The sequence below is a fragment of the Photobacterium sp. S4TG1 genome, from assembly GCF_036040035.1.
Classification (GTDB): domain Bacteria; phylum Pseudomonadota; class Gammaproteobacteria; order Enterobacterales; family Vibrionaceae; genus Photobacterium.
Genome location: NZ_JAYXUH010000013.1, coordinates 1 through 115,343 on the forward strand (window position 1 = coordinate 1; position 115,343 = coordinate 115,343).

General features: G+C 37.4%; 89 protein-coding genes, 6 tRNA genes and 1 pseudogene (1 of these 96 running past the window's edge). 42 read left to right on the forward strand and 54 right to left on the reverse strand.

Annotated features, from left to right (window positions below):
- Positions 1-570: 570 nt before the first annotated feature.
- The 5 genes from VXS03_RS14370 to fabB all read right to left on the reverse strand — a co-directional run bounded on the left by VXS03_RS14370 (position 571) and on the right by fabB (position 9,441).
- Positions 571-3,720: a FimV/HubP family polar landmark protein gene (locus tag VXS03_RS14370; RefSeq protein ID WP_327764470.1), complete on the reverse strand. Its 3,150-nt coding sequence runs from the start codon at positions 3,718-3,720 to the stop codon at positions 571-573.
- Positions 3,721-4,033: 313 nt separating this feature from the next.
- Positions 4,034-5,047, reverse strand: coding sequence for an aspartate-semialdehyde dehydrogenase (locus VXS03_RS14375; protein ID WP_327764471.1), 1,014 nt, complete (start codon positions 5,045-5,047; stop codon positions 4,034-4,036).
- Positions 5,044-6,219 (reverse strand): 4-phosphoerythronate dehydrogenase, encoded by a 1,176-nt coding sequence (locus tag VXS03_RS14380; protein ID WP_327764472.1) that lies wholly within the window; start codon positions 6,217-6,219, stop codon positions 5,044-5,046. The genes VXS03_RS14375 and VXS03_RS14380 overlap by 4 nt, the downstream gene beginning before the upstream one ends.
- Before the next feature lie 20 nt (positions 6,220-6,239).
- Positions 6,240-7,406: a nucleotide sugar dehydrogenase gene (locus VXS03_RS14385; RefSeq protein WP_327764473.1), complete on the reverse strand. Its 1,167-nt coding sequence runs from the start codon at positions 7,404-7,406 to the stop codon at positions 6,240-6,242.
- Positions 7,407-8,226: 820 nt separating this feature from the next.
- Positions 8,227-9,441, reverse strand: a complete 1,215-nt coding sequence (gene fabB / locus VXS03_RS14390; protein WP_327764474.1) for a beta-ketoacyl-ACP synthase I — start codon at positions 9,439-9,441, stop codon at positions 8,227-8,229.
- Between the two features lie 395 nt (positions 9,442-9,836).
- Between fabB and mnmC the strand changes: the two genes are divergently transcribed.
- Positions 9,837-11,981: a bifunctional tRNA (5-methylaminomethyl-2-thiouridine)(34)-methyltransferase MnmD/FAD-dependent 5-carboxymethylaminomethyl-2-thiouridine(34) oxidoreductase MnmC gene (gene mnmC / locus VXS03_RS14395; protein ID WP_327764476.1), complete on the forward strand. Its 2,145-nt coding sequence runs from the start codon at positions 9,837-9,839 to the stop codon at positions 11,979-11,981.
- 521 nt (positions 11,982-12,502) lie between these two features.
- On the opposite strand, the gene VXS03_RS14400 is transcribed toward mnmC, so the two are convergent.
- On the reverse strand, positions 12,503-12,793 hold the full coding sequence (locus VXS03_RS14400; RefSeq protein WP_327764477.1) for a GIY-YIG nuclease family protein: 291 nt from the start codon (positions 12,791-12,793) through the stop codon (positions 12,503-12,505).
- A 29-nt stretch (positions 12,794-12,822) separates the two neighbouring features.
- Positions 12,823-14,196 (reverse strand): MBL fold metallo-hydrolase, encoded by a 1,374-nt coding sequence (locus VXS03_RS14405; protein WP_327764478.1) that lies wholly within the window; start codon positions 14,194-14,196, stop codon positions 12,823-12,825.
- A gap of 231 nt (positions 14,197-14,427) precedes the next feature.
- On the opposite strand from VXS03_RS14405, the gene VXS03_RS14410 reads away from it, so the two are divergent.
- The 3 genes from VXS03_RS14410 to VXS03_RS14420 are packed head-to-tail and all read left to right on the forward strand — an operon-like array spanning position 14,428 to position 16,106.
- Positions 14,428-15,306 carry an alpha/beta hydrolase gene (locus VXS03_RS14410; RefSeq protein WP_327764479.1) on the forward strand — a complete coding sequence of 293 codons (879 nt, stop codon included), beginning with the start codon at positions 14,428-14,430 and terminating at the stop codon, positions 15,304-15,306.
- Complete coding sequence (locus VXS03_RS14415) at positions 15,303-15,935, forward strand: N-acetylmuramoyl-L-alanine amidase (RefSeq protein WP_327764480.1); 633 nt, start codon at positions 15,303-15,305, stop codon at positions 15,933-15,935. The genes VXS03_RS14410 and VXS03_RS14415 overlap by 4 nt, the downstream gene beginning before the upstream one ends.
- 15 nt (positions 15,936-15,950) lie before the next feature.
- Positions 15,951-16,106 (forward strand): hypothetical protein, encoded by a 156-nt coding sequence (locus VXS03_RS14420; RefSeq protein ID WP_327764481.1) that lies wholly within the window; start codon positions 15,951-15,953, stop codon positions 16,104-16,106.
- Between the two features lie 335 nt (positions 16,107-16,441).
- Here the strand turns inward: VXS03_RS14420 and VXS03_RS14425 are convergent, their stop codons facing one another.
- The 18 genes from VXS03_RS14425 to VXS03_RS14510 all read right to left on the reverse strand — a co-directional run bounded on the left by VXS03_RS14425 (position 16,442) and on the right by VXS03_RS14510 (position 36,154).
- Positions 16,442-16,972: a GNAT family N-acetyltransferase gene (locus VXS03_RS14425; RefSeq protein ID WP_327764482.1), complete on the reverse strand. Its 531-nt coding sequence runs from the start codon at positions 16,970-16,972 to the stop codon at positions 16,442-16,444.
- The gene (locus VXS03_RS14430; RefSeq protein WP_327764483.1) at positions 16,969-17,238 is read right to left on the reverse strand and encodes a type II toxin-antitoxin system TacA family antitoxin; all 270 of its coding nucleotides are present in this window, start codon (positions 17,236-17,238) and stop codon (positions 16,969-16,971) included. The genes VXS03_RS14425 and VXS03_RS14430 overlap by 4 nt, the downstream gene beginning before the upstream one ends.
- 551 nt (positions 17,239-17,789) lie before the next feature.
- Entirely contained in the window at positions 17,790-18,734 is a 945-nt protein-coding gene (galU, locus tag VXS03_RS14435) for a UTP--glucose-1-phosphate uridylyltransferase GalU (protein WP_327764484.1), read from the reverse strand.
- Between the two features lie 9 nt (positions 18,735-18,743).
- Entirely contained in the window at positions 18,744-19,676 is a 933-nt protein-coding gene (locus tag VXS03_RS14440; RefSeq protein ID WP_327764486.1) for a KpsF/GutQ family sugar-phosphate isomerase, read from the reverse strand.
- Positions 19,673-20,425 (reverse strand): 3-deoxy-manno-octulosonate cytidylyltransferase, encoded by a 753-nt coding sequence (kdsB, locus tag VXS03_RS14445; RefSeq protein ID WP_327764488.1) that lies wholly within the window; start codon positions 20,423-20,425, stop codon positions 19,673-19,675. The genes VXS03_RS14440 and kdsB overlap by 4 nt, the downstream gene beginning before the upstream one ends.
- A 7-nt stretch (positions 20,426-20,432) precedes the next feature.
- The gene (gene kdsA / locus VXS03_RS14450; RefSeq protein ID WP_107214102.1) at positions 20,433-21,230 is read right to left on the reverse strand and encodes a 3-deoxy-8-phosphooctulonate synthase; all 798 of its coding nucleotides are present in this window, start codon (positions 21,228-21,230) and stop codon (positions 20,433-20,435) included.
- A 12-nt stretch (positions 21,231-21,242) separates the two neighbouring features.
- A complete protein-coding gene (locus VXS03_RS14455; protein WP_327764489.1) occupies positions 21,243-22,142 on the reverse strand; it encodes a glycosyltransferase family 2 protein in 900 nt (299 codons plus the stop codon).
- Between the two features lies 1 nt (position 22,143).
- Positions 22,144-23,244: a UDP-galactopyranose mutase gene (gene glf, locus VXS03_RS14460; RefSeq protein WP_327764491.1), complete on the reverse strand. Its 1,101-nt coding sequence runs from the start codon at positions 23,242-23,244 to the stop codon at positions 22,144-22,146.
- A gap of 9 nt (positions 23,245-23,253) precedes the next feature.
- Positions 23,254-24,372, reverse strand: a complete 1,119-nt coding sequence (locus tag VXS03_RS14465) for a hypothetical protein (protein WP_327764493.1) — start codon at positions 24,370-24,372, stop codon at positions 23,254-23,256.
- On the reverse strand, positions 24,362-25,492 hold the full coding sequence (locus VXS03_RS14470) for a glycosyltransferase family 4 protein (RefSeq protein ID WP_327764495.1): 1,131 nt from the start codon (positions 25,490-25,492) through the stop codon (positions 24,362-24,364). The genes VXS03_RS14465 and VXS03_RS14470 overlap by 11 nt, the downstream gene beginning before the upstream one ends.
- Positions 25,492-26,469 carry an acyltransferase family protein gene (locus VXS03_RS14475; RefSeq protein ID WP_327764497.1) on the reverse strand — a complete coding sequence of 326 codons (978 nt, stop codon included), beginning with the start codon at positions 26,467-26,469 and terminating at the stop codon, positions 25,492-25,494. The genes VXS03_RS14470 and VXS03_RS14475 overlap by 1 nt, the downstream gene beginning before the upstream one ends.
- Positions 26,459-27,850 (reverse strand): O-antigen polysaccharide polymerase Wzy, encoded by a 1,392-nt coding sequence (gene wzy / locus VXS03_RS14480; protein ID WP_327764499.1) that lies wholly within the window; start codon positions 27,848-27,850, stop codon positions 26,459-26,461. The genes VXS03_RS14475 and wzy overlap by 11 nt, the downstream gene beginning before the upstream one ends.
- Positions 27,837-28,769 carry a glycosyltransferase family 2 protein gene (locus VXS03_RS14485; RefSeq protein ID WP_327764501.1) on the reverse strand — a complete coding sequence of 311 codons (933 nt, stop codon included), beginning with the start codon at positions 28,767-28,769 and terminating at the stop codon, positions 27,837-27,839. Before VXS03_RS14485 ends, wzy begins: the two co-directional genes overlap by 14 nt.
- Positions 28,762-30,228, reverse strand: a complete 1,467-nt coding sequence (locus VXS03_RS14490) for a lipopolysaccharide biosynthesis protein (protein ID WP_327764503.1) — start codon at positions 30,226-30,228, stop codon at positions 28,762-28,764. The genes VXS03_RS14485 and VXS03_RS14490 overlap by 8 nt, the downstream gene beginning before the upstream one ends.
- A 137-nt stretch (positions 30,229-30,365) precedes the next feature.
- Complete coding sequence (wecA, locus tag VXS03_RS14495; protein ID WP_327764505.1) at positions 30,366-31,454, reverse strand: UDP-N-acetylglucosamine--undecaprenyl-phosphate N-acetylglucosaminephosphotransferase; 1,089 nt, start codon at positions 31,452-31,454, stop codon at positions 30,366-30,368.
- A 438-nt stretch (positions 31,455-31,892) separates the two neighbouring features.
- On the reverse strand, positions 31,893-34,067 hold the full coding sequence (locus VXS03_RS14500; protein ID WP_327764507.1) for a polysaccharide biosynthesis tyrosine autokinase: 2,175 nt from the start codon (positions 34,065-34,067) through the stop codon (positions 31,893-31,895).
- Positions 34,068-34,377: 310 nt separating this feature from the next.
- Positions 34,378-34,818: an arsenate reductase/protein-tyrosine-phosphatase family protein gene (locus VXS03_RS14505; protein WP_327764508.1), complete on the reverse strand. Its 441-nt coding sequence runs from the start codon at positions 34,816-34,818 to the stop codon at positions 34,378-34,380.
- 178 nt (positions 34,819-34,996) lie between these two features.
- Positions 34,997-36,154 carry a polysaccharide export protein gene (locus VXS03_RS14510; protein ID WP_327764510.1) on the reverse strand — a complete coding sequence of 386 codons (1,158 nt, stop codon included), beginning with the start codon at positions 36,152-36,154 and terminating at the stop codon, positions 34,997-34,999.
- A gap of 614 nt (positions 36,155-36,768) precedes the next feature.
- Between VXS03_RS14510 and VXS03_RS14515 the strand changes: the two genes are divergently transcribed.
- From VXS03_RS14515 to VXS03_RS14530, 4 genes are all read left to right on the forward strand, one after another.
- Positions 36,769-37,749, forward strand: a complete 981-nt coding sequence (locus VXS03_RS14515; protein ID WP_327764512.1) for an OmpA family protein — start codon at positions 36,769-36,771, stop codon at positions 37,747-37,749.
- Positions 37,750-37,807: 58 nt separating this feature from the next.
- On the forward strand, positions 37,808-38,695 hold the full coding sequence (locus VXS03_RS14520) for a hypothetical protein (RefSeq protein ID WP_327764514.1): 888 nt from the start codon (positions 37,808-37,810) through the stop codon (positions 38,693-38,695).
- A 91-nt stretch (positions 38,696-38,786) separates the two neighbouring features.
- Positions 38,787-40,919: a YjbH domain-containing protein gene (locus VXS03_RS14525; RefSeq protein ID WP_327764515.1), complete on the forward strand. Its 2,133-nt coding sequence runs from the start codon at positions 38,787-38,789 to the stop codon at positions 40,917-40,919.
- Positions 40,920-41,366: 447 nt separating this feature from the next.
- Positions 41,367-42,356 carry an OmpA family protein gene (locus VXS03_RS14530; RefSeq protein WP_327764516.1) on the forward strand — a complete coding sequence of 330 codons (990 nt, stop codon included), beginning with the start codon at positions 41,367-41,369 and terminating at the stop codon, positions 42,354-42,356.
- A 51-nt stretch (positions 42,357-42,407) separates the two neighbouring features.
- On the opposite strand, the gene VXS03_RS14535 is transcribed toward VXS03_RS14530, so the two are convergent.
- Both VXS03_RS14535 and VXS03_RS14540 read right to left on the reverse strand, forming a co-directional pair.
- Positions 42,408-42,983: a sugar transferase gene (locus tag VXS03_RS14535; protein WP_327764517.1), complete on the reverse strand. Its 576-nt coding sequence runs from the start codon at positions 42,981-42,983 to the stop codon at positions 42,408-42,410.
- 2 nt (positions 42,984-42,985) lie between these two features.
- Positions 42,986-43,921 carry an NAD-dependent epimerase/dehydratase family protein gene (locus tag VXS03_RS14540; protein ID WP_327764519.1) on the reverse strand — a complete coding sequence of 312 codons (936 nt, stop codon included), beginning with the start codon at positions 43,919-43,921 and terminating at the stop codon, positions 42,986-42,988.
- A 122-nt stretch (positions 43,922-44,043) separates the two neighbouring features.
- Here VXS03_RS14540 and VXS03_RS14545 point away from each other — a divergent pair, with 122 nt between their 5' ends.
- Together VXS03_RS14545 and VXS03_RS14550 are read left to right on the forward strand one after the other, a co-directional pair.
- Positions 44,044-45,912: a polysaccharide biosynthesis protein gene (locus VXS03_RS14545; protein ID WP_327764521.1), complete on the forward strand. Its 1,869-nt coding sequence runs from the start codon at positions 44,044-44,046 to the stop codon at positions 45,910-45,912.
- A complete protein-coding gene (locus tag VXS03_RS14550; protein ID WP_327764523.1) occupies positions 45,912-46,667 on the forward strand; it encodes a glycosyltransferase family 2 protein in 756 nt (251 codons plus the stop codon). The genes VXS03_RS14545 and VXS03_RS14550 overlap by 1 nt, the downstream gene beginning before the upstream one ends.
- Here the strand turns inward: VXS03_RS14550 and wecB are convergent.
- On the reverse strand, positions 46,658-47,794 hold the full coding sequence (wecB, locus tag VXS03_RS14555) for a non-hydrolyzing UDP-N-acetylglucosamine 2-epimerase (protein WP_327764524.1): 1,137 nt from the start codon (positions 47,792-47,794) through the stop codon (positions 46,658-46,660). The two genes, VXS03_RS14550 and wecB, sit on opposite strands and share 10 nt — an antisense overlap.
- Before the next feature lie 241 nt (positions 47,795-48,035).
- On the opposite strand from wecB, the pseudogene VXS03_RS14560 reads away from it, so the two are divergent.
- Positions 48,036-48,932: pseudogene (locus VXS03_RS14560) on the forward strand (IS1595 family transposase).
- 69 nt (positions 48,933-49,001) lie between these two features.
- Here the strand turns inward: VXS03_RS14560 and VXS03_RS14565 are convergent.
- The 11 genes from VXS03_RS14565 to VXS03_RS14615 form a co-directional block, all read right to left on the reverse strand.
- Positions 49,002-50,057, reverse strand: coding sequence for a glycosyltransferase (locus VXS03_RS14565; RefSeq protein ID WP_327764525.1), 1,056 nt, complete (start codon positions 50,055-50,057; stop codon positions 49,002-49,004).
- Positions 50,058-50,120: 63 nt separating this feature from the next.
- A complete protein-coding gene (locus VXS03_RS14570) occupies positions 50,121-52,280 on the reverse strand; it encodes a glycosyltransferase (protein WP_327764527.1) in 2,160 nt (719 codons plus the stop codon).
- 112 nt (positions 52,281-52,392) lie between these two features.
- Positions 52,393-53,106 carry a class I SAM-dependent methyltransferase gene (locus tag VXS03_RS14575; RefSeq protein ID WP_327764529.1) on the reverse strand — a complete coding sequence of 238 codons (714 nt, stop codon included), beginning with the start codon at positions 53,104-53,106 and terminating at the stop codon, positions 52,393-52,395.
- Positions 53,093-54,415, reverse strand: a complete 1,323-nt coding sequence (locus tag VXS03_RS14580; RefSeq protein WP_327764531.1) for an ABC transporter ATP-binding protein — start codon at positions 54,413-54,415, stop codon at positions 53,093-53,095. The genes VXS03_RS14575 and VXS03_RS14580 overlap by 14 nt, the downstream gene beginning before the upstream one ends.
- A complete protein-coding gene (locus VXS03_RS14585; RefSeq protein ID WP_327764533.1) occupies positions 54,405-55,226 on the reverse strand; it encodes an ABC transporter permease in 822 nt (273 codons plus the stop codon). Before VXS03_RS14585 ends, VXS03_RS14580 begins: the two co-directional genes overlap by 11 nt.
- Before the next feature lies 1 nt (position 55,227).
- The gene (rfbC, locus tag VXS03_RS14590; RefSeq protein ID WP_327764535.1) at positions 55,228-55,773 is read right to left on the reverse strand and encodes a dTDP-4-dehydrorhamnose 3,5-epimerase; all 546 of its coding nucleotides are present in this window, start codon (positions 55,771-55,773) and stop codon (positions 55,228-55,230) included.
- 18 nt (positions 55,774-55,791) lie between these two features.
- On the reverse strand, positions 55,792-56,685 hold the full coding sequence (gene rfbD, locus VXS03_RS14595) for a dTDP-4-dehydrorhamnose reductase (RefSeq protein WP_327764537.1): 894 nt from the start codon (positions 56,683-56,685) through the stop codon (positions 55,792-55,794).
- Between the two features lie 13 nt (positions 56,686-56,698).
- On the reverse strand, positions 56,699-57,571 hold the full coding sequence (rfbA, locus tag VXS03_RS14600; RefSeq protein WP_327764539.1) for a glucose-1-phosphate thymidylyltransferase RfbA: 873 nt from the start codon (positions 57,569-57,571) through the stop codon (positions 56,699-56,701).
- Between the two features lies 1 nt (position 57,572).
- A complete protein-coding gene (gene rffG, locus VXS03_RS14605; RefSeq protein ID WP_327764540.1) occupies positions 57,573-58,655 on the reverse strand; it encodes a dTDP-glucose 4,6-dehydratase in 1,083 nt (360 codons plus the stop codon).
- A 101-nt stretch (positions 58,656-58,756) separates the two neighbouring features.
- Positions 58,757-59,014 carry a YfcL family protein gene (locus tag VXS03_RS14610; RefSeq protein ID WP_327764541.1) on the reverse strand — a complete coding sequence of 86 codons (258 nt, stop codon included), beginning with the start codon at positions 59,012-59,014 and terminating at the stop codon, positions 58,757-58,759.
- Positions 59,015-59,029: 15 nt separating this feature from the next.
- On the reverse strand, positions 59,030-59,593 hold the full coding sequence (locus VXS03_RS14615; RefSeq protein WP_327764542.1) for an elongation factor P hydroxylase: 564 nt from the start codon (positions 59,591-59,593) through the stop codon (positions 59,030-59,032).
- 298 nt (positions 59,594-59,891) lie between these two features.
- Here VXS03_RS14615 and VXS03_RS14620 point away from each other — a divergent pair, with 298 nt between their 5' ends.
- Positions 59,892-60,509: a trimeric intracellular cation channel family protein gene (locus VXS03_RS14620; protein ID WP_327764543.1), complete on the forward strand. Its 618-nt coding sequence runs from the start codon at positions 59,892-59,894 to the stop codon at positions 60,507-60,509.
- Positions 60,510-60,682: 173 nt separating this feature from the next.
- Here VXS03_RS14620 and aroC read toward each other — a convergent pair whose 3' ends face one another.
- The 3 genes from aroC to manA all read right to left on the reverse strand — a co-directional run bounded on the left by aroC (position 60,683) and on the right by manA (position 65,932).
- On the reverse strand, positions 60,683-61,768 hold the full coding sequence (gene aroC / locus VXS03_RS14625; RefSeq protein WP_327764544.1) for a chorismate synthase: 1,086 nt from the start codon (positions 61,766-61,768) through the stop codon (positions 60,683-60,685).
- Positions 61,769-62,312: 544 nt separating this feature from the next.
- Complete coding sequence (locus VXS03_RS14630; protein WP_327764545.1) at positions 62,313-64,214, reverse strand: PTS fructose transporter subunit IIABC; 1,902 nt, start codon at positions 64,212-64,214, stop codon at positions 62,313-62,315.
- Positions 64,215-64,732: 518 nt separating this feature from the next.
- Positions 64,733-65,932 carry a mannose-6-phosphate isomerase, class I gene (manA, locus tag VXS03_RS14635; RefSeq protein ID WP_327764547.1) on the reverse strand — a complete coding sequence of 400 codons (1,200 nt, stop codon included), beginning with the start codon at positions 65,930-65,932 and terminating at the stop codon, positions 64,733-64,735.
- Positions 65,933-66,096: 164 nt separating this feature from the next.
- On the opposite strand from manA, the gene VXS03_RS14640 reads away from it, so the two are divergent.
- Positions 66,097-66,942 (forward strand): helix-turn-helix transcriptional regulator, encoded by an 846-nt coding sequence (locus VXS03_RS14640; protein ID WP_080158055.1) that lies wholly within the window; start codon positions 66,097-66,099, stop codon positions 66,940-66,942.
- 5 nt (positions 66,943-66,947) lie between these two features.
- On the opposite strand, the gene VXS03_RS14645 is transcribed toward VXS03_RS14640, so the two are convergent.
- The 5 genes from VXS03_RS14645 to VXS03_RS14665 all read right to left on the reverse strand — a co-directional run bounded on the left by VXS03_RS14645 (position 66,948) and on the right by VXS03_RS14665 (position 74,079).
- A complete protein-coding gene (locus tag VXS03_RS14645; protein ID WP_327764549.1) occupies positions 66,948-67,700 on the reverse strand; it encodes a PTS sugar transporter subunit IIA in 753 nt (250 codons plus the stop codon).
- A gap of 44 nt (positions 67,701-67,744) precedes the next feature.
- On the reverse strand, positions 67,745-68,053 hold the full coding sequence (locus tag VXS03_RS14650) for a PTS fructose transporter subunit IIB (RefSeq protein ID WP_080158057.1): 309 nt from the start codon (positions 68,051-68,053) through the stop codon (positions 67,745-67,747).
- A gap of 563 nt (positions 68,054-68,616) precedes the next feature.
- On the reverse strand, positions 68,617-69,714 hold the full coding sequence (gene rluF, locus VXS03_RS14655; protein ID WP_327764551.1) for a 23S rRNA pseudouridine(2604) synthase RluF: 1,098 nt from the start codon (positions 69,712-69,714) through the stop codon (positions 68,617-68,619).
- 166 nt (positions 69,715-69,880) lie between these two features.
- Positions 69,881-73,006, reverse strand: coding sequence for a multidrug efflux RND transporter permease subunit (locus VXS03_RS14660; RefSeq protein WP_327764552.1), 3,126 nt, complete (start codon positions 73,004-73,006; stop codon positions 69,881-69,883).
- A complete protein-coding gene (locus VXS03_RS14665; protein ID WP_327764554.1) occupies positions 73,006-74,079 on the reverse strand; it encodes an efflux RND transporter periplasmic adaptor subunit in 1,074 nt (357 codons plus the stop codon). The genes VXS03_RS14660 and VXS03_RS14665 overlap by 1 nt, the downstream gene beginning before the upstream one ends.
- 183 nt (positions 74,080-74,262) lie before the next feature.
- Between VXS03_RS14665 and VXS03_RS14670 the strand changes: the two genes are divergently transcribed.
- The 7 genes from VXS03_RS14670 (at position 74,263) to VXS03_RS14700 (ending at position 76,985) form a co-directional block, all read left to right on the forward strand.
- Positions 74,263-74,347, forward strand: a tRNA-Tyr gene (locus VXS03_RS14670).
- A gap of 113 nt (positions 74,348-74,460) precedes the next feature.
- Positions 74,461-74,545, forward strand: a tRNA-Tyr gene (locus VXS03_RS14675).
- Between the two features lie 88 nt (positions 74,546-74,633).
- Positions 74,634-74,718, forward strand: a tRNA-Tyr gene (locus VXS03_RS14680).
- Between the two features lie 75 nt (positions 74,719-74,793).
- A tRNA-Tyr gene (locus tag VXS03_RS14685) sits at positions 74,794-74,878 on the forward strand.
- A gap of 74 nt (positions 74,879-74,952) precedes the next feature.
- Positions 74,953-75,037 (forward strand) — tRNA-Tyr (locus VXS03_RS14690).
- An 89-nt stretch (positions 75,038-75,126) separates the two neighbouring features.
- Positions 75,127-75,211, forward strand: a tRNA-Tyr gene (locus VXS03_RS14695).
- Between the two features lie 133 nt (positions 75,212-75,344).
- Entirely contained in the window at positions 75,345-76,985 is a 1,641-nt protein-coding gene (locus VXS03_RS14700; RefSeq protein ID WP_327764556.1) for a response regulator, read from the forward strand.
- On the opposite strand, the gene VXS03_RS14705 is transcribed toward VXS03_RS14700, so the two are convergent.
- Positions 76,982-77,131: a hypothetical protein gene (locus tag VXS03_RS14705; protein ID WP_327764557.1), complete on the reverse strand. Its 150-nt coding sequence runs from the start codon at positions 77,129-77,131 to the stop codon at positions 76,982-76,984. The genes VXS03_RS14700 and VXS03_RS14705 overlap by 4 nt on opposite strands.
- A 321-nt stretch (positions 77,132-77,452) precedes the next feature.
- On the opposite strand from VXS03_RS14705, the gene xthA reads away from it, so the two are divergent.
- The 11 genes from xthA (at position 77,453) to VXS03_RS14760 (ending at position 96,968) form a co-directional block, all read left to right on the forward strand.
- Positions 77,453-78,262, forward strand: coding sequence for an exodeoxyribonuclease III (gene xthA, locus VXS03_RS14710; protein WP_327764558.1), 810 nt, complete (start codon positions 77,453-77,455; stop codon positions 78,260-78,262).
- A 508-nt stretch (positions 78,263-78,770) separates the two neighbouring features.
- Positions 78,771-79,637, forward strand: coding sequence for a formate transporter FocA (gene focA, locus VXS03_RS14715; protein ID WP_327764606.1), 867 nt, complete (start codon positions 78,771-78,773; stop codon positions 79,635-79,637).
- Between the two features lie 55 nt (positions 79,638-79,692).
- Entirely contained in the window at positions 79,693-81,966 is a 2,274-nt protein-coding gene (gene pflB, locus VXS03_RS14720) for a formate C-acetyltransferase (RefSeq protein ID WP_327764559.1), read from the forward strand.
- Positions 81,967-82,161: 195 nt separating this feature from the next.
- On the forward strand, positions 82,162-83,763 hold the full coding sequence (locus VXS03_RS14725) for a response regulator (RefSeq protein ID WP_327764560.1): 1,602 nt from the start codon (positions 82,162-82,164) through the stop codon (positions 83,761-83,763).
- A 32-nt stretch (positions 83,764-83,795) separates the two neighbouring features.
- Complete coding sequence (locus VXS03_RS14730; protein WP_327764561.1) at positions 83,796-87,749, forward strand: transporter substrate-binding domain-containing protein; 3,954 nt, start codon at positions 83,796-83,798, stop codon at positions 87,747-87,749.
- A 9-nt stretch (positions 87,750-87,758) separates the two neighbouring features.
- Positions 87,759-88,991: an EAL domain-containing response regulator gene (locus VXS03_RS14735; protein WP_327764562.1), complete on the forward strand. Its 1,233-nt coding sequence runs from the start codon at positions 87,759-87,761 to the stop codon at positions 88,989-88,991.
- A gap of 120 nt (positions 88,992-89,111) precedes the next feature.
- Positions 89,112-89,852: a pyruvate formate lyase 1-activating protein gene (gene pflA, locus VXS03_RS14740; protein WP_327764563.1), complete on the forward strand. Its 741-nt coding sequence runs from the start codon at positions 89,112-89,114 to the stop codon at positions 89,850-89,852.
- 547 nt (positions 89,853-90,399) lie between these two features.
- Entirely contained in the window at positions 90,400-92,154 is a 1,755-nt protein-coding gene (locus VXS03_RS14745) for a formate--tetrahydrofolate ligase (RefSeq protein WP_327764564.1), read from the forward strand.
- 379 nt (positions 92,155-92,533) lie between these two features.
- A complete protein-coding gene (locus tag VXS03_RS14750) occupies positions 92,534-93,040 on the forward strand; it encodes a YfbU family protein (protein WP_327764565.1) in 507 nt (168 codons plus the stop codon).
- 273 nt (positions 93,041-93,313) lie between these two features.
- The gene (locus VXS03_RS14755; RefSeq protein WP_327764566.1) at positions 93,314-95,698 is read left to right on the forward strand and encodes an ATP-binding protein; all 2,385 of its coding nucleotides are present in this window, start codon (positions 93,314-93,316) and stop codon (positions 95,696-95,698) included.
- The gene (locus VXS03_RS14760) at positions 95,688-96,968 is read left to right on the forward strand and encodes a sigma-54-dependent transcriptional regulator (RefSeq protein WP_327764567.1); all 1,281 of its coding nucleotides are present in this window, start codon (positions 95,688-95,690) and stop codon (positions 96,966-96,968) included. Before VXS03_RS14755 ends, VXS03_RS14760 begins: the two co-directional genes overlap by 11 nt.
- Positions 96,969-97,017: 49 nt before the next feature.
- On the opposite strand, the gene VXS03_RS14765 is transcribed toward VXS03_RS14760, so the two are convergent.
- On the reverse strand, positions 97,018-97,668 hold the full coding sequence (locus VXS03_RS14765) for a DUF2057 family protein (RefSeq protein WP_327764568.1): 651 nt from the start codon (positions 97,666-97,668) through the stop codon (positions 97,018-97,020).
- Positions 97,669-97,741: 73 nt separating this feature from the next.
- Positions 97,742-98,818 (reverse strand): porin, encoded by a 1,077-nt coding sequence (locus VXS03_RS14770; RefSeq protein ID WP_327764569.1) that lies wholly within the window; start codon positions 98,816-98,818, stop codon positions 97,742-97,744.
- A 455-nt stretch (positions 98,819-99,273) separates the two neighbouring features.
- Between VXS03_RS14770 and rlmA the strand changes: the two genes are divergently transcribed.
- From rlmA to VXS03_RS14785, 3 genes are all read left to right on the forward strand, one after another.
- Complete coding sequence (gene rlmA, locus VXS03_RS14775) at positions 99,274-100,104, forward strand: 23S rRNA (guanine(745)-N(1))-methyltransferase (protein WP_327764570.1); 831 nt, start codon at positions 99,274-99,276, stop codon at positions 100,102-100,104.
- 101 nt (positions 100,105-100,205) lie between these two features.
- Positions 100,206-101,162, forward strand: a complete 957-nt coding sequence (locus VXS03_RS14780) for a ChaN family lipoprotein (protein ID WP_327764571.1) — start codon at positions 100,206-100,208, stop codon at positions 101,160-101,162.
- Positions 101,163-101,556: 394 nt separating this feature from the next.
- A complete protein-coding gene (locus tag VXS03_RS14785; RefSeq protein WP_080158077.1) occupies positions 101,557-101,865 on the forward strand; it encodes a DUF6172 family protein in 309 nt (102 codons plus the stop codon).
- Positions 101,866-101,962: 97 nt separating this feature from the next.
- On the opposite strand, the gene yfbV is transcribed toward VXS03_RS14785, so the two are convergent.
- Positions 101,963-102,412, reverse strand: coding sequence for a terminus macrodomain insulation protein YfbV (gene yfbV, locus VXS03_RS14790; protein WP_045038210.1), 450 nt, complete (start codon positions 102,410-102,412; stop codon positions 101,963-101,965).
- A 336-nt stretch (positions 102,413-102,748) separates the two neighbouring features.
- Between yfbV and VXS03_RS14795 the strand changes: the two genes are divergently transcribed.
- The 4 genes from VXS03_RS14795 to VXS03_RS14810 all read left to right on the forward strand — a co-directional run bounded on the left by VXS03_RS14795 (position 102,749) and on the right by VXS03_RS14810 (position 107,460).
- Positions 102,749-103,945, forward strand: coding sequence for an acetate kinase (locus VXS03_RS14795; RefSeq protein WP_327764574.1), 1,197 nt, complete (start codon positions 102,749-102,751; stop codon positions 103,943-103,945).
- A 162-nt stretch (positions 103,946-104,107) separates the two neighbouring features.
- Entirely contained in the window at positions 104,108-106,255 is a 2,148-nt protein-coding gene (gene pta / locus VXS03_RS14800) for a phosphate acetyltransferase (RefSeq protein ID WP_327764576.1), read from the forward strand.
- 137 nt (positions 106,256-106,392) lie between these two features.
- A complete protein-coding gene (locus VXS03_RS14805; RefSeq protein ID WP_327764577.1) occupies positions 106,393-107,154 on the forward strand; it encodes a sulfite exporter TauE/SafE family protein in 762 nt (253 codons plus the stop codon).
- Positions 107,155-107,184: 30 nt separating this feature from the next.
- Positions 107,185-107,460, forward strand: coding sequence for a SelT/SelW/SelH family protein (locus VXS03_RS14810; protein WP_327764579.1), 276 nt, complete (start codon positions 107,185-107,187; stop codon positions 107,458-107,460).
- Between the two features lie 68 nt (positions 107,461-107,528).
- On the opposite strand, the gene yfcE is transcribed toward VXS03_RS14810, so the two are convergent.
- Complete coding sequence (yfcE, locus tag VXS03_RS14815; protein ID WP_327764581.1) at positions 107,529-108,077, reverse strand: phosphodiesterase; 549 nt, start codon at positions 108,075-108,077, stop codon at positions 107,529-107,531.
- A 213-nt stretch (positions 108,078-108,290) separates the two neighbouring features.
- On the opposite strand from yfcE, the gene VXS03_RS14820 reads away from it, so the two are divergent.
- Positions 108,291-109,193, forward strand: coding sequence for a TIGR01777 family oxidoreductase (locus VXS03_RS14820; protein WP_327764583.1), 903 nt, complete (start codon positions 108,291-108,293; stop codon positions 109,191-109,193).
- Between the two features lie 318 nt (positions 109,194-109,511).
- On the opposite strand, the gene VXS03_RS14825 is transcribed toward VXS03_RS14820, so the two are convergent.
- Positions 109,512-112,019 (reverse strand): ABC transporter permease, encoded by a 2,508-nt coding sequence (locus VXS03_RS14825; protein ID WP_327764585.1) that lies wholly within the window; start codon positions 112,017-112,019, stop codon positions 109,512-109,514.
- A complete protein-coding gene (locus VXS03_RS14830; RefSeq protein WP_327764586.1) occupies positions 112,012-112,734 on the reverse strand; it encodes an ABC transporter ATP-binding protein in 723 nt (240 codons plus the stop codon). The genes VXS03_RS14825 and VXS03_RS14830 overlap by 8 nt, the downstream gene beginning before the upstream one ends.
- Here VXS03_RS14830 and VXS03_RS14835 point away from each other — a divergent pair.
- The 3 genes from VXS03_RS14835 to VXS03_RS14845 all read left to right on the forward strand — a co-directional run.
- The gene (locus VXS03_RS14835) at positions 112,733-113,347 is read left to right on the forward strand and encodes an arylesterase (RefSeq protein ID WP_327764588.1); all 615 of its coding nucleotides are present in this window, start codon (positions 112,733-112,735) and stop codon (positions 113,345-113,347) included. The two genes, VXS03_RS14830 and VXS03_RS14835, sit on opposite strands and share 2 nt — an antisense overlap.
- Positions 113,344-114,171, forward strand: coding sequence for an SDR family oxidoreductase (locus VXS03_RS14840; protein ID WP_327764590.1), 828 nt, complete (start codon positions 113,344-113,346; stop codon positions 114,169-114,171). The genes VXS03_RS14835 and VXS03_RS14840 overlap by 4 nt, the downstream gene beginning before the upstream one ends.
- 432 nt (positions 114,172-114,603) lie before the next feature.
- Positions 114,604-115,343: the 5' portion of a co-chaperone YbbN gene (locus VXS03_RS14845; RefSeq protein ID WP_327764592.1), read on the forward strand. 115 nt of this gene lie beyond the right edge of the window; 740 of the gene's 855 nt are visible here — the first part of the coding sequence; it begins with the start codon at positions 114,604-114,606; its stop codon lies beyond the right edge, outside the window.

The window sequence follows — 115,343 nt, forward strand, 5'->3', positions numbered from 1 at the left end:
TCTACAACGCGTGAACAATAGATTCCCTATCGCCCTCGCGGGCATTCGCTGTAGGGAATGACGAGGCAGGAACGGACATTCACTGTAAGGAATGACGAGGCAGGAACGGGTATTCACATAGCCTATTTCCCGTCATCCCGGAAGTTGAGACTCGAAACTATCCGGGATCTACTCACCACATGCTTGAGCCTTAAAGACACCAGTGAAAATAATAACTCCACAACGCGCGAACAATAGATTCCCTATCGCCCTCGCGGGCATTCGCTGTAGGGAATGACGGGGATGGAACGGACATTCACTGTAAGGAATGACGAGGCAGGAACGGGTATTCACATAGCCTATTTCCCGTCATCCCGGAAGTTGAGACTCGAAACTATCCGGGATCTACTTACAACGTGCTTGAGCCTTAAAGATACCAGTGAAAATAATAACTCCACAACGCGTGAATAGTAGATTCCCTATCGCCCTCTCAGGTATTAACTACAAGAACTTAGGCACAAAAAAAGCGACAGGCTTTCACCCATCGCTTTTTATCTCGAAACTCAAATCTCGCGACTCGAAACCTCGTCCCTACTTCTGCGCTTTAAACTTATCTAGCAAAGCGTTTGCTTCTGCTTTTGTCTCGCCGTCACCTTTTAAAACGATATCTTGTAGCAAATCAACTGCGCCACCAATATCGTTCATTTCTAGATATGCTTTCGCAAGATCCAATTGACCTGCATATTCCCCCGCACTATCAACATCAAACTGACGAATATTAGCGAACATATCAGGGAAATCCTTTAAGCCTACATCAAGATTTAACGGCTTTTCATCAGGATCTTCTTGGTGATAATTAGGATCATCAGCTAGCAACTCATCAATACTAATGTAGTTTGGTGATGTTGATGTTGCCGCTTTAATATCAGCTTGTGCAAGATCTGGTTGTGTTGACCAGTCTTCACTAGCCAATTCAGGCTCAGCCACCACACCTTGCCAAACAGCAGCTTCATCTTCTGCTAAAACATCTTCATTATCAGCAGTTGCACTATCAACTGTCGAGGCTAATAACTGATCACGTTCATCATTATTCAGCCCACGTTGCGGTGTTATCGTTGTCGCATCAGCATCATCAAATAACAACGCATCCATGTCTAAGCCAGCAGAATCAACCCGATCTTGTTTAGCTTCGGGTGATTGATCAACCTCAGCGGCATCATCTGCCCCTGCTTGTGATTTAAAGCCACATTCAAGTGCATATTGCTCTAACTCATGCTGCTCTTCAAAAGAAGCGAATAAAGCCTCATTCTCGTCAAACTCAGGTAACGTACTAACATCAATATTGTCAAACGCATATTCCAAATGACGGGCAGTATCAAACGGAGAGTATTCAGGCTCGGCATCCGTCGTGCTGGTCTCTGTTGGTACTGGTTGACGTTGTTCCGCCGCTTGTGCTGCTTGCTGTAATTGACGCGTTACATTATCGATAGCAACTTGCTCATCAATCTCAGAGCGATCATCCATTTGTTCTAATGGCGATGCTTGTGGATCATCAAAAGCTGAGTTTTCATCAAATTCAGGTAAGTCATCCAGGCTTAACGGTGTGTTATGTACCGCATCGGCTGCAGGCAAAGCAGACATTTCATCATCATAGTGATCAAACGCGGCTTGCTCATCAAACTCAGGCAAATCATCAAGATTAAATGCCGTCGTTGCAGGATCTGCCGCTAACAGCTCATCTAATAAGTCAGTGCTATTTTCATCCAGCTTAATATTTGCCGTAACATCTTGCTCATCACTTTCATCGGCAAGTAACTCATCAAGCAGTTCGGTGCTGTTTTCTGCAAGCTCGATCTTGTTATCCAATGATTTAGCGTCATCTTCTGCGACTAAATCATCTAACAACTCAGTGCTATTTTCAGCAAATAATGATTCATTATCGTCGGCATCTATTTGAACAGGCGCTGACGTAATATCGGGTAAGTCATGGTTAAACTGAGTGAATAACGCATCCAATTCATCTTGAGAAACAACCGTCGTACCTTCTAATTCAGCAGCAGTCGGCGCTTCTGATGGTGCTGTTTCTTGGCTTGATGCTTGCGCTTGTTGCAAAATTTCGTCTAGTAACGCTTGATCAGATAACGGCTTCTCGGTATCACTGTTCTCTGCCGCCACTAAAGCTGTTGAAGAAGGCGTTGTCTCGTCATATTCAGACAAATCAAAATTCGCATTATCTTCTTCATTTAGGGATTTTTCCCATAACGCAGCCAGTGCTTCATCAGCACTTAGCTCTGGCTTAGAATCAAACTCATCTAATGCCCGCTCCATGTCTTCTAGGCCGATAGCATCATCGTTAGAAACCGAAATAGAGCCAAAGTTGTTATCAAATTCGCTATCATCGAAATCAATGGCCGTTGTCGCACTTACAGCTTGAGGCGCTTCATTTTCAGATGCATTAACAACCTCTGCTATCTCAGGAGTTATTGTCTCTTGTGTCTTCGTTGGCTGATGAGGCTCGATATCGGCAAACAGATCATCGTCAGCAAATAAATCATCAAGATCATCATCATGTTCGTTACCAACCAAGTCTACAGGTGGCACAACAGCAATAGCATTGTCGTTATCATCCGTCGTTGGTGCGGGTAATGATGGCTGTTGAGGCTCATCTTTTTTACGACGGAAGAACAATAATGCTAATAATGCTGCAATCAAACCTCCAGGAATAATGCCAGCAGCAGCCAATGCCCATGGGTTACTGGTGAAACGATCAAGCCATGTTGTCGCCACTGGCGTTTCAGCCTGTTGAAGCTGTTGTTGCTCTAAAAACGACACCATTTTTTGACGAATACTATCACTTTCAGTAATTTGATTTTTTAATGCATCCATATCTTGCTGCATAGCAGATAAACGTAACCGCAATGCGTGGTTACTCTCTACTAGCGCATTCATTTTGACATCAGTAACATCAACTTGTGGCTGTTGTGGTTTTGGTGGAATAACAGCAGCGTTATCTTCACTAACCTCACCATTAGCCTCACTTGTCACAACATCCGTCAAGACAGCATCTTTAACCGTGGTTGCCGTAGCGACATCTTCTGCCTTCGTCGACGCTACTTTTGCATCATTATCGGCATCAGGCGTTGAGTTAGGAATGATCTGAGCCGAAGATGACGATGTCTTCGGTGATAACTTAATCACTCGCGGGGCTGTAGCGGCAGCAGCTTGCTGTTTGGCTAATTGTTCTTCAGCTACACGTCTTTTTTCTAATTCCGTCGCATAAGGCGCACGTAATTGATCTGCTGCTAATTTACGGCTGACAGAGCTAACACGTTGGTGTTGAATTTGTTCTATTGTTGGTAGCTTTAGATAACTACCCGGCAGTAACGAGTGAATATTATTATTTTCAAATGCATCACGATTTAAATTATAAATAGCGCCAATAACTTTAAAAATAGACACGTCTTTATTTGGCAAATGGCGTGATGCAATGCCCCATAACGTTTCATTTTCATAGGTTGGGCCATAATTTCGTGCCATTGACGACGATGTTGAAAACTGTTTTGTCGGTATGGTTAATTGGCTCGTAGCAGCTTCTCGATTAAGGGCTGCGTACGAGCTATCTTCATTCTCGGGACCGACTATACGTATAGTATTGGCATTCACTACCGGAAGGTAAGAAGAAATAGTAACAAAAGCTACCGGTAGTACCATACGTTTAAGTATCTTTGGGATGTTAGACACTGCCTACATTCCTCTTTGGCAGAGATAAAATTGCTCGAAATCGTCGCATGGCAACAAATTCGAAATAATAGTTTCTGGTGATAACGACCTAATAATAACGACCAATATCAATAAAGCTTGAATGGCTCTATTTAATCATACTAAGCGCCATATTATGTCAAGTTATCAGCAAAAGAAAAGCAAGCAGCTAACGAAATAAAAAAGCGACAGGCTTTCACCCATCGCTTTGTTATTTTGTTAGCAAGTTTGTTCGCACGCGTTATGTTGATACATACGCATAGCGCGATCTAGACCTTACTTTTAATGCTGTTAATTACAAATAGTCTGCAATTAATTTTTCAGCAATCTGAACACTGTTAGTCGCTGCGCCCTTACGCACGTTATCAGCCACAATCCACATGTTAAGACCACATGGGTGACTAATATCTTCACGAATACGGCCAACCATTACATGATCTTTGCCTACAGCATCAGTTACTTGAGTTGGGTATTCATTGCCTGGGAAGACTTCAATACCGTCTGTATTTTCAAGTAAGTTAATGGCTTCTTCTAATACGATTGGCTGATGGGTTTCAACATGAACCGCTTCGCCATGACCAAAGAATGAAGACACACGCACACAAGTTGGATTCACACGAATGCTAGCATCACCTAAAATCTTTTGTGTTTCCCACACCATTTTCATTTCTTCTTTGGTGTAGCCGTTGTCCATAAACTCATCAATATGAGGAATACAGTTAAATGCAATTTGCTTATCGTAAGCTTTAGTTTCAATCGGCAAACCATTAAGCAATTTCGCTGTTTGCCCTGCTAGTTCATCGATACCTTTACGACCAGAACCAGAAACTGATTGGTACGTTGCAACGTTAATACGATCAATACCGTAAGCATCTTGAATCGGCTTTAGTGCGACTAACATTTGAATCGTTGAACAGTTAGGGTTAGCAATAATATTACGGTTACGGTAATCCGCAATCGCTTCAGGGTTCACTTCTGGAATCACTAACGGTACGTCATATTCGTAACGGAATTCAGAGGTATTATCGATAACAACAACACCTTGCTCTGCGGCAATCGGTGCCCAATGGCGTGATGCTTCAGCACCTGCTGAGAACAAAGCAATTTGCACTTGGCTCCAGTCGAAATCTTCTACATTACGAACGCGGGTTGATTTACCTTTAAAACGTAACGCTTTGCCTGCGCTACGATCACTTGCCAGCAAGTAAAGATTGCGAACAGGAAAATTGCGTGCTTCTAGCACTTCGACCATAGCTTCGCCTACTGCGCCTGTTGCGCCGAGTATTGCGATATCATATTCCTGACTCATTGAGTGACCTCTACTACTGTAAAACCTAATTTAGCCAGCGACTCTACCGCAAACTCGGCCTTCGCCGCTACTGTAATCGCACTATATTCACGTCGATCCCAGTAATTTTTACGCATTAGATCAAATGCGGTAGCCATTTTGCTGTTATCGTCGCCAGCAGCTAACATTTCACGACGGAAAATACCATCGTCTTTACGAACATCATAAACTAATTGGATCAAGCTAAATAACGTTGCTTCATCCCATTGTCGGCTTAATTGCACTTGAGGTACAGGTGCAATCGGTAATAAATCACTCGCTAACGCATGGTGGTCATTACTTAAAAACTGACAAAAACTGTTAAACACCATCGTGGTGCCACGTGCTTTACCTTCAAGGCCGTATCCTGCTACGTGCGGAGTCGCAAATGCTAATAACGGCAATAATGCTAAATCAACTAACGGTTCTTGTTCAAACACATCTAATACAGCGGTCAATATTTTACCACAGCCATCAACTGAGGCTTGTAATGCCTGTTTTAACGCTTGGTTATCCACAACAGGACCACGAGCAGCATTAATTAAAATCGCATTGGGTTGCATTGCTGCTAGAAAATTAGCATCAATTAAATGATGGGTTGGATATTCACCGTCACGCGTAATCGGGGTATGCGTGGTGATCACATCACATTCAGCTAATAAGGTTTCTAGAGAATCAAACTGACGCTCATCACCTTCCGCTTGCTTTAAGGGATCGTTTAATAAATACCGAATACCCAGCGCATCCAGACATTTCGCTAAATACGTCCCTACATTACCCGCACCAATAATACCAATAGTGCGATCAAAAATTGAAAAATTCTGCTGCTGGCCTAATACCATCAAGCTACTTAATACATATTCAGCCACACCCACTTTGTTACAACCAGGTGCTGCGGTAAATGTAATGCCCTTGGCGGCTAATAAATCCTGATCAACATGATCTTGACCTGCGGTTGCAGTACCCACAAATTTAAGTTTGTCGGCTTTAGCAATGAGATCTGCATTAACTTTGGTTACAGAACGGATCATTAAAGCATCAACGCCAACTAAATCATCAGCGGTTAATGTACGTCCAGGTTTTGCAATAACGTCGCCTAACTGGCTAAATAATTCCTGCGCATAAGGCATGTTTTCATCGATAAGGATTTTCATTAAGGCTTTCCCTGCTTTACTTAATCAGCCCCGAACAAATCTCGGGTGTATACTTTGTCTTGAACATCTTCAAGTTCAACAGCCATACGATTAGACACAATAACATCGGACATTGATTTAAAGGCTTCGAAGTTTTTTATCACTTTTGAACTAAAGAATTCATCATTTTCAAGCACAGGTTCAAACACCACTACTTCAATACCTTTAGCTTTTATACGCTTCATAATACCTTGAATACTTGATGCGCGGAAATTATCAGAGCCTGACTTCATGATTAAACGATAAATACCAACAACTTTAGGTTGTTTAGAGATAATAGAATCAGCAATAAAATCTTTACGGGTCGTATTCGCATCAACAATAGCACCAATAATGTTATTAGGTACATCGCGATAGTTTGCGCGTAACTGCTTGGTATCTTTAGGTAGACAATAACCGCCATACCCAAATGAAGGGTTATTATAATGATTACCAATTCGAGGATCTAAACCAACGCCTTCAATGATTTGACGACTATCTAAGTTTAGCGCTTCAGCATAACTATCGAGTTCATTAAAATAGGCCACTCGCATAGCAAGATAAGTGTTAGAAAATAATTTAACCGCTTCAGCTTCTGTTGATTGAGTAAATAGCACATCAATATCTTCTTTTAACGCGCCTTGTTTTAATAGTTCAGCAAACTTTTCAGCACGTTCTGAACGCTCACCGACAATAATTCGCGAAGGATATAAGTTATCGTAAAGCGCACGACCTTCACGTAAAAATTCCGGTGAGAATATAATATTATCGATACCAAATTGTTGTTTGATATTTTCAGTATATCCAACCGGAACCGTTGATTTAATGATCATTGTGACTGTCGGATTTTTTGCTATAACATCTTTAATTACCGCTTCTACTGAGCTGGTATTAAAATAGTTAGTTATTGGATCATAATCTGTTGGGGTTGCAATAATGACAAACTCAGCTCCATCATAAGCATGTGTTGCATCAGTAGTGGCAATAAGATTCAACGTTTTGTGTTGTAAAAAATCTTCAATCTCCTGATCAACAATAGGAGATAGACCTTGATTAATAAGTGCTACTTTCTCTTCAATAATATCAAGTGCTACAACTTCGTTATGCTGTGATAACAAGACCGCATTAGACAAGCCAACATAGCCTGTACCTACGACAGTAATTTTCATTACTTAACCCCAATAAATTAATGTGTAAGTCATGATTACTCACAGCTTACTTACTTGTGGCTTAGTTTATCTGAAAACACGCTAATATTTAATGGAAAATATAAATGCTACAACGCGCGAATAGAAGATTCCCTATCGCCCTCGCGGGCATTCACTGTAGGGAATGACGAATGGATAGGCTTGGCATTCACTTAGCCCATTATCCGTCATCCCGGAAGTTGAGGTACGAGACTATCCGGGATCTACTCACCGCGAACTTGAGCCTTAAAGACGCCAGTAAAACACGCTAACATTTAACGGGAAATATAAATGCTACAACGCGCGAATAGGAGATTCCCTATCGCCCTCGCGGGCATTCACTGTAGGGAATGACGAATGGATAGGCTTGGCATTCACTTAGCCCATTACCCGTCATCCCGGAAGTTGAGGTACGAGACTATCCGGGATCTACTCACCACGTACTTGAGCCTTAAAGACGCCAATAAAACACGCTAATATTTAATGGCAAATATAAATGCTACAACGCGCGAATAGAAGATTCCCTATCGCCCTCGCAGGCATTCACTGTAGGGAATGACGAATGGATAGGCTTGGCATTCACTTAGCCCATTATCCGTCATCCCGGAAGTTGAGGTACGAGACTATCCGGGATCTACTCACCACGTACTTGAGCCTTAAAGAGACCAATAAAACACGCTAACATTTAACGGGAAATATAAACTATAAAAAAAGCGACAGGCTTTCACCTATCGCTTTTTATACTGTGGACTATCAGACACAAAACCTCGTTACTCGAAACCTCGCCCCTGCTCTTCCTTAATTATGCTTCGTACTTCTTAATCACTAGCGTTGCGTTTGTGCCACCGAAACCAAAGCTATTAGACATAACAGTCTTAAGTTCAACATCGCGCTTTTCAGTCACGATATCAAGGCCTTTAGCCGCTTCGTCTAGGTTTTCAATGTTAATGCTTGGCGCAACAAAACCGTGCTCAAGCATTAGCGTTGAGTAAATAGCTTCGTGAACACCAGCAGCACCTAGTGCGTGACCCGTCATTGCTTTGGTTGCAGAAATAGCAGGGCTATGATCGCTAAATAGCTCTTGAATAGCACCAAGCTCTTTTAGATCACCAACAGGTGTTGATGTACCGTGAGTATTGATGTAATCAACAGGTGCATCAAGATCTTTCATTGCCATCTTCATACAACGCACTGCGCCTTCACCTGATGGTGCTACCATGTCGTAGCCGTCAGATGTTGCGCCATAACCTACGATCTCACCGTAGATTTTTGCGCCACGTGCTAATGCGTGTTCTAGTTCTTCAACCACAACCATGCCGCCGCCACCAGAAATAACGAAACCATCACGGTCTGCATCATAAGTACGAGAAGCTTTTGATGGATCATCGTTGTACTTAGTAGACAACGCGCCCATTGCATCAAACATCATCGTTAGTGACCAATCAAGCTCTTCACCGCCACCAGCAAAAACAACATCTTGTTTGCCTAGTTGAATAAGCTCAACCGCGTGACCGATACAGTGTGCAGATGTTGCACATGCAGAACTCATGGTGTAGTTAACACCACGAATTTTAAATGGTGTTGCTAGACATGCAGAAACAGTTGAAGACATAGTACGCGGTACCATGTAAGGACCTACACGCTTAACGCCTTTTTCACGTAGTGTGTCGACTGCATGGTATTGGTTGTATGATGATGCACCACCAGAACCTGCAACTAAACCAGTACGCTCGTTAGATACTTGGTCTTCACCCAGACCAGAGTCAGCAACCGCTTGCTCCATAGATAGGTAAGCAAACGCAGCAGCATCACCCATGAAACGCATTTTTTTACGATCAATGTGCTCAGATGGTGTGATTTTTAGATCACCCCAAACATTAGAACGCAATTTCATTTCAGCGAATTGCTCAGAGTAATTAATACCTGATTTGCCAGTTTTTAGGGATTCTAATACTTCAGCAACGTTGTTACCGATACTAGATACAATACCCATGCCTGTAATTACGGCTCGTTTCATGATGAATTCCTACTGATATTAATGGAAATACCTACTCATTTAATGAAACAACGATTGTTCCATCTCAATGACTAGAATACGTCCCAAACGGCTTTAAAATCTGCGCTCACATTCCCTCTTTCGTCAGCGATAGCGAACGAAAACACGCGATATTAAAGATGTTTGGGCCGATAGTGCCTAATTTAACCTTCTTCTTTAAAAAAAAACAAAAAAGTTAGCGATTATTTAGTACGAGAACTATAACGGCTTTGCTCCTGAAAAGTGGTCAGCTTTCCTGTATTTCAGGTACAATCTAATCAAAATTGCCCTTCAATCGCATTTAGAACCCATAATTGATGCATTTTTATGCATAAAATGGTGGCAAAATGCTCAGCAGCTAAAACAAGAGGTTCGTTTTGTCTCGTCCTACTCCAGCAAAGTCTACACTTCGGATTGAAAATGCCACCCTTGATTGGAACGACGTTGGTAACCCATTATCCACTGACTTTGACGATATTTATTTTTCAAATGACGATGGACTAGAAGAAACGCGTTATGTGTTCATCAAACAAAATGGCTTACCTGAGCGCTGGCATGATTTTGATCGACGTCGATTTGTCGTTGCAGAAACAGGGTTTGGTACTGGACTTAATTTTTTTGCTTTGTGGCAAACATTTAAAACATTTCGTGAGCAACATCCAGACTCAACGGTCAAAGAATTACACTTTATTAGCTTTGAAAAAGCTCCGATTACTAAACAAGATCTCCTCAAAGCACACCAAGTATGGCCAGAACTAGCCGAGTTCACGCAAAAACTTGATCAACATTATCCACCCGCCGTTGCAGATTGTCACCGTATTGTGCTTGAAAATGGCATGATCACCCTTGATTTATGGTTTGGTGATATTAAAGATTGCATGCCTCAAGTTTGGGTTGGCAATGACGGCATTGTTGATGCTTGGTTCTTAGATGGTTTTGCCCCAAAGAAAAACCCTGAAATGTGGAGCCAAAATCTGTTCAATAATATGGCCAACATGGCACGTTCAGGCTGCACCGTTGCGACCTTTACCGCAGCCGGTTTTGTCCGTCGAGGTCTTAGTGAAGCTGGCTTTGATATAAAAAAAGCCAAAGGGTTTGGTGTTAAACGCCATATGACCGTGGGTACAGTAATTAAAAACCACCAGCAAGCGAATTTTAAACCGTGGTTTGCACGTAGTTCACAACAAGCCCCTCAATCAGAGCCAAGTGACATCGCCATTATTGGTGGCGGAGTTGCTTCTGCCACCACAGCAATTTCACTGATTCGTCGCGGCCAAACGGTCAACTTATATTGTGCTGATAGCGAATTAGCTCAAGGGGCATCAGGCAATCGTCAAGGGGCCGTCTACCCGCTTCTTAACGGTAAGCACGACGCACTATCACGCTTTTTTGCACCCGGCTTTATTTATGCCCGTCAATTTGTTGAACAAGCGGCTCAATACTGCCAATTTGATCATGATTGGTGTGGCGTCACCCAGTTAGCATGGGATGAGAACGGTAAAAACCTCACTGAAGCAGAAAAACAACACGCAATCGCAACAAATGATAAGAAACTCAGTCGTCAAACCCAAAAGCTAGATTGTATGTTAGCGGGAGGATTTCCAGAGTCATTAGTGCGTAGTTTAAATGTCGAACAAACACGTGCTATCACTGGCGTTGAGACTGATTGTCGCAGTGTTAACTATCCTCTTGGTGGCTGGTTATGCCCGCAACAACTCACTCAAGCATTAATAGAATCTGCGGTTCAAACAGGCAAGCTAACATTACACCTTAATAGTGATGTTACAGTACTAGAGCAAATCAAAACCAACACTAATCAACCACAATGGCAATTAACCTTGGCAAATGGCACAACCGTCAATCACACCACGGTTGTGGTGGCGAATGGTCATCGATTAGGTCAATATCCACAAACAGCCCCGATTCCAACCTCATCAGTACGCGGTCAAGTTAGCCATATACCAACTAATACACAATTAGCTAAACTTGAAACCGTACTTTGTTATGACGGCTATTTGACCCCAGCAAATAGCAATACTGATAGCCATTGTATTGGTGCTAGTTATGCCCGTCGTAGTTGTGATCTTGCTTACAATGAAGTCGATCAACAGCAAAATAAACAACGTTTATTAGACAGTGTTCCCGCAACTACTTCATGGGCGAGCGAAATAGATGTTGACGCATTTGATCAATCCTCACGCGCGCGTATTGGCGTCCGTTGTGCCAGTCGCGATCATTTACCGTTTGTGGGGAACGTATGCCGCTATGATGATTTGATTAAACAATATCAAGATCTAAAAGATAATCAGCTATACGCACAAAATGTCCCCGTCTACAAAAACCTATTTGCCATTGTTGGGCTAGGCTCAAGAGGATTAAGCTCAGCACCACTGTTAGGTGAATTATTGGCATCACAAATCTGCGGCGATCCATTACCACTGCCACATACAGTGCTAGACGCGCTCCACCCCGGTCGAATGTGGGTGCGGAAATTAGTACGCGGGAAAGAGGTGAGATCATAAGATTAGTATCTCGTTCGTAACCTCACTGTAGGGAATGACAGGGGTTATTCTCCGTCATCCCGGAAGGTGAGGCACGAAGCTATCCGGGATCTATTCACCACGTGCTTGAGCCTTAAAGAAACCAGTGAATTCAATGACTCTACAACGCGCGGATAGTAGATTCCCTATCTCGTTCGTAACCTCACTGTAGGGAATGACGGGGATGGGATGGGCATTCACTGTAGGAAATGACGGGGTTAGAACGGGCATTAATTGTAAGGAATGACGGATTGGAACAGGCGTTCTCTTTGCCCATTCTCCGTCATCCCGGAAGGTGAGGCACGAAACTATCCGGGATCTATTCACCACGTGCTTGAGCCTTAAAGAAAACAGTGAATTCAATAACTCTACAACGCGCAGATAGTAGATTCCCTATCTCGTTCGTAACCTCACTGTAGGGAATGACGGGGATGGGACGGGCATTCACTGTAGGGAATGACGGTGGTTGGACGGGCATTCACTGTAGGAAATGACGGGGATTATCACAATAAACTATTATACAAATCTAGCCACTGTGGATTATTGTCCTTAATTAATTGCTCCTTCCATGAACGACGCCATTTCTTTAATTGTTTCTCCCGTTTAATTGCCGTTGCCATCGAATCAAATCGCTCATAATACACTAAAGAATGCACCTGATATTTTTGAGTAAAACCACGAACAACATTATTTTTATGCTGCCAAATTCGAGTGACTAATTGACTAGTCACTCCAACATAAAGCACCTGCTTATTATGTGATGCCAAAATATAAACCACAGGCTCTTTATTCACTCAAACCTCATCCCTGCTCTTCTTGTCCCTTATTCACTTGCAGCTACGATAATGTCAGCTTCAGGCTTAACCTTCCTCAACTCTGCCGCTAATGCCGTTTGTGCTTCAAGATCGCCATGCACAACTTTAATGACTTGTGGCCCTTGCTCTATATCAGCCACAAAACTGACCAAATCTTCTTGCGCGGCATGGGCGGAATAACCTGATAATTGGTGAATCTGCGCTGCAACATCAATCACCTTATCGTCAATTTTAATCACTTTTTCACCATCAACTAATGCGCGTCCAGTAGTACCTTGTGCTTGATAACCAGCAAAAATAACATCGGTACGTTTATCGGCTAATAACGCTTTTAAATAATTAACCACCCGTCCACCAGAGCACATACCACTGGCAGCAACAATAATCGCAGGCTCATCGGAATGCTGTAATCGATTAACCAATTCAATATGATCAGCATGACTATCAATGGTAATACATTGTTCAAAGGCTAATGGATGTCGCCCCATATAACGTCGTTGCTTGGCTTCTTTGGCCCATAACTCATGAAAATAGCGGTATTGATCCGTTACCTTTTGTGCCAATGGTGAATCTAATATTATCGGCAAACTTTGCCAAACCCGTTTAATGGTGTGATCTTCATTAGGATCAACATCCACTTCTGCAATAATATTTTCGAGATCAAATAATAGTTCTTGAGTACGACCGACACTAAAAGCAGGAATAATAATAGCGCCACCGTCTTGTAATGAACGCTCAATAACCTGCTTTAATACCCGTTGGCGATGTTCAAGTTGGTGGTGAGGTTTATCGCCATACGTGCTTTCAATAACTAAAGTATGTGCCGAAGTTGGCGGAATAGGATCGGTTAATAATGGTGTATTTTTAGGTCCAAGATCGCCACTAAAAACCACAATTTCATTGGTCGGTAATTTAATCTCAATATAAGCCGAACCTAAAATATGCCCGGCAGGGCGAAAACGAATCTTAACTAACTCACCTGTCGGTAATACAATTTGCGCCCAGCAATCATAAGGCACCGGACGAATGCGCTGGTGTATTAATGCCAATGCTTTTTCACATTGCTTTTTATTGAGCCCTAACTGAATTTTAAGTCCATCTTCTAACATTAGGGGTACTAATGCTGCTGTTGCCTCAGTCGCATATATAGGACCAGAAAAACCCGCGGCAAGTAGCCATGGTAAACGCCCAATATGATCAATATGGCTATGAGTCAGTAGTAATGCAGCAATATTATTAATATCAAATTCAATATCTAACGTATCACGGGCTTCTTTTCCTTGGAATAAACCACAGTCAATTAATAAACTATTATCCCCCATAATAAGCTCATGACATGATCCTGTTACTCCCGTTTTCGCGCCATGATGAACAATATTCACTGCTATCCTCTCCTGCTTTTAATAAATAAAAGTCTTATGATGCCAGCGTACTAATATTGTTAGAAATGTTAACAGATAGAACTAGGAAGCATTCACCGTTACAATGTTAATGTAATGTAACAAACATCGAGGAGTATTTAATGGCTCACAAAAAAACGCACTTAAATATACAACCAAGCACATATTAAATTTAATAGCCCTCTGATAATAAATAGAGAGAGCTGGTTCATTATGTATCCGATCATTATTGCGATTCATGGCAGAGGTAATAAATTACCAACAACAACATTAAGCGCACATTGGCAGCAAGCACTTAAACATGGCCTTCAGCGCTATAACCAATCCCAATTACATCCTCAGATTGATTTTAAAATGGCTTATTATGCTGATCATTTTTATCAACAACCTTTAGTTTTATCTGTAACAACAGCAACGGCAATTCAACAGATTTATACGATCAAGCAATTAACGACAGACAATCATCATCATTATTATAAGCAACCTTTAATCACTCGCTCAGCTTCGCCTTGGATCACTAAAATAGCAGAATGGATTGAAGATAAATTCAGTGTTTTTTCTTTTATTTCCAAACCCTTTTTAAAATCATTGCTGCCTGATATTTATCATTATTTTCATGATCAAAGCTATCAAAAAGCTGTCGAACAACCTTTAGTAAAGCTGCTTAATCAATACCAACATCGACCAATCATTTTACTGAGCCATTCAATGGGCACCGTGATCGCTTATAACGTACTACATCAATTGAGCCGCCAAACGACTCCACCACAAATCAGCACTTGGTTTACCTTTGGCTCTCCACTTGGACTCACCAGCATTAAAGGCTTTTTACCTAAAATAACCCACCAGCCGAGTGTTAAAAAATTAGCCACGCCTGATTGTGTTACCGAGCAATGGATCAATGTTAGTGATAAAACCGACATCGAGTGTATCGATCATGATTTAAGTGATGACTACCTTGCCAATCGCCATCAAATACAACCACAAGATTATTACATCACCAATCATTATCCAGACAATTCACACAAGTCTTATGGTTATTTATGGAGTGATGTTATCGCAAAATATGGCATTCCAAAGGTGACATTATGAAACCCTTTATTCTATTAGATCCCGGTCATGGTGGCATTATCGATGGTACTTACCAAACCGCAGGCAAACGCTCACCATTATGGTCCAACGGTACCCAATTATTTGAAGGGGAATTTAATCGTGCGATCACTCAAGGTATCAGCCTAGCACTGACCTTACACGGGATTGAAAATAAAATTATTGTGCCAGAGCTGGAAGATATCAGCCTGCGCACTCGCGTTAATCGTGCCAACCATTTAGCGACCCAATACCCTTATCACCAATGTTTATTAATTTCAGTTCATGCCAATGCAGGCGGTGGAAGTGGTTTTGAAATTTACACCAGCCGCGGCCACACCAGCAGCGACATTATTGCCGATCATATCACTCACGCTTTTACGCAAGTATTTCCTAATAAGCCATTACGAAGTGATTATAGCGATGGTGACAGTGATAAAGAGCGCGGCTTTTATATGCTCAGAAAAACACGCATGGCCGCAGTATTAACCGAAAACTTCTTTATGGATAATGAAGTCGAATGTTGTTTGATTTTAATGTCACCAACAGGCCGACAGAAAATTATTGATTATCATATAAAAGGGATTTTAGCTTGGATAACAGATAGCGAGAAACGAGATTTAAGCGTTTAATGAGATAATGAGGTCTTGTCTGACCTCATCAATTTTCCAATTTCACACAATGACTTTTTACGTATCAACCGCACCGTCAAACAATTACAACACTATTTACGAGCACGAATCGAAAATGATGAGATGATGCAATTCTTTAATCAGATGGATCCTGACATGCTATTTCGTTAATATCATCTTTGTTATTTCCTACAGTGAGGTTACGAATTCCCCACCGTCATTCCCTACAGTGAGGTTACGAACGAGATAGGGAATCTACCATCCGCGTGTCGTAGCGTTTATGTTTGCCATAAAATGTTAACGTATTTTCATTGGCGTCTTTGAGGCTCAATCGCGCGGTAAGTAGATCACGGATAGTTTCGTACCTCAACTTCCGAGATGACGGATAATAAACCCGGTCATTACCAGTAGTGAATATCCGCGAGAGCGATAGGGAATCTAATGCTTTTGGAAGATGACTACTTAATTAATCGAATGGGTATTATTTATTATATTCAGTCTTACCATTAAATAAATAACTGTCCCACTGTTTTCATTGGAATAAACATTCTTACACGACCATTGATTTCACAAAGCACCTCAAAACCATATTTTGCATAGAACGACTCAGCTTGTACTGTTAAACCATCAACAACAATAGCGTAAGCTCTCATGTGAGCATTAATTTCCCAAAGATATTCTAACGCTTTAATTAAACTCACTTTACCTAATCCACTTCCATGAAATTCTTTATGAACCGCAAGCTGAGCTAAAAGAAAAACTGGAATGGGATAGCGTGGTAACTTTTTAGCCATAGCGAGTGGCAACGTATCTCGGCTAATTAAGCTTGGTGCGATACTGTAAAATGAACATATAGGATATTTTTGATTTGGCAATGGCGCAGAAGCAGGTAAAACTATCGTCCGGCTAATACCTGCTTGCATATGTTTAGCCGCTTGAGTTTGAATAAAATCATTCAACTCTTTCTCACCACAGTCAAATGATGTTCTATCGTGTTGTAATTTATCCAATTCTTTAAACGTCTTGGAGTAACTCACTTAAACTCACCTTGCTTTGTAAATACCATCGCTTCAAGCAATGCTTTATTTGGTGCTTTTGCTTCATCGCATGCAGCTATAAATTGGTCAAATACATTTGCCTCAATCGTAATACTTTCATATTTAGCAATGACTTGAGTTGCATCTTCGTCCATTAAACGAACAACATATTCAGTTAAACTTTTTAAACCAAGTAAAGCAGAAGCTTTTTCAGCCTTCGCTTTGATGTCCTCATCCAAACGGATATCCAGTCTTGCTGTCGCCATAACGCCTCCAATTGTACGGATTTATTCCGTTATTTAATTGAGTATAAGATTCAAATAGCGAAGATGCAACTTGTACGGAATATGTACGGATTAATTTTTAATGTCGTTCGATATATTTGATAAACGTTGATAATTTTATAAAAGCTTAAAACGCAAAAAGCCCGTATTGAACCACTTATACAAATGGTTCAATACGGGCTTTTATTTAACGTCTACTTTTGTCATTCTCTACAGTGAATGCAAAACCACTCCCGTCATTCCCTACAGTGAATGCCCGCGAGGGCGATAGGGAATCTACTCTCCGCGTGTTGTAGCATTACTGTTTTCACTGATTCACTGGCTTCTTTAAGGCTCAAGCCCCAACCCACCCGTCATTCCCTACAGTGAAGTTACGAACCACCACCCGTCATTCCCTACAGTGAGGTTACGAACGAGATAGGGAATCTACCATCCGCGTGTCGTAGTGTTTGTATTTGTAATAGAATGTTAACGTATTTTCATTGGCGTCTTTAAGACTCAATAGCGCGGTGAATAAATCCAATAACCATAACTTAAGCGTTAGTTTTATCACCCAATGGCGTTAAATCTAATGAATCTACAAAAGAAGCATTATTTAACAATTGAATATACGCACTAAACGCTTCGCCTAATACTTTGTCGCGCATCGCATATTCAACAAAGGCTTTAGCATAACCGAGCTTATCACCACAATCATGCGAACGGCCTGTCATGTGGAAAGCTTCAACGGTTTCATCTTGCATCAGCATATCAATAGCATCTGTCAGTTGAATCTCATCCCCTGCCCCTGGTGGTGTCATTGCTAGCTTATCCCAAATGTTGTGCGATAAAACATAACGACCCACAACAGCAAGGTTAGACGGTGCATCCTCAACCGCAGGCTTTTCAACCATACGCGTCATAGGGCAAGAGTCACCCCCTTGAAGATCAACACCGTTACAATCAACCACACCGTACTTAGATACATCACTCATTGGCACAGGCTCAACCATAATTTGGCTTGCCCCTTTTTGCTCAAAGTGTGTAATCATCGCTGCAAGGTTTTCTGTTTTTTGATCGGCTGTATATTCATCTAAAATCACATCCGGTAACACAACCACAAACGGCTGATCACCAATCAGTGGTTTAGCACACAGAACCGCATGACCTAAGCCTTTTGCTTGCCCTTGACGCACATGCATAATCGTTACGTCTTTCGGACAAATCGCTTTTACTTCATCTAACAATTGACGTTTAACACGCGCTTCTAAAGTCGCTTCTAATTCAAAAGAAGTATCAAAGTGATTTTCAATCGCGTTTTTAGATGAGTGGGTCACCAAAACAATTTCTTTAATACCCGCATTCACACACTCATTGACGATATATTGAATTAACGGCTTATCAACGATTGGCAGCATTTCTTTTGGAATAGCTTTAGTTGCAGGCAGCATACGAGTGCCAAGGCCAGCTACTGGGATGACTGCTTTTTTAATTTTCATTATCTTATCCTACTTTTTTATAACACCAACTAATGAATTACCATCTAAAACAACTAATGACGTTACATTATTAGTATGCATAAATTCATAAGCAACTTGTATACTTGTATCTTGAGTAATAGATAATGGGTTTAAAGTAATAATATCTACTGCTTTTAAATCAAAAACATCTTTACCATATGTTTCCATTGATCTTCGAATATCACCATCAGTTATAATACCTTCTAACTGATCATTTAACCCGAGTATTAATGCTAGACCTAATTGTCCACTTGAAATTGTATTGATAATAGAAGAAAAATCAGCATTAATATTAACCAATGGTAAATTATCTACAATCATTTCATCTCGAACTTTACTCAATAAACGACGACCTAGATTCCCCCCAGGATGAAAGCGAGCAAAATTTTCAGGTTTAAAGTTTCGCTCATCCATAAGAGCAACAGTAAGTGCATCACCCATTACTAATGTCGCTGTCGTTGATGATGTTGGAGCTAATTGCAATGGGCAAGCTTCTTTAGGTACAGCTATATCCAAATGACAATGTGCATTTTTAGCTAAAGTCGAATCAGAACGTCCTGTTATTGCAATAATATAATTACCATTATCACGTAAAAAAGGTAATAACTTTAAAACCTCATCGGTTTCGCCTGAATTCGAGATCGCAATAAAAACATCAATCGATTTAACCATACCAAGATCGCCATGAAATGCTTCTCCTGGATGCATAAAAAAGCTTGGAGTTCCGGTACTGGCAAAAGATGCCGCAATCTTCTTACCAATAATACCAGACTTACCCATACCACAAATAATAGTACGCCCTGCTGTTGAGATTATAGCCTTAATTGCTTGATCAAAATTATCATTAATTCGATTAGACATATATTCTAATCCTTCAATTTCTATTTTAATCACTTCCTTTGCAATTTCCTTAGCATTCATTCGTTATTTTCCATTTTATTTTTAATTATCAAGTAATCATCAATAGTATCTACCCCATGAGGTAAATCACCACAATAAATACAAGCACCAATAGCTATTCCATTAGATAATGCTCTTAATTGTTCTAGTTTTTCATATTTTTCTAAAGGAGCTTCAGGATAAGAACAAAACTCAGATAATGCACTTACTCTATATGTATATATGCCAATATGACGAAAACATAGAGAAACATCTTTAGGATCATCTCTATTAAATGGAGATGCTGATCTTGTAAAATACAAGGCTCGTCCATCTAAACCTAAAATAGCTTTAACTGCATTTGAATTATGCAATTCATCATAATTGACTATAGGTGTCACAGCTGTTGTTATTGGATAATGACTACTACGATTAGCAAACTCAATAACTTGTTGTATAAGAGATGAAGGTATTAATGGCTCATCACCTTGTACATTAATTACTAATGTATCAGGACTCCAAAAAAGTTTTTGTGCAACTTCATTAATACGATCAGTACCACTATCATGATCAATCTTCGTCATCACCACACAAAGATTTAAACTTTCAGCTTTTTGATAAATTCTAATATCATCCGTTGCTAGAATAATATTAGAACCCTCAATTCCTGCATCTAAACACCTCTGATATACATACCAGAAAATTGGCTTTCCGTTAATCTCAAGTAATGGCTTACCTTCCAATCGAGATGAACCATAGCGAGCTGGTATAACAACTTTAATATTATTCATATAATTTCTAAGCAAACTTAGTTTCAATCATTGGTCGACGATTAACAACTTCATCAATTTCTAATAATGTTTCAAGTAACTCTTCCATATGAGCTAGTGGCATCATATTAGGTCCATCACAAAGTGCTTGATCTGGATTTGGGTGAGTTTCCAAAAATAAGCCATCAATACCCACAGCAACAGCCGCTCGAGCTATAGCTGGTACATGGAAACGATTACCGCCAGTCGAGCCATTTAAAGCACCCGGCATTTGAACACTATGTGTGGCATCCATTACAACTTTACAACCAGTTTGCTTCATGATCGTTAAACCTGGCATATAGTTAATCAACGTACCAAAACCAAAACTAGTACCGCGATCACAAAGCCAAATATCGTTATTACCTACAGCACGACACTTATCAACAACAGGAGCCATATCAGCAGGATGCATCCACTGACCTTTTTTAATATTTACAGGTAAACCCATAGAAGCTACACGCTGAATAAAACCTGTTTGACGAACAAGAAAAGCGGGGGTTTGAAGAACATCAACAACAGACGCTACTTCGTCTAATGGAGTATCATCATGAACATCAGTAATAATACGAACGCCTAATTGATCTTTCGCTTTCTGTAATATTTTTAAACCATCTTCGATACCAGGACCAGTAAATGCGCTCACAGATGAACGATTTGCCTTAGTAAATGAAGATTTTGCAATATATTCAATACCATATTTATTGGTTATTTCTTGTAATTTACCAAAAGTATCTAAGACAAGACCTTCAGACTCAATAACACATGGACCTGCAATTAAAAACATAAAATCTACCTATTAATTTGGTTTATGATTATCATTATTAGATAATTTAAAAGAATCTTTATAAGCTTCAATTACAACTCGCATAGTTTTACTATCTAGAGATAGCAATGACTTTAACATATAAAATAAAGCAATTACTAAAGAACGATTTTTCACAAAAACATTCTCACCATGAGTTCTTAAAATATAAAAATGATTACGTAACATAAAATAACCTTTCCATGATTTAAGATCGTTATTTTGATTATTCAACAATAATCTTTCAGCAGTTGCTTTCATTGAGCAAGTAATTTTAAATCCAGCTTTCCTTGCTCTTATTGAATAATCTAAATCATCATTAAAAATGAAAAACTTTGATTCAGGAAAGCCTATTTTCTTAACAACATCTTTTGAAATTAAAGGACCTTCAAATGGTACTGCTGCAATTTCTATTTCTGATTCTGTAATATCATCATAAATATCTGCAACAGTATGTGACTTAGGATTTGTACATAAGACTTTAGACAAATCATAAACTACTGGAGTTATTTCAGCACATAAACCATCTAAATTAAAACGGATAGGTTGTATTATACCATTAGATCTAACACTTATTAACTCCTCTAAGCAATTAGTAGCAGGAAGGAAATCATCATCCATTAACCATAAATAATCATATTCATAATTATTAGCTAACTGAAATCCATAATTAAAGCCACCTGCACCGCCTAAATTAGCTCCCGTATTATGATATTCAAAAATATTATTATTTAAGTAAAAAGATTTAACAAGTTCTTCTGTTCCATCTTGACTATTATTATCAACAACGAGAACCTTGCTTAATTTAAATGATTGCTCAGATAAACGAGTTAATACTTTTTCTAATAATTCTTTTCTTTTATATGTTACAACAATAGCAATTACTTTTTTCATATTATTTGATTTCATTTTTAACTAGATTCAATGCAGATCTAATGACCTGGTGCATATCATAATATTTATATTCTGCAAGTCGACCACCAAATAAATATTTATCATCAATCGACGTTAAATCTTTATATTTCGAATAAACTTGGTTATTTTTACTATCATTTACAGGATAATAATATTCATCACCATTTTCATATTCTTTAGGGTATTCTCTTGTTATTACAGTTTTATCTTGTTTACCAAAATCAAAATGTTTGTGCTCAATAATTCGAGTAAATGCATATTTCTTATCTATATAGTTAACAACTGCATTCCCTTGGAAATTATCAACATTTAAAGTTTCATGTTCAAACTGAAGAGAGCGATAATCTAAAGCGCCAAACTTATAATCAAAGAATTTATCTATTGGTCCAGTATAAATTACTTTTTTTGCGATTGAATCCCAATATTTCTTATTATCGAAATAATCCACATTCATTTCTACTTCAATATTAGATAATAAACTAGTTATTAATCCATTATACCCGCCAATAGGTATCCCTTGATATTTATCATTAAAATAATTATTATCAAAAGTAAAACGAACAGGTAATCTTTTAATAATAAATGCAGGTAAATCACAACATTCTCTACCCCATTGTTTTTCAGTATATTCTTTTATTAGTGTTTCAAAAATATCCCGTCCAACTAAAGATATAGCTTGCTCTTCTAAATTATCAGGTGTTTTGTTATTTAACTCTAAACTTTGTTCTATAATCTTATTTTTTGCATCAAGGGGAGTTACCACACCCCATAACTGATTAAACGTATTCATATTAAAAGGTAAGTTATATACTTTACCTTTAGATAGAGCTATCGGGCTATTTGTATAACGATTAAATTCCACGAAACTATTAACATAATCCCAAACTTCTTTATCATTGGTGTGAAATATATGAGCACCATATTTATGTACAGCAATATCATCTATATTTTCGCAATAGACATTACCACCGATATGATTTCGCTTCTCAATTATTTTAACCTTTTTACCTTTTTTAGTTAACTCATGAGCCATTACAGAACCAAACAACCCACTACCAACAATCAAATAATCATATTTCATAATTCAACCTTAAATAAAATCCAATTCTTTATAAAAACCATTAAAATAATCAGACAAACCATCAAAATTATAATCTTCTTTAATTATAAAATTTAATTCTGATACATTAGTGAAATTAATATTTCTAATTTTAAACTGTTTAGATAAACCCTCATCAAGTAAATATATTTTATGTTTTATATACATACATAATGCAAATAACCCTGTTGAATGGGCAAGACTAAAATCAACCTGACTAAAATAATCAATATCATTGTATCTACTAACAGATAGACAATTATCCCCAACAATATTTATATAGTCTTTAACATTATTATTAGGATGCATCCTAATAATAAACCTATCCCCTGTTAGTCTAGATAATTCTTTTGCTATCGATATTAATCTAAAATTAAATTCTTTTTGAACTTCGCCATTTAGAATAACACCAAAACAATCTTTTTGATCTTTATTAACTGCATTAATTTCACTGATAACATGATTATCAACAGTATGGTTTCCTATTGATATAAATCCAAAATTAATATCTTTATATTGAGATAATTCAACCTTAGTTGCCTCTCCCCAAGATAGTAAATAATCAGAAACTAAAGATTCATATAATGTTCTATTAGAATTAAATTGATCACCACAATAAGAATATAATCCATGTTGATTTGTATATGTGCTTTTATTTTTAGAATTAAACCATTGGGTTATTAAATTCTCATAAGGCGTATTATCACATATCGTTATTAAATTTAAATAATCGTCAACATTAATTTCTTCTTTTATTTTTTTTAGATCTATTTTATATTTAATGGAACAAAAATCAGATAAACTACCAATGCTTTTTTTATCATTTAATAAATAGTCTTTAAAAATTAAAATAGGTCTAAAAATAGAAAAAGATTGCCCTAAGAAAATTATATTACCTTTATTAAAAAAAACACTTGCTCTCAAATTTTCCAAATGTATAGGACCTATAGTATCAACTGAATATACACATAATGTCTTATCATCTTTGGATTTTCTATCTGTCTTAATTATTATTTCATAAAAAAGAATATATATAATAATTTTAATAAAATGAATTATTTTCTTATTATAAAGTCTTCTTGAACAAACTTTTTTATAATCAATTTCCATGTTCAATAATTCTCTTATAAAACTCAATATCTTTGCTTAATGTAACCTCTGTTATAAAATTTTCGATAACAGTTTTATAACCATTCAAAGCGATCTTATTATATGCCTCTTTAGTTAAATAGTAAGAACACTCTAATTTATTATAAATATCATCTTTACCATTAATTAAAAAACCATTTTCTCCATCTTTAATTAACTCAGAGGCACTCGTTTGATTAGTATAATAAACAACTTTTTTATTGAGCATCGCCTCTAATGGTACTAGAGAAAAGTTTTCAACATGAGATGGGATAAAAACAAAATCAACAAACTTCATTTCTGCAAACATTTCATCTTTAGTACAATGTCCTTTAAATTTAACATTATGAACATTATTATCAAAAAGCTGTTTTTTAATTTTTTCAAGATTAGAATTGATATCCTTACCAAACACAATCAACTGAACATTACTTCTTTTTTTAGAAAAATCTATCCATGCATTAACAAGATCAAATATTCCTTTCCTCTCATACAATGAACCAACAAAAGAATAACTTATTAAGTCTTTTTCTTGATTATTTATCATTGGTTCTATATCAAGATTTGTTATACCATTATAATGAATATTATCTTTAAAATTCAAGTTGAAAACTTGTTTTGTATATTTAGCAGTAAATTTACTTACTGCAATTATATTATTTGTTTTTTGTAAATGCGATTTTTCTAAAAATTTAAAAATATAATATTTAAAATTTTCTTTCCCATTACATAATTTACAAACTGTAGTTTTACTACCATGCAGTCTGATAACAATATTAGTTTTTAATTTAGGATAAAAAGCTAATAATCCACCGGCATCTTGTACTTCTAATATATTAATAGAATATTTTTTTATGATTTCTTTAAGCCTAAAATAAATTTTTATTCTTAAAAAAATTTTCCCTATATTATTATTTGGTTTTTTATCTACAATAAATGTAACGCCATTTATTGTTTCAGTTTTTGATTCACCATTATATGCACCATAAACATAAACATTAACACCAAGCTTTACTAATCTTTCTGCTACTTCTTTCGTAAACGTACCTATTCCACCATGAGGATATGGCGGATATTCATTACAATAAAATAATATATTCATCAATATAACTTCTTAGAATATTTTAGGGCTGGTTTTTCTATACAATGCCAACTAAAAAAAGACAATATTAACACAACTAATAACGATATAATAACACCTATAATTAAGCCATATTTTTTATAAAAATCAAACATTATAAATAATTGTATAATTGGAAAATGCCATACGTATAATCCAAATGATAAATCCCCAATTTTAGTAGGTATTTTTATTACAGGTAGCTTAAAAACAATAACGTATACCATTAGCGCAACATATAATGCAGATAGTGAATATACTTCATAATAATAGCCAATAGACGAAAGTGGAATTAATATTATAATTACTTTTATATCGAACTTTGAACTTAAAACCAAATATCCCATCAAAAAATAAGCAATAAGTGAGGGTAATTGATGGTTAATTTGCAAAGGTAAATTATAATAAAAAACAAAATAAGCAATTATTTTACCAATCAAAACAGAACATAAAAAAAACAATCCTGTAAGTATCTTAGAGTTTATCTTACGACTAAAAAATAAAACAGGAACTAGAATATAAAACATAACCTCTATCTTTAATGTCCATAATGAGCCATTAACCGCCGTTATATTATTATTAGAAAATAGTTCAGGCAAGCTTGGATGAATGAAGTTCAAAAAGAATAAATTAAATTTTAAATATTCACCACCGCCTGTTTGTATAAAAGACAAGTAAGAGCCGTTATATAATACCCCCCCAACAAAAAAGAATGACAAAATAACAATAAAATATAATGGGTATAATCTAGAAATTCGTGATATTACAAACTTTCTTACATTCCTATTTTCACACCAACTATTAATAATTAAAAAACCACTTATTGAAAAAAAAGAATATACGGCAAATTTAGCAGGTATATATTTATAATATTGGATATGATTTAACGTACAAAAATGGTAAATAAAAACTATCAATGCTAAAATCAATCTAATAGAATTTAAATTATTATTTTTCATATAACTTCTTATTTAAGATAATTATTTTGATTATATATAATATAACAGCACTATATATCAGTGCTGTTGTAAGCATATTTAATCCAGATCGTGGTGAAAAAATAACAATAGGAACAACTGTTAATAACAATATTTTAATTGTTGAATTTGAATAAACGAGACTTTCAGATTTAGCTAAAAACGAACCAAGAAAGAAAGAAATTATAGCAAATAATACTATATTACTCGATAATATATATATTTCAGAAATTATAGAACTGCCTAGGCCATTACCGTTATTAAATAACATCGGATTAGCCGAATAAGATATAAATGTTGATATATTAGCAGTATAAAAATTTATCGGTTCAAAAGCTGATACAAATCTAAATACAAGAGGTAAAAGAGCCTGTAATTTAGTATGAATAGGGAATACTAAATTATCTGCTAATGAATAACTAATTACCCCTAAAGTTACTCCTTGTTTGTATAAAAAAGTAGGAATAAATTCAGATACAGATAGACTTAAAGAACTATCTTCCCTTGATGAAAGACTAAGAATAATCATCATAAGAAAAAATACAATCGAACAGTATAAAATCAACTTTTTTAGATTTATTCTATAATTAAGACCATAAATATAAAGTATAGTCAATAATCCAGTAACCAGAGCACCACGAGATCCAGTTAATCCACTGATAAGAGTTAAACAGAAAAGAATAAATAAATATTTTTTATAATTTTTCGTATCAAAAACAATAAGTATAGAAAATAAAACATAGAAAATCATATTAATAATTGCTGAATCATATTTCCCTTGTGTTTGATTACTGTATAATGATAAATATCCATGTTCATACACACTTTTAACAACTAAAATCAAGGATACTATTTTGAATAATGTGATAATATAAAAAATAATTTTAATCTTATTTATATTTTTCATATTTCCCTTTATACTTAATATTCCACTCTTATACTTAATATTCCATGTTACAATATACCCAATATAAAATAATACGAAGAATATATTTATAATAGAAAAAATCTTAATACTTTCATCATATGTCGGCACATAGAGAGTCATCCAATTAAGCAAAAATATATCTTGTATATTATAATTGTAATCTCCACCAATTAATGATGAAATTAATACGGCATAAAACCTACCAAATATAAAGATATTTAAAGATATAAAAAACAAAAAACCTAATGACGTAAAGCTAATATTATTAAATTTAAATAAACATAAAATAATAAGTGCATTAAAAAAAACAAAATATGATAATTCTAAAGAATTACTCTCTCCTCCTAAATATATAACTGACAACTCAATAAAAATCAAAAAAAACAAAACAAAAACACTTATTATTTGTCTGATATTTAAATTACTTACTTTCATAATGTTTCTTTAATGAAGATAATAAAACAAAAACATTAGGGAAAAAAAGTTCTATTGTTGATTTTAAATATCTAATCTTATACCACAAATCCATATTGGCTAAAATAAACATTCTTAAATCCTTAGTTATAGAAAAATCAGATTGATTAATATTTACATTAATCAATCTCATAAATGGAGACATTCTTGCTAAAAAAATATTTTTATCTTTATTTGATAATCTTTCATCACTTATAATACTTTTGATCGCCATAAAAATATCATCAACATCAGACATCTTGACATTTTTCGTTATACTCTTTGGGTTTATTCTATAGCCAATTAATTCATTATTTAAAAAATTAATTTTTTTTGCTTTTAAATACAAAAGCGGTGTTATTGCTAAATCTTCATATCTTTTCCCAACAGGAAATTTTATATTATCAAAAAGATATCGTTTATAAACTCTTGCCCAAGAATACCAATTCCCTACTTTTATTGTTTGGCTAATACACTCTTTATAATTGAATTCACTTTTCAATCCTTTATTTATATCAAATTTAATTAATTTATCATTCTTAAAATCAAATCCTCTAACAGCATTATATGTTACAATATCAAAATCATCACATAAAACACTTTTAATATCTTTATAATAATGGTCTAACCATATATCATCACCATCAAGAAAGGTAATATATTCACCAGAAGATTTTTCTATTCCATAATTTCTAGCATCACTTAACCCACCATTAGTTTTTGTATAAATAGATACATTATTCTTATAAATAGATAATATTTCTTCTGTGTTATCAGTAGATCCATCATTTACAACTATTATTTCAACACTTTCATCTATCTGATTAATAACCGATTCTATACATTCTTTAATATACACTTCTACATTATATGCGGCTATAATAACACTAAGTTTAATCATTTATTTTTCTCAACTTAATAACTGACATTATATCAAAATAAAAAATAACCATAGAAACCAATAAAGATATAAAAGGAGATATAATAAACATAATTAAATCATTTATTGCTAAATAACCAATTATATTCCATGATATATAAAAAACAATTATAGACATCATTATATATTTTACTGTTCTGAATATATAATCAAAGAATGAAAAATGAAAAATATCTTTATATACGACATATGGTTTCATTAGTAATATAATTAAAATATTACTAATAAGCGTTCCAATAATAACACCATTTAACCCTATATATATTGCTAATATAATAGATGTAATTAAATTAAACAACCCTTCAATTATTGGAAGATGTATATCTTTAAAATACCCAGAAACATCTTTTATTATATCTATTGGCTTTCTTATTATTTCTATAAAAACATTTATTGTAATTAACAGAACCGTTAACTGTGACAATAAATAATCATTTCCCATCCATAAATTAATGAAAAAATTAATATTAACAAAAAAAACAAAAATAATATTTGAAGCAACAAAAAAAGATATTATATACATAATATCCCATATTTTCTTTACTTCATCTTTTGATGACTTCCCAACTAACAAACCAATTTTTGGTTTTATTACTAATATAACATTCGATAAAAACAAGTTTATAAATTGATATACCATTATATAACTTGAATATATCGCAACAGTTTTTATTCCTATAAACTTAGCAATTACAATATAATCTGTATTTAAAACTAAAACACCAGCAATTTTATGCACAAAAACTTGTTTTGTTGATTTTATTAAATAGTTATCATTAATAGATGCCTTATAATTAGAAAGTTTTAATTTATAATTGGCTTTAAAAAATATATAATAAAATATATACTCAAAAAAATTTCCAAAAACAAGAAGACAAACAAAAATCTCAAATGATTGAAAGTATTTCAAAGATATTATTTGTAAGATTTGAATGCTTATTTTTACTGAATTTTTAACCAACTGTACATATTCATAATTCTGGTCTGAACTAAATATTATCACATATTTAGCATATAAATAAGAACTAGATGTTGCAACAACATACAAGCACCATATAAAATAGATATTATTACATGGTTCAGATACTAAGGATGGTATAAAAACAAGTAAAATCAGCCCCAAAAAAAATATACCTGCTGCTATTCTACTATAAAAAAAATCTATTGTTTTAAATACATCTTTTATTTTTATATAATTATTTTCATTAAATAGTTTATATAAAATAGCAGCAGAAGCTGCACTTACCCCAAGTTCACTTAAATTCAAATATGCGACTAATTGGGTGAATAATTTTAATATACCTAAATTTCCTTGCCCTAAATTATCACCAAAGACTCTATTGATATAAAATGCAAGAAAACCATTCAAAAAAGTAAAAATTAAACTATAAATAATATGTCTTACAACCTTACTCTTCATTATTTCGTTTTAATTCCTAAACTAAATAATTAAATACTATTCAGCCATCATTAGTATTTAATTATAAAAATGACCCTGACTGCCACTAACATTCAGCCAACGTTAGTATTCTATTGAAATGGTAGTCATTAGGATAATTAATGTTGTTGCGGATTATTGATTGCCGCTTCTTGACGCCCAAACAACTTATTGACCCAAGTCGTAATACGCCAAATATGATTGATCGCAGTAAAATAGACCGCAAACATCACTAAGAAGCTAATAAACATCGTTGATTCAGCGACACCATTAATATCAGCAACAATACCGACAACGGCACAAATTGAGGCTAATAAACAGATCACAAATAATGTCATCAATGATGATAAGCCCATGCGTTGGCAGATATGATGTAGATGTTCACGATCAGGTTTGAACGGTGAATGACCTTTACGGATACGGCGAATCATAATGGTTGCCATGTCCATTAATGGAATAGCAATCAGCCATAATGCAGTAACGGGTTTAAAGGCATCAATGCTTGGCTCTTGCGTGCCACGGATCAACATCCAGATCACTGAAAAACCGATAAACATACTGCCCGCATCGCCCATAAAGATCTTAAACCGACGCCCTAGAGGAAAACCAAGGTTAAGCATAATGTAAGGGATCAATGCTGCGACGATCAGTAAACAAATCTCGCCCAGATAGTCATTACCACTCAGGTAGAAGGTGACGCCAAGTGCGGTGAACGTTACTGACGCCAAACCACCTAATAGACCATCGATACCATCCACCATATTAAAAGCATTAATGGCACCAATTACTGCAATGATGGTGATCAGTGCGCCAAAAAATTCATTAAGCTCAATGCTATCACTGCCCATCAAGTAACCTAACTGGTGCAAGCTGTGTCCACCGCCCCAAATCATCGCTAATGAAATGCCCGCTTGTACCAACAAACGAATTTTAAAGCTGATATCAAAGAAATCATCAAACGCACCAAGAACAATTAAAACAGCCGAGCATAAAAGATAGAGTTCAAGGTTAAGGCTGATGGGTAGAAAAAACGTCAGACCGATCAATAATGATAAATACACCGAGATCCCACCGACCAGTGGCACTACCCCTTGGTGCAATTTGCGGACATTGGGTTTATCGACGAGGCCGATTTTCTTGGCTATTTTTCGCATGATAAATAACGTGACAAACGACGTTATAAAAACAAACACATAAGCAGTATTCATGAAGGCCAACTTGATAAAATGAATTTTACGCTGAAAAAGAGGGTGTGAATGGTGTCACTTAATTGAGTATCATCGGTGTTTTGGGGGTTATTTTTCGTCTATACTACAGTGAAGAAAGTGATTTTTTTCACGCTGTCATCTCAGTTTTTTTAAAGGTCTGAGACATAAAATCTAAAATTTGAGATATAAAAAAGCACTAGCCGTAAAGACTAATGCTTTGATATAAATCGAGTTTACGGGTAATTCAGTGGTTGTAAGGAATAGGTCCCGTCTAGGGTCTAGGGTCTAGGGAGATTATTCCTGCTCAACCAACAATAATTAAAAATATTAACGCTACAACACGTTGTGAGTAGATTCCCTATCTCGCTCGTAACCTCGCTGTAGGGAATGACGGGGTTTTACTCGTACATTCACTGTAGGGAATGACGGGGGTGTTAATTACTTCTTATCACTCACATAACTGTATTGGTAATAACCATAGTTACCGTAATAACCACTCGCTTTACGAACGACGGCATTTAATATAAAGCCTTTAACTTCAATGCCATTTTGTTCAAAGCGTTGTTTACTTATTTCAACTTCTTTAACGACACTTTGCTCAAAGCGGCCCACCATTAACGTGGTGCCTGCATGAGCACCAACGACTGCTGCATCAGTTACTGCTAAAATAGGTGGTGTGTCGATTACAACCATATCGTAATTAGCAGAAGCCCATACCATTAATTCACTAAAACGTGGGTGCATTAATAATTCAGAAGGGTTCGGTGGAGTATCACCACGACTGATAAAATCTAAATTATCGATACCCGGTTGTTTAATTATATCGGTAATATCTTTCTGACCACTTAAGTAATCAGACAAACCACACTTACTACTGGTGCCAAATTGTCGTTCCATGCGGCCCTTGCGCATATCTGCATCAATCACTAATACACGTTGGCCTGTTTTAGCAATAACCGCTGCCATGTTAGCTGAAACAAAAGATTTACCAATCTCAGGGCTTGGGCCAGAAATCATTAATATATTATTTTTGGCTTCCATCATCGCAAAGTGCAAGCTAGTACGTAAGCTACGTAATGCTTCAATAGATAAATCAGCAGGATTAGAGACAGCTAATAAAGTTTGTTTAACTGTCGCTGTATGCTGATGTTTATGCTTTTTATTTAGATTCAATTGCCAATCTGACATTGGAATAGACGCATAAACAGGTAAGCCGATTTGTTCAATTTGATCAGGACTTTCAATACCTTTATGTAACGCGGCACGTAATAAGACGATAGCGACAGATAACATACCACCCAGTAATGTTGCTAATACCACAATCAGCGATTTCTTCGGTTTTACCGCTTGTGAATATGCTTGTGCATTATCAAGAATACGGACATTGCCGACAGTGCTTGCTTTAACAATACTTAACTCTTGCACCTTGTTCAGCAACTGCACATAAATCTGTTGGTTAACTTCAACATCACGCGTTAAACGTAATACTGCGCGTTGTGTCTTTGGCAATTTTTCTATACGCTTATTTAAGCGAGCCTTTTCTGCCAGTAAAGTTTTGCGCTTATCCAATAAAGAAACATATGCAGGGTGTTCTTTAGTGTAAAGCTGTGAAATATCACTTTCTTTAAAGGTTAACTGGTTTAGTTGTGCCTCTAATGTCACCATGGTATCTAAGGTTGTTTTGGCTTCTAATGGTAAATCAACCGATTCATTCTGTTGGCGGTAACGATTGAGTTTATCTTCCGCTACTGTGAGTTGTTGCTTAATTTTTGGCAGATGTTGCTTTAAAAAAACTAGACTATTTTCAGCTTCAGCTGAATTACGCGCCACGTTTTGTAGAAAATAGGTTTGGCTAATATCATTTAAAATATTTTTAATTTTCGCTCGATTTTCACCTGTTATCGATAATTGCAAAATACCGGTTTGCTTACCTTGTTCAGCAATAGATAGCCCTTTTTGTAATGCTTGAATTGCATTCAAACGGCTAATATTATTAATACTAAACGTTGCGCCATCAGCCCCTACTAACTGGGTTACAAATAAACTATAACCGTTATTTGTTGCTAATGTGCCAACTTTGCCATTAAGTAATTCACGGCCATCACTGTTTGCTAAACTGTATTCACCCAGTTCGCTATTGGTGATAGTTAATACATCATTGGTTAATATTGTATTAGCTGGCACTGTAAATCGAGAAACCATAATCTGATGGCTATCACCTAATAAACGCGCTAAACCTTTACCAAAAACAGGGGTATAAATAGGGGTAGCAACCGTGGTTAAGTTTAACTTATCAACCGTATCACCCAATACCATCCGCGATTTAATGATTTCAATTTCAGTGGTCGCACTTGATTCAGCACCACCAAACATTTCAGCCATATCTCCACCAAGAGCTGGCATACCTGTGCTTTTTTGTTCAATCTGAATTAAGGCATCTGCTTTATAAATAGGAGTGGCTAATAAGGCGTAGCTGATACCAATACAAGCAAAAATAAAAGTAGTAATAATAATTAGCCACCGGCTATCAATTAAAATACCAAACAGTTTTCCAAGATCAATTTCATCACTTCCTGAGGAAGTATTGGGTTGAGGGTTTTGAGCAATACTCATGAAGTAAAGATTCCGATGTTAGATTTTTAAGAGATGAGGAATAGCCAAAGCATCATCCAAAAGTTAAATATGGTTTGCAGCGCGTGGTGAGTAGATTCCCTATTGCCTTCCTAACTTCACTTAGCCCATTATTCGTCATCTCGGAAGAGAGGGACGAGCTATCCGTGATCTACTCACCACGTCATTGAGCTTTAAAGAAGCCAGTGAATTCAATAACTCTACAACGCGTAGATAGTAGATTCCCTATCGCCCTCGCGGGCATTCACTGTAGGGAATGACGGAGGTTATAGTCAAGTCTCAAACTGTGACTCTACAACTTCTTCGCCCAAGCTGTTGCAGCTTTCTCGATTAAATCATATGCATGATCAAAAGCTTCTTTACTTTGACGATAGGGATCGGGAATATCCTGCTGACCTACCCACTGCCCAAATAACATCGTTTTGCCACGTGCTTCAGGAGCAATGTTGGTTACCGCGTCGATATGACCTTTTTCCATCACTAAAATCAGATCATAGTCTCGGCATAAATCGCTGGTCAGTTGCTGTGCTTGATGACCTTCAAGAGAATAACCATGCGCAAGTGCTACTTCAGCCGCCATTTTATCCGCAGGTTTGCCCACTAAACCACTTTTTGCAGTGCCAACACCAGCTGATGAGATATGTTTATTCGGTAGTTTTACTTGCAGAATACGTTCGCCAGACGGTGAACGACAAATATTACCCACACAAACAACAAGAATTTTATTAAACATAGAGATAGGTTCGAATTAATAGGGTGTAAGGAATGAGAAAAAGCAAGGACAAGGATTTTAGCAACGAGAAAAAACAGATACGAGATTTTTAGGAGCGAAGAGGATTACCCTTACCTTCTTTTCCTATTTTTACCTTCTTTACCTTCTCTTCCTACTTTTACCTTCCCCTCTTAAATCTCTACTTTAAATTCATATAGTAATTCATACCTTCAGAAAGATTGTTGAAGCTGGTAACTGTTGGTACAAGTTGCGAAATAACACGGTTCCAGCGTGTAATTGGGGCCGCTGTAACATAGACAATATCATGCGGCTGTAAGGCAAACTCAGTACCTATAACTAATGCTGTCGCATCTTTTATATTAAGCTGATAAATATTGGCAACTTGTTGCTTTTCACTTGCTGAATTTAATAATGTCTTTTGTTGCTGATTAATCGCTCGAATAACAAACACACCCGTTGCATCAGCTTCTAACTGATTAATGCCGCCGACAGCGCTTAATGCTTCGGTTAGGCTCATACCAACACGATCAATTTTTAATAATTTAGGTTCCTTAACTTCACCCATCACAAAAACTTTTTGCGAATCATTCCGTGGCACGTGAACAATATCACCATTTTGTAATAAGCGGTTTTGGGTTAAATCACCACGTTGCATTAATGCATATAAAGACACGGTTTGATCGTTACCATTACGAGTAAGGGTTACATGTCGCCAGTCTGCATCAGTACCAATACCACCAGCTTTATTAATCGCATCTAATAATGTTAATGGCACATTAGTAATCGCTTGCTGACTCGGAGTTTTAACTTCCCCCGTAATATAGGCTTTTTGCGAACGGAAAGAGGCTACATTGACATCCACTTGAGGTTTTTCAATAAAAGCTGCTAAACGATTAGCAATTTCCACTCGAATTTGTGTCACCGTTTTTCCAGCAACTTTAACTTTACCAATATAAGGATAGAAAATAGTACCGTCAGCATGGACCCAATTACCTGCTTCACTTGCACTACGGTAAGAACCTGCAGGAATCGTTAATTCAGGGTGATCCCAAATCGTAATATTAAGAATATCACCAGCACCAACATGATATTCATACCCTGATAATTTAGCTTCTAATGTTGGGTTTACTTGTGCATTGATCGCGGGAACTTGAAACTGATTAATATTATTCATTGATAATGGGTAAACATTAACATGCTGAGAAAGATCAGTATCAGATGCTGATGACTCAATGATTTTTTTACCATCAAGACTCAAATTAGAACCTGGTATAGTGCACCCTACTAACATGGTTGATGCTAATACAGTTATTATAATTTTTTTTTGTAATGTCATTTTAAATTCACAATAAATAATCGGCGATAATTAAATCACTATATCAATAAGTCAATAGCCAAGCTACCGCCCTAAAGTTACAGCTCTTCAATTGCTATAAAAATTCAAATTATGCTGTTTATTGTGCACATTTAAAGACAGGAATAATTAATCAAAATAAACGTGAATATAGTAATGACATCGGTAGCATAAATAAAGTATCCCCTCTTATATTTCGTGATCAATATCACGTTTAAATGGAATTTAATTGACATAAAAAAAACACACAGCACAAACGAACAAAAAACAAACAAAAAGATAATAAAAGACTAATAACATAAAAATATAAATGAAAAATAATATTTTTTAATATTTTATTGATATAAAAAACAACAATATAGATATTAACCCACAAACTATAATTTATAATTATACCCACCATAAAAAAACAAAAAAACGGTCAAAAAGGTTACAATTTCATAATCAATGCTCAATATGTTAGAAGAAAATCACAACAACTACTAATACCATAGGTAAGCAACATTATTCATTTATTACATCAACATCTATTGCTTATAATTGCCGATAATTGCTTTGCAATTTACTTTCTTAATTTAACCATGGGTGGCCTTAGAATGAATAAATTATTTCTTGTTTTACCCCTTACATTAGCTATTTCGACAGCAGTGAATGCAGCAACGGATAATCCGTTTTATGTAGGCGCACGGGTTGGTGTAAGTCATATGTCAGATATGGATAAAGCGGTTACTGATGTAACCGGTTTTAATAATGATAATTTTGCTGGCGGCGTGTTCATGGGTTATCAAATAACACCATGGTTCGCAGTTGAAGGCGGTTATACACATCTAGGTAATGCCGAACTTAAAGATATAAATGGTAGTTATGAAGCTCAAGGGGGCGATTTAGTGGGTAAATTTTCTTACTCATTAAATAATAATATCGATTTATTCTTAAAAGCAGGTACTTATTATTACGATTGGAACGCTATTGGCGCTGGTGTAAAAAACAGTGATAACGACTGGTCAGCAACCGCAGGTATTGGTGCTGAATACTTTATTAATAAAGACATTTCTACACGCATTGAATACCAATATTACAATGATGTAGGTGGTGTTGATATTCACTTCGGTGGTGTTTCATTTGTTTATCACTGGGGTGCTCCTGCTGCCGTTATTGTTGCTGAGCCTGTTTATATTGACCAAGTAACAGTTGAAAAAATAGACGCTATCACACTGACGGTTCCTTTCGCCTTTGATAGCGCATCAATCACAGCTGGTGACGCTAAACATCTGATTCCTTTTGAAACGCGTTTAAGTGCTCACCCAGATAATACTATTGTTATCGTTGGTCACACTGATAGCACTGGCTCAGAAGAATACAACATGGCACTTTCTAAAGAGCGTGCTGAAGCGGTTGCTAAAGAAATTCGTGCTCATCTAAATGTTGGTGAAAATCGTGTATTAAGTGAAGGCCGTGGTGAGTCAGATCCTGTTGCTTCAAATGATACAGAAGCAGGCCGAGCAGCTAACCGTCGTGTAGATATTATTGCTCCAGCAATTGATGTTGAAACGGTAACAAAAGTTATTGCAGAGTAGGCATTAACTTAAAAAGCACCAAATAACTCAACATTATTAATTATATTTAGGGAATAAAATGAAAATTAAATTATTAACAACAATGATTGCTGGTGTATTGCTTGTCGGTTGTGGTGGCAACGATAACAGCGTTGATAATGGTGGAAAAAACACCCAAACATTACAAGCGTTTGATCCTGCAATTATCAATATGATTGTAAAATACAACTGTAATGATCAAACAGGTACATTAGCATCACGTACCGCTCACAATGGTAAAGTAATAACAGAAGACAAGAATATTACTGAAGATCCATCACTTTGTTCTTTTACTTTTACGGGTGATGAAAACACGAAAGATGTTACTAATAGTAAAAGTATGAATAAAGTAATATACACTGTACCTAAAGGTTTAGCGAAAAAAGGTCAACTCATCACAGCTTCACCATTAACAACTTACCTAACAAAAAAACTTGATGGTGCATTATTTACAGTTGCTGCAGCAACAGAAGCACTTGAGGAACTTGGTTTAGATGAATTAGTTAATAATGGTTCAATCACTGATATAACCGCTTTATTCTCAGATACTGAAACTGTAATTAATGCACTACCGAAGGATAGTAAAGATCGTGGCATTCTAATGGCAACTACGATGGTATTATCAGATACCTTAACATCACTTCCTCAAGATGCACTTATTACAGAGATTGCTGACGTAACAACAAAAATTACAGCATCCGTTACAACTGAATATCCTTTCTACCCAGCAGTCGGTACAGATACACCAACAGATGAAATCATTTTCCTTGACGTAAAAGAAACAGCAACGAATGTGCAAAAAGATCCAGCCGCTGATATAACATTACCTGAAAAATCACCAGCAATTCCAGTACCAGATGATAGTAAACCAGTACCGCCACCAACAGGTGGTACGGGTGGTGATGACGGCCAAAATCCTAACGGTTAACTCTTAAATTCTACTCTTTATTGTAATAATAAAAAGGCACCTGTATTAGGTGCCTTTCATAATTTATTCTTTCTCTACACGGATGTCTGTTATGCGGCCCCAATCGTCAATTCCACTCTCTCTATTAACTCTAGCCATCACAGCGAGCTTTAGCTCTATTGCTCAAGCATCTTCAGTAGATAATTTACCATCAAGTCAAAGTTATACCGGTTTGATGTTTATCCCTAATGCTCAAGTTATTGATCATGGAGATTTTAACCTCTCGTTTCATCAAGGGGTTCCTTATAACAACAGTATTGCTAGCTTGGATGATTGGTTTTTTGCTGCTGGTGTTTTCAAAGGGTTAGAAGCCGGCGGACGAATTGTAACTAATACTTATGATTGCAATGGTTATTTTGATACTCATTGCGGGATTCGCGATCTCTCGGCATCATTCAAATATCAACTGCCCTTTGTTTATAATTACACGGGGATAAATTTAGCCGTCGGTATTCAAGATTTAGGCGGTGAAGCAAATAATTTTGATACTAAATATATTGTGGCAGATAAAACCTTTGATAATTTAAATCTACGATTAAATGCGGGTTATGGCCAATCAAATTTAGCCTTTGGAATTATGGATGGTCCTTTTGGTGGCGCAGAATGGCAACCATTACCTTTTATGCAAGTCATTGGCGAGTATGATGCCAGTAAATTTAACGCTAATGCTAAATTATTCACACCTGAGGGCTTATTACCTTATGGTATTCAATTAAGTATTGATTATGAACTTTACACTGGTCATAAAAATAGTGATCAATCCGTATGGGGGATTAATGCCGCAGTTCCGCTATTGGGCTATAAAACTAACAAACGCCAACACTTATCTGTTGATAATCAACAACACCTTCAACACGCTGTAAACCAGCAATTAGACAATCATAAAAACAGTAACTTGCAAAGCTTAATAGCAGCATTAAAAAATGATGGTTTTATTAATCTTCAACTTGGTAAACAAAACGGTAAATTAGTAATAGCCCTTGAAAACCGTCGCTATAACCATAATCCAATCGATGGAGTTGGGGTTGCATTAGGCCTTATTGCTACAAATACCAGTACAAAAACCTTTGCCGATTTTGCAACAACAGCAAAACTAAAAGAAGCAAATAAGCAGCACGTTGAGCTAATCATATTAACTAATGGCATTCCGATGATGACCATTAACAGTAATATGTCGGATTATCGTCAGTTTTTATTAACGGGCGATCATAACCCATCACTATCTTTCAATAGCTATAATGCTAAAAATCAATTTAGCCAAACACAATGGTTAACTCAAAAAGAAAATAATGGTTTTGGTCGTAGCCAAATAATATTATCTCCTGAATTAGCACATCGAACAGCGACTGAATATGGCTTTTTTGATTACTCTCTCGCGCTTGGTACAAACCTATATACTCCACTATGGCAAGGCGCAGCACTTGACATTCGCCATACTTTACCAATAGACGAAAGTGATGATTTTAAAGCAGGAGAAATTTGGGGTAATTCAGCCTACGACAATGAAATAGATCGTATTTTCTTACATCAAGCCTTTAAATTACCACAAAATATAATGACTCAATTTAGTGGTGGCTATATGTATGGCAGCTATTGGGGGGGGATGAATGAAACAAATTGGTTCTCACCTGAAGGCAAACATAGCTTAGGATTTAAAGTTAGCCAATTTAGTCATAAAGATAAGGATCAATCATTCAATAAAAAGGAAGATAAAGGTGTGCGCTTAGCTCACTATTTATATTCTCAACCTGAATGGAATTGGCAGTTAGAACTGCAAGGTGGAGAATTTTGGCAAGGAGATCAAGGCATCAAGGCAACATCAAGCCACTGGCTAGGTGATGCTCGTTTAAGTGCTAGTTATTTAACATCAAAAGCTCAAGGCAGTAATGATTATGAAAATTTCTTAAGTTTAAGTATTTCATTCCCATTAACACCATGGCGAGATATGAAACCTGGCTATATTCAGGTGCGAGGTATCGATCAATTCACCTATACATTACAAACCCGTGTTGGTGCTGATGGTCATAATAATATTAATACCGGCCTTGGTGGTTCAAATGATTTACAACATAATCTTACGCGTCAATACCAAGGGCAAAATCGTTTAACTAAAGCGTATTTTGACGCCAATATTCAACACTTACGTAATGCCTATATCCGTTATATAAAAGACGTCGAAATGTAACTCTTAATAAAATTCGGCAGTTTACCCTTTAACTGTCGAATTCCCTCTCTTACAAATTAATATCAATAAAAGCACCTATCTCATTAACTACTTATAATAATTTACACCAAAAAATCAACACACAGCATTTAATTACTTTTACCATGAATTGGCTAAAATGCACAAAAAGCTGTACTTAATATAAATAAGCATATTACAAAGCCTAAAACCATACCAAATTAGCATGTAACAATCCTTAATTAACAATTTGTTACAATTTAAATGCTAAGTTTAATAAAACGCCATTTAATTACTATGTTATTCAAAAAAAATGCATTACTATGTGTGAAATATATCAAGTTGATATCTGCTATTTAGTAATATCAACAATAAGTACTGTCATAGAATAGTACGATTATTACCGGCTTAAGTCGGATTTATTACAATTAGGAAAATACGGCAAATATTATGAAAAAAACTTTTCTAGTACTACCTCTTGCTCTTCTTGTATCTGGCGCAGTAAATGCAGCAACAGATAACACATTTTATGCTGGTGCTCGTTTAGGTAATAGCTTTTACGATCTAAAACACAGTGAAGGCATTAACCTAGATAAAGACAATCTAGCTGGCGGTGTTTTCATGGGTTATAAAGTAACACCATGGTTTGCACTTGAAACTGGTTATACACACCTAGGTTCAACAACAGTTGAAGGTACTGATGCAAAAGTACGTATTCAAGGTGCAGATATTCTAGCTAAATTCTCTTACAACGTTACTGAAAATGTAGATCTATACGTAAAAGGTGGTACTTACTACTACGACGCACATACTAAAAACCTAGGTGACGAGAAATCTCATGGTTGGGCTGGTACTGCTGGTTTAGGTATGGATTACTTTATTACGAAGAATTTATCTGCTGGTCTTGATTACCAATACTACCACGACATTAAGTTAGGCTCAGACAAGACAGAAAAAACTGATGTTCATTTCGTTGGTGCAACACTAGCATACCATTGGGGCGCTCCAGCACCAGTTGTTGCTCCAGAAGTTGTTTATGTTGATCAAGTATCTGTAGCAACAATCGAAGAACTAAAGCTAACCGTTCCTTTCGCATTCGATAGCACTGCAATCACTGCTGGCGACGCAAGCAAATTAGCGCCTTTCGAAGAGCGTCTAAACACATACCCAGACGCAACAATTACAGTTGTTGGTCACACAGATAGCACTGGTTCTGAAGCATACAACCAGAAACTATCTCAAGAGCGCGCAGAAGCTGTTGCTAGCGCACTACGTACTCACCTAAATGTTGGTGCAGATCGCGTAATCAGCGAAGGCCGTGGTGAGCTAGATCCAATCGCTCCTAACAACACAGCTGAAGGCCGTTCTGAGAACCGTCGTGTTGACATCATTGTTCCTGAGCTAAACGTAGAAACAGTAACTCAAGTTATTGCTAAGTAATTTCTAGCCTTACTAAAAAAGCCCAGTTTATTTTATAAGCTGGGCTTTTATTTATTTTCGATCTTTTATAACATTATCCCCAGAACCACTTCCGAATACTGTTTGAAAAATATATTTGAAATATTGATGAATACTTAAGCTATTAATCATTTCCTGATCTATTTTAGCCAATAATATTGGATCTGACATATCAATATTACTAACTTGTGCTAATCCAGTAATACCAGGAAGTACATTAAGTACACCACGTTTATCTCTTTCATTAATTAATTCTACTTGGTTAAATAAACATGGCCGAGGACCAACAAAACTCATATCACCACATAATACATTAATGAGTTGTGGTAATTCGTCTAATTTTGTTTTTCTTAAAATTGTACCAAATTTAGTCACAGATGATGCATCAACCATATGAGTTGCAACAGATCTTGTTCCAATCGACATTGTTCTAAATTTAATTAATGTAAACTCGCGACCATATAACCCTACACGTTTTTGTAAAAAAATAGGTTTTTTAGAGTCAAAAAATCCAATAATTAAGATAACCAAAAGAATTGGCCACCCAATAAGCAAACCAATAGCAGAAAGTGCTATATCAATATATCTATATAATTGAAATTTATGCATAATTAATTCTTACTAATAAAAGATAACACTGTTTTTTTTATCGCTTGTTGAACAGTATATGGTGGAGTCCAATTTAAAGCTTCTTTTGTATGCTTAATGTCAACTTGGAGATCGCCACAAAGCCGCTCCGCTATGTCTTTTTTACCGAACAATTCACATAAATTAACAAAAACACATCGAGGAACATTAAATAAAAATGCTTTTGATTGGCTATATTCAATTATTAATCTCAATAATTGAGATGTCGATAAATCTTCATCATCAGAAATTAGCCATATTTGATTAGCCGCAATGGGATGATTTACCGTCATAGTAATAAAATCAGTTAAATTATCAATAAAAACAAAACTTCGTTTATTATTAATGGAGCCAAAAGGTAATGGCATACATTTAGTTGCTAATTTTACTAAACTAGCAAAATTGGCTTTCACTCCTGGGCCATAGACTAGTGGTGGACGAATAATTACTACCTCTAATCCAGTTTTTTTCGCTAATTCTAATAATCCCTTCTCTGCTTTTGCTTTACTTAAACCATAAGCATCTTTGGGTGAAGGTTGATCAGATGAAGAAAACGGTAAACGCCCAGTTGTTGTTTCACCGTTAACTTTTATACTACTAATAAAAATAAAACGTTTAACCCCGGCCTCAACAGCTTGTTTGGCTAATTCGATTGTTGCTTCATAGTTTGCTTTTTGATAATTTTCATCTGCCATCTTTTTATTCTTCATCACATGAACAATAGCTGCACTATGAATAATAACGTCAATATTTTTTAATTGTTTTACCAAATCAAATGGCTTTTCTAAATCAAACTCTACATCACAATAAGAATTAGTCGTTCGTCCAGTAGTTACAACTTGATAACCCAAAGAGCATAATTTCGATTTTATGGATGATCCTAAAAATCCTGTAATGCCAGTTACTAATACATTTTTCAACAAATCCCGTCCTTCTATTTATAATAATGTCTATTACAATGCCAAAAAGTAGTATGACCAGATTACAATCTGTATTTTTTACGATAAAATACACTATTAAGATTAAAAATAAAGCATTCTAAATGATAAAGCCATTACATGTACTTCTTAGTGCAAAAAGAAAAAATAAACGAATAGTAACAATAGGCTATGATATTGTAGCTATTATTGTATCTCTTTATCTTGCAACCGCGATTCGTTTAAATGAGTGGTTATTCTCAATTAATCCACCTCTAGTCGTCTCGGCCTTTATTACAACAACCATAACTATTGTTTGCTTTAGTCGTCTAGGTATGTATCGTGCTGTTCTTCGATTTATGATGCTACCTGCTCTTGGCTATATTTTTATCTCAGTATTTATATCATCTCTTACTCTCGCATTTTGTGGTTTTTTCTTTCAAGCATTTATACCAAGAAGCGTACCTTTAATTTATGCTGGGCTTGCTATCATTACATTAGGTGGCCCTCGAATAATGATCCGTACAATTTATTACCATTATTATCGTCGAAAAAAACCGAATGTTTTTATTTATGGTGCAGGATCGACAGGAAGAGAGCTTTCTTATGCTTTGATTAGTGGTTCAGAATATCATCCCGTTATAATCCTTGATGATGATTATAGCAAAGTAGGACAAATTATTTTCGGATTACGCGTTCACCATAGTAGTGAATTCACCGAACTACAGAACCTTTATAAGCCAGTAAAATTATTACTTGCGATAAAAAACGTATCTCCAGGAAAACGACTTCGACTTATTGAAAAAACATCCAATTGGCCGATTGCAATACAATCAGTTCCATCAGTTGAAGATATTGCATCAGGAAAAGCAAAATCAACTGAAATTAGAGATTTATACATTTCAGACCTATTGGGACGAGAGCAAGTAGCCCCTAATATTGAATTATTACAAAAAAACATTACTAATCAAAATGTAATGATAACAGGAGCTGGCGGCTCAATCGGCACTGAATTGTGCCGTCAAATACTAAAGCAGCACCCAAAAAAAATAGTGCTGTTTGAACTCAATGAATACAATCTCTATTCTATTGATAGAGAATTAAGAAATTATGCTTTACATACTAATACGGCAACTCAAATCATTTCAGCATTAGGTAACGTTCAGAAACAAAATCATATCGAACGCTTGATGGTAACACATAGCATTGATACCGTATTCCATGCGGCCGCTTACAAACATGTTCCTCTTGTTGAGGATAATGTTATAGAAGGTATACGCAATAATATATTTGGCACTTTAGCCGCCGCAGAAGCCGCAATTAATGCTGGTGTTAAAAACTTTACCCTAATTTCTACTGATAAAGCCGTTCGACCAACAAATATCATGGGTGCAACAAAACGAATGGCCGAGCTTGTCTTACAATCGTTAGCTGATCGTCAAAACAATACAATATTCACTATGGTAAGATTTGGCAATGTATTAGGCTCTTCAGGCTCTGTCGTTCCACTATTTAAAGAACAAATCAGTAAAGGTGGGCCGGTTACAGTCACCCACCCTGATATTAATCGCTTTTTTATGCTCATACCTGAAGCGGCACAACTTGTTATACAAGCAAGTGCAATGGCGAAAAATGGACAAGTTTTTGTTCTTGATATGGGTGAACCCGTTAAAATTCTTGAATTAGCAAAACGTATGATTCATCTGATGGGATTTTCTGAACAAATAGAGTCAGAGCAAGATGGAGATATAGAGATTCAATTCACAGGTTTACGACCTGGTGAAAAATTATATGAAGAATTACTAATAGGAAATAATGTTGAAGGGACAACACATCCTAAAATTATGACAGCAATGGAAGATAAACTTAGCTGGGATGAGATGAAAAATTTATTCATTGAACTTGATAATGCTTGTCAAACATTTGATGAAGATAGTGTTATCGAAATAATTAAAAATTCACCAACCGGATATCATCAAGAGAAAAAATTATAATGATTTTTTTAAGTATAATTAATCACCATCATGACCAAATGATTATTGATAACAAAGAACTAGCTTTAATTTCAAAAAAGTACAATATTGTTATTAAATCAAATACAAAAGCTTCAACTGCATTAATCAACTATACAAATAAATATAATATCCAACTCATTGATGAGAGCTATGGACTTGGTTTTGGTTGTAATAATAATTACATCTTTTCTTACTTACAAAATACAAAACAAATATCAAATAAGGATTATTTTTTAGTTATTAACCCTGATGTAACTATCACATTAGATGAGCTTCAAAAATTAGAAAAAAATGTAAATAAAACAACCTCTGATATTTATACTATCGATTTATATCATGATATCTCTTTCACACAACCTGAATTATCTATCAAAAAGTTTCCGACTATTTTAGGTCCCATAATGGGACTTATAAGTAAAACAACACGTAATGATGCATACAATAAATCAAAAATAACAAAACCCACAATTATTGATTGGGCGGCAGGTTCATTCCTTTTATTTACTAAATCAGCATATGAAACATTAAATGGCTTTGATGGTAAATATTTTATGTACTTCGAAGATGTTGATATTTGTCGAAGAGCTAAACAAAAAAAAATGCACCTCATGTATCTACCTAATATAAAAGCTGTACATAAAGGTGCATTTAATAATAGACATATTTTATCTAAACATTTTAGATGGTATCTGAAAAGTTACTTCCAGTACCACCTAAAAAACAATCAGCTATAAAATAATTTGAATATTGCGTCTGCAATACGAGTTGACGCTTTACCATCTCCATATGGATTATGAGCATAACTCATACTTTCATAAGCCGATTGATCATCCAATAATAAAGAAACCTCAGTTACAATTTTATTTTCATCCGTTCCAACAAGTTTAACCGTACCTGCTTTAACTGCTTCTGGTCGTTCAGTCGTATCTCTCATAACTAGAACTGGCTTACCAAGAGAAGGAGCCTCTTCTTGAATACCACCTGAATCTGTAAGAATAATATTAGAACGATCCATTAAATATACGAATGGTAAGTATTCTTGCGGTTCAATTAAATAGATATTATCTTTTCCAATTAAAGTCGAGTTTACAACTGAACGTACATTAGGGTTTAAATGTACTGGATAAATAAAATCAACATCCGGATATTTCTCAGAAAGAAGCATAATTGATTTACAAATCCGCTCAAAACCATCACCAAAACTCTCTCTTCTATGACCAGTAATTAATACAACTTTTCGTTCAGCTTTTAGAAAAGGAAAAGTTTCAGAAAATTTATTTTGTAGTTCTTGAGCATTTGATAGCTTATCTTTAACCATTAAAAGAGCGTCAATAACAGTATTACCAGTTACAATGATGGAATCTAAATTAATATTTTCATTAATTAAATTAGACTTTGAAGTCTCTGTAGGAGCAAAATGTAAATTAGCTAATGTACTTGTTAACTTACGATTACCTTCCTCTGGCCAAGGTGAATAAATATTACCAGTTCGTAAACCTGCCTCAACATGACCAACCTTAACTTGTTGGTAGTAACTTGCTAAGGTCGCAGATAATGTTGTTGCAGTATCTCCATGGACAAGAACATAATCTGGTTGATATTCTGTTAATACATCACGTAAACCTAATAAAATAGCAGTTGTGACATCAGTAAGATCTTGACCTGATTTCATTATATTTAAGTCGTAATCAGGTTTTATATCAAATAAATCTAGAACTTGATCCAACATTTGACGATGCTGACCTGTTACACACACTTTACTGTTAAAACGATTATCCGATTTTAATTGTTCAACAACAGGTGCCATTTTTATAGCTTCTGGTCTTGTACCAAAAACAGATAAGATCTTAATTTTTCGCATAAAAAACAACCTTTATTAAATTTAAGTTTTTACATTTTAAACTACTCAGCTTTTCAATTAAGAGCCAAGATATAATTGATAGAATCAGAGTAATAATTTTGATAAAAATATTTTTCCATTTAGAATTACTATTTGGCTTAACAAAGTACTCACTGTATATTATTTTCTGGTTACCACTATTTAATAGCTACTGCTAAATTATCTCTTATACATCAAGACATTAAAGTATAGAAGTGATATTATGCCTAAAAATTCAATCCAACTTCAGAAAGGCTTCTCTATACCCGAATTTATGCAAATATACGAAACAGAAATCTAATATAGAGAACATTTATTTTATCTTCGATGGAAAAATAGTTACGTTTATCCTAACTGTGATTCTAAAAGCTATTGTGGACTTAAATCATGATCAATGTAATAAGTGGCACCATCAGATATCATTGACAGCCAATACTTTATTTGCTCATTAAAAATCACCTTTAACTACATGATATCCCATCAATCAGGATAAAAATAGTATTTCAGCATTACAACTAAACGTAAATTAAGGATTTATTATAACGCAGCATAACGAATAAACATAAGCTCATGCAAGTGATGAAAAAGCATGATGATAATCGAAAGTTAAACAATATGGTGCATATATTGGAAGAAAACAAAATAGAAAACGTGGAGTGATACCGAAGGTAAAACACCCTTAGTCTCAGAGATTTCTTTGAATGAAGAAGGTCATCCTATTTATGTGCGGCTAAGTGTTGTTCCTTGTTTTAAAAACAAGAAACAACAGATTAAAAAACATTTAAAAGAAAAAACATTCGTCATATCAGATGGTTTACCCTGTTTTAATGGTCTGGTAACAGCAGATATTGTTCATGCTTTATTACAAAAAATGGTAAAAAACTTCACCAATATGAGGCTGCATTTTATTGGATAGATACTATGATTAGTAACGTTAAAAATTCGATAAAAGGGACATATAACGCAATTAGAGAAAAACATATTCCTCGCTATCTTGGTGAATTCTATTTCGATTTAATTATAGGTTTCGAGTTGAAATATATTCGATACGCTGATTACATATGGCGAAAAATCACCACTGATATCAGAGAGATTATTAATCTTGGCAGAGGCTAGATAGTAATCAAGTATTATTAAGAATAAAAATTAATTTTTAACAACTTTAATTCTAGAGTAGATAATAAATTTTTCATATTAAATAATCTAGTAATTTATCAAAACGATCGTTCCAGAAGATACTTTCTCCTTGAATAGGTTCAAAACCTTGTAAATGCATATCTAGAGTAACCGCATTATTACTTTCTATCCTATATTTCATTTCACCAAATGGGGTTGTAATAACAGGAAGTCCAGCCACCACATATTCATAATATTTTACAGGATCGACAGACTCAGTTAATTCATTACATTTAAATGGTATTAGTGCGTAATCAAATTCTCCCATTACTTTAGCCACCTTCTCATGCTCAATTGCTGGTTCAATAAATACGTTTTTTGATAACGATGGGATTTCCGTATATATAGGACCTATAATTCGTATAATAGAGTTAGGCTTAGAGCCTGCTAATTTAAATATAAAATCCCAATCAAACCATTTTGCAACACTTCCAACATATCCATAAACAATACATGCCTCATCCTTTATTTTTATACTATGTTCAAATTTATTATAGAAACCAAGACTACAAGCATTTTTAACTAAAATACTTTTTTTTGTTATATTCTTATATTTAAAATATAGTGATGAGGATGAAAACATAGTAATATCAGCTATTTTCATTCCTCTTTCTAATAATAACTGCATTTTTGAGGAAGCTCTACCCGTAAAGAAATGACTATAGTCATCCATTACATCATATATTATTTTTTTAAACTTTATTTTTTTTATTATTTCCTCAGTCAATAAACTTGGCTTTCCACTAACTAAAAATATATCAGATGATTGTTCTATATTTTCCTTGATTTTTTTTATAATTATAGAAATTGATAACGAGTTAACGATATTATAAATACTACTCAATGGTTCAATTGGAATTATCTTATTAGCTTTTAGAACGACGACTCCTTCAGGCAATTGAAAACTATTAGCTTCAACACCGATAATTTTAGATTTAAAATCAGAAATTTTAGGAAATCGAGAAGGAGTTGGTTCAATCCAAATAACTTTACTAAAACCATTAGATAAAAAATATTCGATAAAGAAATGTGGCCTTTGAGCTATGCTGTTCCAAGGTACTGGTGACAAATAAACTAATATCATGATTTAATTAATATGATAGGCGATTTCTCACCTATCATCCATAAAGAATTAATGAACGCCAGGTCTATACTTATGAGGAACCCAAGATCCCCATTTAGATTCAAATATAGCTTTATTTTCGAGCATCAATAGCTCTTTTTTATTATCTTTTAATTTATTAAAACTGGCTGATAAATGATGGTGGACAAAAGAATAATCGACTATCGAAATATCAAAGCCGAGCTCACGTACACGTGCGCAATAATCATCATCTTCAAAAAAACCAAGGCCATATTCTTCACACATTGGACCAACTGTCTTATAAACATCTCGTGTAAATGCTGCACAAAAAAATGCTATATTATTTACAGAGTATAGATTACCAATATTATTTGCACACAGGTTTGATGCAAATATATTCATATTATTAAAACTATCATATTCAATATTCAGCTTTGCTTCATTACCAATATTATTAGTTATGGGGCAACAAAGTCCTAAATTATTATTAGAGTTAAAAGCTTCAACTATTCCAGACAACCAATATGGTGCAGGATAAGTATCATTATTTATAACAATAAGAATATCACCATCAGCAGCAGCTAGACCTATATTATTGCCGGCAGAAAATCCCAAATTATCATCATTAAGGATAACTTTATATTTATCCTTATTTGAATATTTTTTATTTAAAAAATCTCTTGTTCCATCTGTCGACATATTATCAACAATAATCACCTCATAATTAGGATAATATGTGTTTTTATCAATTCCATTTAAACAATCTTTAGTCAATTCAAGATTATTATAAGTTAGTACAACTAAGCTTACTTTCTTTATATGAGATTTTTCATTATTTAATAATTTAACATTTTCAACTATTGACTCCGCTCGACTAGACCAATCTTGAGTCAAAGCCCAACCTCGACGTTTATCAGATAATTCTTTATTTCCTACTTCATCTAAAGCAGAATGAATTTTATTAACAAAGTCCTCTCGAGAATTACCAATATGAAGATGCTCAGCCATTAATAATACTTCAGGCATTGCTGTCGAGACAACTGGTTTTCCAGCAGCTAAATATTCATAAACTTTTACAGGATTAGTACATAATGTAAGCTCGATAAGCTTAAATGGAATTAAGCATACATCAAAAGAATTTAAATAAGCAGGAAGTTCTGAGTAAGGTACTTCTCCAATAAAGTTAACATTATCTAATTTATCAACACCTTTTAAATCTGTTGTAACATTACCAATTATCAAATAGTCATATTCAGGAGTTTGTTTTGCGCATATACGTAATAACTCTATATCAAACCATTCAGCAATAGCTCCATAGTAACCAATTGTTTTTCTTTTCTTTTCATACAAAACTCGAGGGTCTTTTTTAGAAAAGAAATCAACTTCAGCTGCATTTCTTATTATTATATTATCTCTTTTCTCAGAAATAATATTCGATAATCTTTCAGCAGTAGTAATTACAAGATCAGATTGAAGGAGAAGATCTTCTTCTTCATTTAACATATCTAGCGTATTATTTTCAAACCCAGCATGATGATCCATACAATCATAAATAACATTATTTGCTGTTAATTTTATTGATATATTAGACCAAAATGGAAGATCTACTAATGAATTAGTATAGCCCATATTAAATGTGCTTCTAATTGAATTTACACTTTTAAGTAGAAAAACAACATCATCATTATCTAGTTTATCATGATATATATTAATGTGTTTTTTATTAAAATTAAGCTGGCAAATTAAAATATTTTCACTTGGAGATTCAATAATTTTAAAACCAGGTTTAGTTGATAAATTAAACGTAGTTGTTAAATAAACAACTTTATGTCCCAGTAAACCTAATTCTCGTGCAATATGTTGAGGCCTTTGTACTCGGAAATGCCAATCTATAACGGGAAATACAAAGTAGCTATCTTTTGATGTATTTTTAAATACGGTATTAATTAAAAATAGATCTCCTTGTATATCCCAATAATCATATATAGAATTATTTACCTCTTTTTTATGTGAAATAATATTATCAACTATATTACTCGAGATGTTATTGCTAACTTTATTTTTTTCAAATCTATTAAATAACTCACTCTTTATTTTATATATTAGTGCATCAGTTCTTTTTGTATACCAAATTATTTTTGAACATTTTACCCTATAATTATATGGAAGCTCTTTATATTTTTTTTTGATAATTTCTTTAATACTCATGTAATATCACCCAAGTTTAGTTTCTACTATCTGCGTATGCACACAAATTTTATTATTGCCACATCAAAAAATATGCTTAGATCGTATTTTGATTAAAATAACTTTTAATAATTTAGATCTCATTAACCAATTCATTTAATCTAGCTTTGATTGATGGCAGTTTGTTGATATTATAAAAAAAATCAGCATTAAATGCTTGTTCTTTTAACCATTCTAACTTTGAGTATACAAGTACAATTTGCTTACCATTCCAATATGTAGGATTTAAATTTGTACAGTCAATTACGTCTACAAAGCTTAATATCCATTTATTATTAAATATATAAGGTAAATTATTACCATCAAATGTAAAGCAGTGCTCACTAATCCTTTCATATTCCTCAAAAGGGACAGCAAGTATTAACATATTTTCTATTTTTTCACTAATTATTGACAGAGTTGAAAAAGGTTCATCAAAATGCTCAAGTGTATTTGATGATATCAATACATTATATTTATCTTGTAATTCAAGTTCAGGACTAAGCCAATTTTCACATTTAAAATTTATTTGGGGGTATTTTTCAGAAGCTTTATTAATTGCATTATTAGAAAAATCAACACCTACAATATTTTTATTAATATGTTGATGAAAAATAGATGTTCCATCGCCTGTAGCACATCCCCAATCGATCATCACAATATCATCACGAGATAAAAATGATATTAATGGCTTATTTAGTGACTTTAAAATAACAGTAGCAAAAAATTTAGATTGTTCTTCACCACCATGTTCTATCCAATCCTTTTTAAATCTTGACTCCCAATAACTTTTACTATTTATATTCATCTACGATTACCTTAGTAATTATATCTATCTGAGGATTAAAAATACCGTGAAGTTTATTTTTACTACCTGTTTTAAAATATGCTGCCCCTTCTATATATTCATAATAACATGGTTCTGAAGAAGAAGTATCTTCTAAAGCAATTACCAAAATATAATCATTTGGTACTAATTCATTTTTTAAAGTAAATGTTGTATTTAATAAAGTATTTTCTGACTCAATAGGAATTATTTCGCTTACTCCAACAATAAGATCAACACCTTTCATGTTTTTAATCGAAAATGCTACAGAAGTTGAGTTATTTTTCAATTCAATAGGTAATTTATAATCCACTGAAAACTTAATTATTTCATCTTTATCAAAATATTTTTTATCATTTAATTCTTTATCGAGTATTTTTACTCTTTTAATACAACCTTTATTCTTTCCCCAATGAGCAGCTGCATTTAAACTAAGGTTTTTTTGATCATCTTTAGTCGGTAAATCATTTATATCAGTGTTATCTGATCTTTTTTCATTTAAGGATGTTTTGTTAATTTCATCATTTATAAATGAATTAATATCTCTATTATCATCATCAAGCATATATTCCATGTATTTACTTGAGACATCAAATACATCACCATCCATAATCATGCTACCTTTATTTAACCAGATAGCTCTATTACAAATAGTTCTTACAGCAGTTACGTCATGACTAACAAACAGAAGCGTTGTTCCATTTCCTATTATCTCTTGTATTTTATTTATACATTTAGCCTGAAATTTTGCGTCACCTACAGATAAAGCTTCATCAACAATCAATATATCTGGATACACATTCACGGCAACTGAAAATGCTAAACGTACAAACATACCAGAGGAATAACTCTTCACTGGCTGATCAATATATTCTTTTAATTCAGAAAAAGAAATTATATCATCCATACGGTCAAATATTTCTTTTTCCGAAAGCCCTAAAATAGATGCATTCAGAACTATATTTTCACGTCCTGTATATTCTAAATTAAACCCTGCCCCTAATTCTAATAATGCGGCAATACGACCTGACGTTTTAATACTTCCTTTAGAAGGATTTAATGTACCACAAATCATTTGAAGTAATGTTGATTTACCAGAGCCATTACTTCCTAATATCGCAACAACTTCACCTTTTTTAACTGCAAAATCAACTTGATTTAAAGCACAAAAATCTGTTTCTTCTACGATTGATTTTCCTAATATAACCTGCTTAAGCCTCCTCACCGGACTTTCAAATACAGGATAATATTTTGATATTTTTTTTACTTCAATAATATTTTTAGAGTACATCAGAGAAACCTTTTTTCGTTCTCATAAAAAACATATAACCAACAATGAATATGGCTATAGAAATAAATATTTGTATGAAATATTCATTCCAATTGATACCGCCTCCCCAAATCATCACACTTCGACTTGATTCAATAATAAATGTTAATGGATTTAATAACATTATTTTTTGAAAAAAATCAGGTAACATCTTTATAGAATAGAAAATTGGGGAAAGGAATAACAATACAGTAGTAATTACGCCTGTCATTTGAGAGATATCTTTAATATACACACCAATAGAGGCAATAAACCACGTAATTCCTAAACTAAAGAATATTAATGGTAATATTGTCAAAGGAAGTAATAATATAGTTAGATGAGGTAAGCCAAAAAATATAAAATAAAATGCTAACCATACTATAAAACCCATTATAAATTGAAATAGAGAGGATCCTATTACAACTAATGGTAATACTTCTATCGGGAAAACAACTTTTTTCACAAAATTAGGATTTGATGTTATTAAAGTAGGGGCTCTATTTATACAATCTGCAAAAATATTAAATATAATTAATCCAGAAAATAGTAGTAAAGCAAACTCAGTTTTACTACCTGTACCACCGACCCATCGAGCCTTAAAAACAACACTAAAAACAAATGTGTATACAGCTAACATTATAAGAGGATTAATTAATGACCATAACACTCCTAATATAGATCCTTTATACCGGGAACTAATATCTCTTTTAATTAGATTTTTGATTAAAAAACGTTCATTAAAAAGAATTCTAAACAGCAATGTAAATATATATTTTATTTTTAAAATCATTTTATAATCTTTCTATTTTTACCAAATTAATACCAAACTCATCTTTTTGAGACAAAATTGGCAGTATATTTGATGGCCACTGAATATTAACTTCTGGATCATTCCATAAAATAGAATGTTCGGCTGATGGATTATAATAATCTGTACACTTATATACAAACTCAGCCTCATCACTGGTTACATAAAAACCATGTGCAAAGCCTTCGGGCACCCACAATTGACGTTTATTTTCAGCAGAAAGGTAAACACCTACCCACTTACCAAATGTAGGTGAATCTTTACGTATATCAACTGCAACATCGAACACTTCACCAGAAACTACCCGTACTAATTTACCTTGAGTATTCTCTGTCTGGTAATGTAGCCCACGCAAAATACCTTTTTTAGATTTTGAATGATTATCTTGCACAAATTGCGTTGGTTTACCTGTTACCTGTTCTTCAAACTTCTTTTGATTCCAAGTTTCCATAAAGAAACCACGCTCATCGCCAAATACACTAGGCTCAATAATTTTCACTTCAGGTATTTCTGTATCTATAATTTTCATTTTATTTATTCTCAACGATTATTGATAATCGGATAATTGATTTAAAGCACGCTGCCAATCACTAGCTTGAATCTCAAATGTATTAGTGATTTTTTGCGTATCAAGCTTTGAGTTGGCAGGGCGTTTAGCTGGTGTTGGATAATCTTCAGTATTAATACCTTTCACAATGGGGGCTTTATTCAATATTTTTTGTTCTACTGCTTTATCAAAAATAGTTTGAGCAAAGCCACACCAACTTGTGTGAGGTAAACCTGAAAAGTTATAAATACCGTACTTAGTTTTATCGAAATCGTTACCTTGTACAGTTATATCCTTTGCAATGGTAATTAACGCTGCTGCAATATCACCAGCATATGTTGGTCCCCCAAACTGGTCAGCAACAATACCTAATGAGTCTCTTTGCTGTGCTAAACGAAGCATTGTTTTTACAAAATTATTGCCATCTTCACCAAACACCCACGCAGTACGTAAAATAATATGACGAGAACAAGCATTAATAACGGCTTCTTCACCCGCTAATTTACTTTCGCCATATACACCTTGTGGGTTAACTGGATCCGATTCGCTATACAGACCTTGTTTATCTCCTGCAAAAACATAATCCGTTGAGATATGTAATATTGAAGCACCAACTTGATCTGCAGCTTGCGCTAAATATTTAGATCCATCTCGATTTATAGCATAAGATAATTCAACTTCATCTTCTGCTTTATCAACAGCGGTATGAGCCGCCGCATTGATAATAATATTAGGTAGAAACTCATTAACACTTTTTATTACATCTTGTTCTGAGGTAATATCAAGTTCGTTTCTATCTACGGCTAAAAATTCAATTTCAGGACAAGATTGTAACTGTTTAACTAAACAGCTACCTACTTGACCATTGCTACCTGTAATTAATACTTTCACCATATTCATTCACTTTTTATTTTTCTTCAGAAATAACACGCATTAAATACTGACCGTAGTCATTTTTCATCATTGGTTCAGCTAATAACTGCACTTGCTCTGTTGTTAACCAACCATTACGCCATGCGATTTCTTCTAAACAAGCGACTTTTAAGCCTTGAATATTTTGTACTGTTTCAACAAATGAAGATGCTTGTTGTAAGCTTTCATGGGTACCAGTGTCTAACCATGCAAAACCACGACCTAATAACTCTACATTTAACGAACCATCATTTAAGTACATTTCATTGAGTGTCGTTATTTCAAGTTCACCACGATGTGACGGTTTTACTTGTTTAGCCATTTCAACAACACGGTTATCATAAAAATATAACCCAGTTACGGCATAATTAGATTTAGGTTGCTCTGGTTTTTCTTCAATAGAAATAGCTTTCATATTGTCATCAAATTCAACCACACCAAAGCGCTCAGGATCTTTGACTTGGTAACCAAATACAGATGCGCCATGTTCACGAGAAGCTGCATTTAATAATGTTTGGCTAAATGACTGACCATAGAAAATATTATCACCAAGCACCAAACAAACACTGTCATCACCAATGAACTCTTCACCAATTAAGAAAGCTTGAGCAAGACCATCTGGTGACGGTTGAATCGCATACTCAAGATTAATACCAAAATCAGCTCCATCACCTAATAGACGGCGAAAGCTTTCATTATCTTCAGGAGTAGTAATGATCAGAATATCTTTAATACCCGCTAACATTAGTGTTGATAATGGGTAAAAAATCATTGGTTTATCATAAATAGGTAATAACTGTTTTGAAACACCGCGAGTAATGGGGTAAAGACGAGTGCCTGAACCGCCCGCTAAAATAATGCCTTTCATGTTATTTTCCTTCACTCTTATTTGTATCAGTACCTAAACGTTCAAAGCTGTATGAGCCATCTAATACACGGATCCACCATTTTTCATTGCTTAGATACCATTCAACGGTTTTACGAATACCAGATTCAAAAGTTTCTGCAGGTTTCCAGCCAAGTTCACGGGCAATTTTAGAAGCATCAATTGCATAACGTACATCATGTCCAGGGCGATCTGTTACATAAGTAATTAAATCTTGGTATTCAGTTACGCCTTGCGGTTTATTGGGTACTAACTCTTCAAGCAATGAACAAATAGTTTTTACCACTTCAATATTGGCTTTTTCATTGTGACCACCAATATTATAAGTTTCACCAATCTCACCTTTAGTCACGACGGTATAAAGTGCTGATGCATGATCTTCTACATATAGCCAATCACGAATTTGCATACCATTACCGTAAACAGGTAATGCTTTACCGTCTAACGCATTAAGAATAATTAACGGAATAAGTTTTTCAGGGAAATGGTAAGGGCCGTAATTATTTGAGCAGTTAGTGACAATCGTTGGTAAACCGTAAGTACGTAGCCATGCGCGCACTAAATGATCGCTTGATGCTTTTGATGCAGAATACGGACTTGATGGTTCATACGATGTTGTTTCAGTGAATAAATCATCGGTACCTTCCAAATCACCATACACTTCATCAGTAGAGATATGATGAAAACGAAATGCTGATTTACGAGTTGGATCTAATTGATTCCAGTAAGCGCGAGTGGCTTCTAAAATGGTATAGGTGCCAACAATATTGGTTTCAATAAATGCAGCAGGGCCATCGATTGAACGATCAACATGACTTTCAGCGGCTAAGTGCATTACCGCATCAGGTTGATGCTCAGCAAATACACGATCTAACTCAGCACGATCACAAATATCTACTTGCTCAAAGGCATAACGATCATCATTTTCAACGGTAAGTAATGATTCTAAGTTTCCCGCATAAGTTAATTTATCTACGTTAACAACACTGTCTTGAGTGTTATTAATAATATGACGAACAACGGCAGAGCCAATAAAGCCTGCACCACCTGTAACTAAGATTTTCATATAACCTCAAATTATAAATACGCTACCGCCCTTGGGATATGCTACGCACCCACAAAGCACTTATTTTAATTTTCACCGTAACCCCATGCAAAAGCATGCAATTATATCATTAATTTATCACTGTATTGCTGTACTAATAACCAATCACTTGGACTCAACTCACTTCTAGCATCCCACAAGCTTTGTTTTACTTTTTGTTGCATAACAATAATATCATCAATGGCTTGCTGTTCACAATCCGCAGCGGCAAGTGAGATATGGCCGCGTAAATAGCCACCAGCAAATAGTTCATCATCCGTTGCACTATCAATATTGTCATCAATAAGTTGCAATAGTTTTTGTTCATAATCGTGGATCATATTCTATCCTTGTTATTAAACATGATCTGTTAATAGGATCGGTTTGGGGAAATTAGCGACAGTTAGCGGTGCTATACCATAAAATTCACGAAACGCATCAGATAACATTTTGGCACGTTCTGGAATACCATTTGTTAAATAATGGACAACTTGTTCGCGTACTTTTAAAGTGAAACCAATTCTATCTGGTTCACAGTTACCACTTAAATTATCGCAACTAACCTGATATTTAAATCCGCAGCTGGCAGATAAAATCCACTCGATAGCTTGTGGCTTAATCTCAACCACTTCAAAAGCGGCTTGTACTTCAGCACTGCGTCCATCGGGTTGGTACCAATAGCCATAGTCTTCTAATAAGCGTCTCGCTTCACCTGCAATACACCAATGCCCTAATTCATGCATGGCTGAGGCATAATAACCACGAGCGAAGATAATCTGATGGTGCGGGCGTTCTTCAGAGGCTGGAAGGTAAATAGGCTCATCACCGCCTAATAATAATTCAGTATTTAAATGCTCTAAAAAGACTGAATTAAACAAACGAATAAGATCGTTATAGTCATGATTTGTATCTAGTTTCATTTTATTCATTTGCATACTATTTAAATTGGTCGACGAATTATATATTGTTTAAACATTCAGAGCGATTAAGCAAAAAAGTAGTGCTATAACACGCGGGGTATTTTACTTGAACGTTTCAATCATATTCGTCATGTCTCTGTAAGGAATGACGAAAAACGAGAATATTCACTGCAAATAATAAAAATACATTTCACATGAGCTCAATTCATCCAATACTAAATTCTTTTCATTAGAAGTCGAGAACCGTCACTATTACAATGCCCTATCTTCATGATTAACAACGGCCATCACAGTTATTATGCTACTTTCTATCTTATACATTATTGGTATTACTGCAGAAGCAATGACGGGCGCACTCGCCGCAGGTAAACGTCGTATGGATTGGTTTGGCGTTATGTTAGTCGCAAGTGCTACAGCTATTGGTGGTGGTACGGTGAGAGACATCTTACTTGGGCATTATCCTTTAGGTTGGGTCGCGCATCCTCAATATTTAGTTATTACTTGTCTTGCTGGCTTATTAACAACCGTTTTAGGCAAATGGGTGGTCCGTTTTCATAAGATTTTCATCATTCTCGACGCCATCGGCTTAATTGTGTTTAGTATTATTGGCTGCCAAGTGGCTATCACTATGGGATTATCGCCAATTATCTGTGTTGTGGCGGCTGTCGTTACGGGGGTCTTTGGTGGATTACTTCGCGATATGATCACTCGTCGCAAACCAATGGTATTACACAAAGAACTTTATGCGTCAGTATCTTTTCTCGCAGGCATTATGTACGTCACGATGCTGCACTTTAATGTACCAGCAGATATTACGACATTAACAACATTGGTTGTTGGCTTTAGTTTGCGTATGGCGGCAGTGTTCTTTAGCTGGAGTTTACCTGTTTTTGAATTTGAAGAAGCAGGAGCTTAAAAGCAGGAAAAGCAGGAAAAGCAGGAAAAGCAGGAAAAGCAGGAAAAGCAGGAAAAGCAGGAAAAGCAAAACAGTATCAAGTTTTAGAAACGAGGAAAGGCAGTAGCGAGTGATGAGTGGTGACTAACTAATACACTCGTAATCTCGAAACTTTCTTTCCTCGAAACCTATATCTATATCTTCGGCGTTGTTGTTACTACATCGGCATTTTGACCACGGTGACGTAACAAATGATCCATGAGAGTGATCGCTAACATCGCTTCAGCAATCGGCACCGCACGAATACCAACACACGGATCATGACGACCTTTAGTGATAACTTCGGCTGACTCACCTTGCTTAGTGATTGTTTCACCTGGAACGCTGATACTTGAAGTCGGTTTTAGAGCAATATGCGCAATAACATCTTGCCCTGATGAGATACCACCAAGAATGCCACCAGCATGGTTAGTTTTAAACCCTTGTAATGTCATGGCATCACGGTGTTCACTGCCCCGCTGCTCAACCACATCAAAGCCATCACCGATTTCAACCCCTTTAACAGCATTGATACTCATCAGTGAATGGGCAATATCCGCATCTAAGCGATCAAATACCGGTTCACCTAAACCGACAGGCACATTACGAGCAACCACGGTAATTTTAGCGCCAATCGAATCACCGTCTTTTTTAAGGTGACGGATCAGTTCATCAAAGGCGTCGACTTTATCTACATCTGGGCAGAAAAAGGCATTTTGTTCAATTTGCTGCCAATCAACCTTATCGATTTTCACATCACCCATTTTGGATAAGTAAGCACATACTTCTATACCATGTACTTGTTTAAGGTATTTCTTCGCAACAGCACCCGCCGCAACCCGCATTGCTGTTTCACGTGCAGATGATCGACCACCACCACGGTAATCACGTACACCATATTTTTGGTGGTAAGTATAATCAGCGTGACCGGGGCGGAATAAATTCTCAATATTAGAATAATCTTTGGAACGTTGATCGGTATTTTCAATTAATAATCCAATTGAAGTACCTGTTGTTTGACCTTCAAATACACCTGATAAAATTTTAACTTCGTCTGCTTCACGGCGTTGAGTCGTATATTTTGAGGTGCCAGGTCGACGACGATCAAGATCGTGTTGCATGTCTGCTTCAGTAAGCGCTAATCCTGGTGGGCAACCATCAATAATACACCCTAATGCTACCCCATGACTTTCGCCAAAAGTGGTAACGCGAAACAATTGTCCTATGGAATTTCCGGCCATGACTTCCCCTGTGAGATATCTATGCTTACATGCATTTTTAATTATGGTGATTAATACATACTGCAAAGATGTGATTTGAAAAGCAAGGAATAAAGTAGGAGCGAGATTTTGAGGGGCGAGGTTTTAAGGGGCGAGGGGCGAGGAAGAGCAGTGACGAGTAGCGAGATCATTAGTGCTGGAATGACTTTGCCTATTGTTCGTCATCTCGGAAGTTGAGGTACGAAACTATCCGTGATCTACTCACCGCATGATTGAGCCTTAAAGAAGCCAGTGGAAATAAGGTAAAAGCGAGGTTTGAGGGGCGAGGTTTCGAGGAAGTACAGTGGCGAGTAGCGAGATCATTAGTAACGAGTAACGAGATCCATTATCGCGAACTCGAAACTCGCGACGAATATACTCGAACTCTCTAAACCTCGTCCCTTATTCCCCTTCCACAACAAAAAAGCGACAGGCTTACACCCATCGCTTAATCTCGTAATCTGTAGAACTCGAAACTCGCTACGAATATACTCGTAATCTAGCTTTTCCTCGCCCCTCGAAACCTCTACGCTACCGCTAACACTTTATCCGCTTTTGCTTTACGGAATTTCTTCAGTGATACTGCAACTAACGCTGTCACTACCATACCTGTTGCCATACATACTAGTGCAAGCAGTGGTTTGTTCATTGCACCTAGTAATGCAACCACGGGACCACCGTGAGCTACGCTGTTAGTGATACCAAATGAGAACGCCATTACCGCTGCAACCATGCTACCTAATACGTTTGCTGGAATAACGGAGATTGGATCTTGCGCAGCAAACGGAATCGCACCTTCAGAGATACCGACCAAGCCCATTGCACCCGCCGCTTTACCTGCTTCAATTTCTGATTGCTCAAAGATATTAAGTTTACGACCAATAATCGTTGCTAACCCCATACCCAGCGGTGCTACAGGAATCGCACATGCCATCGCACCCATAAATTGCGTTTGACCATTGGCGATCATGCCAACGGAGAACAAGAATGCTACTTTGTTAAATGGGCCACCCATATCAAAGCCAGCCATACCACCAAGAACAATGCCCAGTAATACAACGTTACCTGTGCTCATTTCAGTTAGTACGGTGTTCATGGTATGCATTAGACCAGCAATTGGCGCACCAATAACAAAGATAAACGCACTTGCAATGAATAATGTACCTGTAATCGGTGCAATAAGAATCGGCACTAATGGCTGTAATAATTTGTGGTATTTACGTGTTGCAACCCAACGTACAAAGTAACCCACTAATAGACCTGCAATGATGGCACCGATAAAACCTGTACCTGCATCTGCGCCATAAAATGAACCGTTATTTGCAATCCAGCCACCAATGAAGCCCGGTGCTAATGCTGGACGATCACCAATCGCATACGCTATGTAACCTGCAAGCACTGGAATCATTAATGTAAAGGCGACCACACCAACATCAAGGACTTTTTGCCACATACTACCGACTGGTATTTGCATTCCCGCATCCGTTGGCTGTCCACCAATTGCTAATGCCAACGCAATTAACAAACCACCAGTAACAACAAACGGAATCATGTGTGATACGCCGTTCATTAGGAAACGGTATAAATCAGAACGGGCTTTAGAAACTTTACTTTCACCGTCATCTAAGCCATCGCCATTAGCATCAAATGGTTTTGCGACTAATGCTTGTTGAATAACGCCTTTACCGTCTTTAATCGGGGCTTTTACGCCCGTCTTAATTAATTTCTTACCTGCAAAACGATCCATATCGACTTGCTTATCACAACTAACAATGATCGCTTCTGCACGGGCAATTTCTTCCGCTGTTGGTGAGTTTTTAACACCAATAGAGCCGTTAGTTTCAACTTTGATTTCGTAACCTAATTCAGCCGCCGCTTTTTCTAATGCTTCTGCTGCAAGGTAAGTATGTGCAACACCCGCAGGACAGCCTGTAACACCAATCAATAAGCCTTTATCTTGGGGTAATGTTGCTACCGCTTGTTTTTCAGCAAGCAACAATGCCAATGCATCAGCAGGTGTTTTTGCAGCTAGAAAGGCGTCAATAAAACCATCTTCAATCAATTTTGATGACAACTCAGCCAATACTTCAATATGGTGATTATCACCACCATCAGGAGAAGCAATCATGAAAAATAGTTTTGATGGCAAGCCGTCTTCTGCGCCGTATTCAATACCGGTACGGCTAACACCAATCGCAACCGCAGGTTTAATAACGGCCGCACTCTTAGCGTGTGGTAGCGCAACACCATCTTCAAAACCTGTGTTACCTAATTCTTCACGTGCTTGAATGTCTGCTAGAAATTGGGTTTTATCCGCAACGCGACCTTGTTGAACTAAAATATCTGCCATTTCAGCAAACACTTCATCTTTAGTGGTCGCTTTAAGGTTGATGTTAATCAACTGCTCATTGATGAGGGTGGTAATCATATTCTATCCCCGATAATTTTATTATGGGCTCGATGACATTGTATTGGTCATCAGCATGGTAATATTGTCGTTTTTTTAAAGGGGATAAAGTAGAGTACAAAACAGGCTTTAACTGGAAATTTGTAACATTAAACTATCAGTGTGAGCTATCACTCATATTTTTTATTGTATATAAAACAGGTTGAAATACATTTAAAAAATAATTATTTCAACAACTTAAATTTATTATTCTATGTCGATATTTTAAAAAATGATTATCAAATTATTTTTATAACTATCTAAATAAGGCTTTACTTAGTGTGGATGTTGGATTTTTTAGTGCGATAGATCACAGAAAGGAAGAGCGAGAGAAAGATTCCCTATCTCGTTCGTAACCTCACTGTAGGGAATGACGGGGTTGGGGCGAACATTCACAGTAGGGAATGACGGAATGGGTATAAAAAAAGCGACAGGCCTGCACCCATCGCTTAATCTCGCAAGCTCCATAACTCGAAACTCACTACTAATATACTCGCGACTTAATTATACGCTCGCGCAAACATACCATCACAATGCGCTGAATATGCCTTCGCATAAGCAGGAATAAACACTGACTGGCCTTTTTCAAGCGTCAATTTTTCACCATTTTGATGCGTCACTGTTAGCGGTGCATCAATCGCAAATAAAATTTCAGCACTGGTATTTTGTAATGCAATATCATTAACTTGCTTATAGACGCTAAATTTAAAATCAGGCACAGGGATCTGGTAATCTAAGCCACCAGCAACCATTGTTGGCGCCAATAATAATTCATTCGCCGCCATGCTCTTAAATTCGGTATTAGCAACTAACTCCGGCACGTCCATAAATTTCGGCGTTAAACCAGCACGTAGCACATTGTCTGAGTTAGCCATGATTTCAAGGCCAGTTCCTTTAATGTAGGCATGTGGAGTACATGCACTTAGGAACATCGCTTCGCCTGGTTGTAATGTTAATACGTTCAACATTAATGGAACAAACAGGCCGATATCACCAGGGTATTGCTCAGATAAATCAATCAATAACGCAAATAATGGCTGATCTTTATGTTCATGACAGAACGCTAAAAGTCCATTAACCGCAGCCTCTTTACGCTCACCGTCAAGTGATAACATCGCTTCAAAGAAATATCGTAAACCTGCATCCGTTTGATTAGCTGCAAAAGTATTAACAAGATCGCTGATCACATCGAGATTGATTGTGGTAAATAATTCAACGATTTCAGCTAACTCACGAAAACCATTCATTGCTTGATAAGGGGTTAACGCAAACACTAGCTCAGGTTTATGGTTAGGATCTTTGTAGTTACGGTTAGCGGCATTACGCGCAATACCGATTTTTTCTTCTTTTGCATAACCAATTTCAGCTTGATGCTTACTTGGGTGCACTTGTACTGATAACGCTTTTTCAGCCGCTAACACTTTAAATAAGTATGGCAACTCAGCAAATTTAGCTTGAGTTTCTGCGCCAATAATTGCGTTAGGATCAGTGGCAATAAAATCAGCTAAACGGACAGCTTCACCATTAACCGTGATCACTGAGCAACCATTAGCATGGGCACCCATCCACATTTCAGCTTGTGGCTTTTGATCTAGATTTGGAATAGCAAACAGTTGTTCAATTGATGTTACACTGCCCCAAGCATAATCTTGGATCACGTTATCCATCTTAAAAAAGACAGTGCGGGTAGAGTCAGTCATTGTCAGGTCCTATTCTTATTATTGCTCACGATATTTATGGTATGGCATCAACCATTATTATTGACGCCATACGCTAACTGACAGCACTATAACAAAACTTAATCGGTTTATTCAGCACAAACTAATAATCCTGCTACCACCATTCCAAACATAAAGTGAATACCATGGACAATGTTTTCTTTAATTTAATTGATTCTGTGTTGACGGAACGGGAAAGTTTTAATCGAATTTGGTTTGCTGGCGGTAAAACTCAACCACCACAATTTAGCTATCAGGTAAATTTTCCACGCCTCGAATTAGTGCTAAAAGGCGAATATATTAACCAACTCGATGATGGTGATAATGGTATTTGTCAGATTAGTTTAATGGGGGGCGATGCTATCTATATTCCGCCCAACAGTTGGAACCAACCAAGCTGGAATACTGAATGTTCGGTGTTGAGTTTGCTGTTTGGTAAGCGTCAATTAGGCTTTAGTTTAGTCAGTAAAACCAAAGATAGCCCCAAGTTTTATGATGTCCAAAAACACTCGATTCAAGCATGGACAGGGCATGCGGTTGATCCCATTTTAACAGCATTGAATATGTTAGCGACAGAGCATCAACAGCAACCGATGGATGAGCATTTATTGCAAGCCTTGCTCAGCTATACTCAAAATATGCTCCATGTTCCGTTGCACCAATCAAAAAATCGTACTGAAGATCTGTATCAAGGGATCTGTATTTACATTCAAGAAAATTTTCACCGCGCCATTAGCCGTGACACGATTGCCAATCGGTTTAACATTACACCCAATCACCTATCGCGTTTATTTCGTCAACAAGGTCATATGCGACTCGCTGATTATATTTGTTGGGTACGAATTGAACGTGCCAAATTTATGTTACGCCAATACCCGTTTCGATTAACTGAAATTGCTAGCCGCTGCGGGTTTGTCGATGTGAATTATTTTTGTCGTGTTTTTAAGAATAAAACCGGCCGTACGCCATCGGAATATCGAGGTGTCACCTAGCCTTGCTACCTTAACGCTTCAACAATTAATGCTTTTAATTCTTGAGGCTGTTGAGCCAATGTTAATGCCGTACAATAATCTTCGTTTAATAAACATTTTGAAAACTGCGCAAAGGCCATGATCACGACTTTAGGTGGCGGCTTTGGCAAGATCATCGCAATTGCACGGCTAATATTACCGCGAGATGATCCCCAATCAATCGCCTGAGGGTGACACGCAATCGCCATTGCCGGTTTTGCAATCATTTCATGCATCACATGTGGCAAGGCAATACCCGGCCCCATAACAGTGGCAGAAATATTTTCTCGAGCCAATAGTGCTTGTTTTAATGCGGGTTGTTGTTCAGAAGTAATTGCCTGTTGCGCCACCAGCATCTGGCTTAATTGCGTAATGGTGTCTATTTTATGATTCTTACCGCCATCAGCCCAACCAATACTGGTTAGTGGCAAGCTTATCTTAAATGGTATCGAGGGTGAGTATTGTGTCAGCGATAGTGCATATTGAGCAATAACGTCGGTTAACACCAAGTTCGCAAGTTCAGCATCGTTACCATTGATAATTAATTGGCATAACGCATGGGGTTTATTCGCCAACGACAACATTTTTAATGGCTGTGAGACTGGCGCGCGCGTCAATTGGCTCACATTAAATAACTCAACTTGTGATTGAAAATAACCCGTCAGTTTTTTCAGTTGGTTAAGTTGGTAAGAAGGCAAACCTGCTGCGCCGCAATAGAAGGTGATCCGTCGCTCTAACATCCGTTATCCCTGCCGTGTTATGGCCTATTTTATTAGCATGAAAATTATTGACACAATTGCTGGCAACGCTCAATCACTGCGGTTGCATCAACTAATACTTCTTCTATCGTCACACAATGAATGCGGCTACCGGTAAAACGCGCTCGCTGTTCAACTTCAATATCCGAAGCAATTAAAACAATATTTGCAGCTGCGATATCTTTGGCGGTTAAAAAGTTTTCAATCCCCATCGCACCTTGGGTTTCGACTTGAATTTTAATTCCCATCTGATGCGCGGTTTTGTTAAGTACATCCGCAGCCATATAGGTATGTGCGATGCCCGTTGGGCAGGCCGTTACCGCGACAATTTTCATTTTTAATCCCTGAATATTGTTAAATATAATGTTACCCAAGTGAGGTAACTAACTGTGCAGAATAGCATAATAGATAAGATATGAGCGAGGGAAAGAAAGGCGAGGAAGAGCTGTGACGAGTATCGAGATTATTAGTATCGAGACTCAGCCCATTATCCGGGATCTACTCAACGCGTGATTGAGCTTTAAATACACCAACAAAAACATACCAAAATTCGACCACAATCAATAACACCACAACGAGCGGACAGTAGATTCCCTATCTCGTTCGTAACCTCACTGTAGGGAATAACGGGGTGAGACGAGCATTCACTCTGCCCATTATCCGTCATCCCAGAAGCTGAGGCACGAAGCTATCCGGGATCTACTCAACGCGTGATTGAGCCACAAAGAAGCCAGTGAAAATAATAACTTTACAACACGCGGATAGTAGATTCCCTATCTCGTTCGTAACCTCACTGTAGGGAATGACGGGATTACACCAACAAAAAAAGCGATAGACTCTCGCCTATCGCTTTTCTTTTATTCTCGAAACTCGCTATCTCGATTCTAACAACGCACTGTTACTCTTCGCGCTTTGATTTCCACTTCTTAATACCATTGCTCTTACCGCCAAAACTTGGCTTCGTATCACGGCTTGGCGCAGAAGTACGTGTTGGACGATCATCATTATTACGGCGAGGGGCATCAGTACGACCGCCACGGCTTTCATTACGACTATGACGATCTTCGTTGGTGCGACTGCTACGGTTAGCACCATCGGGACGGCGATTAAACTCACCAGTACCACGGTAAGTTTTAAACTGCTTCTCAGCTGCATGTTTTTCATTACGCGCTTCTTGCGCACGGTGATCATACAACTTCGCATCTGTTGCTTTAGCAATCGTACGGCCTTCAGCATCGGTTTTTGATGCTTCTTCAGTACCGCTTGATTGTGAAATTAACTGTTGAATTTCAGCAATTTCAGCTTCAGTTAAATAACGCCATTTACCGTTTGGTAAGCCATCAATAGTGATGTTCATGATACGTACGCGACGAAGTTTATACACTTCATAACCTAACGCTTCACACATACGACGAATTTGACGGTTTAAGCCTTGAGTCAACACTATACGGAATGAGAAATTCGTTTCTTTAGTCACTTTACATGGCAAAGTAACTGTATCTAAAATCTCAACCCCTGATGACATTTTTTCAATAAATTCAGGCGTGATCGGTTGGTCAACACGAACAACGTATTCTTTCTCATGCGAGTTACCCGCACGTAGAATTTTATTAACGATATCACCGTCATTGGTTAAGAAAATAAGACCATCAGACGGCTTATCTAAACGACCAATAGGGAAAATACGCTTACGGTGACCAATAAAGTCAATCACGTTACCTTCAATATGGCGCTCGGTAGTACAGGTGATACCTGTTGGCTTATTAAGTGCAATGTAAATTGGACGTTCTTTGCTACGTAGTGGTTTATCATCAACCAATACTTCATCTTTATCCATTACACGCATACCCATTTCTGGCGCAGTGCCATTGATGGTTACACGTCCCTGATCAATCAGCTTGTCCGCCTCACGGCGTGAGCAATAGCCAGTATCACTGATAAATTTATTAAGTCGAACCCCTTTTGGGCTCTGTTGGTCAGTAGAATGTTGTGACATGTTTTTCTTCTATAAAGGGCTTTAGGTCGATCAGGGTAATAAACCACTTAATTGTAGTTTACTTACTCGATAGTTGTTATGGAGAGGAGTTTAACTGATTGTGAGACGAGTAGCGAGTAGCGAGTTTCTTTACTCTCGTAAACTCGCTACTCGTGGCTCCTATTACTTATTTAGGTAAGTCACCGTGACTAATACGGCCAATATAATCATGCTGCAATTCTTTTTCTAATTGCGCTTCAACATAGCCTGGTGACTTAGTTTTTGCCGATAACAAGCGGTACATCGCTGGAATCACTAATAATGTTACCAAGGTAGCAAATGCCATTCCAAAGAACACCACCGTACCCACAGCGATACGACTCTCAGCACCCGCCCCCGTTGATAAAATCAGTGGTAATGCGCCAAACAAGGTTGTAAACGCGGTCATTAAAATAGGTCGTAAACGCCGTACTGACGCATCGACAATTGCTTGTTCAAACTCAATGCCTTTGTCACGTAACTGGTTAGCAAATTCAACGATCAAAATACCGTTTTTAGTTACCATACCAATCAACATGATCATACCAATTTGACTATAAATATTGAGACCTTGTCCCATGATCCATAATCCAGCTAAACCACCAAAGATACCCATTGGTACTGTTAGCATCACCACCAGCGGGTTAATAAAACTTTCAAACTGCGCCGCAAGCACTAAATAAGCAACCAATAGCGCTAATCCAAACACCATTGCAATACTGCTTTGGTTATCCCTAAAGTCTTGTGATTCACCAGCATAATCAATCGAAATATCTGACGGTAAGTTATCAATTGCTTGCTGATCAAGGAAATCAAGCGCTTCACCAAGAGTATAACCATCAGAAAGACTCGCTTTTAAGGTGATCGATTTCTGTTTTTGGTTATGGCTTAACTTCTGAGCTGACGCCACTTCATCAATAGATGCAACGGTATCTAATGTTACTAAATTGCCATTTTTTGCACGTAGATAAATCTGACTAAGATCGGTTGAGCTATTAAAGCTATTTTCATCACCACGCAGGTAAACATCATATTCTTCGCCACGCTCAACAAAGGTTGTTTCACTGCGACCGCCAAGCATTACTTCTAAGGTTTCCGCAATTTCAGTAACGGGAATACCTAATTCAGCCGCACGCTCACGGTTAACATTAACCAACAACTCTGGTGTCGTTTCTGCATAATCTAAATCAACCCCTTCCATTAACGGGCTATCTTCAGCAAGATGTTGCAGCTTTGTCGCCCACTTAAACAGTTCTTGGTAATCAGCGCCACCTAATACAAATTGTACGGGTTCTGAAGATCCACCACCAAAACCTGGCATCATCGGCATCACTCGTACATCAGGAATACCTGCCAACGTTTTACTGATCATTCCCAGTGCTTGCTGAGCTCCAACAGAGCGATCATTCCAATCTTCTAATTGCATGATCACAAAGCCCGTTTGATCCCCTGCGCGACCACCAAATGCAGGTGATTGAATACTGACAGACTTCAATACTCCTTTACCTAACAATGGCAATAAACGCGCTTCAACTTGATCCATATTGCCAATCATACGGTTGTAACTGGTACCTTCTGCCCCTTTAACAAACGCAAACAGTACTCCACGATCTTCTTGTGGCGCAAGTTGAGCGGGAATCACTTTCATTAATCCGGCACTGGCAGCGATACAGCCTAAAACCACTAATGGCGCAACAAACCGTTTTTTAACAGCCACGGTGACAATGCGACGATAGCCATTTTCTAATTTATCAAATTGACGATCAATCCACAGGTTGAACCGATTAGGCTTCACATTGACTTGCAATAACTTACTGCACATAACTGGCGTTAACGTTAATGCAATTAATGATGAGAAGATCACTGACATCGCCAGTAATACCGAAAACTCAGTAAATAGCCGCCCAACCATTCCTTCCATAAAAGAAATCGGCAAGAACACCATGACTAATACTGCGGTCGTTGCCACCACCGCAAACCCAACTTCTCTAGTGCCTTTATAAGCGGCTAATAAGGGTGATTCTCCGCGTTGTAAATGGTGAAAAACGTTTTCCACCACCACAATCGCATCATCAACCACCAACCCAATAGCTAAAATTAACGCCATCAGAGTTAATAAGTTAATTGAAAAGCCAAAGAAATAAGCAGTAATAAAGGCTGAAATTAAAGATACAGGTACTGTAACCGCAGGAATTAACGTTGCACGAACTTGGCCAATAAAGATATATAGCACCAGAATAACCAGAGCTCCGGTGACTAATAGCGTGCTGTAAACTTCATTAATCGAACGTTCAATGAACACGGTGGCATCATAATCCACCGTCAACGATGCGCCTTGCGGTAAAAACTGCTGCATTTTGGCAACTTCAGCGCGCACTTCTTTAGCGACATCAAGCGGATTAGCATCGGACATGGTCACAATGCCGAGACTTAAATTAACGGCACCATTACTTTTAAAGGTCGAATTTTCATTTTCAGCGCCAATCGTTACCTCTGCCACATCTTTTAAATAAATAGGTGTGCCAGCTTCTGTAGTGCGAATAACGAGATATTTAAAATCATCAACAGTTTGGTAAAGTCGCGCAGTACGCACCGACATCACCGTTTGATCATTACGTACTTCACCACCGGGTAATTCTACGTTTTCATCATTTAATGCGTTGACAATATCTTTGGTAGTAACACCGCGTCCTGCCATTAATACCGGTTGTAATTTTACATACATTACCTTGTACAATGCGCCACTCAGGCTCACAGAACTAACGCCATTTAACAGACTAAAACGATCTTCTAAAACGCGCTGAGCATAATCGGTTAATTGAGTACGATCCATTTCAGATGACGACAAATTAATATAGATCGCGGGTTCACCCGAACCATTATCTTTTGACACAATCGGATCATTGGCATCATCAGGAAGACGACGTTGCGCGCGAGCAACCGCATCTCGAATATCACTGACACCTTCGGTAAGATCCCAGTCCATATTAAATTCAACCGTGATCCGCGACATACCATTACGAGTAACAGAGGTAATATTATCAATACCACTGATCCCTGAGAGCTCATCTTCTATCGGGGTGGTAACTTGGCTTTCCATTACTGTTGCTGATGTGCCGTCATAAGTTGTCATGATGGTCACAACTGGACTTTCAACATCAGGCATTTCACGCACAGCCAGTTTAGAGAATGAAACAATACCAAACACACACAACAGCAAACTTAATACAATGGCGACAACTGGTCGTTTTACTGAAATATCCGATAACCACATTAGCTCGCTACTCCAGTCGTAGGAGTAATGTCTTTAATGGTTATTCCATCACGCATATTCACCAGTCCTTGTACAACAATACGTTCGCCTGTCTTTAAGCCTTTTTTAATGACCACATTATTATCAATACGCTCACCTAACTCAACCAAGGTGCGGTGTACTTTTTGTTGTGAATCAACAAGGTAAACATAACGTTTAGTGCCTGAATATTCTAACGCTTGAACAGGAATAATCGCTTGTTGCTGCGGAATAAAATCAAGCTCTGCCGCAAGTAGCATTCCAGGTTTTAGCGCGTGATCGCTATTTTCAAATACAACGCGCACTTTAATATTTAAAGAGTCCGCTTGAACACGAGAATCTATGGCTTGAATTTCACCACTAAAGGCACGATCACCCCATGCTTGGCTTTTTGCGGTAACTTTAATTCCAACCTTTAAAGAGGAGATATATTGCTCTGGGACTTCAATATCCAGACGCATAGAGGAAAGATCATCAAAATTAAATAACGCACCGCCAGCAGCAACCATGTGGCCAGGGCTAAAATCATATAACCCAACAGTGCCATTAAATGGAGCACGTATAGCATGATCATTAAGATTAGCTAAAGCAGCTTTTAAACGGGCATTTGCAATACTGGCGCTAGCAGATTGAGCATCGATTTCAGTTTTAGTGATAGCACCACGAGATAATAACCGTTGAAATTCAGTTAATTTACGTTTTTCATCATTACGGTATGCCAAGGCTTCATCGTAAGCAGCAACGGCTTTATCATTATCAAGTTGAATTAATAATTGCCCTTTGGTTACCGTACTATTTACAGGAACCACAATCGTTTTTATTTTAGCCGAGACTTCCGCTGCAACATTAACCGCATGCTCAGCCTTTAACTTACCCACTAATGATAGTGATTGAGCAACCGCTAAAGAGTTAACTTCTCCGGTTGTTACCGACACGACACGTGACGATTTAGCCGACGGTGAATTGTCTTGCGCAGCATGTGATGTCCCTTGAAAGTAAAAGTAACTCCCCGATAATGCGGCAGTGACTAATACGGCTACGGCTATCTTTTTCATTTATTAAAAACCATCATAAAAATCCTAGTCGAATAATATCTGAACTAAAGGTCGAGTAACGTCAAGAAATGTAAAGTTAAGCAAAAATTAGCTTACTGATGAAAAATCCAGCAAGCACTCAATGATATTGATAAAAAAGGTTTACAGCGCTGAAATGTTTGTTATTATCCGCCCCGCACTTGTGGTGGGGTTCCCGAGTGGCCAAAGGGAGCAGATTGTAAATCTGCCGGCACTGCCTTCGAAGGTTCGAATCCTTCCCCCACCACCATTAATTTTGAAAAATTGTTTTATAACAGTTTTTCGATGGTTAAAGTGGCCTTTAATCATCATAGTAACGAATAACTATTGCGACTCACAATAGAGTAGCAAGCAACATCCCGTGGTGGGATTCCCGAGTGGCCAAAGGGAGCAGATTGTAAATCTGCCGGCACTGCCTTCGAAGGTTCGAATCCTTCTCCCACCACCATCATTTTGAAAAGTTGTTAATGATAATTTTTCGGTTATTAAAGTGGCTTTTAATAACAGAGTTACAATTAAATATAGCAATACCCCGTGGTGGGGTTCCCGAGTGGCCAAAGGGAGCAGATTGTAAATCTGCCGGCACTGCCTTCGAAGGTTCGAATCCTTCCCCCACCACCATCATTTTGAATGGTTGTTTTATAACAGCACTTCAGTGATTAAAGTTAAGCTTTAATCACCATAGTAACATCCCGTGGTGGGATTCCCGAGTGGCCAAAGGGAGCAGATTGTAAATCTGCCGGCACTGCCTTCGAAGGTTCGAATCCTTCTCCCACCACCATCATTTGAAAGGTTGTTTTATAACAGCATTTCAGTGGTTAAAGTTGGCCTTTAATCACCATTGCAACATCCCGTGGTGGGATTCCCGAGTGGCCAAAGGGAGCAGATTGTAAATCTGCCGGCACTGCCTTCGAAGGTTCGAATCCTTCTCCCACCACCATCATTTTGAAGAGTTGTTAATAATGACTTTTCGGTTATTAAAGTGGCCTTTAATAACCATTGCTTCAACAAATTATTGTAATACCCCGTGGTGGGGTTCCCGAGTGGCCAAAGGGAGCAGATTGTAAATCTGCCGGCACTGCCTTCGAAGGTTCGAATCCTTCCCCCACCACCATCATTCAGCCAGTTGCTTAGCAGCTGGCTTTTTCATATCAAAAAATAACACCATATAAACATCAACAAATCAGGCTAACTTATTTTATATGTGCAATACTGCATATGGTTATCTGACTTATATATGGATCGTTATGACAGAAACTCCACCCTATACGAATGCCGATTGGCAACATGCGAAGGTACTGATTATTGATGATCAACTTTCTTCAGCATTACTTATTCAAAATATTCTACACAGTATAAATCTGGCTGCGATTGATATAGCAACGAACAGTCTTAATGCGCTTCAACTTTGTAAAACCACCGCTTATGATTTAATCCTCATTGATTTTCATCTTGATCCTTACATCAGTGGCAGTGAACTTATTACTGTTATGAAAAAAAATAACTACATTAACTCATATTGCGGACTTATTTTTATTTCAGGCGATCGCACCCCCGAAGTGATTGTTACCTCCATCAGTCTAGATGCGGATAGTTTTCTCAGTAAACCATTAAATATAGGGCAATTAAAACAACGTATCATAACGGTTTATCAAGCATGCTTAGTGCGTAAACCTATTTATATCGCGATTGAAAACAATCAGATCTCAACTGCCATCACATTATGCCGTCACTTATTGCAACAGCATGGTCATAATCTTGAAATCGAAATTCTATTACTTGATTTATTAATTAGTCAGCAAGACTGGTTATTAGCTCAGCAACTATTAACTTTATTTAGTGAGCGTAGCCAACATCATAAATTAGGATTACGACAAGCCCAATTGAGGCACAAACAAGGAGATAACCTGGCTGCTATTCAGCTATTACAGACACTGATAAGACAAGTACCTTTATTTGTTGAAGCGTATGATGAATTAGCGCTCTTATTACACCAACAACAGCAATCAGACGAGGCAAAAAACATTGCCTACCAAGCCTTAATGCTCACACCGAGTATCAGCCAACGTTCATTAATGGCCGCCCAATTAGCGGTGTCGACCAATGACGCCCCTTTGTTTTTTAAAATAGGTAAAATATTCGTCACTCACTTACCCGTTATTGATGATGATTGGATCACTTATTTTGCACAATTTAGCGCTTTGTTTGAACAACTTTACAACCAACAATTATCACCCCAATCACAACGGAAATTACTTCAACAATTAAAAAGAACACATTGGCAGGCGCAACAACGCTTAGCCCTAAAACAAAAAAAGCATCTCACCGCATTTTGCCATATTACTTTAGCAAGATTTGCGGCGATCAATACGCAGCTATTAAAAGCAAAACGCCGTTTATTACATGGTCTAAAAATATATTTTGGGCAAATGTCGCAAGCACCAGCAGCCGTTATGGTTGATGCGTTACCTTTATTAGTGTATTTCGGAGAGGCTCAATTAATTAAAGAAATATATCAAGCAGTAATAACGCGTAGTGTATTAGATGAGCATAGCCATCAGCGTCTTAATCAGCTTCAAGGTAATAAATTTATTGTTGAAAACGTGCGTCTATTAGTTGATCAACTTGCGACGGCAAAAGCTGCAATATCACCAGACCCTCAACGCGCTTACCGTATCTATCACACAATCTTACGTGATTATCCTTATAATACAGAAGCACATTTAGGGCGCATGAATAGCTTACTTGTACTGCAACAAATACATCATCCAGAAATTGATATCAGCTTACAACAACTTAAAAAGATGCCGCTCGCTTCACCATTACAGGAGTGGTTCATTCAATTACAGCAATTGTACCTTGATAAACACTGTGTGGTTTACCCTTAACTTTCACCGTCACCATCATTACTATCACTTGGTGCACCTTGTCTGTATTTATCATTTAGTTGATCTTGTTCGTTATGCTCTTGATCTTGATTCTCTACTTTCACTTCTGGTTCTGCACCAAACATACGCTTTATAAAATCAAACATCCTTTACTCCATAATTGTAGCGTCAAAACAACGCTGAGATTAATAAATAGCCATTATAGTCACTAGCAGACATAAGCCCGTTAACGAGTTGGCCACTAAAAACACCATCTATATTAACGACATGTCAGCGGATTATTTAAAAACAATAACTTGTCATAAATGATATATTTCCTTTTAGCATAGACCTGCATCTTCGTTATACCCAAATAAACTGACACAGTGATTATGATCATCGCTGATTGAAACGATCATATATCGAAGTGATAGCGCAATGTGCTAGTATCAGTAATCAATAATCATTCGCAGTTATGGATATTAAATATGAAAGTTATTTCTTTTAACATCAATGGGCTACGTGCTCGATTACATCAACTACAAGCTATTATCGATAAACACCAACCTGATGTTATCGGTTTACAAGAAATTAAAGTTCATGATGAAGCTTTTCCGTTAGCGGATGTCGAGGCGATGGGCTACAAAGTCTACTTTCATGGTCAAAAAGCCCATTACGGTGTTGCTATGTTGTGTAAGCAAGAGCCGATTAGTGTTCAAAAAGGATTTCCAAGCGATGATGATGAAGCGCAACGCCGCATGATCATGGCAACATTTAAACAAGAAAATGGCAGCAACATAACGGTAATGAACGGCTATTTCCCTCAAGGAGATAACGTTAAACATGAAACTAAATTTCCCGCAAAAGAGAAGTTTTACGCTGATCTGATGAACTACCTTAATACTGCACACACCAACGATGAACAACTTATCGTGATGGGTGATATCAATATTAGTCCTATCGATTTAGATATTGGTATTGGTCCAATCAACGCGAAACGTTGGTTAAAAACAGGCAAATGTTCATTCCAGCCGATTGAACGTCAATGGTTGCAGACATTATTAGATTGGGGTTTTATCGATACATTCTGTCAACTACACCCAACAACAGACGACCAATTTTCGTGGTTTGATTACCGCTCAAAAGGCTTTGTTGATAACAGAGGCTTACGTATTGATGTGATTCTAGCAACACCAACCTTAGCAAGTCGTTGTACCGAAGCCGGTATTGATTACGAATTACGTGGTATTGAAAAGCCATCTGATCATGCTCCGATCTGGTCAACTTTCAGTAATTAATGAAGCAATTCAGCGTCTATAATCACGACGACTAAAACAAACAACCGCCCCCAAAAGCTGCCTATCAATGATAGCGGCTTTTGTTGTTTTTGCATATATATTCACCACAACACTAGCATCATACCTTTACGGTATGGATTTAAACTATATTGATGAATATTATCCATCGATAAGATGAATATAAAAAAAGTTGAATCAATATTTTTTTAACGGCATAAATACGTTAAAAAAAAACATGTAAAATTATAACCTATTGATTTTAAAAGATGCTTTATTTTGTGATCATGGTTAGAAAATTATGAAATTAAATTACATTAAAATTTTTTTTAGTTTTCTCAAAAAAATTATACTGTTAAAATTCAATTGATTACATTATTTTGCAGTGTCACAATATGTCTAATTTTGTTATAAATTTTCACCGCAATGATCCAGATCAAATTTATGATTCACAACCTTTGCTATTATTCTCGTAGCCAAACTTAAACCATTAAAGAGCACCCCTGTGAAAATGGAAACTAATCCTTTTGACTCACTGATGCCACCAGCAATGGCACATAAAGCCGAAGAAGTCGGCGTTTATAAAGCGACAAAACACCCGTTGCAGTCATTCTTTTTAGCGATAACTGCTGGTGTTTTTATCTCAATTGCTTTTGTATTTTATACAACAGTCACTACTGGCGCTGGTGATATGCCTTGGGGCATGTCTAAGTTTGTCGGTGGTTTAGCATTTAGTTTAGGTTTAATCCTGGTAGTTATATGCGGTGGCGAGTTATTTACCTCTTCTGTATTAACCACTGTTGCTCGTGCAAGCGGTCGCATTACTACTGGTCAGTTAATGAAAAACTGGGGCATTGTTTACCTCGGTAACTTTGTTGGTGCAATTTTCTTTGTTGCCTGTATCTGGATTGCAGAACAACACCTTGGCGCAAATGGCCAATGGGGTATTAATGCAATGAAGATCGCTCAACATAAACTTCATCATGATTTTGGACAAGCTATTGTTTTGGGTATGTTATGTAACCTAATGGTTTGTCTTGCAACTTGGATGACTTTCTCATGCCGTAGTGCTACTGATAAAGTTATGGTAATGTTGCTACCCGTTGCAATGTTTGTTGCATGTGGTTTTGAGCACTGTATTGCAAATATGTTTATGATTCCTATGGGTATCGTAATTCATGCATTCGCAGGTCCTGAATTCTGGACTATGACAGGAATGGATCCTGCACAATTTGCAGATTTAACAGTTCATAATTTTGTTGTAAACAACCTAATCCCAGTGACCATTGGTAATATCATTGGTGGTGGTGTATTAGTTGGTCTAACATATTGGATTATTCATCGTCGTCCAGAACTTAACGGCAGTAGCCACCACTAAGTTTTGACGCGGTAACACTTATTTTTTTCTACTGAATAGTATAGGTAGGTATACAATGGCAGAGCAATTTGCTGCATGGGAAGGCTTCACAGCTGGTGATTGGCAGAACGAAGTAAACGTTCGTGACTTTATCCAAAAGAACTACACTCCTTTCGAGGGTGACGGCTCTTTCCTAGAAACAGAAGCGACTCCAGCTACAGCTAAACTTTGGGAAGCTGTAATGGTAGGCATCAAACAGGAAAACGCGACTCACGCTCCTGTTGATTTCGATACTGACGTTGTTTCTACTATCACTGCACACGACGCTGGTTACATCGACCAAGAACTTGAGACTATCGTAGGTCTTCAAACTGACGCGCCTCTTAAGCGTGGTTTGATCCCTAACGGTGGTATCCGCATGATCGAAAACTCATGCAAAGTATACGGTCGTGAACTAGATCCTACTATCAAGAAGGTTTACTCAGAGCTTCGTAAAACACACAACCAAGGTGTTTTCGATATCTACACTCCTTCTATCATCAAGTGTCGTAAGTCTGGTGTTCTAACTGGTCTTCCTGATGCATACGGCCGTGGTCGTATCATTGGTGACTACCGTCGTATCGCACTTTACGGTATCGACAAGCTAATGGCTGACAAGCTAGCTCAATTCAAATCTCTAGAAGAAATGTTTGAGAATGGCGAAGATCTTCAAATGACTATGCAACGTCGTGAAGAGATCTGTGAACAGCACCGTGCTCTTGGTCAAATCAAGACTATGGCTGCTAAATACGGTTGTGATATCTCTCTTCCTGCTACTACTGCACAAGAAGCTATCCAGTGGACTTACTTCGGCTACCTAGCTGCTGTTAAATCACAAAACGGTGCTGCAATGTCTCTAGGTCGTACTTCGACTTTCCTAGACATCTTCATCGAGCGTGATATCGCCGATGGTAAGATCACTGAAGCACAAGCTCAAGAAATGATCGACCACTTCGTAATGAAGCTACGTATGGTTCGTTTCCTACGTACTCCTGAATACGATGAGTTGTTCTCTGGTGACCCAATCTGGGCAACAGAATCAATGGGTGGTATGGGTCTTGACGGTCGTACACTAGTTACACGTTCAAACTTCCGTTTCCTAAACAGCCTATACACAATGGGTCCTTCTCCAGAGCCAAACATCACTGTTCTTTGGTCTGAGCAACTACCTGTTGGCTTCAAGAAGTTCTGTGCGAAGGTATCTATCGATACTTCTTCTATCCAGTACGAAAACGATGACCTAATGCGTCCAGACATGAACTCTGACGATTACGCAATCGCTTGTTGTGTATCTCCAATGGTTGTTGGTAAGCAAATGCAGTTCTTCGGTGCTCGTGCTAACCTTGCTAAGACTATGCTTTACGCAATCAACGGCGGTGTGGATGAGAAGCTTAAGATCCAAGTAGGTCCTAAGACTGATAAAGTAACTGCTGAAGTTCTTGACTACACAGATACTATGGATCGTCTAGATCACTTCATGGATTGGTTAGCAACGACTTACGTTTCTGCGCTAAACGCTATTCACTGGAGCCACGACAAGTACAGCTACGAAGCATCGCTAATGGCTCTACACGATCGTGACATCAAGCGTACAATGGCTTGTGGTATCGCTGGTCTTTCTGTTGCTGCTGACTCACTATCAGCTATCAAATACGCAACTGTTAAGCCTATCCGTGACGAAGATGGCATCGCTATCGATTTCGAAATCGAAGGTGACTATCCTAAGTTCGGTAACAATGACGCACGCGTTGATGACATCGCATGTGACCTTGTTGAGCGCTTCATGAACAAGATCCGTACTCACAAGATGTACCGTGATGCGATCCCTACTCAGTCTATCCTAACTATCACATCTAACGTTGTGTACGGTAAGAAGACGGGTAACACTCCAGACGGTCGTCGTGCAGGTGCTCCTTTCGCACCAGGTGCTAACCCAATGCACGGTCGTGACGAAAAAGGCGCTGTAGCTTCACTTACTTCTGTAGGTAAACTACCGTTTGCACACGCTAAAGATGGTATTTCATACACATTCTCTATCGTTCCAAACGCACTAGGTAAAGATCTTGATACTCAAGAAACTAACCTAGCTGGCCTAATGGATGGTTACTTCCACCATGAGTCAGGCATCGAAGGTGGTCAACACCTAAACGTTAACGTTCTTAACCGCGAAACTCTAGAAGACGCAGTTAAGCACCCAGAGAACTACCCACAGTTAACTATCCGTGTATCGGGTTATGCTGTGCGTTTTAACTCTCTAACTGCTGAACAGCAGGCTGACGTTATCGCTCGTACTTTCACAGCGTCTCTATAATATAGAGTCTTCTGTATAGGAAGTTCGCTTCCTAATAAAAACCGGCTTATATAGCCGGTTTTTTTATACTCAAAATTTGAAAATAAAAACACGCTTCGTTACATTTCTTCAATTGTCCCCATCACCTTTTATCGATATCCTGCGCCCCCATTTACAAGCATTAATTTACCTGTGCGTTAAGGACATGACTTTCTGATGCGAAGATCTCAATCGGTATTGATTGTCGACGACAGTAGTATTATCCAACAAACAACCAAACTTATTTTAGTTAATGGGCAATTCCAAAGCACTAATATCTATTGTGCATCAAACGCCTCTGAAGCCATTAAATATTGTCAGCAACAGGCCTTTGATATTCTCTTTCTTGATTTTAATCTTGGCTTTGGTAGTACCGGGCTACAATTGCTTGAGCGGCTATATCACAATAAATTATTACAACATTCACCGCTGATTTTTATTCTGACGGCAGACGACTCACCCGCTGTTCTTATGGGATTTTCTGAATACCAACCCGATGACTATTTGGTTAAGCCTTTACGCTTAAATACCTTAAAGCAACGTTTAGAATATGTTTTTGAACAACGTGTAATCAATGATCGTGCTTTTGAGTGTTACCAACATTTAGGTATCGATGGCGTTGAAGAAATGTGTGTTAAATCAAATGCAACTGTCAGCAGCTATTGCACGACTATTACCGCCGTTGCTAAACGCTTATTTAATCAAAAACAACCACATCTTGAAGCGGATATCGAATCACTACTAACCCTGATTCAGCATCATTACTACAGCCTACCAGCACAACTTTTACTGGCTCAACTGTGGCTAAAGCAACAAAATTTTAAGTCACTTAATCCCTTATTAAACCAATTAAGAAACTTATATCCTGATCATTTAATGCTACTTGAGTACAGTGCATGTTCGGCATTATTACAGCAAAAAATCACCCAAGGTTATGATTTTTGGTTAAAGGCACATAATGTCAGTAAAAATAACTTACATCGATTATTTGGTCTATTATGGATTGAATGCCATTTCCATAACCACAGCACCATGCAACAGCACTTACGTGAGGCCATCTCATATTTACGCCATTCAGTATGGGATAAACCTTGCTATCACGCGTTTATTATTTGGCTGCAACTACAACATAGTGATAAAAAGAATTTACCTATAGAACGGCTTTGGCGCACGATTAGTCAGCAAAAAACCATTACTAAGCATGAACGTGCGTTTATTTACTTATTACAAGCATGGCAATATTTAGATAACGACAGCAATCTTAATGCGTATAAAAGCTATATTGCTGCGATAGAAACTATTCAACAAACAGCGCCGGAACAGCATAGTTTTGAATTTGATGCGATTGCCCTTTGTGTCAGTAAACGCTTAGCGATGACTCGTCACCAGGTAGATTGTTATCAACGCTTACAGCACAATCTTAATCAACATCAAAACGAGCCACATTCAATTATAAAACAGATGTGGTTAGAGACCATGCAACCAACCTCTAGTCACCAAACAGACGAACAATATCGTTATGCACTTAGACTGGTAAAGCAAAAACATTATATTGAAGCAGGACAATCAATGTTGCTGCTTTGGCCTCAATATCGTTTTGATGATGTATTGGCGCGATGTCTTATTGAGTTATCTTCGCGGGGTTATATAGACAATGCTCCCCAGCATCAACAATGGATTAGAGAAGCGAGATGGACCTTTGAATCACAGGAATTTAAACCTGATTGGTATTTAAGATTAAAAACCCAATTTCGTTTCCTTCAACAACCATTATCATGATCTTTTGATTTATTATGCTTAGGTAGCTCTATATGCGACACGTTCTACTACTGCTGACACTAATCTCCTCACTTGCTATACATTCTACTTTTGCTAATGAAGCACCAAATAAGCATGTCACTAAGCCAACGTTAACTGTTGGTTATACGTCATTTAATTGGGCACCACTAGCGTTTGAAAATAATGAGAAGATTATTGGTTTATTGCCAGCACTCATGGACGCCATTGCCGAAAAAGCAGGATATCAAGTAACAAATGTCCCGTTTTCTAATTTTAATAAAATGGTTTCGGCATTTAAAAGAAATGAAATAGATCTATTAATTGGTGTTTCAGCAACATTTGATCGCCAAAAATACATGATATTTAGTGATCCTATTTTAAGTACCTCATTTGCAATGCTTAGCCGCTCATCACAACATACAAAAATAACGGACTTAAATAATGTCATTATTAGTGTAGAAAATGGCTTTGCTATCGAAGAAAAAATAATCGACTTACAGGTTAAAGGCCAAATTCTTCCAATGCCATCAAGTACGGTAGCACTTAGTGCTGTTAATCGTGGATTAGCTGATGTTTATATCGGTAATGGCTTGAGTTTACAAAACTTGCATACTTTTGGGAATTTACAGCAATCTCTCTATTTTTCACCGTTAACAGAATTACCTTTTGAGCGTTTATATATCACTGCAACAAAAAACAATCAGAATATTATAAATAAAATTAATAAAGCTTATGCTCAGCTACCACAGTCTTTACTTACTGATATATATGATAATTGGTTAACTAATACGCAAAAAAAAATGTTAAGTAATCCACATACTCTTCATTTAACAACAGCAGAAGATCTCTATTTACAGAAAAATAAACATATTCGAGTGGGTTATCAATTTCCACAAACGATATCATTAAAAGAAAATGATATCGTTTTAAAACAATTAAAATACACCTTAGAACATATAAAAAACAAACTTGGTACTTCTACCACTATTGTTCCTATTCTTAATTACCAAGATGCTCAACAAAAATTAGCGAATAATGAAATTGATATTATTGCAGCCATAGCAATCACCAATGCTCGTAATAAAGATCTGACCTTTACAGCACCTTATGGCAGCGATAAATGGATAATGGTTGATCGTATTAACCATAAAAATTTAATTGGTATAAATAATAAAGATGTTATTGGCGTACTAACTTCTGGATTCGGTATTAATCTTGTCAAAGAATATTATCCAACCAACAAAGTCCATAAATTTAAAAGTAAGCTGGATATTTTAAATGCATTGGCCAATGGTGATATTAATTATGCTGTTATCTCACTTTCTACAGCCCATGTATTATTACAAAAAAACTTTTTAGGTCAGTTTAAGATTGTTTCAAGCCCTATCGATGACTACAACCGAAAAATCGCATTTGCGGTTAGAAAAGATAATTTAGTTTTAAGGGATATTTTTAATAAAGTCATGGACTCGTTACCACCAGGCACATTAACGGATATTCAAAAAAAATTACACACTGTTACTCTCAAAAGTGATGGCAATTACAATCGACTAGTTATCTTCGTCATAATAATGGGCTCAGTAATTAGCTGTATTATTGGCGCTATTACAATATGGAATCGTCGTTTAAGTAAAGAAATTAAATACCGTAAAGCGGCGGAAGACAAGTTAACCTATTTAACCAATAATTTTGATGGCGTGTTAATTCAACATCACCAAAAAAGTGATGATCCAATGGATATTGACATTCAATTCATGAGTAAGAAAATTATTGATTTTACAGGTATTTCAGCCAGCAAATTTTATTTTTTTCCGCATTTATTACGAGATCGTATCTCTATTCGGAATGACTACTCAAGCTTAATTGCAGAAATGCGTAATGCTGTAAAACAAGGCTACTGGCGTACTGAATTACAAATTAATGAATTTAGCACTCCTTGTTGGATCGAACTACGCTGTCAAATTACGCCAGCAACAATCGGCTGGCAGTGGAATAGTATTCTGATTGATATTACTCAACTCAAACAGCAACAATTAGCCCTGACGATAGCGAAACAAAAGTCACAAGCCGCTACAACCGCTAAATCACGCTTCTTAGCGATGATGAGCCATGAGATCCGTACGCCAATCAGCGGTATTATTTGTTTGTTAGATTTAATGAAACCTTATTCTCAACAGCCAGAGATCTACCAAATCCATAAAAACCTTACACTTTCAGGTGAAAACTTACTCAATATAGTCAATGACGTATTAGATTTTTCTAAGCTGGAATCAAAAAAATTAGAGATCAATCCACAACAAAAAATAATGTATAAAATAGCCACCATGTTAGTGCAGCCTCACGCTATTCATGCTGCACAAAAAGGGCTAGATTTTAAGTTATGGCTCGATCCTAAGATTGCTAAGAGCTTATGCTTTGATAGTTTGCGTCTTAAACAAGTACTGAATAACTTACTCAATAACGCAATTAAATTTACATCTCAGGGAGCCATTCACCTTGATATTAATTTATTGTCGCAACAAAATAATCAACAAACGATAAGCTTTAAAATTACAGATACCGGCATTGGTATTGCCGCGAAAAATATCAATAAACTGTTTCAACCGTTTGAACAAATAGAACAAAATACTGATCGTCGTTATGATGGCACAGGATTAGGGCTGTCGATTTGTCATCAGTTGATCCAATTAATGAATGGAACAATTTCAGTATCAAGCCAATTAAATAAAGGCACCAGCTTTACGATCACACTTACATTTGATATTTGCCAACCCGCTGAAGTTAAATCATTGAACAAGCACTGTGGCTTACTATCAATAGTCAATGATCCGATTTTAACTCGTTACTTAACCGCTTGGCACTGTTCGATATCGTTGCTCAATGTTACAACCAAAGAACAACTCGCCGTTGCAATATCAACCCAATGTATTGATACTATTTTTGTCCCTCAGTCATGGGCCAATCAACATAATATTGATCTTAATTGGATAGCAATTAACTTGCCATCAGTGAATTGGATCACCATCACCTCTACCGATGTCATGCTCACATCCAATATTAATGCCCGTAATATTTCCCTTAGTCCACTTTTGTCTCAACAACTTTATCGCGCATTAACGAAGCCCTTTCAGCCTTATAATAATGACTGTCAATCTCATTATCATGCTCCAATAACACTAACTCGTGAACAGGCTATCGCAGAAAATCGTTATATATTAGTGGCTGAAGATCACCCAATCAATCAGCAGATACTCAAGCAACAATTAGAGCAACTTAACTATGCGGTGGATATTGTTGATAATGGAAAACAAGCTTTAGCTGCATTAGCACATACGCACTACAATATTCTCCTGACTGATTGTCATATGCCTGAGATGGATGGTTATGAGTTAGCCCAAATAATTCGTAAACATGAGCAACAAACAGACGCGGCCACATTGCCAATTATCGCGATTACAGCAAATGCACTCACCAATACTCGTCGTTTTCAGGGCATGGGCTTTAGTGATTATTTAATTAAGCCGTTAAAACAACAACAGCTAAAAGGCATATTATCAAAATGGATCATGCCATTAAATGTAGACCAGAGCGTCAAAAAAATGCCACAATTAGCCGTCGAGTCCATCACACCATTAATAACACCAAACGAATTTGTTAATGTTATTGATATTAATGAATTATTACCAATATTTGGTGACAATGACCTATGTCACATGTTGCTACAACAGTATTTAGAATCTTGTTTTGACGATTTGTCTCAACTTAAAAAAGTAATAGCACAACAAAATAATGATAGTATCTTTATGGTCAGTCATCGTATGAAAGGCGCAGCTCGTATGATGGCTTTTCATCAATTGGCACACATCACCCAAGAGCTTGAGTTGCACTCGCAACAAGCTCAAATAGACTCGACAGCTTTACAACAGGACTACTTGCACATTGAGCAATTAATCAAACAATTATCATGCCAAATTAACGGTAAATAGGATCGAAGAATGAACATATTATTGATTGAAGATCATGACTTTCAACGTCAAGTTCTTGCAACCCAATTAGCTCATCTTATCGATCCAAATCAAGACCATATATACTGTGCAGCCGATGGTATCGATGCATTGCAGGCTGTGGCACTTTATCAGCCACAATTATTATTCTGTGACCTTAATATGCCACAGATGGATGGTATTAGTTTTCTCGGCCACCTTGCTGAACAGCAATTTACTGGTGCAATTATTATCACCAGCGCATTAAATGCAGATGTGCTTCTCAGTGTCAGTAAGATGTGTAAAAACTACGGCCTTAATTTATTAGGCACATTAGCTAAACCAACACATCTTGAACAACTAAAACAGTTACTAGTGCTAGCGACCAATCAGCAGCCACTGTGTAATAGTCCAATACCATCAAAGCTCACGCTAACAGAACAAGATATTATTGATGCTTTTAATACTAACTATTTAACCCCTTATTACCAACCGATTGTTAATTTAATAACAGGTGAATGGGTGGCGAGTGAAGCCTTAATTCGGTTTATTCACCCAGCATATGGGATTGTGCCAGCAAGTGATTTCATTCAGCATTTAACCCAAATAGGAAAAGACAGCAGCCTAGCATTATTAATTATAAATCATATAATTAGTCACCAAAGTGTTTTTGAAGGCCGAAGGGTTGCCGTTAATATCTCTGCCAAAACTCTAGTCGAGCGAAGCTTTATTAATCATGTATTAGCATTACATCATCAATATCCACAATTACATCACTGGCTTTATTTTGAATTAACGGAATCAGATTTATTTGAGTCGGCAGGTAAAGCACTAGAAGCTGCCGCTCGATTAGGCATGCATGGGTTTAATCTTTCTATTGATGATTTTGGTACGGGCTACTCGTCGCTAAAACAACTCGATATATTGCCATTTAAGTCATTAAAATTAGATATTAGCTTTGTGCAGGCGATGCCAACAAATTACACAGCTAAAGTGATCATTGAAACCTGTTTATTATTAGCACAACGACTTAATTTGACGGCGATAGCAGAAGGTGTCGAAGATATTACATTGTGGTTAAAGCTCCAAAAAATGGATTGTGAGCTTGCCCAAGGTTATTTTATTTCACCGCCATTACCTTTTAGTCAAATTCCAATTTGGCATACTCAATGGCAACAACGAAGCCAACAATTACTCAATAATTCAGTCTCAAAAGAGATAACCGCTAAAACAGAACAGATATGAATATCTTCTTCTTTTTACACCTTAATGGTAAGTAGAGATCCTGAGTTTTCGCTATATTCAAACCTTGTTTTGTAATAAAATAACACATAAATAAAACGCAGTATGCGGAGAATTAGAACAATGTCAGTAACAGGTCGTATTCACTCTTTCGAATCTTGCGGAACCGTCGATGGCCCAGGAATTCGGTTTATTGTATTCCTGCAAGGTTGCTTAATGCGTTGCCAATACTGTCACAACCGTGACACATGGGACACTCATGACGGTCGTGAAGCTACTATTGAAGAATTAATGCATGAAGCAAGATCATACCGTCACTTCATGAATGCTTCTGGTGGTGGTGTTACCGCCTCTGGTGGTGAAGCAATGCTACAACCAGAATTTGTCCGCGATTTCTTCCGCGCTGCACAAGCCGATGGTATTCATACTTGTCTTGATACTAACGGCTACATTCGTAAACATACTGATGTGGTTGATGAAGTGTTAGATGCAACAGATCTTGTTATGCTTGATCTTAAGCAAATGGATGATAGCGTTCACCAGAACTTGGTTGGTGTTTCAAATAAACGCGTGCTTGATTTTGCACGTTACCTACACCAACGTGGTCAAAAAACATGGATCCGTTATGTTATTGTACCTGGCTACACTGATGATGAACAATCTGCACACCAATTAGGTGAGTTCATTAAAGACATGGATAACATCGAAAAAATTGAGCTGCTGCCCTACCACCAGCTTGGTGAACACAAATGGGAAGCGCTGGGCTTTGAATACCCACTAGCTGGTGTTAAGCCACCGAAAAAAGAAACCATGGAAAACATCAAGAATATTCTTGCGAGCTATGGCAAAAAGGTTATGTATTAAGTCGTTATAACGGCATTATTAATACAAAAAAAGAGCGGCTTATCTTTATTCTCAAGGGAGTTAGATAAGTCGCTCTTTTCTATTTAAACTGAAAAGATAAAATAGTATTTATCGTGACAACGGTAAAATTGTGACAAGAAAAGAGATTAACAACACCATAATTAACAATGAGATTGGTACTGTATACTTCCACTTAGTTACAGGTTCTTGCATCATAACTTCCTTTACTAAATTTACACCCTACTTGATCAGGGTCATTTTTTTATATGCTGCCTACTTTAAATGGAGAGCAAAAAACAACCAACAACTAATAATGGAATAATACATTCCATTTTCATTAAAAACTAAAAACATCATCTCTTTATCTTCCACTAAATAGTAATAGTCCCTATAAAAAAACCATAAAATGATATTTATCCATGATAAAATTATGGTATAAACCAAAAGCAAACGTTTGCGTTAATGCAAAAAGACAGATTTGCAGTTAAAAAAGCGTTAAATATCAGCCTTAGTATTACTCTATCTGCCTATGAGGAAATAAGCTCTCATGAAAAGCGACATCGAAATTTGCCGTGAAACACGACTCACTCCCATTGATCGCATCGCCTTCAATGCCGGTATTGAAGCACAAGATCTTACGCCTCAAGGCAGTTTAAAAGCGAAAGTAAAACCCGCCATTTTAAAACGATTAAATAACAAGCCTGAAGGTAAGCTTATTCTGGTAACAGCCATTACTCCAACGCCACTTGGCGAAGGCAAGACAGTAACAACCATTGGTTTAGCGCAAGGGTTGGCTAAAATTAAACGCTCTGTATTTGCTTGTATTCGCCAACCATCAATGGGGCCAGTATTTGGAATTAAAGGCGGCGCTGCAGGAGGCGGTTATAGCCAAGTGGCGCCAATGGAAAAGCTCAACCTACACTTAACGGGGGATATTCATGCAGTGACGGCAGCACACAATCTAGCAGCTGCTGCATTAGACGCCCGTCTGTACCATGAATCACGTTTAGGTTATGACGGTTTTAGTGCTCATACTGGCTTACCTGCACTACGCATTGATATTAATAATATTAGCTGGAAGCGAGTAATGGATCACAATGATCGTGCGTTACGTATGATTACAGTTGGTCAAAATGAACCAGGAAAAACCATTAATGGCCTTGAACGCCAGGATGGATTTGATATCTCTGCCGCTTCTGAATTAATGGCAATTTTAGCCCTTGCCACAGATTTAGCCGATATGCGTCAACGTATCGGAAAAATCGTGGTTGCTTATAACCTTGACGGCGAGCCAGTTACAACAGAAGATCTACAAGTTGCAGGCGCAATGGCTGTCACTATGTGTGAAGCGATTGAGCCGACATTAATGCAAACTTTAGAAGGTGTTCCAACGCTTATTCATGCTGGACCTTTTGCCAATATTGCTCACGGTAACTCATCAATCATCGCCGATAAAATCGCACTTAAATTAAGTGAGTTTACGGTGACTGAAGGTGGCTTTGGCTCTGATATGGGCTTTGAAAAAGCTTGCAACATTAAAGCACAACAAGCACAAAGAGGACCTGATTGTGCCGTTGTGGTAGCAACCTTACGTGGACTAAAAGCAAACTCAGGGATGTATGATTTACAACCAGGGCAGGCATTACCAGATGCTATCTTTGAACCTGACAGTGCTGCTTTATTAGCCGGGTTTGAAAATTTACGTTGGCATATTAATAACGCAGCTAAATACGGTGTTCCCGTTGTTGTGGCCATTAACCGTTTTCCACAAGATACCGATCAAGAACTTGAGCAATTAAAACAATTAATTTTAACCACAACCTTTAATGTGCATGTTGATGTCGCCCTAAGTGAAGCATTTGCCAAAGGTGGTAATGGTGCAATTGAGCTTGCTCATGCCGTGGTCAAGGCTTGTGAAACACCCGCAAATTTCACGCCTTTGTATAGTTTAAATCAAACCATTGAAGAGAAATTAATGGCGGTTGCTGAAGTTGGCTATGGCGCGAAAGCACTTGAACTGTCACCTTTAGCCACACAACAATTAGCTCAACTAAAAGCGCAAGGGTTTAATGACTTAGCTATATGTATGGCAAAAACACCCTTATCTATTACTACAGACCCTCATATTAAAGGAGCTCCAAGCGGCTTTATTGTCCCTGTAAGAGAGCTAAAACTATGTGCTGGTGCTGGGTTTATTTATGCTTTGTGTGGCAATGTGATGACTATGCCTGGTTTGCCAGAGAAACCCGCATTTATGAATCTTGATCTTGATGCTGATGGCAATATCATTGGCCTAAGCTAAAGCCGCATTATTAGATATACAGGTATCGGTAATTGTTATGATTACCGATGCCAATTTTTCCCGTATCAACCGCCGCATCATACACCTATATTAGCCTCACTATTTTTGTTATCGTTTCATATTACAATGATACAGGCCCACCCAATAAGCCTACAAAAATAGTGGTTTTTAATTAAAATCAAATAGATATGTTTTTTATCAACATATCAAATGGATAACATTCATTAACAAAAAAAAATCCTATTCGTGGTGTCAGATCATTTTATTTTACACTCAACCTGCTAATCTCACGCTCATAACAAATATTCCTTGTACTCACTACAGCACTAAAATCATCGTTGAGTGAGAACAATCTATAAAAAATTTGAGGCTTACTACAATGGAAATGACTAACGCTCAACGTCTTATTCTATCAAATCAATATTACATCATGGCAAAACTGGCGCCTGAAAATGCTGATAAATATCATCGTTTACAAATGATCATTGAACGTGGTTATTGCTTACAGATGCGTGAACTTAACAAAGACTTTGGCGAAGTGTCTGAAGATGAATGTAAACAAGTTCTTGAAATCATGGAAATGTACCATGCTTTACAAGAATCATTTAATTTAGAAGATTGCCGTTGTGATGGCGCTAAAGACATTGACCAGCGTCGACTACAATTCCTCGGCTTTGACATTATAACAGAGGCTAAATTAGTAAATTACGTTCGTTTTCTTACTAATGATGAAGGTTTATACCCACAGTTTCCTAAAAATGAACATCAATTCAATAGCCATGTACCAATGCTAGATAAATACCTACGCATGCTGACTATTTGGCGCGCATGTCCACGTCATTACCACTTATCTTGCAGTGAGATTCAACAAATCATTACTGCATAAGTTCAGTTATTGATCATAATAAAACCGAGTAAATAAGCTCGGTTTTGTTTTATTCTCATAGAGTGAAAATGACAAACAAACTTGAAACGTGATGTATTGTTTACAGTAACACCATTCTCTAACACTAATAACAGCCGTTGTTTTGTTATAAAAACTATTAGTGATCATTTCTATCGCTGACGTATAATTAGTCTGCTTCTTCGCTATTAATGAGTAACTTAGCAAGGTTACATTTATTAGTAATATGTCATTTAAAATAGATAGATAATAACAATGATTAGCTATGTAAAAAATAATACCATTGGTAATCGTCTAACCTCAGCCATTATATTAATGGCATTTTTAACGATTAGTGTCAGTGTTATTGCCGCATTAACATGGCAAAAATTGAGTCAGCAAATAGGTACTATTGCCAATGATAATATGCCAACCTTACGTTCAAGTTATCGTTTAGAGCGCAGTACGGCAGAATTACAAGCTGCATTAACGGCATTAGATATGAACACTAATCCGTTAAAGCATAAAGCAATTAAAAAAAACATTGTCTCTATTTTAAAAGCGATTAGAAACTCAATAGATAATATTTCAAGTTTATATTACTACCCCAAGATCAAATCCGGCCAACAGCTATTAGTTGCCAATATCGATAGCTATATCGCATTATTGCAACAAAGAAATACCCAACGATTGGCATTAAAACAAATAGAAAACAATATTAAATGGCTACATCAAGATTTAATTGATGAACTACAGCCACTACGCTTGGAAATTGAGTGGCAAATGATGCGATTACTGAATGATTCCCAGCTATTACCACAAAAGCATGATAGCAATATCAAAAATGTTATGGCCGAGTTTTCAGTTATTCAAACTATTACGGTCAATGTAAATGAATTACACCAACAGATAGAAGATAGCATTCTTCATCGTCAACATGATGACATCAATACTGCTTTTGACGCTATTGGTAAAAAAATATTACAGCTTAATAAAATCAGTAAGCAATTAAATAATTACCCTTCTACCATTACATACCGTCAATTACAGCAAGAATTTACGCAATTAGTAACGCCAAATGGTCAGCTTCAAAAACTATTAATCTTAGATAATATAAATAGCCTAAAGATCTCTCAATCTCAGCGTGATATTCGAAATCAATTAGCGCAGCAAGAAAATATTATTCAAACCCTTGTGGGACATGCTGATAATGCACTCGCAAAATTAAATGGTAAAACCAGACATTCAATTTGGATCAGTAATTTAATTCTATTTGGTGTGGTGTTTATTACCATTATTCTTAGCGTTATTTTATCAATTTATTTAGTGGGTCGTGGTGTTGTTAAACGCTTAAACCTTCTTGGTCAAGATTTACAAGCGATTGCAAATGGTAATCTCAATGCACATATTCAAACGACAGGCGTTGATGAAATAGGTATTTTAGGAGATAACTTACGTTACTTCTGCCAGCAGATGCAAGAAATACAAAACTCAAACGCGCTCAACTTAATCAACAATACGCAGGCCAGTATTATTACTTGTGATCTTAATGGTGCTGTCGAATCTGTTAATCCACAAGCATTGAAACAATTAAATTTTTGTAATGTCGCTCAAAGGCATCAGGTTTGGGATCTATTTGATATTTCAACCCTTAGCAAACTTCAACATTTATTTACGGCTAACGGCCCATTAATGCTTAATGGTGCCTATAACATGACCATCAAACTAATTACTAAAAATGATCAAAGTTTGTATCTACGATTAGATTTCCGTACTTTTACGCAAGGTAATGATGACAAAGTTATTATTACAATGACAGATATCACCGAACAAGAAAACACGACCCGTTGGCTTGAAAATACGGTAGCAGAGAAAACCCAATCATTAACAATCCGTAACCAACAACTGCGTGATGAGATTGAAGATCGTAAACGTATTGAAGGTGATTTAATTGAAACTCAGGATGAATTAATCCAAGCGGCAAAAATGGCCGTAGTAGGTCAAACAATGACATCGCTTGCACATGAACTCAATCAACCCCTGTCAGCGATTTCAACTCGAATATTTAGTGCAAAACTTGCACTTGATCATAAAAAATACGAAAATCTACCCACAAATCTGACAAAAATAGACGATCTTGTTACTCGAATGAGTAAACTGATCATGAACTTTAGAAACTTTGCAAAAAAACAATCAGCAACCAAACCATTAAGCAAAGTGGATGTTCAAGATTCAATTAAACAAGCATTAATCTTGGTAGAAAGTCGCGCTAAAGTACAAAAAACAACGATGGTCAATACCATTGTTCACCCACTTTACGCACTTGCAGACCAAGTCCAGTTTGAACAAATTTTAGTTAATTTATTAATTAATAGCTGTGATGCGGTTGCCCATTGTGAGCAACGAGAAATAACAATTATTCAACTAAATAGCCCATCAAATAAAATTCGATTGGCTGTTTATGATAATGGTGATGGTTTTGACGCCACTATCATTAACAAATTATTCATTCCCTTTACCACTACCAAAGATGTTGGGTTAGGCCTTGGGTTAAGTATTTGTGGTTCAATTATGACGCGACTAAAAGGTGAAATCTTCCTTGCTTCTAGTTTAACAGGTGGAGCAATGGTCGTACTGGAGTTAAATAAATATGATAAGTGATGATATTGAAGTATTGATTGTGGATGACGATCATGATGTTGTCGAAGCCTATCAAGAACTACTTGAAATAGCAGGATTTAAAGCGCAAACAGTAACAGATTCCACCTTAGTCTTAGGAATGCTAAAACGAAATTGGCCTGGTGTTATTGTCTCAGACATGTATATGCCCGGCTTAGATGGAATGGAACTATTAGCGAAAATTAAACAGTATGATCATGAACTACCTGTCGTTATTATTACAGGGCATGGTGATATTCCAATGGCTGTAGGTGCACTGAAAAAAGGGGCGGTTGATTTTTTACAAAAACCGTTACAGCCAAAAGAGCTAATTACGTTACTTGAAAAGTACTTACCTCAACGTCGCCAAATTATTGAACAACGTAACACCTTACACACAACAACGGCTGAAGTATTATTGGGAGAAAGCCCATTAATCATTAAAATTCGCGAGCAGTTAAAAACCATCGCGTTAACAACCAAAGACGTGTTAATTGAAGGTGAAAGTGGCACTGGTCGCCATACGGTTGCAAAATTACTTCATCAAAATAGCCAATTAAGTAATGGCCCTTTTGTTGAAGTCAATGCCGCAAATATTACCCGTACACCAGATTTACAACGTAGCATGATTTCAGCACGTAGTGGCTGTTTATGTTTATGTAATCCTCACCACATGCCTATTGAAACTCAACAATGGCTGTGTCGTTTTTTACTTGAACAAGAACGCCAAGGAAAAAAAGAAGTCCGTGTCATCGCTTTATTTGATGGTGATCCAACTGAATCAGTTGAAACGGAGCAGTTTTTACCAGAGTTATTCTATTTTTTAAGTCAGGTACGATTTAATTTACCTACATTGCGTCAACGTAGTAGTGATATCACATTGATATTTAAACACTATATTAAGCAAAGTTGTAAGAAGTTGAATAAAACAATTCCAGCTATCGATAAAGCTTATCTGGCGATATTAAATCGCTATGAATGGCCAGGAAATGTATTAGAACTTAAAAATGTCGCTGAATTATACGCTATAGGGATCGTCAAGCTTGCAGGACAAGAACGCTCTAAACCGTTAGATCAAATGAGCAGTCCACTTGATGATCTGGTTGATGGCTATGAAAAACAAGTCATTGAAGATGCGTTATACCTTTTCTCTGGCCGTATTAATGAAGTGTCATCATACTTACAAATACCGCGTAAAAAACTGTATTTGAGAATGAAAAAACACGGTCTGGATAAAGCTGAATATAAAGTACGCTCCAACCCACCGCTATAACTTATAAACGATTCCCCAGAGGTTGACTCACTCTGGGGAATTTTTTTAATTATAATTCTAGAGCCCAACGTATAAACTTTTTGCGTTGTTCTTTATTCGCTTGTTGATACAGTTGCTGCAAAAGTTGATCCGTTTGTTGAGCCGTTAAATGTGTAGTATCAATCTGAGTAACCGTAGTGCTTACCGCGTATGGTTCCTGTTTATTTTTCAGCGCCGTTACTGGCACAACAGTCTCTCCTACTGACTCATTTAATAATTTATTGTAATCAGTAAATAATGGTGATCCCGTCATTACAATAGCTTTTTGTTCCACCGCTAATTGAGAGCCATCATCATTGTATAACTTGAAATAAGGCTGCTTTGCAAAGCGCTCAATTTCTTGTGGTGTATCTAATCGTGGTATTTTTACCGTCACTGTCGCTTGATCATCAAGCTTAAAACGTAATAAAACCGGTGCCGAATGCACAAATCCCATCGTTTGCCCTGTTGAATGAGGATTCTCAGGACTATCAAATCGCACTAATAGTTGCTGTTGTCCTGCAGGTAACATCACCTGATGCTGAGCCTTATTTAAACGAACCGCTGTGGTTGCTAAAATTTCAACGTTAGCGGGTGTTTGTAAGTTTGTCTCTGCCCATGATGGTGCACTCATTGACGTAAATATAACGCCAGCAATAATTGTCGATGTTCTAATATTCATTATGTCCCTCAACATAACTAAGCCAGCATCTTTCAGCTGGCTTAATCGTTACTTATTTATTAACTCTATAAGATTAAAACTCGTAACGTAATCCAACGTTGAAGTAATCTTCTTCAGGGTTATTCCAACCATTCCAGTCAGTGCCGACAATGGAACCATCACCTTTTTTACCATCACGGAACACATAGCTACTAAATATGGATGAACGACTGGTCAACTTATATTGTGCTTCAAAGGTGGTATCTTTATATTCCGTTTCATCGCCGCCCTTGTTTTCAAGCGAGCGATAACCTGCACGCAATACCCAATCTGCAGTTAAATCGTAAACGGCCGTTAATTCATACACTTTATCTGTACTATCACCACGACCATTATTAAAGGCTAATTGACCTTCAGAATACATCGCACCTAGCATCAAGTTATTGTAGTAATAACGCGTACCAGCACCCCAGAAAGTATAATCTTTCGCATCACTACTAATGGTGTTATCTGACTTATCATATTGATACGCAATTACAGGTGCTAATTTACCTGCATCACCAAAATCAAAGGTGTAACGTGCGGCAGCGTTGTAGCCAGTTTTTAAATTAGAGGTGCTATTACCAAAAATATAGGCGGTAGAAACATCAAGATTACCAAACGTGTTTTGATATTGAAGAGTGCCATCTTGACGGAAAACTTGTGTTGCAGTGGAATCAACAGCGGAAACTTGGCGCGCGATCGTAACATCAGAGGCTGAGAATACATCCGCAATATCCGTAAGCATAATTAGACCAGAGGCAACCCGTCCCCCAGTTACTTTACCGTATTGTGATGCATCAATTCCGGCCCAAACATAACGCGCGGTAAGATCTTTGCTATCCGGATTAAGGTTATTCGCATATTCAGCAGCATTAACTTGGTATTCAGCCCAACCGATAACAGAAACAGTATCATTAACAGTTTGAGATCCACCTAAACCAAAACGACCATCAAAATTTCCATCGACACCAGATTGATCGGGATTATTATCACGATCAGTTAAGTTAAATCCTAAGCGTCCATAAACATCAACATGAGAACCATCATCTGCTTGATAAACCGTAGCGGCTTGCGTGACACCTGCAACCAATAATGCGGGCAATACTACTGCTAATCTTGTTTTTTTCATTTTATAACGTCCTATTATTATTCGTATATCCGCCTTTACTGATGTAATGCAAACAATACGACTACATTGCTGTAATAAAAAAATCAATCTCGCTAATTAACACCATGTGTGGAATACATAAATAATGTCTTGAGAAAACAATCTAACGCTGTTTTTCTCGATTATTTATTCACATTTATGACTACAATAAGCAATAACCCTGAACAATTACTGAACAGTATTTTCTTATTTCACGATAAAAATTATTAATCAACAACTGTGAAATAGATCGTTTTTTAAACGGTATTTTTTGTGACGTATCTGCTGGTCAAATAGATAACTTAAAGGTATAGAAGGGGAATATGAGTAATAAATAATACTTATTCTATATAAAATAAATATAAAGCACGTGGGAGTAGTTCAAGTTATAAATTCCGATTACACTATGCAGCTGTTTTTCAGCTTTGGTCTATTACATGTCTTATCAATGTCCTTTATGTCACTTGCCTCTTAATATCGATGCTAACAACACATCATCAATATCTTACCGCTGTAGCAATAATCATCAGTTTGATCAGGCAAAAGAAGGCTATGTAAACTTAATGCCTGTACATCATAAAAGTTCGAAAAACCCTGGTGATAATAAAGAAATGATGCAAGCTCGACGCTTATTTCTTAACACTGAACATTACCAGCCATTACGCGATGCTGTTATGGCACAGTTGCGCCACCACTTACCTCAACAAGCAACAGAACTGCTTGATATCGGTTGCGGTGAAGGCTATTACACATCTGAATTTGTTCAATTACGTCAACAATTTCCGACTATCAGCATTCATGGATTAGATATTTCTAAAGTTGCCGTCAAGTATGCAGCTAAGCGTTATCATGATTGTGATTTCTGTGTTGCTTCTAGCCACCGCTTACCGTTTGCGGATCACTTTTTTGATGGTGTTGTTCGTATTTATGCGCCGTGTAAAGGTGAAGAATTACATCGCGCGATTAAATCTGGTGGTATTCTCGTTGCCGTAACACCTGCACCACGTCATTTATACCAGCTAAAAGAATTAATTTATGACGGTGTTAACTTACATGATGTGCCAGTTGAAAATATTGAAGGATTTGAATTAGTCGAAGATCAACAATTGCACTATGAGATGACATTAACTGGTGAAGAAGCAACGGCACTAATGCAAATGACACCTTTTGCTTGGAAAACATCAGTACAAGTGTGGCAACAACTGGCACAAGCTCAAAATTTCAAATGTGAAGCTGATTTTGCTATTCGTGTTTATCGTCGCCAATAAGGGGAAATAAGCAGAATAAGTGAGATTGATTATCAGTTGATATTGATAATCAATCTCAACACGTCTATTATTTACCGTTTATTCTTTTCGGTATAACGACAATGAAGTCATTAATTTATTTAGGTGTTGCAAGCTTATTAGTTGGTTGCGCCTCATCTCCTCCAGCTAATAACGCTTCACTACCTACCAGCACCGCAACCACCATGTATGATTACACTATCGCAAGTCCTCAAGGTGAGCCTCTTTCTGTTATTCAACTTGCACAAGCTCTACGCGACGCTGATATTATTTTAGTTGGTGAATGGCATAGCCACCCCGCAGCCCATCTTTTACAAGCCCAATTATTGGCAGCGTTGTACCAACAAAATCCAAACCTAACCTTATCGATGGAGCAATTCACACGCGACAATCAGACGCTAGTTAACGACTATTTAGCCGGAAATATCGGTGAAAAAACATTCGTCAAAGAAGCCAATGCCTGGCCTAATTATGACAGTGATTATCGGCCATTAGTTGAATTTGCAAAGCAAAATAACATCGATGTTATTGCAGCAAATGCACCAAAATCGATTGTTCGTTGTGTTGGACGTCAAGGGCCGGAATATCTTAATAAGCTTCCCCCTAATGAACGATTATGGGCCGCGCGTTCATTAACACTAGCCACGGATGCTTATCAACAAACCTTTATTGCTTCGATGCACCATGGCGATGAAGCACAAACTAAACGTCAATTTGCGGCCCAAACGACATGGGATGACACCATGGCAGAAAGTATGGTTGATTATTTAAAACAGCACCCACAACAACAAATAATTCATGTTGCTGGGCGGTTTCATACTGCGGAAGGATTAGGCACCGCATCACGCATTAAAGCGCGCAACTCGGCACTAAAGGTCATGATGGTGACCCCAATTTCAAATCAAGTCACACTGCGTGCGAACGCACCTGATTTCACTGTAAAAATGCAGCCTTTGCCACAACGGTATGTACAAAAAGAGAAAATGATGGCGGCAATGACTGCCATGGGGAAAAGAAATTCTGATTTAAAATGTTATTAATATAAATCAATAAACATAATAACAAACGCCAGATAAAGAAGAACCCCATCGGCGGCCAAGCAGTTGGGGTTCTAAGAGAGATAACAGCTATATCTCCAGTTACCAAGTAATTATACCTTAGCAACCTGTTTGTTGCCTGAATAATCATTCATTATCGAATAATATTCGTACTATAATACGGTTATAGCATGACATTATAATTACTGCATAACATCATTTAAGTGTTCCTATATAGATAAGACCGCAGTGGTTAAATTTAGTTGCAAAAAAGATCTCGTTTACTGAATATTTTTTTATCGCACGAATTTCAGCCTTACCCCATCGCTACCCACGCCAATTTACAGTAAAATAAAACCAGAGCTCTTTTCTTTGAGCCAAATTAATTAGGAAAACAATGAAAAAAACATTTGCTTTAACTCATCCCAAGAAAGCGTCTGCGCGTGTTGTAGAAGCAATTAAACACGATGTGAAGAAATACATTCGTCGTGAGCGTAATAAAACATTACCTGCTGGTACTGATTTTTGGGATTTTGATTGCAAGTTTGGTCATACCGAGCAAGAAGCAAAAGTTATTCACGTAAAAGAAATCAACAAGTACATTGATGAAGCTGAAAAGCTAGAACTTCCATCATTATACTTAGAGATTCTGGCAAAGCCTGCAACACGTGCACCACGTCCAGATTTTGATTTCGACGAAGAATAATTGCTCATTAGCCATTATGTAATGCGCTATAGATCCAAACAAAAAAAGAGTCGCTAATGCGACTCTTTTTTTATTACAACAACACAGCGTCTATTGCTTAGAACCAGCGATCTAATGCGTGACGATCTAATTGCTTAAATGCACGATTTAATACATCCGCTAATTCTTGGTAGCGTGGCTGCGATTTTTTAGGCTGCATCGCATGCCCTTCACTGACAATCTTCTGATAAATTTCGCTATACCACTTCGCAAGTGATGGTGGCAATGTTGTTTGGCTGCGCTTGCCTAACCACCATAAGCCTTGTAATGGCATCGATATCGCTAATAACGCAATCGCAATCGCTTGTGGCATTGCATCATAATTATGAAATGCCATCTGAGTAAGAATACTAATTGCAGCGACCGCAGGCATCACTTTTGTCGCAAATTGGGTGGCTTTAATATACCGATGTTCAGGAAAAACAGCCGCCAGCTCTTTGCGCATTGGCCATGTCGTCATGTAATGCTGACCATTTTGAAAGTGTTTCCACATTGTATGTTGAGCCATAATGCACCACTCATCAAAAAAAATTATAACATTTAAAAAAAATACACAACAAACTTGATTCAAATTAAAATATTCTAAAAATCTTTTTGTTATATTGCGTAACAATCGGTTATTCTAGACCAGCCTAGATGTAATTGTTGCTGTTAATAACCTTAACTGCAAGCTAGGCTCTGTCAAGGATGACCCAGAATTAGAGGTAACTCAATTCTATTTCTCAGGAAAGAGCGTGATTTTTCCCTCTAGTAAGACGAGTCATAAATATTCGTCTATTCTAGGGGTACTTTTTTATTCAAAAATGAATATCAACTTTCAGACAGATTATAGGTAGTCACTCTCATGTCTAAGCTGGTTTTAGTTCTAAACTGCGGTAGTTCATCTCTTAAGTTCGCAATCATTGATCCAGTATCAGGTGAAGAACATCTTTCAGGTCTAGCAGAATGTCTAGGCCTTCCTGAAGCTCGTATCAAGTGGAAACTTGATGGCAAGCACGAAGCACAACTAGGTGACGGCGCTGCTCACGAAGAAGCTCTAGCATTCATGGTTGATACTATTCTTGCTTCTAAGCCAGAACTTAAAGAGTCTCTAGGCGCTATCGGTCACCGTATCGTTCACGGTGGCGAGCAGTTCTCTGCATCAGCACTAATCGACGATGTTGTTCTTCAAGGTATCGTAGATGCGTCTGATTTCGCACCTCTACACAACCCTGCACACGTTGTTGGTATCGAAGCTGCTAAGCATAACTTCGCTGGCCTGAAAAACGTTGCTGTATTTGATACTGCTTTCCACCAGACTATGCCTGAAGAAGCATTCCTATACGCTATCCCTTACAACCTATACAAAGAGAACGGCATCCGTCGTTACGGCGCACACGGTACTTCTCACCGTTTCATCGCTCGTGAGACTGCAGTTCTTCTAGACAAGCCTCTTGATGAGCTAAACATCATCAACTGTCATCTAGGTAACGGCGCATCTGTATGTGCAATCAAAGGCGGTAAATCTGTAGATATCTCTATGGGTCTTACTCCTCTTGAAGGTCTAGTAATGGGTACTCGTTGTGGTGACCTTGACCCAGCTGTTATGTTCCACCTACACGATCGTCTAGGTATGAGCGTTGCTGAAATCAATACTATGTTCACTAAAGAGTCTGGCCTACTAGGTCTTACTGGTGTGACTTCTGACTGTCGTTTTGTTGAAGAAAACTACGGCGTTAAAGAAGAAGCAACTCGCGCAATGAACGTATTCTGTCACCGTCTTGCTAAGTACGTAGCTAGCTACGCAGCAACAATGGACGGTCGTCTAGACGCTATCGTATTCACAGGCGGTATCGGTGAGAACTCTGCACCAATCCGTGAAGAAGTACTTAAGCGTCTAGCTATCTTCGGTATCGAAGTAGACAGCGAAGCAAACCTTAAAGCTCGTTTTGGTGGTGAAGGTGTTATCACTACTGCAAACAGCCGCATTCCTGCAATGGTTGTTTCTACTAACGAAGAATTAGTAATCGCAGAAGATACAGCGCTTCTAGCTGAAATCTAATCTTACGATTATTGAAACGGCTGACCTTTTTGTCAGCCGTTTTTTCATGGCATTTTGTCATATTTTACTGTGGTGCTGCTCTATGATTATTCTGCTTACATCATCAAAGCCGAATTGTTATTGAACAGTGCTGTATCGATTCAATAGTCAGAGGAATCTATAGTGTCTCGTACTATTATGCTTATCCCAGTTGGCGCTGGTGTTGGTCTAACAAGCGTTAGTCTTGGTGTGCTTCGTGCAATGGAGCGCAAAGGCGTTCGTGTTTCATTCTTCAAGCCTATCGCGCAACCGCGTCAAGGTGGCGACCAGCCTGATCTAACAACAACGATCATCCGTGCTAACAGCGATATGCAAATCGCTGAGTCATTCTCAATGGCAAGCGCAGAAGAACTTATTCGTAACGATCAAACTGACGTTCTTCTAGAAGACATCGTTGCTCGCTTTAAAGCAGCAACAGCAGATGCTGACGTAACACTAATCGAAGGTCTAGTTGCTACTCGTAAGCACCCTTTTGCAAACCAAATTAACTTTGAAATTGCAAAAACACTAGATGCAGAAATCGTATTCGTTGTCTCTCCTGGCACTGATAACCCAGCGCAACTTAAAGAGCGTATCGAAGTAGCATGTTCTAACTTCGGCGGCATCAAGAACAAGCAAATCTCTGGTGTTATCGTTAATAAGCTTAACGCACCAGTTGATGCTGAAGGCCGTACTCGCCCAGATCTTTCTGAGATCTTTGACGATGTTGAAGGTACTGTTCCTTCAAACGTTGAAATCATGCAAGTCTTCAACTCTAGCCCTATCCGTGTTCTTGGTTGCGCACCTTGGAGCGCAGAGCTAATCGCTACTCGTGCAACAGATATTGCTCAGCACCTAAATGCTGAAATTATCAATGCCGGCGATCTAGAAACACGTCGTATTAAGAGCATCACATTCTGTGCACGTTCTATCCCTAATATGGTTGAGCACTTCCGTCCAGGTTCACTACTTGTGACGTCTGCTGACCGCCCTGACGTTATCGTTGCTGCATGTCTTGCTGCAATGAACGGCGTTGAGCTAGGTGCACTTCTATTAACTGGTGGTTACGACCTACCTAAACCGGTTATGGATCTATGTGAGCGCGCATTCGCAACAGGTCTTCCTGTTATGACAGCACAAGGCAACACTTGGCAGACGTCTCTTAACCTACAGAGCTTCACTCTTGAAGTTCCTGCAGACGATAAAGAGCGTGTTGAGTTTGTTAACGAGTACATGGCAAGCCACATCGACGGTAACTGGATTGAGTCTCTAACTGAAGGTTCAAACCGTGAGCGTCGTCTAAGCCCACCAGCATTCCGTTACCAGTTAACTGAACTTGCTCGTAAAGCAGCTAAGCGTATCGTTCTTCCTGAAGGTGATGAGCCACGTACAGTTAAAGCTGCGGCTATCTGTGCTGAGCGCGGTATCGCTGAATGTGTGCTTCTAGGTAACCCTGAAGAAATCCGTCGCGTTGCTGAGCAACAAGGTGTGGTTCTTGGTGCTGGCGTAACTATCATCAACTCTGATGAAGTACGTGAAAACTACGTTGCTCGTTTAGTTGAGCTACGTGGTGCGAAAGGCATGACTGACGTTGTTGCGCGTGAGAAACTACAAGATTCAGTATTCCTAGGCACAATGATGCTTGAGAATGGCGAGGTTGACGGCCTAGTGTCTGGTGCAGTTCACACTACAGCAAACACTATCGTTCCTCCATTCCAAATCATCAAGACTGCACCTGATGCGTCTATCGTATCTTCTGTATTCTTCATGCTACTACCTGACCAAGTATTGGTTTACGGTGACTGTGCGATCAACCCAGATCCAACAGCTGAGCAACTTGCTGAAATCGCTATCCAATCTGCAGATTCTGCAAAAGCATTTGGTATCGACCCTCGCGTTGCTATGATCTCTTACTCTACTGGTACTTCTGGTAAAGGCGCAGACGTAGATAAAGTACGTGAAGCAACTAAACTTGCTCAAGAGAAGCGTCCTGATCTAGTGATCGACGGTCCTCTACAGTACGATGCTGCAATCATGGAAAACGTAGCGGCTTCTAAAGCGCCTAACTCTCCAGTAGCAGGTAAAGCAACTGTATTTGTATTCCCAGACCTAAACACTGGTAACACAACTTACAAAGCGGTACAGCGTTCTGCAGATCTAGTCTCTATCGGTCCAATGCTTCAGGGCATGCGTAAGCCAGTTAACGACCTTTCTCGTGGCGCACTAGTAGACGATATCGTTTACACAGTTGCACTAACTGCGATTCAGGCAGAACAAGCTAACGCTAAGTAAGTTCTCTTTTCTTACTTAAAAAACTGTTCTAACGCCCCTGCACAATCATTTTGTGCAGGGGCGTTTTTTATTGCTGGCAACAGCGGATTTAAGCCTTTATGCTAATTGTCTACTTAGGTTAAGGATGACCCAATAGCATGGACGCGCTTAATACCTTAGGGCTTTTTATTGGCTCTTTAGTTTCAAATACCCTCGCTTCACTTTCTGGTGGTGGCGCCGGTTTAATACAATTTCCACTGCTCCTTTTTCTCGGTTTACCGTTTGGTATTGCCCTTGCGACCCATAAAGTTGCCAGCGTCGCTTTAGGTATTGGTGCTACAGTTAATCATCTTCGTAATGGCAATTTACCGTGGAAACTCACCCTCTACGTGATTAGCGTTGGTGCCACTGGTGTCATCATTGGGGCTAATCTTATTCTTACGATACCCGTTAAATTCGCTGAAGCCGCCTTAGGTGCATTGATCATTAGCTTGGGTATTTATTCTGTTACGACTAAAGATCTTGGCCAAACATCCACGCCACAACGTCGACAGAGTTTAGGGTTTATTATTGGCGCTATTATTTTATTTATTATCGGCATGATTAACGGCTCACTGACCGCGGGAAGTGGTTTATTTGTCACTATGTTCTTAGTCCGATGGTTTGGATTTGACTATAAACAAGCTGTCGCCATCACTTTAGTCAGCGTCGGATTATTTTGGAATGCCATCGGTGCCATTGCTATCTACCAAGCAGGGGCAACCATTTACTGGCCGTGGCTACCTGTATTATTAATTGGATCGTTATTAGGTGGTTATCTTGGTGCTCACCTCGCCCATCAACGTAGTAATCAATTGATTAAGCGTTGCTTTGAAAGCTTAACCTTTGTAATTGGTTTTAAATTATTACTCGATCTTTAATAATAACGACTGCCTCAAACAGGAATAAACATGAATAAAGCCACCATCGATATTTATTATTGTCGTCAGTGTAATTGGATGCTGCGAGCAACATGGATGACTCAAGAGCTCTTACATAGTTTCAGTGAAGATATTCAAACCATTAGCCTTCATCCAGATACTGGTGGACGGTTTGAAATTCATTGTAATAACCGCTTAATTTGGGAACGCAAACAGGATGGCGGATTTCCTGATGCTAAACAGCTTAAACAACGGATTCGCGATGAAATAGATCCCGGACGTGATTTAGGTCATACCGATAGATAATATTGCTTTCAACAAAAAAGCGCATGCTCGATAGCTCAAGCATGCGCTTTTTATTAATGACTAAGATGCTAATTAAGCACTGTTTGTGCCAACACCTCCCCCTCAAAACTAATCACAGATAGCTGATTACCGTCTAATAAACCGTAGCTTGCAGGTAAACCGTTACGAGGAATAGCAACGGAGCCAGGATTAAAGGCGTAGTAATCCGATTTTAATTCAGCAACCGGAATATGAGTGTGGCCAGATACAATCACGTCGCCATTCATCAACGGTGGATGCTTATCGGCATTATAAATATGACCATGAGTTAAAAATAACCGTCGACCATCAGCTAACATCACCAAGTTATAATCTGCCATCATCGGAAAATCTAACAGCATTTGATCAACGTCGCTGTCGCAATTACCTCTTACCGCGGTAATTCGATCTGCATACTGATTTAATAATTCAGCCACTTTGATCGGATCGTACCCTTCAGGTAACGCATTGCGAGGCCCATGATTAAGAATATCACCTAATAAAATAAGATACTTAGCCCCACTTTGTTCAAAAGCAGCAATGGCTTTTTGAGCAGCAACGAAACTACCGTGAATATCTGATGCAAAAAATAATTTCATGATTAAGCTCGACCAAAAAATCGTAAATATATTGATTCAGTCTACGTGAGCCGCAATAAAAATACTATTATCACAATCAAGCCATAATGTGATCAGCCAGTATCACTTATACTGTGAAAGTAATTGGTAATAATAATATTCATTGCAGCACAAACTTGCTTACAACATTAGTTAATTTAAGATAGTACATCGATAACCGCGAGGAATAACGCTATGAGAATCTTAGTGACGGGCGCGACAGGGCTCATCGGTAAAGCACTGCTTCCCCATTTAAATCATGATGAAATCACTGTTATTAGCCGTGATCCTGCTCGTGCTTATCAACTATTAGGTCATCATATTAACGCGCTTGATTTACTCGAGTCATTACCTAATCTTGATCAATTTGATGTTGTCATTAACCTTGCAGGTGAACCCATTGTTGGTAAACGCTGGAGCGCTCAACAAAAGCATGTCATAGAAGACAGCCGTTGGAATATCACCCAGCAACTGGTTGATAAAATACAAGCCAGTGATAATCCTCCGCATACATTTATTAGTGGTTCGGCTGTTGGAATTTACGGTAATCAACACGATCAAATCATTGATGAAACGTTTAATATTGCACCTGATAAGACTGATTTTTCCCAGCAAGTTTGCTCTCAGTGGGAACAAATAGCCCTTGAAGCACAATCTGATAAAACACGTGTATGCCTATTAAGAACGGGGATCGTACTTGCGAAACAAGGCGGTGCGTTAGCGAAAATGTTACTCCCTTACCAATTTGGTGTTGGTGGTCCTATTGGTGATGGTCAGCAATATTTTCCGTGGATTCAGTTGCAAGATATGGTGCGAGGTATTTTATTTTTAATCAATCACAATGATGCTCAAGGTCCATACAATATGACCGCACCTAATCCCGTTACAAACCGTATTTTTAGTGCCACTCTTGCCAAAACCTTACATCGTCCACATTTATTTTTTACACCGACTTGGGTACTAAAATGTGCTCTTGGAGAGTCATCACAACTATTATTAGATGGCCAACGAGCACTACCAAGCAAGTTACTGGCAGCAGGGTTTAACTTTACTTTCCCAGAGATTGAACAAGCACTAAAACAAACATTAAGTGATTGATTAAATGTGTTAACAAAATAAAGACAGGGCTTATACGTAGCCCTGTTAAATATTCACTCTAAATTTCTTGCTATCGTCATTCCTAACCAATAACATGCATTATAAATACAGCATTGGAGTTTGTAATGTTAGATCTAACCAATCCTACCGTAATTACATCGCTTATTTTTTTAGGTGTCGAGGCTATCATTTTGATTTTAATGGTATCAGTACCTATTTTATTAACATCGGCACTGATCATTAAAAATATTCGATCTTTTTTTCATTCAAACAAACCGTGATCGCCAAAAAAGCAAAATATCGCTAATACCAACATCGTCACCGTAATGGCAATAGTAGTTTTTTGATCTGCGATTGCGAGACTAAATATACCAACACAATCGCCAACACAGGTAAGCCAATCCAAATCATCGGATGTAAACTAAACGGTAATTCAAACCCTTTAACCACCAGCAAGCCGACCACAAACTCAGCGCCTATCGCAGCAATCACTCCTGCTAATACAGCAATAATTCCGTACTCAAACCACAAAGTAGCAGCAATACGTTTTCGACTGGCACCTAATGTTCTATATAATTGAATTTCAGTTTGGCGATCGGAAATACTTAACCGTAACAACGTCATGATCAGCAATAAACCACTAACAATACCGAGTCCTGCTAACACTGTTAACGACCAACTCACTTGGGCTAATAATCTTTGAATACGGGTTGCCATCATACGTAAATCAAGCACAGTCACAGTAGGATATTTGCTAGCTAGAGTATTTAATAATTCATTTTGTTGCTCACCAACTCGAAAGCTAACTAATCCCGTTGCGGGAAATGACTGCAACACATCTGGCGTAAAAATAAAGTAGAAATTAGGCTTCATATTGCGCCATTCAACGTGTCGAATACTGTTAACGGTAGCACTAAACTCCAATCCACCGACTGTAAATGCTAGCTTATCACCTAAGCGAATATTCAACCGTTTGGCAATGCCAGATTCAACCGAAACACCTTTAACTTTTCCCCATTGTCCTTTCGTTACCTCATTATGACTTGGCAATTCCTTCGCCCATGTAAAGTTCAGCTCACGTTTTAAAGCAGGATCAACACTGTCATCATCGACCTTTCGATTTAGCTCATTGTTTATCTCAGTATTATTTTCCGCTTGATCAGTCGCTGTTTCATTTGATGTAACATAAAAACGTCTATCATTGATTGCAACTAATCGCCCACGTGTTACTGGATAGCTTTGCGAACGGATGAAATTGGCTTTATCTAAATCAGCTAAATAGCCTTGCTGTTGCTCAGGGGCAATATTAAGTGCAAACACATTTGGCGCATTCGCAGGTAAGGTATTTTGCCAATCAGTCAATAGCTCATTACGCAATAGACCAATGATCGCTAATAACATTAATGAGCAAGTTAACGCCACCAATTGAGTCGCAGTTTTGGTTTTACTGCGATTCACACGACTTAACGCCAAACTATAAGCTGCGCCAAAGGTTAATTTTTGTAATAAAGTAATTGCCCCAACCCCAATCAGGGCTAAGACGATCAGTAAGACAACAATACCTAGCAAACTTAGCCACACTAATACGTTAGTGCCAATCCATATTATTGCCGCTAATAGAGGAAAAAATAATAATAGCCATACTAAACGAAGAGAAGATGCTGCTGTCGTCGATACTTGTACTGAATTTATCGCGGAGGTTTGTACTAACCGTGACAGTGGAATCCCTAACGCGGGAAGCGCGATTAACAATGCCAATAATAAACTAACCACCACTGGCGCAAACCCCATAGCAGGTAGCTGATCTGGCAGTAGGTTTTGCAAAGGATAACGCAGTAACCACTCAAGCCCTAATCCAAGCGTTAAACCAATAAAGATCGCGACCACAAATACGAGGCCGATCTGAGTTAATAGCCAGCGCCATAACAAACCTTTAGTCGCACCAAGACTTTTCATCATCGCCACCGCCGTCTTACGCGTTGCCGCATAATGTTGGCAAGTCAGCACTAAAGTCGCGGCAGCCATTAATACCACCAGCACTAATGTTAGCGATAAATATTGCCGCGCACGTTCAATAAAATCACCACTGCGTCCCGCATCATTTTCCGTTAGCCACCGTTGACTTGGGGTTAAGATTAATTGCTGACGAATATCATCTAATACTTGATTGGAGCCAGAGAAATAATAACGATAGCTGATGCGACTGCCAGGCTGCACACCACCGACAGCTTCCATATCTTGTTGATGAATAAACACAGTTGGCATTTGGCTAAAAGGATTAAACGATAATTCAGGATCTTGAGTTATGCGCCCGCTTACGGTTAACTCGGCATCACCTACCATCATCACATCCCCTATTTTCACATTTAATAATGAAAATAAACGCTCAGCTAACCATAATTGATTCGGTTTTATATGATGAGATAATGCTTGTGTCGGCACAGATTGCAGTGTCAGCTGCCCCCGTAATGGAAAGGCTGAATCCACAGCTTTAACACTGACTAACTGCATACCATTATCACTAAAGGCCATGGTGCCAAAACGCGTTTGTTGTGACACCGTTATTGCATTGGCTTGTAAAGCTAAAAGTTGTGAAGAGGCTAACGGCTGTGAGGAAACTAACACGCGATCCGCGGCAAGTGCAGATCGTCCTTGATCAACAATGATCGCTTCAACACGACTGACTAATGCTGATAACGCAAATACACATGCAATAATTAAACTTAAGGCTAAAGTGATTAACCATAATTGACCTTGGCGAATTTCACGCCACGCCCAACTCACGATAAATAAGTGCTTATTTGTTGTCGAAAAACCATTAGACATTGTAATTATCCTTATTTACCTGCCTATTATCCGTTTTATTCAATACTTGATTTAACATGCCATTATCTAATCGCATTACACGATCACACCGTGATGCTAATGCGTCATCATGAGTAACTAACACTAATGTGGTACCACTATGTCGATTCAACTCAAAGAGTAATTCAATGATCATCGCTGCCGTTTGCTGATCTAAATTCCCTGTAGGCTCATCAGCAAAAAGGATTTTAGGTTTGATCATAAACGCCCTCGCTAATGCGACCCGCTGTTGTTCACCACCAGAAAGTTGACTTGGTAAGTGGGTTTCTCGTCCTTGTAAACCAACCACCGTTAATAGTTGTTTTGCTCGCTCAGTATCAATCGTTTTATTTTGAATTAAACACGGCAAAGTGACATTTTCTAACGCAGTTAAAGTCGGTAATAACAAAAAATTTTGAAATACAAATCCAATAGATTCACTACGTAATTGTGCCCGTTGTTCATCATCTAAGCACGTTAGATTATGACCTAATAATTCGATCTCACCGGTTGTTGGCACATCTAACCCTGCCAGTAACGTCATTAGGGTCGATTTTCCGGCACCGGATACACCCACTAACGCAATTGACTCACCTTGCTCGACCTCAAGCGAAACATCCTGCAAAATAGTCATTGGCGACAAGGCTGTCGTAACCTGTTTAGATACAGAGTGTGCTTTTATTACGGAGATTGACATGATACGAATCCTTTCATTAGTAATACTGCTATTTTCATCAACAGCGTTTAGCCAAACACTATTAGTTTTAGGTGATAGTTTAAGTGCGGGTTATCAAATGCCAGCCAATAAAAGTTGGCCAGCACTACTTCCTAAAATATTAGCCCAACAATCTCAGCCAACAACCATTATTAATGCCAGTATTTCTGGTGATACTAGTGGTAATGGGTTAGCACGATTACCGCAACTACTTAAACAACATCAACCTGATATTGTGTTAATTGAATTAGGTGCTAATGATGGCTTACGCGGCTTCAACCCTAAAATACTACGCAATAACATCAGCCAGATGATCACTTTAATTAAAGAAATGGGATCACAGCCGTTATTAATGCAAATCGAAATTCCACCTAATTATGGTAAGCGTTATAACACGTTGTTTCGTAATACTTACCCAGAGTTAAGCCAATCATTAAACGTACCACTGTTGCCTTTTTTCCTTATTGATATCATTGTTAAACCTCAACTGATAATGAAAGATGGTCTTCATCCAACAGCAGAAGCACAACCGCTTATCGCCCAATTTATGGCAAAGCAACTTCAACCGTATCTCAATCAGGAAAGTTCACAATGACAACTTCTATCTTAATTACTGGCTGTAGTTCTGGCATTGGCTATTACTGCGCCGCCGAGCTCAATAAATTAGGCTATAACGTCATCGCCAGTTGTCGCCAACAACGCGATGTAGAACGATTAAATAGCCAAGGTATTCCTTGTATTCAGCTAGATCTTCGCTGTTCTGAATCTATTGATCGCGGGTTAAAACAAGCATTGGTGTTAGCTAATGGCCAATTAGATATATTATTTAACAACGCCGCTTACGGGCAACCAGGAGCACTAGAAGATTTACCAACAGAGGCATTGCGCGCTCAGTTTGAAACTAACTTCTTTGGCTGGCATCAACTTACTCGTGCAGTGATCCCACTGATGCTACAACAAGGCCATGGTAAAATAATTCAAAACAGCTCTGTGCTAGGCTTAGTTGCAATGAAATACCGCGGCGCCTATAACGCCAGTAAATTTGCCATTGAAGGTTATACTGATACGCTTCGATTAGAGCTTGCTAACACTCCCATCAAAATAGCACTAATAGAGCCGGGCCCAATTGAAAGTCATTTTCGTCAAAATGCTAAATCTCAATTTGAACAACATATTGATATCAACCATTCTCGTCATCATGATGCTTATCAACAAACATTGCATAGATTAGGCACTGCAACCCCAAATAACACCTTCACTTTAGGACCAGAAGCCGTTTTTAGACAAGTGTTAGCCATAATTAACAGCAAGCATCCAAAAGCACGTTACTATGTTACACAGCCGACTTATATCTTTGGCTTTCTTCGTCGTATATTACCGACAAAATGGTTAGATAAACTGCTAATAAAGAGTAATTAATCAAATTCAGGCCATAATAACAGCGTTTATTATGGCTAATTTAGTTTTTTCAGTATCGATAAAATGGTGATAAAAACAACACAAAAAAATTCAACTTAAAAAAATACGTCACATTTCAGGTTATAAAGTTAAACAAATAGCCTTTATAGCTATCTTTTTTCTTATCTACGCTAAAATCTATAATAACGTCACATTAGTGTCACAATAAAACGCTACAGTAAACTCAAGTCAAAAGACTTATATCATCAAAACTTGTCTTATCTGAGGTGTAGTATGTCGTTGCGCCAAATTAATCTTATCTGTCTCTGTATCACCGTTGTGGTTATGCTTACCTTTAATAATTAATGTCATTTAATGCGATTTTCTTGATTCGTCTCGATTCATCCCCATATATTTGATATAGCCTTTCAAATAGCCAACGGATATCAGCACATGTATCAAAATGTCGCTCTTGAATTAAACGAACAGAATCTTCAGCAAATCATCGATCAATCAATGCAGACACCGGTGGTCATCAGCTTCTGGGCACCATCAATGCCAGAAACGCTTGAAGTCAACGCTACCCTTGAGAGAATTGCCCGTGAATATCAAGGGCAATTTACGCTAGCAACAGTGAACTGTGAGACTCAACAGATGGTTGCATCTCAGTTTGGTGTACGTGGATTACCTACCGTTGCCTTATTTAAAGGCGGTCAGCCCGTTGATGGTTCAGCAGGTCCACAAACAGAACAAAGTTTGCGTGAAATGCTAACTCGCCATCTACCCACACCTGATGAATTACAACTGCAACATGCATTAGCGTTAGTAAAAAGCGAAGATTACAATCAAGCTCTTGGATTATTACGCCAGTTAGCACAAAAATTTCCTAAAAATAGTGTGATTGAACTAGCTATTGCTGAATGTTTGATAGCGGCAGGATTATTTGATGAAGCGGAATTAATCCTTAAAACCATTCCAATGCAAGATCAAGACGCACAATATAAAGGGCTACTTGCTAAGCTTGAATTACATAAACAAGCGGGTAACTCGCCTGAAATACAGTTATTAGAAGAAAAATTAGCGGAAAACCCAAGCGATGCAAATATCGCCTTTGAGCTTGCCGTTCAATATAGCCAAGTAAACCGTAACGAAGAAGCACTAGCACTCTTATTAAATATTCTTCGTAACGATCT

Bases quoted from the DNA above. Each gene is read 5' to 3' on its own strand.
- VXS03_RS14700 (WP_327764556.1), top strand. From the start codon at position 75,345: ATGACAGAAACTCCACCCTATACGAATGCCGATTGGCAACATGCGAAG.
- wecA (WP_327764505.1), bottom strand. From the start codon at position 31,454: ATGAATACTGCTTATGTGTTTGTTTTTATAACGTCGTTTGTCACGTTA.
- VXS03_RS14520 (WP_327764514.1), top strand. From the start codon at position 37,808: ATGAAAATTAAATTATTAACAACAATGATTGCTGGTGTATTGCTTGTC.
- VXS03_RS14580 (WP_327764531.1), bottom strand. From the start codon at position 54,415: ATGTACTCTAAAAATATTATTGAAGTAAAAAAAATATCAAAATATTAT.
- wecB (WP_327764524.1), bottom strand. From the start codon at position 47,794: ATGCGAAAAATTAAGATCTTATCTGTTTTTGGTACAAGACCAGAAGCT.
- VXS03_RS14615 (WP_327764542.1), bottom strand. From the start codon at position 59,593: ATGAAACTAGATACAAATCATGACTATAACGATCTTATTCGTTTGTTT.
- VXS03_RS14570 (WP_327764527.1), bottom strand. From the start codon at position 52,280: ATGAGTATTAAAGAAATTATCAAAAAAAAATATAAAGAGCTTCCATAT.
- rffG (WP_327764540.1), bottom strand. From the start codon at position 58,655: ATGAAAATCTTAGTTACAGGTGGTGCAGGCTTTATTGGCTCTGCCGTT.
- VXS03_RS14760 (WP_327764567.1), top strand. From the start codon at position 95,688: ATGATAAGTGATGATATTGAAGTATTGATTGTGGATGACGATCATGAT.
- VXS03_RS14470 (WP_327764495.1), bottom strand. From the start codon at position 25,492: ATGAATATATTATTTTATTGTAATGAATATCCGCCATATCCTCATGGT.
- glf (WP_327764491.1), bottom strand. From the start codon at position 23,244: ATGAAATATGATTATTTGATTGTTGGTAGTGGGTTGTTTGGTTCTGTA.
- VXS03_RS14490 (WP_327764503.1), bottom strand. From the start codon at position 30,228: ATGAAGAGTAAGGTTGTAAGACATATTATTTATAGTTTAATTTTTACT.
- VXS03_RS14535 (WP_327764517.1), bottom strand. From the start codon at position 42,983: ATGCATAAATTTCAATTATATAGATATATTGATATAGCACTTTCTGCT.
- VXS03_RS14835 (WP_327764588.1), top strand. From the start codon at position 112,733: ATGATACGAATCCTTTCATTAGTAATACTGCTATTTTCATCAACAGCG.
- VXS03_RS14455 (WP_327764489.1), bottom strand. From the start codon at position 22,142: ATGAAAAAAGTAATTGCTATTGTTGTAACATATAAAAGAAAAGAATTA.
- rfbA (WP_327764539.1), bottom strand. From the start codon at position 57,571: ATGAAAGGCATTATTTTAGCGGGCGGTTCAGGCACTCGTCTTTACCCC.
- VXS03_RS14500 (WP_327764507.1), bottom strand. From the start codon at position 34,067: ATGAGTATTGCTCAAAACCCTCAACCCAATACTTCCTCAGGAAGTGAT.
- VXS03_RS14530 (WP_327764516.1), top strand. From the start codon at position 41,367: ATGAAAAAAACTTTTCTAGTACTACCTCTTGCTCTTCTTGTATCTGGC.
- rfbD (WP_327764537.1), bottom strand. From the start codon at position 56,685: ATGGTGAAAGTATTAATTACAGGTAGCAATGGTCAAGTAGGTAGCTGT.
- VXS03_RS14640 (WP_080158055.1), top strand. From the start codon at position 66,097: ATGGACAATGTTTTCTTTAATTTAATTGATTCTGTGTTGACGGAACGG.
- VXS03_RS14515 (WP_327764512.1), top strand. From the start codon at position 36,769: ATGAATAAATTATTTCTTGTTTTACCCCTTACATTAGCTATTTCGACA.
- VXS03_RS14410 (WP_327764479.1), top strand. From the start codon at position 14,428: ATGTATCCGATCATTATTGCGATTCATGGCAGAGGTAATAAATTACCA.
- pflA (WP_327764563.1), top strand. From the start codon at position 89,112: ATGTCAGTAACAGGTCGTATTCACTCTTTCGAATCTTGCGGAACCGTC.
- VXS03_RS14550 (WP_327764523.1), top strand. From the start codon at position 45,912: ATGATTTTTTTAAGTATAATTAATCACCATCATGACCAAATGATTATT.
- VXS03_RS14795 (WP_327764574.1), top strand. From the start codon at position 102,749: ATGTCTAAGCTGGTTTTAGTTCTAAACTGCGGTAGTTCATCTCTTAAG.
- VXS03_RS14810 (WP_327764579.1), top strand. From the start codon at position 107,185: ATGAATAAAGCCACCATCGATATTTATTATTGTCGTCAGTGTAATTGG.
- kdsB (WP_327764488.1), bottom strand. From the start codon at position 20,425: ATGAATAATATTAAAGTTGTTATACCAGCTCGCTATGGTTCATCTCGA.
- focA (WP_327764606.1), top strand. From the start codon at position 78,771: ATGGAAACTAATCCTTTTGACTCACTGATGCCACCAGCAATGGCACAT.
- yfcE (WP_327764581.1), bottom strand. From the start codon at position 108,077: ATGAAATTATTTTTTGCATCAGATATTCACGGTAGTTTCGTTGCTGCT.
- wzy (WP_327764499.1), bottom strand. From the start codon at position 27,850: ATGAAAGTAAGTAATTTAAATATCAGACAAATAATAAGTGTTTTTGTT.
- rfbC (WP_327764535.1), bottom strand. From the start codon at position 55,773: ATGAAAATTATAGATACAGAAATACCTGAAGTGAAAATTATTGAGCCT.
- VXS03_RS14650 (WP_080158057.1), bottom strand. From the start codon at position 68,053: ATGAAAATTGTCGCGGTAACGGCCTGCCCAACGGGCATCGCACATACC.
- VXS03_RS14825 (WP_327764585.1), bottom strand. From the start codon at position 112,019: ATGTCTAATGGTTTTTCGACAACAAATAAGCACTTATTTATCGTGAGT.
- VXS03_RS14765 (WP_327764568.1), bottom strand. From the start codon at position 97,668: ATGAATATTAGAACATCGACAATTATTGCTGGCGTTATATTTACGTCA.
- rlmA (WP_327764570.1), top strand. From the start codon at position 99,274: ATGTCTTATCAATGTCCTTTATGTCACTTGCCTCTTAATATCGATGCT.
- xthA (WP_327764558.1), top strand. From the start codon at position 77,453: ATGAAAGTTATTTCTTTTAACATCAATGGGCTACGTGCTCGATTACAT.
- VXS03_RS14620 (WP_327764543.1), top strand. From the start codon at position 59,892: ATGCTACTTTCTATCTTATACATTATTGGTATTACTGCAGAAGCAATG.
- VXS03_RS14755 (WP_327764566.1), top strand. From the start codon at position 93,314: ATGATTAGCTATGTAAAAAATAATACCATTGGTAATCGTCTAACCTCA.
- VXS03_RS14660 (WP_327764552.1), bottom strand. From the start codon at position 73,006: ATGTGGTTATCGGATATTTCAGTAAAACGACCAGTTGTCGCCATTGTA.
- VXS03_RS14830 (WP_327764586.1), bottom strand. From the start codon at position 112,734: ATGTCAATCTCCGTAATAAAAGCACACTCTGTATCTAAACAGGTTACG.
- VXS03_RS14665 (WP_327764554.1), bottom strand. From the start codon at position 74,079: ATGAAAAAGATAGCCGTAGCCGTATTAGTCACTGCCGCATTATCGGGG.
- VXS03_RS14745 (WP_327764564.1), top strand. From the start codon at position 90,400: ATGAAAAGCGACATCGAAATTTGCCGTGAAACACGACTCACTCCCATT.
- VXS03_RS14785 (WP_080158077.1), top strand. From the start codon at position 101,557: ATGAAAAAAACATTTGCTTTAACTCATCCCAAGAAAGCGTCTGCGCGT.
- VXS03_RS14735 (WP_327764562.1), top strand. From the start codon at position 87,759: ATGAACATATTATTGATTGAAGATCATGACTTTCAACGTCAAGTTCTT.
- manA (WP_327764547.1), bottom strand. From the start codon at position 65,932: ATGACTGACTCTACCCGCACTGTCTTTTTTAAGATGGATAACGTGATC.
- VXS03_RS14805 (WP_327764577.1), top strand. From the start codon at position 106,393: ATGGACGCGCTTAATACCTTAGGGCTTTTTATTGGCTCTTTAGTTTCA.
- VXS03_RS14770 (WP_327764569.1), bottom strand. From the start codon at position 98,818: ATGAAAAAAACAAGATTAGCAGTAGTATTGCCCGCATTATTGGTTGCA.
- VXS03_RS14820 (WP_327764583.1), top strand. From the start codon at position 108,291: ATGAGAATCTTAGTGACGGGCGCGACAGGGCTCATCGGTAAAGCACTG.
- VXS03_RS14525 (WP_327764515.1), top strand. From the start codon at position 38,787: ATGCGGCCCCAATCGTCAATTCCACTCTCTCTATTAACTCTAGCCATC.
- VXS03_RS14485 (WP_327764501.1), bottom strand. From the start codon at position 28,769: ATGATTAAACTTAGTGTTATTATAGCCGCATATAATGTAGAAGTGTAT.
- VXS03_RS14430 (WP_327764483.1), bottom strand. From the start codon at position 17,238: ATGGCGACAGCAAGACTGGATATCCGTTTGGATGAGGACATCAAAGCG.
- rluF (WP_327764551.1), bottom strand. From the start codon at position 69,714: ATGTCACAACATTCTACTGACCAACAGAGCCCAAAAGGGGTTCGACTT.
- VXS03_RS14840 (WP_327764590.1), top strand. From the start codon at position 113,344: ATGACAACTTCTATCTTAATTACTGGCTGTAGTTCTGGCATTGGCTAT.
- VXS03_RS14725 (WP_327764560.1), top strand. From the start codon at position 82,162: ATGCGAAGATCTCAATCGGTATTGATTGTCGACGACAGTAGTATTATC.
- galU (WP_327764484.1), bottom strand. From the start codon at position 18,734: ATGAAAATTAAAAAAGCAGTCATCCCAGTAGCTGGCCTTGGCACTCGT.
- VXS03_RS14510 (WP_327764510.1), bottom strand. From the start codon at position 36,154: ATGACATTACAAAAAAAAATTATAATAACTGTATTAGCATCAACCATG.
- VXS03_RS14780 (WP_327764571.1), top strand. From the start codon at position 100,206: ATGAAGTCATTAATTTATTTAGGTGTTGCAAGCTTATTAGTTGGTTGC.
- VXS03_RS14415 (WP_327764480.1), top strand. From the start codon at position 15,303: ATGAAACCCTTTATTCTATTAGATCCCGGTCATGGTGGCATTATCGAT.
- VXS03_RS14610 (WP_327764541.1), bottom strand. From the start codon at position 59,014: ATGATCCACGATTATGAACAAAAACTATTGCAACTTATTGATGACAAT.
- VXS03_RS14375 (WP_327764471.1), bottom strand. From the start codon at position 5,047: ATGAGTCAGGAATATGATATCGCAATACTCGGCGCAACAGGCGCAGTA.
- fabB (WP_327764474.1), bottom strand. From the start codon at position 9,441: ATGAAACGAGCCGTAATTACAGGCATGGGTATTGTATCTAGTATCGGT.
- VXS03_RS14730 (WP_327764561.1), top strand. From the start codon at position 83,796: ATGCGACACGTTCTACTACTGCTGACACTAATCTCCTCACTTGCTATA.
- VXS03_RS14705 (WP_327764557.1), bottom strand. From the start codon at position 77,131: ATGTTTGATTTTATAAAGCGTATGTTTGGTGCAGAACCAGAAGTGAAA.
- VXS03_RS14440 (WP_327764486.1), bottom strand. From the start codon at position 19,676: ATGAATGCTAAGGAAATTGCAAAGGAAGTGATTAAAATAGAAATTGAA.
- VXS03_RS14630 (WP_327764545.1), bottom strand. From the start codon at position 64,214: ATGATTACCACCCTCATCAATGAGCAGTTGATTAACATCAACCTTAAA.
- VXS03_RS14575 (WP_327764529.1), bottom strand. From the start codon at position 53,106: ATGAATATAAATAGTAAAAGTTATTGGGAGTCAAGATTTAAAAAGGAT.
- aroC (WP_327764544.1), bottom strand. From the start codon at position 61,768: ATGGCCGGAAATTCCATAGGACAATTGTTTCGCGTTACCACTTTTGGC.
- VXS03_RS14385 (WP_327764473.1), bottom strand. From the start codon at position 7,406: ATGAAAATTACTGTCGTAGGTACAGGCTATGTTGGCTTGTCTAATGCG.
- VXS03_RS14545 (WP_327764521.1), top strand. From the start codon at position 44,044: ATGATAAAGCCATTACATGTACTTCTTAGTGCAAAAAGAAAAAATAAA.
- yfbV (WP_045038210.1), bottom strand. From the start codon at position 102,412: ATGGCTCAACATACAATGTGGAAACACTTTCAAAATGGTCAGCATTAC.
- VXS03_RS14645 (WP_327764549.1), bottom strand. From the start codon at position 67,700: ATGTTAGAGCGACGGATCACCTTCTATTGCGGCGCAGCAGGTTTGCCT.
- VXS03_RS14505 (WP_327764508.1), bottom strand. From the start codon at position 34,818: ATGTTTAATAAAATTCTTGTTGTTTGTGTGGGTAATATTTGTCGTTCA.
- VXS03_RS14465 (WP_327764493.1), bottom strand. From the start codon at position 24,372: ATGGAAATTGATTATAAAAAAGTTTGTTCAAGAAGACTTTATAATAAG.
- VXS03_RS14750 (WP_327764565.1), top strand. From the start codon at position 92,534: ATGGAAATGACTAACGCTCAACGTCTTATTCTATCAAATCAATATTAC.
- VXS03_RS14380 (WP_327764472.1), bottom strand. From the start codon at position 6,219: ATGAAAATCCTTATCGATGAAAACATGCCTTATGCGCAGGAATTATTT.
- kdsA (WP_107214102.1), bottom strand. From the start codon at position 21,230: ATGTTTTTAATTGCAGGTCCATGTGTTATTGAGTCTGAAGGTCTTGTC.
- VXS03_RS14475 (WP_327764497.1), bottom strand. From the start codon at position 26,469: ATGAAAAATAATAATTTAAATTCTATTAGATTGATTTTAGCATTGATA.
- VXS03_RS14585 (WP_327764533.1), bottom strand. From the start codon at position 55,226: ATGATTTTAAAAATAAAATATATATTTACATTGCTGTTTAGAATTCTT.
- pflB (WP_327764559.1), top strand. From the start codon at position 79,693: ATGGCAGAGCAATTTGCTGCATGGGAAGGCTTCACAGCTGGTGATTGG.